We start from the raw sequence: 115343 nt of genomic DNA, 5'->3' as shown, positions 1-115343 counted from the left end.
TCGACGAGGTCCAGGAGCGGTTCTGGCGCGAGCGTCCGGCCGAGGAGCTGTACGACACGCACGCCGACCCGGACGGGCTGCACAACCTGGCCGGCAGCCCCCGCCACCGCGCCGACCTCAACCGGCTGCGCCGCGCCCTCGACGAGCACATCTTCGAGGTCAACGACAACGGCTTCATCCCGGAGGGATCGCCGGTCGAGGGCTACGCGAACTCCCGGGTCCCCGGCGCCTACCCGCTGCGGCAGGTCAAGGCCCTGGCCGACAAGGCGATCGAACGGAAGGCGGCCAACGCCCGCCACTTCCTCAAGGAGCTGGGCGCGGACAACTACATCCTGCGGTATTGGGCGGCCCAGGGCCTGCTGATGCTCGCGTCCCGCGACTGCGCGGCACACCGGCGCGAGATCGAGCGGCGCTGGGACACCGAACAGTCCCCGCACGTCAAGGTGGTGCTCAGCGAGATCCTGGTCAAGCTCGGCTCGCAGCGCCCGGCCGTCACCTGGCTGACCGACACGCTGGACAACCACGAGAACGCCCGCGTACGGCTGCAGGCGGTCAACGCCCTCACCTACGTCGGCGCCGCCGCCCTGCCCGCGCTACCGGCGCTGGACCGCGCCGTCGCCGGCTCCGACCAGTTCCTGCGCAACTGCGGCCGCTACCTCGGCCTCGTCCTGCGCGGCGAGTACACCCCACAGACCCGGCTCTTCATCTGACCCACCGTTCCACGCACGCCGGCCCTGGCGTGCGCGCAAGGAGGCCAACCTGATGTTCAGATCCCTACTCAGACCGCGACTGCGGCGCACCCTCGCGGCGGCCGCGGCCACCGCCGTGGGCGCGGCCCTGCTGACCGGAACGCCGGCGGCAGCCGAGGACGACCGGCCCTGGCTGGACACCTCGCTCTCCCCGGAGATCCGCGCCTACCTGCTCGTCAACCAGATGACCCTGGAGGAGAAGTCCGGGGTGCTCTACGGCTACGGCACCCGGGTGGTCGGCGACCAGACCTGGCAGGTGTACGTCAAGGGCATCGAGCGGCTCGGCGTACCCGACATGGTCCAGGGCGACTCGCCGGTCGGCATCTACCAGGGCACCAACGCCGCGACCCAGATGCCCGCGTCGGTCGCCCTCGGCGCCACCTTCTCCCGCACGGACGCCTACACCTACGGCGACGTGCTCGGCGCCGAGTTCCGCGCCACCGGGTACGGCGTCCTGCACGGCCCCAACGTCGACGTGCAGCGCGACCCGCGCCACGGCCGCGCCTTCGAGACCTACGGCGAGGACCCGTACCTGACCGGCGCGCTCGCCACCGAGTACGTCAAGGGCGCGCAGAGCAACGACATCATCGCCGACGCCAAGCACTACGCGGTCAACACCCAGGAGACCAACCGGCAGACGGTCGACGTGAACATCGACAAGCGGACGCTGCACGAGCTGTACCTGGCGCCGTTCCAGAACGTCGTGCAGGACGGCGACATCGGCATGATCATGTGCGCCTACAACAAGATCAACACCGTGTACGCCTGCGACAACGAGTACCTCATGCAGGACGTGCTGCGGGACCGCTGGGGCTTCGACGGCATCGTCCGCACCGACGCCGGCGCCGCGCACCAGATGGAGTCGCTGCTGATCGGGCTGGACCAGGAGTTCCGCTCGGTCTCCCAGTTCGGGCAGAAGCTCATCGACGCGGTCCGGGCCGGCACCATCGCGGAGTCGGCGGTCGACGACACCGTCCGCCGTATCTTCCGCACCATGATCGAGTACGGCATCTTCGACAACCCGCCCCAGCGCACCGGCGCCGACCTGCCCACCAGCGCGCAGAAGGCGCAGCAGCTCGCGGAGAGCTCGGCGGTGCTGCTGCGCAACGAGCGCAAGACGCTGCCGTTCGACGCGGCCACGACCGACCGGATCGCGGTCATCGGCACGAACGTCGACGACACGCTCACCGGCGGCGGCCCCTCGAACCCGGCCCCGCAGGGCAAGGACACCATCCTGCAGGCCGTCAAGGACCGGGTCCCCGGCGCGACCGTCGACTACCAGCCCGGCGTCGACCCGGTCTACAGCATCGCGATGCTGAGCGGCTACCCGCAGATCCCGTCCGGCGCGCTGGCCGCCGCCGACGGCGCCCGCGGCGCCACCGCCACCTACACCCGGGCCGACGGCAGCCAGATCGCCACCCGTACCGACGCCTGCCTCTGCTCGGCACCGGCCAGCAGCTTCCTCGGCACGATCCTGGGCCAGCAGGCGATGCCGAGCGGCACCGCCGGCGCGGTCTGGACCTCCCGCCTCACCGCCGACAAGGCCGGCACGTACGGCTTCGACGTGGCCGCCGCCGGCACCGCCAAGCTGTACCTGGACGGCAAGCTGGTCATCGACGCGACCAACACCACGGCCGCGCCCAAGGCCGCGTCGCTGCACCTGCGCAAGGGCGCGCACGACATCAAGGTCGAGTTCACCCCCTCCAGCGCGTCCGCCCAGCTCAAGGTGGGCTGGAAGGCCCCGGCCGGCGCCCAGGACGCGAACATCGCGGCCGCCGTCGAGGCCGCCCGCAAGGCCGACGTCGCCGTCGTCTCAGTGCGCGACGTGGAGTCCGAGGGCTCGGACCGGCCCAGCCTGACCCTGCCCAACGACCAGGACCGGCTGATCGCCGCCGTCACTGCCGCCAACCCGCGGACCGTGGTCGTCGTCAACACCGGCGCGGCCATCACCATGCCGTGGAACGGCGACGTGGGCGCGATCCTGCAGGCCTGGTACGGCGGCACCCGGGGCGGGGCCGCGATCGCCCGGCTCCTCTTCGGCGACGTCAACCCCTCCGGCCGGCTGCCCGTCTCCTTCCCCAAGAAGGAGAGCCACCTGCCAACCTACACAGTGGAGCAGTTCCCCGGCGTCAACCTCGTGGCAACGTACAGCGAAGGGCTGAGCACCGGCTACCGCTACTACAACGCCCCGAAGACACCGGACGCCCTCTACCCGTTCGGCTACGGGCTGTCGTACACCAAGTTCAACTACGCCAACCTCAAGATCGACCGCACGGCGTTCCAGGCCGGCACCGCCGGCGCCGACGGGACGCTGCGCGGACAGTACGGCCTGACCGCCACCTTCAAGGTCAAGAACACCGGCAAGGTGGCCGGGTCCGTCGTACCGCAAATCTACGTCGAGTACCCGAAGGCCGCCGGCGAACCCGCGCCGCTGCTCAAGGGGTTCGAGAAGGTGGAGCTGGCACCGGGCGAGAGCAAAACCGTCACCATCCCCCTCGACCAGCGCGCCTTCTCCGTCTACGACGGCCAGGCGGACACCTGGACGGTGCCGACCGGCAACTACAAACTCCACGTCGGCGACTCCTCCACCGACTACCGGCTCTCCACCACGGTCAAGGTAACCCGGTAGCCGTTCCACGCCCCGTGGGCCGCGCCGCCCCCCCGCGGCGCGGCCCCCCACGTTCGGGCTACCGGTGGCTGCGGCGCTGGCTGAAGAGCCAGTCGAGGACGACCGGGTTGGAGTAGGTGGGGATCCAGGAGTGGTGCCCGCTGACCGGTGTGGTGCCCGCCGGGTAGGTGGTGAACAGGTGGTCGCCGCCGCCGCGGACCGCCTGCCGCCACAGCGCGGCGGCCTGCGCAGAGGCGGTGCTGACCGGCGCGTGGCCCCGGCCAGCCGCGATCGGGCCGGTCTGGGTGATCTGGTACGCCCCGTCCAGGGGGTAGGCGCGGTCGCCGGAGGAGTACGCGTACGCCGAGTTCGCGTCGGCGATGTCCAGCTTGAGGACGAGGAACCTGCCTGGGCGCGGCCGGGCCGAGGGGCCGGCCTCGCCCGCGGTGTAGGCGCGGGTGACGGTCCGGGGCGCCACCGAGGTCGGGCCGTTGCCGGCGAGCGTGGCGACGACCTCGAACGCGGCCGGGTCGATCGCCGTCCCGTGCCGGAGGACGATCGGGCGGGAGTACTCGACGACGACCGTGGTGACCCGCGCCCCGACCGGTTCGACCTGGACGAAGAGCGTGGCGTCGAGCGGGACGGGTACCGCAGGCGTGGCCGCGGCCGGGCCGCCGGTGGCGAGTGAGCCGGTGACGAGGACGGCCGCCGTGGCGGCGCCACCGCCCAGGATCTGGCGCCGGGAGGCGCGGACCGGTGGCGGAGTGGTTCGTGGGGGCGTTCGCATGGTGCACTCCTGTTCTATGGCGTGGGCTGCCGGGTGGCAGCGCGGTGCCCGTGGGGTGGGGTGCGGTGCCGGGCGGCCGGAGACGGCGGCCGCCGTCCGGGTCAAGGTCCGGGTGGGGCGATCAGCAGGGTGGCCAGGGCCAGGAGGCCGCAGACGGCGACGAGGCCGGCGACGGTCAGCAGTCGAGCGGGTGCGGCGGTGGGGGTCGAGGAGCGGGCCGCCGGTTCGAGGCGGGAACGGCGGGCGCGGACGGCGGCGAGGGCGAGGACGGTGGCCGTGGCGGCGGCGAGCAGGAGCAAGGGGTCGCCGATGTGGACGCCGAGCCGGGCGAGCAGGACGGCGTCGGCCGCGGCGACCGCCGCGGTCCTGGTCCAGGCGAGGGCCGTCCGCTCGACCTGCAGGCCGCGGTCGGAACCGCTCATGCCCGTGCTCGTCTCGCCGCGGGCGGGCACAGGGCTCGACCCGCACCGAGCCGGGTGACCCGCTCGCTCATGCGACGAAGGCGAGGACGATCATGCCGGCGCCGAGGGCGGCGAGGGCGGTGGAGACGGCGGCCATGAGATAGGTGAACGGGATGCCGTGCCCGAGCCGCATCGCGCGCTGGACGCGGGCCCAGCGCCGGTACGCGGCCACGGGCAGCGCGCTGCCGGCGAGGGCGAGGAGGGCGGCGAGGACGGTACGGGTGCCGGCGAGCGCGGAGGCGGGCAGGAACTGGATGACGGCGATGGCGCCGGCGAGCAGGGCGAGCGCGGTACGGATCCAGGCGAGGAAGGTGCGTTCGTTGGCGAGGGAGAAGCGGTAGTCCGGTTCTTCTCCCTCCTGGTGCCAACGGGGCTGACGCATCAGCCCATGCCGCCGTAGATCTTCGTGGTGGGGGTGTAGGTGCCGGCGAGGACGTGGTTGAGGTAGCGGCCGGCGTTGCCGAGGTACTCGTCGGGCAGCGCCGCGGCCCGCTCGACGACGGCCTTGTACGGCATGGCCGCGACGCCGACGAAGGTGAGCGCGTTCAACGCCTGTAGCCGTACCCAGGTGTTGGGGTGGGTGTCGAGGGTCTCGGCGAGGAACTTGACGGAGTGCTGGGTGTGGCCGAGCCGGGCCAGCGCCTCGGCGAGCGGGATCCGTACGTACACCGAGGGTTCGGCGTGGAACGTCGCGGTCATCGCCTGTGCCACGGCGCCGGCGTGGGTGCCGAGCCCGAGCAGCCCTTGCGCGGCCCAGAAGCGGACGATGTCGTTGCCGTGGTCCAGGTACCGCAGGAGTTGGTCGAGCTTGCCGGGGTCGCGGCGGGCGGCGAGCTCGGCGACCTTCATGACCAGTGCCAGCGGGTACGCGCCGGGGGCGCGGCTCTGCTGGTAGCCCTCGACGGGGTGGCTTTCGGGGATGAAGCTGTTGTCGTTGATGGCGACCATGTGCGCGTCCAGGGACCGGCGCAGGCGTTCCAATGTGGAGGAGTGGCGGCGGCTGCCGGCGAGGTTGGTGACCTGGTCGGGGTCGTCGTGTAGGTCGTACAGCTCCTCGAACGGCTTCTCGTCCCAGAACCGTTCCTGGGTCGGGTTCAGTGTGCCGTCCAGGTGGGCCTGTTCCCAGATCTGGTAGATCGGCAGCTGCCACATGTAGCCGGCGTTCTGCCCGTACGGCCGGTGCGGCAGGTAGTTGCGGATGTAGAGGTAGCGGCTGTCGCGGGCGGCGCGTTGCAGGTCGTAGCGTTCGCCCATGCGGCTGCGCCCGCCGACGGTGACCTGTTGCCGGCGCGGCCGGCGGCCGAGGATCGGCTGGCCCTGCATGTGCTCCGGTGGCCGCAGGCCGGCCAGGTGCAGCACGGTCGGGGCGAAGTCGACGCCGTGCACGGGTGAGCTGACGTGCCCGCCGGGCGGTTCGGGTGCCAGGTGCCGCCACTTGGGCGGGATCCGGATGACGAGCGGGATGTGCAGGCCGCGGTCGTTGGCGTAGCGCTTGCTCCACGGCATGACGCCGCCGTTGTCGCCGAAGTAGAAGACGATCGTGTCGTCGGCGAGTCCGTCGGCGTCGAGCTCGGCCAGGCGCTTGCCGAGTTCGGCGTCGGCGACGGCCTGGCGGTTGTAGAAGTGCGCGATCCCGCGCCGTACCTCGGGTGTGTCCGGCAGGAAGGCGGGGACGTGGACGTCGGCGGGGTCGGTGATGCCGTCGGTGACGGCGAACATCTGCGACTCGTGGTTGGTCATCGTGGTGAACTGCGCGAAGAACGGCGTGCCGGCCGGCCGGTTGCGCCAGTGCGCGCTGCCGCTGGAGGCGTTCCAGGTGGCGGCGAGGTCGATCGGGGCGTTGTAGTCGGTCTTGGAGTTGTTGGTGGTGTAGTAGCCGGCCTGGCGCAGGTACTCGGGGAAGCCGCGTACGGTGTCGGGGATCTTCGCGGTGGCGCGCATGTGCTGGGCCGGGCCGGCGGTCTCCGGGTAGAGGCCGGTGAGGTAGGCGAAGCGGGACGGCGCGCAGATCGGGGCGGCGCTGTAGGCGACGTCGAAGCGGATGCCGCCTTGGGCGAGCGCGTCGATGTGGGGTGTCCGGGCGACCCGGTCGCCGTAGGCGCCGTTGTAGGGGCCGTTGTCCTCGGTGAGGAACCACAGGAAGTTCGGCCGCTGCGCGGGTTCGTGCGCTTCGGCGGCGGTGGTGAGGCCGGGCAGGGTCGCGGCGACGACGCCGCCGGCGCCGGCGGCCAGCAGGGCGCGCCGGGAGAGGTCGGGGTTGGTCACGGGAGCTCCTGTCGTGGGGGGCGGGGGGGGGGGGGGGGGGGGGGGGGCCCCCCGCCCCGGGGGGGGGGGGGGGGGGGGGGGGGGGGGGGGGGGGGGGGGGGGGGGGGGGGGGCCCCGGGCGCCCGTGGGGGGGGGCCGGGGCGCCCCGGGGGCCCCCGGCCCCCCACGGCCAGGGCTTCAGTTGACCGGGCTGGAGGCTGGCAGGGTGAGCCGGGACTTGACGGTGACCTGGGCGCTGAGCGGCAGGTCGCGGGAGGAGGTGCCGACCTTGACGGTGTAGCGGCCGGGGTCGACCTGCCAGGTGTCGGCGTCGCTGTTCCAGTAGGCGAAGTCGCGCGGGTCGAGGGTCATCGCGACCTGCTCGGTCTTGCCGGGGCCGAGGGTCACCTTGGCGAACGCGCGCAGCTGCCGTGGCGGTTCCCCGGCGCTGGCCGGTGTCGTGAGGTAGAGCTGGACGACCTGGGTACCGGTGCGTTTGCCGGTGTTGGTGACGTCGACGTTGACGGCGACGTTGCCCTCGCCGGGCAGGTTCGTCACCTGTAGGTCGCGGAGCTTGAAGTCGGTGTACGACAGGCCGTGGCCGAACGGGAACAGCGGCTTGACCTGCTGCGCGTCGTACCAGCGGTAGCCGACCTGCAGCCCTTCGCCGTAGGAGACCTCGTCGCCGATGCCGGGGAAGCGGGCCGGGTCGGAGGTCGGTGTCTTGTCGGCGCGGGCCGGGAAGGTGATCGGCAGCCGGCCGGCCGGGTCGGTGTCGCCCCACAGCACGGAGGCGATGGCGGTGCCGGCGGACTGGCCGGCGTACCAGCCTTCGAGGATCGCGCGGGCGTCGTCGACCCAGGGCATGAGCACCGGGCCGCCGGTGTTGAGCACCACGATCGTGTTCTTGTTGGCCTTGGCGACCGCCGCGATGAGCGCGTCCTGGTTGCCGGGCAGGTTGAGCGCGGGGCGGTCGTTCCATTCGGTGCCCCAGTCGGTGGCGAAGACGATGGCCACGTCGGCGTCCTTCGCGGCCCGCGCGGCGCTGGCGACCTCGGGGTCGACCACGCCCTTCGGGGGTTGCCAGCCGAACTTGATCTGCCCGGAGTTCGCGATCCGGGAGCTGATCTTGACGGTGTGGGTCGATCCGGCCTTGAGCTTGGCGGTCCACGACTGGGTCTGGGCGGCGCCGCCGGTGGGCGTGACCGAGGCGACCTGGACGCCGTCGACGGTCACCTGGGTGGCGCCGGTGGCGGTGATGTCGAAGGTGTAGTTGCCGTTGCCGGGTGCGGTGAACGTGCCGGTCCACTCCTGCCGGTTGGTGCCGGCGGGCGGCGGGTTCTGGCCGTTGGGGTAGAGGCCGAGCGCGCGGCCCTGGGCCCAGTCGAAGTTGACCGACCGGTCGACGCGGGTGGCGACCGGGGTGGTGGCGTCGCCGTTGAAGTAGGCGCCCTGCAGGCCGGGCTTGCCGTCCGGGGTGGTGAGCGTGCTCTGCGGGACGTTCGGCAGGCCGGGCAGGAGCGCGTTGTGCGGGGTGACCGGCTCGACGCCTTCCAGGTACCGGACGGAGGCGGAGGAGCCGGCGCGGCTCTTGATCCCGTCCAGCGGGGTGACGATGGAGTCGGCGGCGACGCCCGCGCTGGGGCCGCCGGTGGTGATCGGGTACGTGCTGGCGCCGGGGCCGAAGACCGCGATGTTCCGGGTCTGGTTGCGCAGCGGCAGGACGTCCTTGTCGTTCTTGAGCAGGACCGTGCCCTGTTCGGCGGTGGCGCGGCCGACGGCCTGGTTTTCCGGGGTGGTCGCGACCGGCTGGGCGGTGCCGACCGGGTTGTCGACGAGCCCGGCGGCGAAGATGGCGCGCAGGGCGCGGAAGGCCATCTCGTCGAGGCGGGCCTGGGAGACCTGCCCGTTCGCGACCGCGTTGCGCAGCGGGGTGTTGAAGACGTTCGCGGACGGGATCTCGTAGTCCAGGCCGCCGTTGGCGACCTGCTCCGCGGTCAGGTTGTGGCGGGTGTGCGCGCCCCAGTCCGGGGCGACCACGCCGGGGAACGACCAGTCGCCCTTGAGCACGTCGTTGAGCAGCCAGTCGTTGCCGCAGGCGGCCTCGCCGTTGATGCTGGTGTACGAGCACATGACGGCGTTGGCTCCGCCGTTCTTGATGGCGTCCTCGAAGGCGGGCAGGTAGATCTCGCGGATCACCCGTTCGTCCACTGTGGCGTTGAGGGTGAACCGGTTGGTCTGCTGGTTGTAGACGGCGTAGTGCTTGACCATCGCGATGATGTCCTGGGACTGGATGCCCTGGATGGTGCTGGCGCCGAGCGCGCCGGCCAGGGCCGGGTCCTCGCCGTAGGTCTCGTAGTTGCGACCGTGCAGCGGGGTGCGGTCGATGTTGAGGGTGGGCGCGCCGACCATGCTGACGCCCTTGGCGCGCTCCTCGGCGCCGATGACCGCGCCGTACTGTTCGGCCAGGCCGGTGTCGAAGGTGGCGGCCAGGCCGAGCGGGGCGGGCAGCTGGGTGACGCCCTTGACGGTCTGGTTGACGCCGCCGGGCCCGCCCTGCTGGTACACGCCGGGGATGCAGAGCCGCGGGATGCCGGTCGGCGGCCGGCTGGCGGTGATGACCTGGAACTTCTCGTCCTGGGTCATGCGGGCCAGCACCTGGGCCGCCTTGACGTCCGGCGAGGACGCCGAGCCGACCCACGGGCAGGCGGGGTCGACGGCCGCGCTGCCGGGGGAGGCGAACTGCAGCGCGAGCGGTACACCGACCGCCGCGACGACGAGGCTTGCCAGGACGCGTCTTCCGCGCCGTCTGGACAGGGCCATAGGGGGTACTCCTTCGTGACGTGGGATGAAGGTGATCGGCCGGATCAGGCGGGACGCAGCCAGGTGGGGGAGGTCCACGCCGTCTCGAAGTCCTGGCGCACGACCTTGACGAAGTAGCTCGTGGCGGTTCGCGTGGTCGGTGCTTCGTCGCGCCAGGTGAGCTGGCACCGGGTGCGGCCGGTCAGGTCGAGGCGTTCGACCGGGTGACCGTCGCGGTAGATGTGGACGGCGGCGAGCGGGCTGGACGCGCGTACCTCGAGTTCGAGCTCGTGGACGGTGTCACGGGTGGTGGCGTCGGCGCCCATGGGGTGGCCGTCGACGGTGAGCCAGACGGCGGTACCGGTGTCGGTGGCGGCGTAGCAGCGGCGCCGCCGCAGGGCCTGGAAGATGCCGGCGCGGCCGGCGTCGCCGGGCTGGTCGAGCAGGACGGCGGCGAAGCCGCTGCCGAGGTGGTGGAACAGGTGGTTGCGGGTGGGGGTGCCCTGCGCGTTGCCGGGGTGGGCGTCGTGGCTGTCGGAGGAGCCGATGAACCCGGAGCGCACGCCGCGGCGGACCGCCTCGATGAACGCGAGCTCGGGCAGCCGGGCGGCGCCGATGGTGACCGGCTGGCCGTGTTCCAGCGAGTCGCCCCAGGTGGAGTAGATCTCCGCCACGCGGTCGAACTCGTCGTCGTGAAACGCGGCCGTGTCGAGCGGGAAGAACGCGCTGGACATGTGGTGCGGCACGGTGATCGCCGGTACGCCGGCCTCGCGCAGGTGGCTCCAGAGGTCGCGCGGTGTGGGCGCGTCGTCCGGCAGGGCGTTCTGCTCGTCCCGCGGGTCCTGCGAGTAGAGCAGCGGGCCGGGGCGGTCGGCGAAGTAGACGTTGCGGTGCCCGTACGTGGCCGACGTCCACTCGTAGCCGTGGATGGTGACGAAGTCGCCGCGCAGGTAGGCGTCGTTGGTCTCCTGCAGCTCCTTCCAGTCCCGGTCGTTCATCTGCCAGTCGTGCTCGGACAGGCAGTAGAAGTCCAGGCCGGCGACGTCGCGGGCGTACTGGAACAGGCTGGTGCGGTCGCCGACGCCGCACGGCTCCTCGGCGCCCTCGCCGTCGGGTAGCCCGTCGAGCAGGTGGCTCTCGCCGGAGTGGCTGTGCAGGTCGCCGAAGAGCAGGGTGTGGCCGCCGATCGACAGCGGCTCGCGGGGGGCCAGGGTGGCGCGGACGGCCCGCAGGTGGTCGTCGGCGTAGAGGGCGGGCTGGCCGGCGCTGACCCGGCACCAGTGCCGGCTGGGCTGCTCCCCGTCCACGGCGTGGATCCGGACGGTGGCCGGCTGACCGGCGCGCAGCGACTCGCGGGGGAGCACGAGCACCCCGTAGCCGTCGGCGTACAGCGACTCGCTGGTGACCACGTCGTCGACGACGAACGCGTTGCCGAACGCCGTGGCGTCCACCCGCAGGGGTTGGAAGCCGAACAGCCCGCCGGCTCCGTCCCAGGTGCGGGCGGTCTTGGTGACGCAGAACCGGGCGACCGGCCGCCCCTCGACCTCGACGGCGAACGTGCCGGTCGGCTGCGGGAACGCGGCGCCGTTGCCCAGCGACAGGCTGAACACGAACGCGACCAGCGGCGACGGTTCGGCCGGTACCGGCGCGGTGTGCCACCGTATCCCGCCCGGGCCGGTGAGCCGCAGCAGCCGTCCGCGGGTGACCTGGGAGCCCGACCTCCGCCACGAGCCGGCGGGCAGGTCGCGGCCGCCGCTGTCCGGGGTGAACGCCGCCACCCCGGCGACGACGTCGATGCCGGCGTGCTGGGCGGCCAGCTCGGCCAGCCGCCGCGCGGGCAGCTTCCGGCCGCGGGGCAGCGTCGACAACAACCGGTCCAGGCCGGACACGACGTGCCGGCGGTGGGCGTCGCTGAGCGTCACCGATGGGGCTCCTCAATCCTCGTCGTCGGCCTGGCCGATCCCGCCCACCACGGCGGTGGCACGTGCCGATTGATCAGGAGCCTGAGCCTCGGAACCGGATAAGTCAAGGGCGTGTCTAAATTGTTGCTATGAAGATCGGGATGCATCTTCACCAGCGCTGCCATGTCGGATAGGTTGCTGGCGTGAAGGCTCGTATGACCACGGTGTGGCCTCGTGTTGCAGGTTTTGATCAGGCCATTGCTGAATGGGGAGCCCGGGGGTACGCTCCGCCGAAGCGCCGGGTCCCACACCGCGGCCGACCGACCTTCCCGCTCGACGGTTCTCCCGGACCGGACAACCCCACGAACATCGCGGCCCCGCGTTGCACCTGTTTTGGAGGCACCCGATATGCACGACAACGTCCATAGATACGCGTCTTTGAGCTTGGGGCGTCGCCGGTTCCTGCGCGGCACGGCGGGTCTGGCGGCTTCGGCGCTCGTGCTGGCCGCGTGCGGTGACGGCGACTCGTCCAGCGGCGGCACCAGGACGCTGCGGGTCGGCATCCCGACCGACGTCAACCCGGCCAACCTGCTGGGTGTGCTGAGCGCCAACGAGCCGGTCGGCCGGCTGGTGCTGGAAGGGCTGGTGGACTACGACGCCGCCCAGGGCAAGCACGTGCCGTGGCTGGCGACGAAGTGGAGCTTCGGCGCCGACCAGCGCAGCCTCACCCTCGACCTGCGCGACGACGTCACCTTCCACGGCGGCCGCAAGTTCACCGCCAAGGACGTCGTCTACAGCGTCCAGGCCGCCAAGGCTCCCGACTCCGGCGCCCAGGCCGGCTCGCTGCTGGCGCTGGCCACCAACGTGAGCGCCGACGGCGACACCCGGGTGACGTTCACCTTCGACAAGCCGGTCGGCGAGTCCTTTCTGGACGCTCTGGTGTGGACGCGGATCGTCGACGAGCCGTCGTTCGCGGACCTCAAGAGCGGCAAGAAGGTCGTCGGCACCGGGCCGTACGTCTGGACGAAGTGGACACCGGGCAGCTCGGTGGAGCTGGACAAGAACACCGCGTACTGGCAGGCCGGCAAGCCGACCGTCGACAAGGTGACGCTCCGGGTGATCGGCCAGTCCCAGGCGATGCTCGCCGCCCTGCGCTCCGGCCAGATCGACGTGGCCCACCGGATGGTCCCCCGGGACGTGCAGACCGTCGCCTCGGACAAGAGCCTGCGGGTCGACGTCTTCGACCCGTTCGCCGAGACGTACCTGGGCGTGGACGTGACCGTCAAACCGTTCACCGACAAGCGGGCCCGCCAGGCCCTCGCCTGGGCGCTGGACCGGGACCGGATCGCCCAGCAGGTCTTCGCCGGGTACGCCGAGGCGACCGACTTCCCGTTCCCCACCAGCGTTCCCGGCCTGGCCGAGCAGTCCGAGCAGTACCGCTACGACGTCCAGCGCGCCAAGACGCTGCTGGCCGAGGCGGGCGGCGCCGGGGCCACCGTCACCATCGCCGCGCTGTCCACCGACCCGATCCTGGTGGCGGTCCGGGACATCGTGCAGTTCAACCTCACCGAGATCGGCCTGACCGTCAAACCCGTCTCCTGGGACGCCGCGCAGGTGCCGAAGGCGCTGGGCAGCGGCACCACCGGCGGGCTCTGGATCAACCGGGTCTCCTCCGGCTCGCTCAGCCCGGCCAGCATGGCGGCCACGCTGCTGCCGTACCGGCCGAGCAAGAACGCCTCGAACGTCACCGACCCGGCGTACGCCCAGCTCGCCGCCGCCGCCGAGGCCGGCACCGCGGAGGCGAACCAGGCGCTGGCCAAGTACGTGGTCGACGAGGCGTGGCACCTGACCGTGGTACGCACCAAGAACCCGCTCGTGGTCAAGTCGGGGGTGGGGCAGGTGCGCCTGGACACCAACGGCTACCTGGACCTCGCGGCCGCAACGGTGGCCTGATGGCGTACTACCTCCGCCGGCTGCTCGGCGTGCTGGCCACCCTGCTCGTGGTGTCCCTGCTCGTGTTCAGCCTGCTGCAGCTGGCGCCCGGGGACCCGGCGACGGTCGTCGCCGGCCCCGACGCCACGCCCGAGCAGATCGCCGCGGTCCGGGCAAACCTCGGCCTCGACGCGCCGTTCCTGTCCCGGTACGGCGGCTGGCTCGGCGACGCGCTGCGCGGGGACCTCGGCACCTCGTACACGCTCGGCCAGCCGGTCACCGACCTGATCGGCCAGCGGCTGGGCAGCACCCTGCAGCTCGTAATCGCCGCGATGCTGCTGATGGGCGTCCTCAGCGCCGCCGCCGGGGTGGTCCTGGCCACCGGCCGCAACGGCGCCGTGCGCGCCGCGGTCGACTACCTGACCACGCTGGCGCTCTCCGTGCCGCCGTTCGTCAGCAGCATCATCCTGATCTTCGCGTTCGCGGTGATCTGGCAGGTGCTGCCCAGCGGCGGCGAGGCGAGCATCACCGCGGATCCGGGCGGCGCCCTGCGGTTCCTCGTCCTTCCGGCCCTGGCCCTCGCCCTGCCGAACGCGGCCGTCCTGGCCCGGCTGCTCGCCACCGACATGCGGCGCAGCCTGCAGGAGGAGTACGTGCTGACTGCCCGCGCCAAGGGCGCCTCACGGCGGCGGATCGTCTGGCGGCACGCGCTGCCGGCCAGCCTCAACCTCTACATCGTCCAGCTCGGCATCAACTTCGGAAACCTCATCGGCGGCGCCCTCGTCGTGGAGGCCATCTTCGCCCGCGCCGGCATCGGCGGCCTGCTGGTCGACGCGGTCACCACCCGCGACTACCCGACCGCGCAGGCGGTACTGCTGCTGACCGTAGCCGCGGCGATCCTGGCCCAGATGGTCTCCGAGATGGTGATCGCCCGGGTGGACCCGCGGGTGAAGGCGCGGGCGGCCCGATGACCGCACCGGCCACCACCACCGCGCCGCCGCTGGACCGGCCGCCGCGCAACCGGTACCTCCAGGCGCTGACCACCGCCAAGGCCCGGTTCGGGCTCACCCTCGTCCTGCTCATGGTCGCGATCGGCGTCCTCGGGCCGCTGCTGCTGTCGTACGGCCCCGAGCAGCAGAGCGGCTCCGCGCTCACCGCGCCCGGCGGCGGCCACCCGCTCGGCACCGACGAGGTCGGCCGGGACATCCTGGCCCGGGTCCTGCACGGTATCCGCACCGACCTGGTCATCACGCTCGTCGCCGTACCCATCGCCGCCGTGCTCGGCACCGCGCTCGGCCTGGTCGGCGTGCTCAGCCGGCTGCTCGCCGCCGCCGTCCAGCGGCTCTTCGACGTCCTGCTCGGCGTACCCGTGATCATCCTGGGGGTCGGGCTGGCGCTGGCCGCCGGCGCCGGCGTGCGGGCCATCATCGTCGCCGTCGTCCTCGCCACGCTGCCCACCTTCGGCCGGCAGGCGCACTCCGCGGTCAACAGCCAGCTCGGCCGCGAGTACGTCACCGCCGCCGTCGTCATCGGCACGCCACGCCGCAAGATCCTCAGCCGGCACGTGCTGCCGAACGTGGTCGACGGGATGGTCGCGCTCGCCGCCGTCTCCATGGCCACCGCCGTCACCATCGAAGGCGGCCTCAGCGTCATGGGCCTCGGCGTGGTCCCACCCCAGCCCTCCCTCGGCAGCATGATCAGGGACGGCTCCCCGTACCTGTTCGACCAGCCGCAGTACGCCCTCGTCCCGGTCACCGTGGTGGTGCTGCTGGTGCTCGGCTACACCCTGCTCGCCGACGCCCTCAACGCCGCCGTCCTCAGGAAGTGATCACCACCGTGCACAACACCCCCGACGGTGAACCCGTGCTGCGGGTACGCGGCCTCACCGCCGTGCTCGACCTCCCCACCGGCCCGGCGACCGCCCTGCACGAGCTCGACTTCGACATCGGCGCCGGCGAGATCCTCGGCGTCGTCGGCGAGTCCGGCTCCGGCAAGTCCCTGACCTCACTGGCCGTCATGCGGATGCTCCCGGACGCCGCCCGGGTCACCGCCGGCCAGATCCTGCTGCACGGCGAAGACCTGCTCACCAAGTCCGAAAAGGACATGCGGCGGCTGCGCGGCCGGCACCTCGGCATCGTCTTCCAGGACCCGCTGGCCTACCTGCACCCGCTCAAACGCGTCGGCGCGCAGCTACGCGAGTCGCTCACCGTGCACGCGGCCACCCGCGCCCAGGCCGCCACCCGCGCCCTCGAACTGCTCAAGCTCGTCGGCATCCCCGACGCCGAACAGCGGATCGACGACTACCCGCACCAGTTCTCCGGCGGCATGCGGCAACGCGTCATGATCGCGATGGCCGTCGCCCACAACCCGTCCCTGCTGATCGCCGACGAGCCCACCACCGCCCTCGACGTCACCATCCAGGCCGAGATCCTCCGCGTCCTGGTCCGCCTCCGCGACGAGCTCGGGACCGCCGTCATGCTCATCACCCACGACATCGGCGTCGTCGAGGACACCTGCGACCGCGTCCTGGTCATGTACGCCGGGCGCATCGCCGAACAGGCCGGCACCGGCACCCTGCTCAAGAGCCCGCGCCACCCGTACACCCGCGAGCTGCTCCGCTCGGTACCACACCTGAACACCCCGCTGCTCGACCGGCTGCCGGCCATCCCCGGCCAGCCACCCGACCCGCGGAACCGGCCGGCCGGCTGCCCCTTCCACGACCGCTGCCCCGACGTGCGGGACCGCTGCACCCGCGAAATGCCCCCGCTGGAACGCGTCGACGCCGACCCCGGCCACAGCGTCGCCTGCTGGGTCGCCCCCGACACCCCGGTCCAGATCGCCGCGCCCGCCGGCGGCGAACGCCGGACCGGCCGCCCGGAGACCGAGGTCATCCTCTCCGTCGAGGACGTGCGCGTCTGGTACACCAGCCGCCGCTGGCCCTGGTCGACCGAGGTGGTACCCGCCGTCGACGGGGTCACCTTCCAGGCGCGGCAGGGCACCGCGGTCGGCCTGGTCGGCGAGTCCGGGTGCGGCAAGTCCACGCTCGCCAAGGCCATCCTCGGCCTGCAACCGGTCACGAGCGGCCGGCTCACCGTCGCCGGACGGGAGTGGAGCGGCGCCGACAGCCACCAGCGCGCCGCGCTGCGCCGTACCGTGCAGATGGTCTTCCAGGACCCGTACGCCTCGCTCAACCCGCGCATGACGGTCGGCGACAGCATCGCCGAGCCCCTGCGCAACTACCACCTCGCCGGCCGGTCACAGCTCGCCGGCGCGGTACGGGAACTGCTGGACCAGGTCGGCCTGCCCGCCCGGTACGCCGACTCCTACCCGTACCAGCTCTCCGGCGGGCAGCGCCAGCGCGTCGGCATCGCCCGCGCCCTCGCGGTCAGCCCCAAGCTCATCGTCGCGGACGAGCCCGTCTCCGCCCTCGACGTCTCGGTCCAGGCGCAGGTCATCAACCTCTTCGACGACCTGCGCGACCGTACCGGCGTCGGCTACGTCTTCATCACCCACGACCTGGCCGTGGCCCGGCACATGTGCGACGACATCCTCGTCATGTACGCCGGCCGGATCGTCGAAAGTGGACCCGCTTCGGCGATCTTCGCCAACCCGTCCCACCCCTACACGCGAACCCTGCTCGCCTCCGCGCCCGGCTCCGGCCTCACCAAGGACACCGGGCTCAAGCCGGCCAGCGGCACCCGACCCACCGGCGGCTGCCGCTTCCGCGACCGCTGCCCGGTCGGCCCCGCCGCCAACCCGCAACGGACCGTCTGCGCCGAGCGGGACCCCGCGCTCGACGCGGTCGGCCCCCGCCACCACGCCGCTTGCCACTTCGCCGAGCGGGACGATCGGTAGAGTATGCAGGTGCACGACCCGCTCTCCCACGCCACCCAGCCGACCGGCGTGGGAAACACCGACCTGCGCCGGCACAACCTGTCCCAGGTCCTCAAGGTCGTCTACGCGGCCGGCTCCGCCACCCGGGTGCGGATCGCCGAGTCCACCGGACTGACCAAGACCGCCGTCGGCGGCCTGGCCGCACAGCTGATCCAGTACGGGCTCCTCGAAGAGGACGCGGCCATCGCCGGCCGGGTCGGGCGCCCCAGCCCACCCCTGCGGTTCGCCGGCCACCACTTCACCGGCGCCTGCATCGAGATCCGCGGCTCCGCGATCGAGTCGATCGTCACCGACCTCAACGGCAACCCGCTCACCCACCGGCAGGACCCGATCCGCCTCCCCAGCGACCAGGCCCCGCTCGACCTCGTCATCGCCCACGCCCACGCCGCCCACCAGCACGCCGTCGCGGCCGGCAAGCCGCTGCTCGGCATCGCGCTGGCCGTCCACGGCGCGGTCGACCCGCACACCGGGCGGATCCTGTTCGCCCCCCGCCTCGACTGGGACAACCTCGACCTGCACGCCGCCGTCACCAGCCAGCTGCCCGACGCCATCCCGGTCATCGTCGACCACGACGCCAACCTCGCCGCGGTCGCCGAGACCGCCCACCAGCGCAACACCACCACCGAAAACCTCGTCAGCATCTCCAGCGACCTGGGTATCGGCGCCGGCATCGTCATTGCCGGCAAGATCTACCGCGGCAGCCACGGGTACGCCGCCGAGCTCGGCCACATGCTCCTCGACCCCGACGGGCCCGCCTGCGTCTGCGGCCGCCAGGGTTGCTGGTCCGCCCTCATCGGCCTGCGTACCGTCCTGCGCGAAGCCCTCCCCGGCACCGCCGCCGAGCTCGAACGCATCCGCGGCTACGAGGCCGCCGGCCAGAGCGCGCTCGCCGCCGCCGCCGACACCGGCGACGAAGCCACCCTCGCCGCCCTCGAACACGCCGGCACCTGGCTCGGCCTCGGCGCCGCCAACATCGCCAACATGCTCGACCCCGACCGCATCATCATCGGCGGCTACCTTGCCCACCTGAGCCGATGGGTCATGCCCGCCGCCTACAAGGCGTTCACCACCCAGACCCTGCGGCCCGCCCGGCCGGAGACCACCCTGCTGGTCTCCAAGCTCGGCGACACCCGCGCCCTACACGGCGGCATCCACCTGCTCAGGACCCGCCTGCTCAACGACCCGTACCAGGCCCTCACCACCGCTTGAGGGGCACAGATCCTCGCTGCTGCTCGAGTGCGCTGCCGGTATCCGTCTGAGAACCCGCAAGAGGCGGGGCAGATCATGGCGGACCAGGCCGGCCAGGAGGGGCTGCACTCGATGACCCGCCGCGAGCCGCCAGCCCACGCCCGGCAGTACCGCGTGTGATGTCGCGTTTCGGGGTGTCAGGTGGTGGTGGCGGTGATGGGGTGGCCGTAGCCGGGGCGGCTGGAGTGGTCGTTGCCGTGTTTGGCCCAGGTGTACAGGTGCAGGGTCAGACCGTCCGGGTCGTCGAAGATCAGTAGCCAGCCGATCGATGCCTCGATCAGCGGGGAGTGGTGTACGCCGAGGGTGTCCAGGTGGGTGGCCCAGGCTTGGATGTCGGCTTGGTCGTTGACGGCGAAGCTGACCGGGTCGAAGCCGCGGCAGCCGTTGGCCGCTTGCGGGTTGACGCGGAAGGCGATGAGTGTGTCGCCGAGGCCGGGTGCGGCGCCGGCGATGCCGCGCACGATGCCGTCGGCGTCGGGGAATTCGATGGTGGGTTGGAATCCGAGGACGTGGCTGTACCACTTGACCGAGCGGGCCAGGTCGGTGACCGGGATCTTGATGTGGTGGATGCCGGCCAGCGTCGGATGTGTCATCGTGACCCCCCACAATTCGGCGCAGTAGCACTGCGGTTAATGGTTGTAGGATGCTCCTCATGGCCGACCCCGTCAAGCGGCAGTACCGGTCCCCGGCCCGCGCCGCCGCGGCGGCCGCTACCCGTGCACGCATCCGTGAGGCGGCCCAGGAGTTGTTCGTCCGGCAGGGTTTCGTGGCTACGACGATGCGGCAGGTCGCGGCTGCCGCGGGGGTCGGTGAGCGCACGGTATACGACGCTTTCCCGACCAAGGCCGGCCTGTTTGGTCACACGCTCGCGGTGGCGACTGTCGGGGATGAACAGCCGGTGCGGGTCGCCGACCGGCCCGAGATCGGCGCCGCGCGGCACGCGGCCGATCCGCGTGAGGCGGTCACGCGGCTGGTCGGGTACGTGGTCGATCTGCTGGACCGCGCTGGAGATCTGATCATGGTGAGTGTGGAGGCGGCCGGAGCGGATCCGGACATGCGGGTGGCGGCGGACGCCGGTTCGCGGGCCCATCATGAGGTCATGCGGACGTTCGCGGCGGCGCTGCACCAGCGCGGCGCCTTGCGGGCGGGTTTGGACCCGATGGCCGCTGCGGACATCCTGTACGCCTTGTGCTCGCCGCACATGCATCAACTGCTGCGCCGCCACCGGGGTTGGGCCTCGGAACGCTACCGGACCTGGCTCGTTGACGCGGTCTGTCGTGAGCTGCTGCCCGAGACGGTGTGCGGCGGCACCTGAGCCCGGAGCTCACCTTCGGCTACGGGGAGACGATGCTGGTCCGCTCCGAGCTGCCGGCCTGGTTCGCCGGGCGGCCGCTGACCGACCTGGAGGTCGACACCGAGGTCCGCCTCGTCGAGGTCACCCGGGAGGGCCGGTCGTTCATCCCCACCGCCGCCGTGGCGGCGAAGCCCGGCGACCGGGTCAGCCTCGTCGTGTCGGCGGCCGGACCGCGCCGGATGCGCGCGCTGCTGGAGAAGGAGTGGTCGCGATGAGAGCGCTGGTCGCCGGCGCCGGCCGGCTGGGCGTCCAGATCGCCGACGCGCTCACCGGCAACGGCTACGAACTGACCATTGTGGAACGGGACGACGCGCGGATCGCCGAGCTGGCGGGGCGTACCGCCGGTACCTGGTCGCCGGCGACGCCTGCGAACCGGTACGCGGCCGGCTCAGCCGACGACGTCGATCGCCCGGCCACTACCGCGACCCCGACCCGAGCCAAACCGGCAGCGACCCCGACGACCCCGTTGGCCCATCGCTGCTGCCGTGCGGTGACCGCGCCGGCGGCGCGGGCCGAGTGGGCGGGATCGCCAACCGCGGAGGGTGAGGCCAAGGGGAAAGCAGCTCCAGGGAACGCTCCGTTGCGCTTCGCCTGCGACCCGCCCTGTTTCAGCCGTCCACCACCGGGCGTGGTGCGCGACTGCCAGACGGTGCAACGGCTCGCTGTATGCTGACGTTCTCGTTCGAGCGGCGCCGTCTTGGGGTGGGAGCGGGGCATGGTAGTTGAGCTTCTGACCATGTTGGGCGGTGCCCTCCTGGGACCGCCGGCGCAGGCCGCGTTCTCGCAAGCCAGGAAACGATCGCGTCGCTGCGCGCCCGATGTCGAGCGGGCGCTCGTGGAGTCCTATTTGTACGCGCTGCGGGCGGTGCTGCGCAGGTGCCGGTCCGAAGAGTCCTGGAAGCGCGACGCGAACCAGGTCAAGGCGCGTGTCGACCGGGCGGGCTCGGACGCGCCGGTGGTGCTCGGGCTCGCCGGCGGCTACCCGGGCGTGCTGCGCACGTTCTCCGAACGCGAGGTTGGCGACCTGCTGATCGACCGGCTTCTTGGCCGGGAGGAGTGGTTGGGGGGTGCTCCGGACTACCTGGTGGCACACGCCCGCGAGCTGCTGCTGCCGTCGCTGGTGGCGCATTTCGCCCGGAAGGTCAGCGACGACGATGGGCTGTTCCGCCAGCTGATGGTGGATCTGGCGGTCGCGACCGGCCGGGACGTCCAGCGCGTGGCGGCCGGGTCGGTGGGGGTCCAGTCGCAACTGTCGGCGCTGCTCGCGCGGGTCGACGCGGCCGCGCTGGAGGTACACGAAGACGTCGCGCGCCTGGCCGAGGAGGTCGCGCAGGTGCGGGCGATGACCGACGAGCTGATCGGGCGTTGGCGGGTCGAGCAGATCGGCGAGTTGCCCGTGCCGGCCCGGTTCCGGTCGCTGATCGCGGACAAGACCGAGGGCTTCGTCGGTCGCGAGTACGTCTTCCGGGAGATCGACGAGTGGATGTCGAGCCACCGCAGCGGTTACGCGGTGATCCGGGCGGATCCGGGCGCGGGCAAGAGCGCGATCCTGGCCGAGTACGTGCGGCGGACGGGCTGCCCGGCGTACTTCAACCAGCGGGCCAACGCGACGAACCGGGCTGACCAGTTTCTGCGCAGCATGATCGTCCAGCTGCGGGACCGGCTTGGGGCGCCGCCGCGGGCGTTCGAAGAGCAGGCGCTGTCCAGCGGCGAGGTCCTCGCGGAGCTGCTCGACGAGCTGGCCGAGCACGATGCCCTGCTGCCGATGACGATCGTCGTCGACGCGCTGGACGAGGTCGACCTGAGTGCGCAGGGCGCGGCCTCGAACGTGCTCTACCTGCCGGCGCAGCTGCCGGCCGGCGTTCACCTGCTGGTCTCCCGGCGCGAGGCGACGGTGCCGCTGCGGACGGACTCCCCGCTGCACACGCTCAGCCTGGGTGACCCGCGGTTCGCCGACGACGTGCGCCACGACGTCGCCGCCTACGTCCGCCGTACCGCGGGGAACCCTGGGGTACGGCAGTGGATCGAGCAGCGTCGGCTGACGGTCGACGGGTACGTCGAGCGGCTGGTGCACAACAGCGGCGGCAACTTCATGTACCTGCGGCACGTCACGCGGGACATCGCGGACGGCCGCTACGCCGGGCAGGATCTCGATGCCATTCCGGAGACGCTGCAGGGCTACTACCTCACCCATTGGCACCTGATGGGGATGGCGCGGGCAGCCGGTGTGGATCTCCAGCTCAAGGTGCTGTACGTGTTGCTGGAGTACGCCGAGCCGATCTCGGTACCGCTGATCGCGAAGATCCTGCGGGAGCCCGCGGTCGCGGTGCAGGCGGTGCTGGCCGACTGGCGGCAGTTCCTGCACGCGGGGGTGGTCGACGGCACCACCCGGTACGCGATCTATCACGAGAGCTTCGCGGACTTTCTCCGGCAGGCAGATGTGGTCAGCGCGTCCCGGATCGACCTTGCGGAGATCAACGGCATGATCGCCCTCTGCCTGTACGAGCAGCGCTACGCCGAGCGATGACCGACGGTGAAACGGCCGCGGAGATCGACCGGGGCGCGCTGCTGCACCTGCCCAGGACGTTGGCGCGGTCAGCGCAACCGCAGCGGCTGATGTCGGTGCTGACCGATTTCGCCTTCCTGGCCGACAAGGTGGCGATGGTCGGCCCCTGGGCGGCGCTGCTGGACCTCGAGCTGCCGTCGGCGTACCGGCTGGACCTCGATCCGGACGATGCGGCCGATCTCCGGCAGATCGGCCGGGCGTTGCGGCTGGCCGAGGCGGTCGTCGCCCGGGACCGGTCGCAGCTGGCCGGGCAGCTGGTGGGGCGGCTGGCCGAGGTCGACTCGCCGCGGGTCGCCCGGCTGGTGGCGCGGGCCCGGCGGTGGTCCGACGGTCAGGTGTGGCTGTGCCCACGCACCCAGTCGCTGGTGTCGACCGTGCGGACCCTCGCGGCCGACGACGCCTCGATCAGCGCGCTGTGTGCCTATGGCGACGCCGGTGCGGTGTCGGTCTCCGGCAGCGGGGTGGTGCGGATCTGGGACCTGCGCGACGGCGAGAACACCCACACCTTCAGCCCGCAGGGCGCCCCGGTCTGCGCGGTCGCCGCCGTGCCCGGCAGTTCGTGCTGCGTACTCGGGTTGCGCGACGGCGGCCTCGTCGTCTGGGACATCGCCGCCGGGCGCGAGCTGCGGCGGGTCGCGCGCGCCCACGACTGGGAGGTACGCGCGGTCGCGGCGCACTCCGGCGCGGACATCTGCGTGTCAGCGGGCTCGGACGGGCTGGTCAAGGTCTGGTCCCTGTCCTCGCTGCGGCCGGCCGCGGCGCTCGCCGGGCACGCCGGCTGGGTCAACGACGTGGCCGTCACGTCCGAGGGCGACCGCGCCGTCACGGCCGGCGCGGACACCACCGTCCGGGTCTGGGACCTGCGTGCCGCCACCGCAGTCAGCGTGCTGGCCGGGCACCGCAGCACCGTCAACGCGGTGGCCGTCGCGCCCCGCGGCGACCTGGCCGCGACGGCGTCGGACGACCGGACGGTCCGGCTGTGGGACCTCGACCGGCTCGCCGGGGTGAGCGTGTTGACCGGCCACGAGGACTGGGTCGGGTGCGTCGCGTTCAGCCCCGACGGCCGGCGGCTCGCCTCCGGCGGCGGCGACCACCGGGTGATGCTGTGGCACCCGGCCACGGGGCAGTCGAGTCGCCTGCTCGGGGCCAGCGGCTCATGGGTCAACGCGGTGCTGCTCACGGCGGCGGACGACTGTCTGGCCGGGACCGACGACGGGCGCATCGTGGTCAGCGACGTCACCGCTGAGCCCGCCGAGGTCGGGCGGGGGCACACCGACTGGATCGGCGGCCTGGTCGCGCTGCCGGACGGCGCGCAGGTGCTGTCGGCCGCGCACGACGGCACGATCCGCCGGTGGGACACGCGTACCGGCCGGCCCGCCGGGGTGGTGGGCGAGCACGACGGCAAGGCGACGTCGGTGGCGGTCGACGGCGGCGGAGACCTGGCCGCGTCGGTGGGCAGCGACGGGATGGTCCGGCTGTGGCGGCTGGCCGACCCGTCGTGGCGGGCCGGGTTCCGCGCCCACGACGGATGGATCAACGCGATCGCCCTGACGGCTGACGGCCGGTTCGCGGTCACCGCCGCCGAGGACGCCACCCTGCGGGTATGGGACGTACCACGCCAGCGACCGGTGCGTGTGCTGGTCGGGCACGGCAGCGGAGTACGCGGGGTGGCGATCACGCCAGACGGTGCCACGCTCGTGTCGGCCTCGGTGGACGGCACAGTCCGCTGTTGGGACCTGCACAGCGGGCGGGAGCGGTGGGTCCGCGCCGACCATGGTGACTGGGTCAACTCGATCATCGTCACCGCCGACGGCCGGTACGCGATCTCGTCGTCCGACGTAGCCGAGGCCGCGATGATCACCTGGGATCTGCGCACCGGCGAGCTCGTGGGGACCTGGTCCGGGCATCGCGGCTGGGTGCACGGCATCTCGGCGTCCCGGGACGGCCGCCTGGCCTCGTCGGCCTGCGGGGACGGCGCGGTCCGGCTCTGGGACCTGCCCGCCCGCCGGTGCCTGGCCGCCTTCACCGACGAGGCACCGATGACCGCGAGCGTGCTCACCCCTGACGGGCGCACGCTGATCGCCGGCAACGGCCGCGGCCGGGTACACGTCCTGCGTGTCGCGGGGGCCGACCACAATGGACGGTGAGCGGGGCGGCGTGGAGTGTTTCTACGCCTACGAATCGGTCCGGCTCGCCCGGGCCCATCCGTCCATCCTGCCCGGCGGCCTGGACCCGCGTCAGCACCTCCAGGCGCCGGGTACGCGGGCCGCGCTCTTCGACGGGCTGGTCGCCAAGCATCGGCGGGTCCTGGAGGCACTGGCCGGGCGGCCGGACCAGCGGCGAGCCGCGTACGAGTCGTCGGTGCGGGCGCTACGCCGGTTCGCCAGCGACGACACGTTGCCGCGCCCGCCGATCGAGCACCTCGCCGCGCTGCTGGGACGGATCTTCGAGCAGACCGCGCCCGGCGCCGACCCGGACGCCACGGGCGTGTTGCGGCTCCTCTACGCCTCGGAGTCGGTCGAGCTGGCCCGGATGGGCGGCTACTCCAACCCGGCCGCCAACATGACAGACGCGGCGGCGCACCTGGCCTGGGCCGGCCAGCGCCCGTACTGGCAGGTGATCCAGGACCTCAAATCCAAGCACCGGTTCCAGTTCGACCGCCAGCGCCGCCTGGACCCCGCCTCGTGGCCGGAGCACAGCGCATCGACGGCGACCAGGCTGGCGCAGTGGGGCCAGACCCCCGATGACCTTCGATCCGTACCGTCGGCCGTCACGAGCTGGGCGACCGTGTGCGACCGCGCCGGTCGGGAAGGCGGCCCGGACGGGGTGTGGTTCCTGCTCGACCGGCTGATCCGCTACACAGCCACCGGCCTGCTCGGCCGGGCCCGGCTCAGTCGAGTGCGCACGACGTAGCGCGGCGGGCATCCGCCGCCCCACCACGCACCGCGCTAGCATCGGATCCCGTGATCGTATGGATCAATGGCACCCATGGCGCCGGCAAGACAACGACCAGTGCGCTCGTGCGGCAATTGATCCCGGACTCCCGGGTGTTCGACGCCGAGAAGGTCGGCGAGACACTCATGGACATCACGCCGGGCCTGCCCGAGACGGACAACTTCCAACAGTTGCCGCCATGGCGGCAACTCGTCGTCGAGACCGCCCGCCGCGTCCTCGAGTACACCGGCGGCACCCTGGTGATGCCCATGACGGTCCTTGTCGAGCGGTACTGGCGCGAGATCAGCACCGGCCTCGCCCAGCATGCCATCCCGATCAGGCACTTCGTCCTCCACGCCGACCAAGACACCCTCCGTAGGCGCATCGAGGCGGAACACCGCATCCCCTCACCGTTCCGCCTCAAGTACCTTGAGCCTTACGCCGAGGCGGCCCGCACGTGGCTACACAGCGAGGCCGAGGTCGTCGACACCACTCACCTCACCCCCGCCCGGGCCGCACTACAGATCGCACAGGCCGTCAAAGGTTGAAGTCCGCCCACGCTGCGAAACCCGCCACGTGAAGCCTAGCGGTCGCCCGCATTGTCGAGAATGGACGGTGGCCGCTTTGTTACGACCGGACGGTGTCCGGCTACAGGAAGCGGCGACCACCGCCGAAGAGGCGCGGGAGGCGTCCCGGCTGATCCACAGTGCCGGACCCTGGCCATGTCCAGCATCCTGCTGCTGCGGCCGCGGCTGTGGCGCCAGGGACGGGAGCCCGCGCTCGCACTCGCCGAGCAGATCACCGCCGCGGCCCGACCCCGGTCCGGCTGGTGGTCCGGGCTCGCCCGGCTCGACCTGGGGTACGTCTTCGCCGACACCGGTCACACCGAACGCGGCCTGGCGGAGCTGGCCGGACAGGACGGCCACGACAGTCTGATCACGCCCTATCGGCTCGCCCTGCAGGCTGCGGCCACGGCCACGACCGGCGCTGTGTCCAGGGCGGACCAACTGGCCGCTGAAGCCCTCGCCGCGGCCCGCGGGTCCGGCCTGTCCCACCAGCTCGGCCACGCGCACCGCGCGCGGGCGAAGGTGCTGTCGCTCTCCGAAAACATCAGCGAGGCCGCGGCACACGCGGCGGAGGGCGCCCACCACTTCGCGGACGCCGGCGCACCCGTCGAGGAAGCGCTGACCCGGCAGTGCGCCGCCGCGCTGTACGCCCGGCTCGGCGCGGTCAGCCAGGTCCAGGTGGAGATCGGCCGAGCCAAGACGTTGTACGCGGCCGCCGGCGCCACCTGGCTCTCGGCGGAGCTGGCCCGGGACGAACGACGGCTGGCCGCCCTGGCACCCCGGGGCGGCCGGCGGCACGGCGACCCGGTCGCCGCGCTCACCGGCCGGGAGCGGCAGATCGCTGACCTCGTGGCCGGCGGACTGACCAACCAGCAGATCGCCGAGCGGCTCCACCTCAGCCGAAAGACGGTCGAGGCCCACATTTCCCGTACCTTCGCGAAACTCGGAGTCCAGTCGCGCGTCGCCCTGACCTTGCGGATGACCACGTTCGACGCCGGCCGCGACAACGACGGCTGAGAGTCTCTCGATGTGGCGCCGTCGAGCGGGTTGGGGCCGAAGCTACGACGGGACCCGCTGGTGCCGTCGGCGAGGCGGCCGGTGGGGACGCGGAGGGCAACGGCCGGCCGGCGTTTCCGCCGGCCGGCCACCGGGGTTGGCTCTAGCCTTGGCCGCCGAGGTAGATGGCGTTGAACAGGAACCGGTATGTTCCGTGTGATTGGGCCCGGTGCTGGAGCCTGAAGCCGATCATGACCACCTGTCCCTGGCCCAGTTCCGATGTGACGATGAGCCAGGAAATCATGATCCGGCTCACCTCCGCCTTCTTCGGCCGCTTCCTGCGCGGCGCACCCGCCCGATCCTGAACGACCCCACCGCTTCTACGTCCTCGTCGATGACCGGTCAGGGCTGTCAAGGGCGGCCCGGGCGCACTCACCGCCGGCGCCTCGCTACCTACCAGCCGGTGCGAATGGAGGCTGGACAAAACTTGGATACAAAGTTCTATAGTGTGGATACATAGTTGATCCACGTGCGGGGAGGCGAGGGGCCTGAGCGGCGGTCGAGCTGTCGAGGTCCGCCACCGGACACCGCCGGACGCGGCCCGGGTCCTGGCCTTCAGCTGCGCGCCACCGAGCTGATGCGGGGGCGATGATGTTCGGCCCGACACGAAGGAGCCCACCGTGAGCTGGCACGTCCCCAACCCGACCGTCCTCGGCACCCGGCACGCGGTCTCGTCGGGTCACTACCTGGCCAGCTCCGCGGCCCTGGCGATCCTGGAGGCGGGCGGAAACGCGGTCGACGCGGGCTGCTGCGCCGGCATGGCTCTGGCCGTGCTCCACGCGGACGAGGTCAACTTCGCCGGGGTCGCGCCGATCATGATCCGGCTGGCGGACGGTACCACCGTCAGCATCGACGGTCTCGGCGTGTGGCCGGCGGGGATCCCGGCCGACCTGTTCCTGCGCGAGCACGGCGGCGTCATCCCGAGCGGCCTGCTGCGCACCGTGGTACCGGCGGCTCCCGACGCGTGGATCACCGCGCTGCGCGACCACGGCACGATGACCTTCGGCCGGGTCGCCGCGGCCGCGATCCGGCTCGCCCGGGACGGCTTCGCGGCGCACCCGCTGCTGGTCGAGGGGATCACGGCGCGGCAGCGCGGCTACCGCAACTGGCCGGCGAACGAGGCGATCTACCTGCCCGGCGGCCGCCCGCCCCGGGTGGGGGAGCGGTTCGTCCAGGCCGACCTGGCCCGCAGCATCCAGCTCATGGCCGACGCCGAGGCCGCCCGCGCCGGCAGCCGCGAGGCGGGGCTGGAGGCGGCGCGGGCGGTCTTCTACGATGGGGAGCTGGCCGAGCGGATCGTGGCCTACCACCGGGAGCACGGCGGCTACCTGACCGCCGCGGACCTGGCCGGCTTCCGCTGCCGGTACGAGCCGGTGGTGACCGTGCGCTGGCGCGACTTCGAGGTCATGACCTGCGGTCCCTGGTCGCAGGGGCCGGCGCTCGCCCAGGCCCTGCGGACCCTGGAGGCGTACGGCCTGGACGGGCTGGCGCACAACTCGCCGGCGTACGTGCACCTGGTCGTCGAGGCGCTCAAGGGAGTCTTCAGCGACCGCGAACACCTTTACGGCGACCCGGCCTTCGTCGACGTCGACGTGGCCCGGCTCGTCTCGGACGCGCACGCGGCGGCGCGGGCCGGCCGGATCGACGCCGAGCGCGCCCACCCCGGGCTGCCGGACCTCGTCTTCGGCGTACCGCAGCCGCTGCCCGAGCCGAAGGACTACGACGAGCTGCCGGTCGTGGGCGAGGGCGCGACCTCGTACGTCTGCGTCGTCGACGCCTGGGGCAACGCGTTCTCCGCGACGCCGTCGGACGGCGCCTCCTCCTCCCCGGTCATTCCCGGGACCGGGTTCGTGCCCTCGCTGCGCGGCATGCAGTCCCGGCCCGACCCGGCCCACCCCTCCGGCGTCGCGCCCGGCAAGCGGCCCCGGCTGACCCCCAACCCGGCGATCGCGGTCCGCGACGACGGGTCGGTGCTGCCGTTCGGCTGCCCCGGCGGCGACATGCAGGTGCAGGCGATGCTCCAGGTCTTCCTGAACACCTTCCACTTCGGACTGCCGCTGCAGGAGGCGGTCAACGCGCCCCGCTTCTCCACGTGGAGCTTCCCCAACTCGTTCGCCCCGTTCGACTACCTGCCGTCCCGGGTCTTCCTGGAGGACCGGTTTCCGGCCGGCACCGCCGACGCGCTGCGCGCCAAGGGCCACGACGTGCGCGCCTGGCCGCCCTTCACCCGCGACGCCGCGGCCGTCGAGGCGATCTACCGCAACGCCGGCACCGGCTTCCTGGAGGCGGCCGCCGACCCGCGCCAGCCGGCCGCGGCGTACGTGTCATGAGCGCGCACGTGATCGCCGGGCGGATCCGCACGATGGACCCGGCCCGCCCGCTCGCCGAGGCGATGGCCGTGGAAGCCGGCCGGATCCTCGCCGTCGGGTCCCGGGCCGAGGTGCTCGCCGCCGTACCGCCCGGGACGCCGGTCGAGGATCTCGGCGACGCGGCGATCCTGCCCGGTCTCATCGACACCCACCTGCACATGCAGCGCGGTGGCCTCAAGATCATTCACGACCTCGGGTACGGCCGGCACGACCTCGACCTGGTGATCGCGACCATGCGGGACCGGGGCTTCGAACCGGGCTGGGGGCCGGAGCCGCCGACCCTGGCCGACCGGGCCGCCGCGCTGCGGTTGGTCCAGCCGCTGATGCACCAGCTCGGCTTCACCGGGATCATCGACCCGGCGACCACCGCCGACGAGCTGCGCGGGTACCAGGAGAGCCGGGCCCGCGGCGAGCTGACCATGCGCGTGGTCGCGATGCCGTACCCGGACGTCGGCGACCTCGCGCACCCGGACGTCGATGGCGCGATCGAGCGGCTGAACGGGATCGGCGCACGCACCGGCTTCGGCGACGACCTGCTGCGCGTCGGCGGAATCAAGGTCTACTTCGACGGCGAGGCGATGAGGGGCCAGGCGCTGCGCCGCACCCCCTGGCCGCACAGCGGGTCCACCGGGTACCAGCGGATCCCCACCGCCGAGTTCCAGCGGCTCGTCGACCACTGCGCCGCCGAAGGCTGGTCGGTCGGCGTGCACGCGGTCGGCGGCGCCGGGATCGCCGCGGTGCTCGACTGTTTCGCCGCGGCCGACCGCCGGTACGGCATCGCCGGGCGGCAGTGGCAGCTCATCCACGGATACCTGGAGGTCGAGCCCGAGTCGATGGCGCTGGCCGCCCGGCTCGGCGTCGTGCTGGCCGCCCAGCCGTCGATCGTCCTGCGCAACGGCGCCGGCCTGGTGGAGCTGCTCGGGCCCAGCGCCCTGCCGATGAACCCGCTGCGCTCCTGGCTCGACGCCGGCGTCGCGGTCGTGCTCGGCTCGGACGGTCCGTTCTTCCCGTTCGACCCGCGCGAGCTGATCTGGTCCGCGGTCACCCGCCGGGTCCGCGGCCGCACCGAGCCGCTCGACGAACGGGAGGCGATCACGGTGGCGGAGGCGCTGACGGCGTACACGGCGACCGCGGCCGTGGCGTCCTTCGCCGGCGACCGGCGCGGCACGCTCGCACCCGGCCGGTACGCGGACTGGGTCGCGTTCGACCGGGACCCCCTCGACATCGCCCCCGGCGAGCTGCTCACCCTGCGGGTGCGCCGCACGGTGGTCGGCGGCCGTACGGTGTACGAGGCGGGCGCGTGACCGCCGAGCCGCTGTACTGGTGGTCGGCCCGCGACCTGGCCGCCGCGATCCGCCGGCGTGAGCTCTCCGCCCGGGAGGTCATGCGCGCCCACCTCGACCGGATCGAGGAGGTCAACGACCGGATCCGGGCGGTGGTCTCGCCGCTGCCGGCGAGCGCGGCGCTGCGCCTGGCCGACGAGGCAGACCGGGCCGCCGCCCGCGGCGACGCGCTCGGGCCGCTGCACGGCCTGCCGACCGCGGTCAAGGACCTGATGGACGTGCGCGGCTTTCCCACCACGCACGGCTCGGCCGCCCACGCCGGCGCCCCACCGGCCACAGTGGACAGCGTGCTGGCCGCCCGGCTCCGCGCCGCCGGCGCGCTGATCATCGGCAAGACCAACACCCCCGAGCACGGCCTGGGGACGCTGACGTTCAACCCGCTGTTCGGCACCACCGTCACGCCCTGGGACCTGACCCGGCATGCCGGCGGCAGCAGCGGGGGAGCGGCCGCCGCCTTGGCCGCCGGCATGCTGCCGATCGCCGACGGCTCCGACTCCGGCGGCAGCCTGCGGTACCCGGCGGCATTCTGCAACGTCGCCGGCCTGCGCCCCACCCCGGGCACGGTGCCGAGCGGCCGGCGCGGCGACGGCTGGAGCCCGCACGCGGTACTCGGGCCGATGGGGCGCGACTGCGCGGACGCGGCGCTGCTGCTCTCCGCGATCAGCGGCCTCGACCCGGGCTGGCCACTGTCCTGGGTGGAGGATCCGGGCGCCCTCGCCGACCTGGAGCCGGTCGACCTGTCCCGGGTACGGCTGGCGTGGAGCGCCGACGCCGGCGGGCTGGAGGTCTCCGCCGAGGTACGCCAGGTGCACGCGGCCGCCCGTGCCGCCCTGGTGCGCGCGGGCGCGACCGTGGTCGACGCGGAGCCGGACTTCACCCACGCCGACCGGCTGTGGGAGACCGTCGAGACGTTCGAGTTCTTCGCCGGCGGCCGGTCCGACGTGGACGCGGACCCGGGCGGCTACCGGCCGGACTACCTGCGCAACGTCGAGCAGGGGCGGCGCACGACGGCCGCCGACCTGGCCGAGGCGCTCGCCCGGCGCACCGACCTGTTTCGGGACACCGCCCGGCTGCTCGCCGACCACGACGCGCTGGTCCTGCCGGCCGCGCCGGTGGTGCCGCCGCCGGTGGAGGTGGAGTGGGTCGAGGCGGTCGGCGGGGTCGCCTACGACCGGTACTTCCGCTGGCAGCGGATGGCCAACCGGATCACGGCGACCGGGCACCCGGCGCTGGTGACGCCGGGCGGGTGGACGCCGGCGGGCCTGCCGGTCGGGCTGCAGGTCGTCGGCCGCTACCGAGGTGACCGGCGGCTGCTCTCGCTCGGCGCGGCGATCGAACGGGCACTGGGCCACGCCGGCCGGCGCCCGCCGCTCTGACCAGGGGTGAACGTGATCTGTTTACACACCGGCAACCTCCGTGCGACGCTTTTGGGATCCACGGATCAATAGCCTGGATCCAATGAGGGCCTCGGTGAGCGGGAGGACAGGATGACCGATCGGCGCAGTGAGTCCCGATGGCGGTAGAGGAAGCCGTCGCCGCGGCACTTCCCGACACCGGGCGCCGTGGCCGTGCGCCGGACGGCGCCGGCGAACGGCGTTGGCTGCTGTGGCCGCCGCTCGCGTTCTTCGCATTGCTGCTGGGCGTACCGCTCGCCGCGCTCCTGCGGCAGGCGCTGTCCGGGGAGGGCAACGCCTTCGCCGAGTCGGTCCGGATGAGCGTCTTCGTCGACGCGGTGGGGCGCACGCTGCTGCTCGCGGCCGTCGCCACCGCGGCGACGGTGCTGATCGGCACCTGCTACGCGCTGGCCGTCGCGATCGGGCCGGCGTGGCTGAAGGCCCTGCTCATGGGGGGCCTGCTGATCTCCCTGTGGACTTCGATCATGGTACGGACCATCGGCTGGATGCTCCTGGAGCTGCCGACCGGCGCGCTCTACTGGCTGCTGGAGAAGGCGCACCTGCGCACCGAGCCGATCGACATCTACCAGACCACCGGGGCGCTGTACCCGGCGATGATCGCGGTGATGCTCCCCTTCGCCGTACTGCCCATCCTCGCCGCCATCCTCGGCCTCGACCGCGAGCAGCTCAACGCCGCCACCGTCTTCGGCGCCGGGCCGGTGCTCACCTTCGGCGCGGTCGTGCTGCCGGCGATCCGCCAGGCGATGATCAGCGCCGGCGTCCTGGTCTTCGTGATGAGCCTGGGCTTCTACGTGACCCCGCTGCTGCTGGGTGGGCCGTCCAACATGACCGTCTCGGGGATCATCAACGGCCAGCTCAACAACGCCAACCGGGCCGACGTGGGCGCGGCCATGAGCCTGCTGCTCGTCGGCGGTACGGTCGCCATCTACCTGGTCGCCGACCGGCTCTTCAAGGTCAGCGAGCGGTGGGGCTGAGATGGTGGACTCACCGCTGCGGCGCGGCATCGGGTGGTGGCGGCTGCCCGTGCTGGGCGTCGCCCTGCTGACCAGCCTGCTGTTCTACGTACCGTTCCTGGTGGTCGTGGCGACCAGCTGGACCGAGACGTCGTTCATCATCTTCCCGCCGCAGGGCTTCTCCCCGACCTGGTACTCCGACGTGCTCCAGGACCCGCAGTGGACGGACGCGTTCAAGGTCTCCCTGCGGGTGTCGGCGGCCGGCACCGTCATCTCGGTGGTGCTCGGCACCCTCGGCGCGCTGGCGCTGACCCGGCTGCGCTCCCGGACGGCGCGCCGGTGGATCCGCACCCTCTTCATCGTCCCGATGGCCATCCCGCCGGTGGCGTACGCCGTCGGCCTCTACTCGGTCAACCTCGAGGTCGCCGCCCTGGGCGACAACCTCGCGCTGCTGATCCTGGGCGAGGCCCTGCTCGCCATGCCGTACGTCTTCGTCATGGTCTCCTCCGGGCTGAGCCAGGCCGACCCGGCGCTGCGCCCGGCGGCCAGTACGCTCGGCGCCTCCTGGCCGCTGATCGTCTGGCGGATCGACCTGCCCATGATCGCGGGGCACATGCTCGCCGGCGCGGTGTTCGCGTTCGCCGTGATCTTCGACGAGGTGGTGCTCTCGGTCTTCCTCGCCCCGGTGGGTGTCAAGACGCTCCCGCTGCAGATGCTCGACGCGTCCCAGGAAGCCCTCTCACCCCAGCTGACCGCCGCCTCGACGCTCGTCTCGATGCTCGCGGTGCTGCTGCTGGGTGCGTTCAGCCTGTACTCCAACCGCCGGGCCGCCCGCGCCCGGCGCCGCGCCCGAAAGGCGACGACCGCATGACCATCGCGTTGTCGATCCAGGACGTCCACGTCACCCTCGGCCACAACGAGGTCCTCAAGGGAGTGAGCCTGGACGCGGCGCCGGGCGAGTTCGTGACCCTGCTCGGGGCCAGCGGCAGCGGCAAGACGACGCTGCTCAACGTCATCGCCGGGCTCCAGCAGGTGCACCGCGGGCATGTGCTCTTCGACGGGCAGAGCGTCGAGCGGCGGCCGCCGCGCAAGCGCAAGGTCGGGGTCGTCTTCCAGTCGTACGCGCTGTTTCCCCGGATGAGCGTGGGGGAGAACGTCGCGTTCCCGCTGCGCGCGGCCGGCCGGCCCAAGGCCGAGCGGCGCCGTGCCGCGCGGGAGATGCTCGACCTGGTCGACCTCGGCGGCATGGCCGACCGCACCACCGACTCGCTCTCCGGCGGCCAGCAGCAGCGGGTGGCCCTGGCCCGGGCGCTCGCTGCCAACCCGGGCATCCTGCTGCTGGACGAGCCGATGGCGGCCCTGGACAAGCAGCTGCGCGAGCGGATGCAGGTCGAGATCAAGCGGATCCAGCAGCGGGTCGGCATCACCACGCTCGCGGTCACCCACGACCAGGCCGAGGCGATGACCATGTCGGACCGCGTCGCGATCATGCACCACGGCCGCCTCATCCAGGTGGACACCCCGGAGCGGCTCTACCGCCGGCCGGTGAACGAGTACGTCGCCAGCTTCCTCGGCGAGGCGAACCTCTTCCCCGCCGACCGGCAGGGCCCGCTCCCGGCCGGCGCGACCGGGCGGGCGACCGGCACCGCCGTGATCCGCCCCGAGGACCTGGTCGTGCTCGACCCCCGTCCGGCCGCCGACCGCTGGCACGTACGGGGCGTGGTCCGCCTGCTCAGCTTCCAGGGCAGCCGCTTCCGGCTGGAGCTGGCCACCGAGGGCGGCCAGACCGTGGTCTGCTCGCTGCCGCCGCACACCGACGTCAGCCCGCTGCTGCCCGGCAGTGAGGTGGCGCTCGGCTGCGCGGAACCGCGGCACGTGCACATCATCGAGACGGCCGGCGCGGACCGGCTGGTCGAGGTGGCCGCCTGATGGCCGCCACATCCCCTGGACCGCGGCGATGATCGAGACCGTCCTCGGCCCGATCGAGGCGGCCGGCGTGGGCCGGGTCAACATGCACCAGCACCTGCTCAGCGACGCCAGCCGCCTCGCCCGGCCCGGCGTCGAGCCGACCCCCGTCGACGACTGGGTGACCACCGCCAACCTCGGCTTCCTGCGGTGGAACGCCCTGGCCCTGGCCGACAACCTCCGCCTCGACGACCCGGAGCTCGCGGTCGCGGAGCTGCGCCGGGCCGCCGGCGCGGTTGACCTGGTGGTCGAGGACACCAGCGTCGGGTTGGGACCGGACCACCCGGCCCTGCCCGCGATCGCCCGCGCGGCCGGCGTGCACGTCGCGGTGGCGTACGGCTTCTACGTGACGCCGACCCTGCCCGCCTGGGCGCGCGACCTGGACGAGGACGCCGCCTACGCGCACCTGCTCGGCGCGCTGGCCGACCGCGTCCCCGGTACCGGGTACCGGGCCGCCCTGCTCGGGATCATGGGTACCACCGGCGAGGTCCCGGCGGTGGAGCGGGCCCGGCTGCGGGCCGCGGCCGCGGCGGCGGCCCAGACCGGCGCCAGCGTCAGCGTCCGGCTCGACGGCGAGGCGCGCGCCGGTACCGCGGTGGTGGCCGAGCTGGTCGCCGCCGGGCTGCCGGCCGACCGGATCCTGCTCACCAACGCCGACGAGTACCTGGACGCCGCGTACTGGCACGACCTGCTCGACGCCGGGGCGACCCTGGAGATGTGCTTCGGCACCGAGCTGCGGCACACCGGGCGGATGCGAAACCCGTCCGACCTTGAGCGGCTGGACTTCTTCGAGTCGTTCCTCGCCGCGCGTCCCGACGGCCGGTGGGTGCTCGGCGGCTCGGTGTGGATGAAGGCCCAGCTGCGCCGGTACGGCGGCGAGGGCTACGACCACCTCACCACCCGGGTCCTGCCGGAGCTGCTGCGCCGGGGCGTCGACCCGCGGCGGCTGGAGGCCATGGTGACCGGCGAACCGCTGCGCCTGCTGGACCGATGACCGCGCCCCCGCCCGATGACCAGGAAGGTCGAGGAAGGACCGTGATGCGTGCCGACCTGCCCGACCTCGCTCCCAGCCAGGCGCTCTTCGTCGATGGCGCGTGGCGCCCCGGCGGCGACCTGTTCGAGGTGGTCGATCCCGCCACCGAGCAGGTGCTCACCCGGGCGGTCCAGGCGACGCCGGCCGACGTCGACGCGGCCGTGCGGGCGGCCCGGGAGAGCCTGGCCGACCGGCGCTGGACGGGGCTGGCACCGCTGGAGCGGACCCGGATCCTGCACCGGGTCGCCGACCTGATCGAGGCGGAGCTGGAGCGGCTCGCCGTCCTGGAGACCCGCGACAACGGCAAGCCGATCGAGCGCTCCCGCGCCGACGTGGCCACCGCCGCCCGCACCTTCCGGCACTTCGCCGGCGCGCCGAGCCGGCTGCTGGGCACGACCGTCCCGATCGACCCCGGCGCCCACCACGTCTACACGACGCTGGAACCGGTCGGGGTGGCCGCGCTCGTCCTGCCCTGGAACTTTCCGATCATGACGGGTGCGTTCAAGATCGCTCCGGCGCTGGCGGCCGGTTGCCCGGTGGTGGTCAAGCCGGCCGAGCAGACGCCGCTGACCATGCTCCGCCTCGCCGACCTGATCACCGAAGCGGGCGTACCGGCCGGGGTCTTCAACGTCCTGACCGGCGACGGGCGGGTCGGCGCCGCCCTGGTCGACCACCCCGGCGTGGACAAGGTCTCCTTCACCGGGAGCACGGCGGTCGGCCGGCTGGTGGGGGAGGCGGCCGCGCGGCGGTTCGCCCGGGTCACCCTCGAGCTGGGCGGCAAGAGCGCCAACATCGTCTTCGCCGACGCCGACCTGGACGCCGCCGTCGCCACCGCGATCCGCGCCAGCTTCGGCCACTCCGGACAGATGTGTACCGCCGGCAGCCGGCTGCTGGTCCAGCGATCCGTGCTGCCCGAGTTCGCCGGGCGGCTGGCGACGGCGGCGCGGCGGGTACCGGTGGGCGACGGGCTGGCCGGGGGCATCTCGGTCGGGCCGCTGATCTCGGCCGAGCAGCGCGCGCAGGTCCTCGGCTACATCGAGAAGGGGCGGGCCGAAGGCGCCGAGCTGGTCGTCGGCGGCCGGACGCCACCCGGCCCCGGCTACTACGTGGAGCCGACCGTCTTCACCGGCGTCACCAACGACATGGTCATCGCCCGGGAGGAGATCTTCGGGCCGGTGGTCGGCGTACTGGCCTTCGAGGACGAGCGGGAGGCGGTACGGATCGCCAACGACTCGGCGTACGGCCTGGCCGCCGGCGTCTGGACGGCCGACCTGAGCCGGGCCCACCGGGTCGCGGCCCAGTTGCAGGTCGGGACGGTCTGGGTCAACACCTACAACGTGTTCGACCCGGCGCTCTCCTTCGGCGGGCGCAAGGGCTCCGGCCTCGGCCGCGACCTCGGCGACGAGGCGCTGCGCGGCTACCTGGAGCCGAAGGCGGTCGTCGTCAGCCTGTGAGACGTATCCATTCTAAGGGAACTGTGGATCCAATCCTGCTATCTTGGATCCATGTTCGCGGGCAGGGGAACGGTCGACGGTGGATCTCTCGGTGAACGCTGACCGCGCGGGTGCCGGCACGGTCAGCGCTCAGGCCGCGGCCGTGGACGTCGCACGCGAGCGGGCGCGGACGGTCGGCGTACGCCACGCCCACCACCTCAACTCCGCCGGCGCCGCGCTCCCCACGGTCGCCGTGGTCGACGAGGTCGTCGCCCACCTGCGCCGGGAGGAGAACGAGGGGGGCTACGAGGCCGCCTCCGCGGTCTCCGGGCGGATCGAGGAGGTGTACGCCGGCGCGGCGCGCGTCGTCGGCGCGGCGGCCGAGGAGATCGCCCTGGCCGACAGCGCGACCTCCGGGCTGCGGGTCATCGTCGACGCGCTCCGGGTGGACCGGTCGACCCGGCTGCTGGTCAGCCGCTCCACCTACGTCAGCCACGCCCTGCACCTGCTCAGCCTGGCCCAGGACACCGGCGCCGAGCTCGTCGTCGTGCCCAGTGGTGCGGACGGCGCGGTCGACCTCGAACGGCTGGAGCGGCTGCTGACCGGCGGCCCGCGCGACGTCGTCTGCGTCGCGCACGTGCCGACCTCGTCCGGGCTGGTCGAGCCGGTACGCGACATCGGCGCCCTCACCCGCCGCTCCGGCGCGATCTACCTGCTCGACGCCACCCAGTCGGTCGGCCACCTGCGGGTCGACGTCGACGAGATCGGCTGCGACGCGCTGGTGACGACGGGCCGCAAGTTCCTGCGCGCGCCCCGCGGCACCGGCTTCGCGTACATCCGCGGCACCCTGCTCGACGGGCTCGCCCCGGTCGCCCCGGACGTACGCGGCGCCGTCTGGACGGGCTCCCGCGAGTGGAGCCTCTCGCCGACCGCCCGCCGCTTCGAGACCTGGGAGTCCTCCGTCGCCGGCCGGCTCGGCCTGGGTGTGGCCCTCCGCGAGCTGCTGGCCCGCGGCGTCGACGCCACCGCGGCGTACCTGCGCGGGACCGCGACGCTGCTGCGCCGGGGACTCGCCGCCGTCGACGGGGTGACCGTGCAGGATCCGCCGTCGTGCGCCTCCGGCATCGTCACGTTCACGGTGGACGCTCTCGGCGCCGAGGCGGTCAGCCAGCGCCTGGCCGCCCGCGGCGTGCGGACCGTCGCGGTCCCGGCCAGCCACGGCCAGTGGGACCTCGGCGCCCGCGGGGTGCCGGCGGTCGTCCGCGCCTCGGTGCACGTCTACAACGACGACACCGACGCCGACGCGCTGCTGGACGCGGTCGCCGAGATCGCCCGGGGAGCCGGCGCATGAGCGAGCGCAGCGAGCGAATCATCAAACACAGCGCGCGTGGAGCCTCATGCCCGCCCGCGGCGAAGCGAGGACGGGCATGAGCGCCGAGGCCGACGTCCTGGTCGTCGGGCTCGGCATCCACGGCTCGGCCGCCGCCTACGAGCTGGCCCGCGGCGGGGCGGCCGTCGTCGGGATCGACCAGTTTCCGGAGGGCCACCGCCGCGGCTCGTCGCACGGGACCACCCGGATGATCCGGCGGGCCTACCCCAACCCGGCCTGGAACGACCTCGTCGCCCGCGCCTACGCCGGCTGGGAACGGTGGGAGCGGGCCAGCGGGCAGGCCCTGGTCCACCGCACCGGCGGCCTCTACACCACCGCCACCGCGTCCACACTGGAGGGACCCGGCTGCGCGCCGGTCGACGACCCGGACCGGCTGCGCCGGCTCATGCCCGCGTTCGCCGTACCGGAGGGCTACCGCGCCGTGTACGACCCCTCCGCCGGCGTCGTGGCGGCCGGGCGGGCGCTGGCGGTAGCCCGGGCCGGTGCCCGCGCCGCCGGTGCCGAGCTGGCCTTCGGCGAAGCCATGCTGGACTGGTCGGCGACCGGCACCGGCTGCCTGGTCGAGACCTCGAAGCGGCGGCTGCGCGTCCGGTCGCTGGTGCTCGCCACCGGCGCCTGGGCCGGCCGGGCCGTACCCCGGCTCGCCCCCCTCTTCGAGGTCTGGCGCATCGTCACCGTCACCCTGAGACCCGGCCAGGAGGTGGCCCGGCCGCCCCGGCTCGGCGCCTTCTCCGTGGACCGCCCGGAAGGGCTCGTCTTCGGGATCCCGGACGCCGCCGGGGACGGCTTCAAGGCCGGCATCGACGCCGGCGAGGTCTGGGACCCCGACCGCCCGCCCGCGCCGCCCACTCGCGCCGAGGTCGCCGAGCTGTGCCGGCTCATGTCCGGGTACGTCCCCGGCGCCCGCACCGACCCGGAGCGCGACGTCGTCGAGGCCGCCGCGTGCCTGTACACGATGACCGCGGACCGGCGCTTCGTGCTCGGCCGGCTGCCCTGGGCGCCACGGGTGGTGGTGGCCGCCGCCTGCTCCGGGCACGGCTTCAAGTTCGGGCCGGCGGTCGGTGAGGCCGTCGCCGACCTGTGCCGCGGCGAGGAGCGGCGCGATCTCGACTTCATCGGCGTCGACCGGCGGCTGGCCGGCCACGACCGCGTACCGCAGCGAGGAGAGCCATGACGACCGCAGCGCACTGGACCGAGCCGCTGACCGTACCCGAGATCGTCGAGGTCGTCGCCCTGGTCCGCGCCGACCCCCGGATCGGCGACCGGCCCCGCTTCTGGGGGATCGCGGTCGAGGAGGCCCTGGCCCGGGCCCTCGCGCCGGGACAGGGCCGGCCGGTGCGGCTGGTGGTGATGAACCCGGCGGCGCACGCCGCCTGGGAGGTCGCGGCCTGGACCTCCGGCACCGACCGGCCCGCCTCGCTCGTCTCCTGGACGCCCGTCGACGCCCGCCGGCCGGGGGTGTCCAGCGAGGAGGCGCGGCTGGTCGCGCAGGCCTGCCGGGAGGACGCCGCGTTCCAGAAGGCGCTCGCCGCGCGGGGGATCGCCGACGCCAGCCTGGTCTGGGTCGACCCCGAGTCGATCACCGGCTTCGAGCCGGCCGACCTGGCCGGTCGCCGCCTTTCCTGGGGCACCGTCTGGCACCGGGAGAGCGAGGACGACAACGGGTACGCCCGGCCGGTGGCGGGACTGGTGCCGATCGTCGACCTGGAGACCCTCGCGGTCGTGCGGATCGAGGACCACGGCGTCGTCCCGGTCGCCACCGAGGCGGGCAACTACCGCTCCGGCACCTGGGGCCCGGACCGGTACGTGGCGCCGCTGGAGATCAGCCAGCCCGAGGGGCCGGGGTTCACCGTCGACGGGCACCTGGTCACCTGGCAGAACTGGTCGTTCCGGGTCGGCTTCACGCACCGCGAGGGGCTGGTCCTGCACGACGTCACGTACCACGACGGCGACGAGCGGCGCCCGGTCGTGCGGCGGGCGGCGGTCAACGAGATGTACGTCCCCTACCTGGACAGCGACCCGACGGCGTACCGCAAGAACTTCTTCGACTGGGGCGAGTACGGCGCCGGGCCGCTGACCGCCTCGCTGGAGCTTGGCTGCGACTGCCTCGGCGAGATCCGGTACTTCGACGCGGCCGTGGTCGACGGGCACGGCGAGCCGCGCACCATCGGCAACGCGGTCTGCCTGCACGAGGAGGACTTCTCCGTGCTCTGGAAGCACGTCAACACCCGCACCGGGGAGGCCGACGTACGGCGCAGCCGGCGGCTGGTGATCTCCTTCTTCGCCACCGTCGCCAACTACGACTACGGCTTCTACTGGTCCTTCTACCAGGACGGCATGATCGACCTGGAGATCAAGCTGACCGGCATCCTCTCGGTCTCCGGCATCGCCGACGGGCAGGAGCCGCCGTACGGCCGGATGGTCGCCCCCAACGTGCAGGCCCCCAACCACCAGCACTACTTCGGGTTGCGGCTCGACATGGCCGTCGACGGTCCGGTCAACCGCCTCTACGAGGTGCACGCCGAGGTCGACGGCGACGAGGCGGCCAACCCGTACGGCAACGCCTGCCGGATGGTGCGTACCCCGATCGCCAGCGAGCGGACGGCGGCCCGGGCCAGCGACCCGGCGCGGTCGGTGCACTGGCTCGTCGAGAGCGGCACCCGGACCAACCGGTTCGGCGACCGGACCGCCTACCGGCTCACCCTGCCGAACACCGCGCGGCTGCACGTGCGCCCCGGCAGCGTCGCCGCGCGGAAGGCGCCGTTCGTGGCCAAGCAGCTGTGGGCCACGCCGTACGACCCGGCGCAGCGCTTCATCGCCGGCGAGTACCCCAACCAGGCGCCGCTGGGCGAGGACGGCGTCACCGCCTGGCAGGAGGCGGACCGGTCGCTGGACGGGGCCGAACTGGTGCTGTGGCCGGTCGTCGGCGTCCACCACCACCCCCGCCCGGAGGAGTGGCCGATCATGTCGGTGCACCGGATCGGCATGCGACTGGAGCCGGACGGCTTCTTCGACCGCAACCCGGCGCTGGACCTGCCGGCCCCACGGGCCCACAAAGGCGGCGGCCACGTCGGCGCCTGCTGCCACGATGGCGAACAGACCGTCCACTAAGGAGTGTCATGGACCAGGTGTGGTCGGTCGCCGGGCCGCTTCGCCCCGAGGACGTCGGGTTGACCCTCACCCACGAGCACGTCTTCATCAACATGACGCCCACCGAGCCGCGGGACGGGTACCTGACCGTGTGGGACGAGCGTGAGCGGGACATCCGGCGCTTCGTCGAGCGCGGCGGCAGGACGCTGTGGGACGTCACCAACGGGGAGCTGAGCGACTACGCGGCGCCCGTCTACTACGACCGGGACCCGGCACACCAGGTGCAGAACCCGCGCACCGGCTCGCGTTCGGTCGCCAACGTGCTCGCCACCAAGGAGATGGCCGAGCGGACCGGGATCAACGTCGTCCTCGGCACCGGCCACTACTTCGAGGCGTACCTGGACCAGGGCTGGTGGGAGCGAAACAGCACCAACCAGATCGCCGACTACCTCGTGGCCGACCTGCTGGACGAGATCCCCGGCACCGGTGTCCGCGCCGGCTTCCTGGGCGAGATCGCCTCCGACAAGCCGAAGATCACGCCGAACGAGGAGCGCTCCTTCCGGGCGACCGGCCGGGCGGCGGCCGAGACCGGCGTGCTGGTCAGCACCCACGCGCCCACCTTCCCCACCGGCGAGGCGCAGATCGACATCCTGACCGCCGAGGGCGTCGACCCCGAGCGGATCGTGATCGGCCACGCCGACACGGTCAAGGACGTGCGGTACTCGCTCGACCTGCTCAACCGCGGCGTCTACGTCCAGTACGACTGCATGATGGCCTGCAAGATCGGCGGCCGGCTCGTCGTGCCCGAGCTACAGCGGCGGGTCGACTACCTCAAGCACCTGGTCGACCGCGGCTTCGCCGGCAAGATCCTGCTCGCCCAGGACGTCAGCCAGCGCTCCCACCAGGCCGAGCTGGGCGGGCCGGGGATGTGCTTCCTGTTCGAGGAGTTCGCCGAGTACGCCGTCGCGGCCGGTATCGACCCCGGCGTGCTGGCCACGATGACGACCGAGAACCCCCGGCGGGCCATGTTCGGCCAGTGAGATCAGGCGGCCGGCTTCTTCGCGGCGAGCCAGTCGAAGACCTGCGCGCTGGTGACCAGGGCGTCGCGCTGCAGGTACTCGACGGCCCGCAGCGCGGCGTCGTGTGCCTCGCGGGAGGAGCCACCCACGCAGTCGGTCAGCACCCGCACCCGGTAGTCGTGCTGGTGCGCGTCGACCGCCGTGTAATGGATGCAGACGTCGGTCAGCCCGCCGATGAGCAGGACCGTCTCCGCCTTGTACGCCTTGAGCACGATCTCCAGCTCGGTGCCGAAGAACGCCGAGTAGCGCCGCTTGCGGATCAGGAACTCGTCGGGGCGGGGCCGCACCCACGGGGCGAGCTCGGTCTCCGGCCAGCCCTCGACGCAGTGCGGCCCCTCGGCGCCGTCCAGCTCGCGGCCGATGTCGACCAGCCCGGGCTTGTGCACCTCCTGGACGAAGACCACCGGGACGCCGTGCCCCCGGCACGCGTCGATGAGCCGCTCCACCCGGGCGGCGCGCTCCCGGCGACCGCCCATCTGGGCGATCTCCGAGCGGGACTCGTCGTCGGGCACCTCCCCGCCCTGGATGTCGACCACGAGGAGCACCGCGTTGCCCACCACGGCGGGCGGCGTCAGAAGGGGCGTGCCCATCCCGCTACTCGCCGCGGAAGACGGTGGAGGAGCGCAGCTCGTACCAGCGGGCGAGCTGCTCACCGGCGTCGACGACGTGCTGGCGCATCTCGGCGGCGGCCCGCTCGGCGTCGCCGTCGGCGAGGGCCTGCAGGATCCGCTCGTGCTCCCGGAAGTTTTCGTCCCGGTGGCGGCTGTCGTTGACGATCAGCTGGGCCGACACGTTGCGGGGAAAGGTCTCGTTGATGTCGTTGATCGCCTTGGCCAGCCGGGCGTTGCCGGAGATGCTCGCGATCAGCGTGTGGAACAGGTCGTTGCTGCGCCGGTGGTCGCGCTCGTCGGGGGCGGTGCCGGTGCTGCGGGCCAGGGAGTAGTCGTACATCTCCCGGTTGGCCACGCGCAGCTGCTCGATCTGGTCGCGGGTGATCCGGCGCACCGCGCGCGCGGCGGCCAGCGCCTCCAGCTCGGCGCGCACCTCGTACGCCTCGCGGACGTCCCACGGGGCCGGGACGCTGACCACGGCGCCCCGGTTGGGCAGCACCTCGATCAGGCCGCTGGTCTGCAGCTGGCGTAGCGCCTCCCGCACCGGCGTGCGGGAGACGCCGAAGTCGCTGGCCAGCTCCGCCTGGCGCAGCTGGGCCCCGATGGGGATCTCGCCGGTCATGATGCGGTTGCGAATCCGGTCGGCCAGGTCGTCGACGAGGGCCGCACCCGTCTTGCGCGCCGGCGCCAACTCGTCGGACTCGATCGTCAAGCCGCCACTCTCCTCGTGTCGCCCCGCACAGCCGTATAGCCACACGACGGCATAGCCACCCAACGATAGCAGAGTACGGGCCATGTGGACCCACTTGAGCCTGGTGTGGGTATGTTCGCTTCCATGCGGGATCCGTAATGCTTAAGATTGGATCCACAAAGCGACCCCGGAGGCGGCAGTGCTGCGACGAGCCGACAACGACAAGCTCACCCGGACCGGGCCCGGCACCGCGCTGGGCGGGCTGATGCGCGCCTACTGGCAGCCGGCCGCGCTGGTCTCGGAGATGCCCACCGACCGCCCGGTCAAGGCGATCCGGCTGCTCGGCGAGGATCTGGTCCTCTTCGCCCGGGCCGGCGGGTGGGGGCTGATCAGCCGCTTCTGCGCGCACCGCGGCGTCGACCTCGCCTACGGCCGGCTGGAGGACGGCGGGCTGCGCTGCCTCTACCACGGCTGGCTCTACAACGCCGAGGGGCGCTGCGTGGAGCAGCCGGCCGAGCCGCCGCACAGCCGGTTCCTGGACAAGATCCGCATCGCCAGCTACCCGTGCGTGGAGCGCAACGGCATCGTCTTCACCTACATGGGCGCCGGCGACCCGCCACCCTTCCCGGCGTACGACTGCTTCACCGCGCCGGAGGAGTACACGTTCGCCTTCAAGGGGCTCTGGGAGTGCAACTGGCTGCAGGGCCTGGAGGGCGGCATCGACCCGAGCCACGTCTCGTTCCTGCACCGGTTCGTCGGCGAGGACCCCCGCGACGTGTACGGCCAGCAGTTCAGCGAGGAGGTGGAGGGCACCGGCACCAAGCTGTCGAAGCTCGTCGGCGACCACTACCGGCCCGACATCGAGGTGGAGAGCGCCGAGCACGGGCTGCGGGTCTTCGCCGTCCGCCAGCTCACCGAGGAGATCAAGCACGTGCGGGTGACCAACCTGCTGTTTCCGAACGCGTTCGTGGTGCCGTTCGGCAACACCAAGGTCTTCACCCAGTGGCACGTCCCGATCGACGACGAAAACCACTACTGGTACATGATCTTCTACGACTTCGCCGAGAAGACCGACAAGGAGACGCTGCTGCGCCAGCGGCTCGAAGGCGTCTCCCTGCCCGACTACCGGCCGCTGCGCAACCGCTCCAACGACTGGGGGTTCGACCCGGTCGAGCAGCGCGACCTCACGTACACCGGGATGGGGTTGGACATCAACGTCCACGACCAGTGGGCGGTGGAGAGCATGGGCCCGATCCAGGACCGGACGGTGGAGCGGCTCGGCGTCTCCGACCGCGCCATCACCGCCAACCGCCGGCTGCTGCTGCGCGCGATCGACGCGTTCCACTCCGGCGGCACACTCCCCGCGCACCCGGCGGACGAGGCCGAGGCGGCCCGGTTCGTCGGTCCGCACGCCGTCGACCTGGTCGCCGCCAGCGACGGGTGGCAGGAGCGCTGGCGGGAGAAGGAGGCCGAGCGGCGGCGCGCCTCGCCCTGGCATCGGACCCGGCCGGAGCCGGCCGATGCGTAACGTCGACGAGCGCGACGTCGCCGAGGGCGGCGGCGGGGCCAGCGCCCGCCCGATGCTGGACAAGGACCGGGGCGGCTTCGTCGACCGGCACGACCTGTGGAGCGACCCGCAGTACGCCGCCGCGGCCCAGATGCGCCGGGTGATCGACGAGCTGGGGATCGAGATGGTCCGCTTCGGCTTCGCCGACCAGCACGGCATCCTCCGCGGCAAGACCATCGCCCGGTCGGCGGTCGCCGCGGCCATGCGCTCCGGCCTCACCGCGCCGAGCTCGCTGCTGCTCAAGGACACCTCCGGCAAGTCGGTGTACCCGGTGTTCGCGGCCGACCCGAAGGTGGGCGTGGCGGGTTTCTCCGGGGCCGGCGACATCGTGCTCGTCCCGGACCCGACCTCCTTCCGGGTCGTGCCGTGGGCCCGGCGCACCGGGTGGGTGCTGTGCGACGTGCGCTTCCCGGACGGCTCGCCGGTGCCGTTCTGCACCCGCGGCCTGCTGCGCAAGCAGCTGGGCGCGCTCGCCCAGCGGGGGTACCGGATGACCGTCGGCGCGGAGCTGGAGTTCCACGTCTTCCGCGCCACCGGCGAGGGGCTCGCCGGCGACCGGGTCGGCCGCCCCGGCGCGCCCGGTGTGGCTCCGGTCGCCGGCCCGACCACGGCCGGGTCCCAGCTGCTGCACGAGGAGACGCTGGACGGCCTGGACGAGCTGGTGCAGGCGCTCTACACCGGGCTGACCTCGCTCGACCTGCCGCTGCGCTCGATCGAGCTGGAGTTCGGACCCAGCCAGCTCGAACTGACCATGGCGGCGGCCGACGCGGCGGTGACCGCGGACGCGGTGCTGGTGGGGCGCAGCGCGGTCCGGCAGATCGCCCGCCGGCACGGCTACCACGCGACGTTCATGTCCCGGCCGCAGGGAGCCGAGACGGCGTCCACCGGGTGGCACCTGCACCAGTCGCTGACCGACCTGCGCACCGGCCGCGCCGCGTTCGTGCCCGGCGTCGCGGACACCGAGCCGCTGTCGGTCACCGGCCGCTCGTACCTGGAGGGGCTCCTGCGGCACGCCACCGCCGCGGCCGCGTTCACGACGCCGACCGTCAACGGGTACAAGCGGTACCAGCCGTACTCGCTGGCCCCGGACCGGATCGCCTGGGGCGTGGACAACAAGGGCGCCATGGTGCGCGTGGTCGGCGGTCCCGGCGACCCGGCCACCCGGCTGGAGAACCGCTCCGGCGAGCCGGCGGCCAACCCGTACCTGTACATCGCCGCGCAGGCGGTCAGCGGCCTCGACGGCATCACCCGGCGGCTGACCCTGCGCCCGCCGACGACCGCGCCGTACGAGGCGTCGGCGCCCCGGCTGCCCCGCTCGCTCGGCGAGTCCGTGGCGGCGCTGGAGTCCGACGCGACCTTCCGCGAGGCGCTCGGCGACGTCGTGGTCGACTGGTACGCGCACCTGAAGCGGGCCGAGTTCGAGCGCTACCTGCTGCACGTCTCGGACTGGGAGCAGCGCGAGTACTTCGGCATGTTCTGAGGCCGCGCACCGGAAGGCGGCGCGGTGCGGGAAAGCGGCGGCGCACCGGAAGGCCGCGGCGCCGGGATCGGGAGGAGAGGCGTGACCGTGGTACTGTCCACACAGGACGAATGGATCCTGGAGAACCGGGTCCGGCCGCTGGTGACGGCGGCGCTGATGGCGGAGGCGGCGGCCCGCCCCACCGGCCCGTACTCGCGGGACCTGGTCGAGGTCATGGACTTCGTGCGCCGCAACCCCGACCCGGACAAGCCGCGCTATCTCATCGTCCGCACGCCCGGCGGGTTCGCGGTCGGCGTCCGGCCGCCGGTCCGCGGCGGGGCCCCGCGCCTGCTCGACGGCGCGCGCCACGCCACCCGCGACGCGGCCGAGCACGCCGTGCTGGTCCACCGGCTGCGCGACTACGGCGTGACCTGGTGACCGGGCGCCTGGTCCCGCCCGGGGTCCTGGGCTACTGCGACCGGGTCTCCTACCGCCCCGGTGACACCGTCCGCCTGGCGGTCAGCACCACGGCCGCCCGATGGCGCGCCGAGCTGGTCCGCCTGCGGGCGCTGGCCATCCCGGCGGCCGGTGTGGAGCGGCGCCAGGAGCGGGTCGGCGCCGTCGCACCGATCGGCGGCGACGGGATCGAGCAGCAGACGGCGGTCGGCTCGTACGTGCGGGTCGACGACCTGCCCGGCGCGGGCCCGGACGGGCTGGTGGTGGCGCTCGCCGCGATGCCGACCCGCCCCGGGGCCGGCGACCAGGACCTGCTCGCGCACGGCCGTCCGGAGCGGGGCTCGGGCTGGGCGGTGGGGCTCGACGGCGGCGGGCGGTTCACGCTGCGGGTCGCGACCACCGCGGGGCCGGTCGAGGTCACCGCCGGGCCGGTGGCCCAGGCCGGCTGCTGGTACGAGCTGACCGCGACCGTCGGCGGCCGGGCCGGCGGCGACGTGGCCCTGACCGTCGCGCCGGCCGGCACCTTCGAGTCCAACCACGCGGTGCGCCGCCCGGAGCCGCCCCGCACCTCCCGCTCGACCCTGGCGGCCGCACCGGTACCCGCGAGCGGGCCGCTGTTCTGGGCCCGCGCCGGCATCGAGAACGGCGCCCGCGCCGGCACCGGCGGCGCCGCGATCCGGCCGTACGACGGGCGGATCGAGAGCCCGGTCCTGGTCGCCGACGCGACCGCCACCGGGTCACGGGCCGAGCTGGCCCGCCATCGCGCGCTGCTGGCCCACTGGGACCTGGCGGCGGCGATCGGCCGGGCCGGGATCGGCGACACCGCTCTGGTCCGCGACGTGGGCCCGGGCGGGCTGCACGGGACGGCGGTGCACCATCCGCAGCGCGCGGTCCGCTCCTCGGGCTGGACCGGCGACGTCACCGACTTCCGCTTCGCCCCGGAGCAGTACGCCGCGCTGCACTTCCACCGCGACGACATGACCGACTGCGGCTGGCGGTTCCAGGGCGAGGCGCTGCTCCCGCCGGACCTGCCCAGCGGCGTCTACGCCTGGGAGCTGACCGACAGCGACGGCGGCCGCGACACCGTACCGGTCTTCGTCACGCCGCCCGCGGGCACGGCCACCGCGCCGCTGCTGCTCGTGCTCCCCACCAACAGCTACCTCGCGTACGGCAACGACCACGTCGGCGTGGACAGCCCGCGTACCCAGGTGTGGAGCCAGATGGTCCCGACGCTGGACGACTTCGAGCTGTTTCGGGACGCGCGGCGGGAGCTGGGCTACTCGCTCTACGAGACGCACGCCGACGGCTCGGGCGTCTGCTACTCGAGCTGGCGCCGGCCGCTGCTGACCATGCGCGAGCGGGTCTACGACCACAACGCGCCGGTGTGGCAGTTCACCGGCGACATGCAGCTGGTCGACTGGCTCGACCGCACCGGCCGGGCCGTCGACGTCGTCACCGACCACGACCTGCACGCCGAGGGCCCGAGCCTGCTGGCGCGGTACCGGACCGTGCTGACCGGCACCCACCCGGAGTACCCGAGCCTTGCGATCCTGCGCGCCTACGAGGAGTACGTCGCCAACGGCGGCCGGCTGGTCTACACCGGCGGCAACGGCATGTACTGGGTCACCGCCTACGACCCCGACGACGACCAGGTGGTCGAGATCCGGCGCTGGGGCGGCACGCAGGCGTGGCTGGCCGAGCCGGGGGAGTACCACCTCGGGTTCACCGGCCAGCTCGGCGGGATCTGGCGGTTTCGCGGGCGGGCGCCGCAGAAGACGTTCGGCGTCGGGTTCGTGGCCGCCGGCAACCCGGGTGCCTCGGCGGGGTACCGGCGGGTGGCGGCGGATCCCGCGGTGGCCTGGGTCTTCGCCGGGCTCACCGGGGAGAGCTTCGGCGGGTACGGCGTCGCTGGCGGCGCGGCCGGGCTGGAGATCGACTCGGCGAGCCCGGCGCTGGGCACCTCGGCCGACGCGGTGGTGCTGGCCACCTCGGTCGGGCACGGCGACGACATGCTCGAGGCGCGCGAGAACTTCAACATGACCAGCCGGGTGCTCGGCGGTGCCCGCAACCCCCGGGTCCACTCCGACCTCGTGCTGGTGCCGCGCGAGGGTGGCGGAGCGGTCTTCTCGACCGGATCGATCGCCTTCGCCGGCGCCCTCCACGACCCGGACGGCCGTACGGAGATCTCCCGCCTGCTCGGGAACGTGCTGGACCGATTCGGCTCCGACCTGCCCGTGCTCGATACACCCGCGTAACGAGAACGAGACGCGATTGTGTGGATGCATATCTTGAGCTTGGGATCCAATCACGGGTTAAATGGATACGTCTGGGGTTGGCGTCGGCATAGTTGCTGATCACGGCATGAAACCACGTGGAGGAACTCGTGCCCATACACCCGCATCGGCGCGGCAGAGGCCGCGGACTACGCGCGGCGCTCGCCGCGGGGGCGGCGCTGGCGCTCGCCCTGACCGGATGTTCGTCCGACGAGCCGGCCGAGTCGTCGGGCGGTCTGAGCGGAAAGATCGTCTGGGCCGACTTCGGCGGCCCCACCAACAAGGCCCGCTACGCCACGTACTTCGACGACTTCACGAAGCAGACCGGCGTCGAGGTGGTCTCCGAGGTGGAGAGCGACGCCGTCGCCAACACGATGCTCACCGGCGGCAAGGGGGACTACGACGCGATCCACGTCGGCCTCGACACCGTCTACCGGCACAAGGACAACATCGCGCCCCTCGACGCCGCCGTCGGGCGCGACACCAACCTGCCGGAGAACATCCGCGACTACGCGTTCGGCACCTTCTACGTCGGTCACGTCCAGGCGTACCTGACCGCCACCTTCCCCAACGGCGGCCCGCAGACCTGGGCCGACTTCTTCGACGTCGGGAAGTTTCCCGGCAAGCGCGGCTGGATGGGCAGCCCGGGAAGCTACGACAGCGCCTGCGAGATCGCCGAGCTGGCCTCCGGCGTCGCGCCCGACAAGCTGTACCCGCTCGACCTCGACCTGTGCACCAAGAAGCTCGACGAGCTGCGGCCGAACATGGTCTTCTACACCTCCTACCCGCAGATCCAGCAGCTGCTGACCTCCAAGACCGCGGCCGTCGTGGCCGGCCCGTCCGGCCAGGCGTTCGCCCTCAAGGGCCAGGGCGTCGACGTCACCATCTCCTGGAACCAGGCGATCGTCGCCCCCAACGTCATGACCATCCCGGCCAGCGCGCCCAACCTGACGAACATCCAGGCCCTGGCCGACGTCTTCAACGAGCCGGAACGCCAGGCGCGGTTCGCCAAGACGACCGGGTACGGGCCGGGCAACCCGGACGCGTTCACGCACATGGACGACGCGACGAAGGCGGACATCGTCAACTCGCCGGCGCACACCCAGATCGTCCACCAGAACTCCGAGGCCCGGGCCGAGCACGACGACGAACTGCTGGCCTGGTACACCAAGTGGCTCGCTGGCTGACCGGGGGTGCGGCCCGGTCCGGGGCCGCACCGGCGCTGGTCGTGGGGGGGGGAGGGCCCCAGGGTGCGGGCCCGGCGGGCGCCGGGGGGGGGGGGGGGCGGGCCGCCCCCCCCGCCGCCCCCCCCCCCCCCGCGGGCCGGCCCCCCCCCCCCCCCCCCCCCCCCCCCCCGGCCGCGCGCCGAGGCGATGCTCGTCGCGGACGGGCGGGTCACCGCGGTCGGCGGGCGCGCCGAGCTACGCGCGGCCGCACCGGCCGGCACCGGCGAGGTCGAGGCGCTCGGCACCGTCGTACCGGGTTTTCTCGACTCGCACCTGCACACGCTGACCGTCGGGGTGGAGCGGCGCCGGCTCGTCATCGCCGAGGCCGGCTCCATCCCGGAGGTCTGCGAGCGGATCGGCGCGTGGCTGGCCGAGCGGCCGGGCCTGGACTGGGTGGTCGTCGGCGCCCACTTCCACGCCGAGGACCTGGCCGAGGGGCGGCTGCCGGACCGGTACGACCTCGACAAGGTCACCGGCGACACGGCCGTCGTCCTCGACCGCCGTACCCACGACGCGATCGCCAACTCGGCGGCGCTGCGCCGGGCCGGCGTCGACGAGCGGACCCCGGACCCCGCCGGCGGCCGGATCGAGCGCGACCGGCGCGGCACGCCGACCGGGATCCTGGTCGAACGCCCCGCCGCCGAACTCGTGCTGGGCCACGTCCCGCCGCTCGGGCACGGGGAGCTGCGCGCGGCGCTGGCCGAGGCGCAGCCCTACCTGCACGGCCTCGGCATCACCAGCGCCACCGAGCCCGGCCTCGTCCCCGGCGAGCTGCGGGTGTACCGCGCGGCCGCGGCCGAGGGCTGGCTGACGCTGCGCACCACGGGCATGCCCCTGGCCAGAGCGGGTGTGCCCCTCGACGACCTGCTCGCCTGGCCCGGCGGCGACTGCGGCCGCCTCACCCGCGGCCCGCTGAAGATCTACCTGGACGGCGCCGGCGGCTTCGGCACCGCGCTCATCTCCCGGCCCTGGCCCGGCCGGGACGGCGCGTACCACGGCAACCTGACCTGCCCCGAAGACACCTTCGCGGCACTCGTCGCCGGCTGCGCCGAGCGCGGCCATTCGGTCGCCGTCCACGCCGTGGGGGACGCCGCCGTCACCCTCGCGCTGGACCACTTCGAGCGCGTCGACGCGCGCCACCCGATCGCACCCCTACGGTTTTCGATCATGCACTCGTACCTGTGGCCGTCGCCCGCCGACATGGCCCGCGCCGCGCGCCTGGGCGTCCTGCTCTCCAGCCAGCCCTCCATGCAGTGGCGGGTCGGCGCGGGCATCGCGGACCAGTTCGGCGACGGCGTCCCCCTCGCGCCGCTGCGCGACTGGCTCGACGCGGGCGTGACCGTCGCGGGCGGCTCCGACGGCCCCGACTTCCCGATGGCCCCGCTGTTCGGCATGTGGCAGGCGCGCGGCCGGCGGGTCCGCGGGCGCCCCGGGCCGCTCGGGCCCGAGCAGGCCGTCACCGCGGCCGAGGCGCTCGCGATGTACACCACCTCGGCCGCGTACTACTGCTTCGCCGAGCACGAGCGCGGCCGGCTCGCCCCCGGCTACCTCGCCGACTGGGCCGAACTGCCCGTCGACCCGCTGACCGCGCCCCTGGCGGAGCTGGCCGAGGCCGCCGCCCGCCCCGTGGCACGCACCGTCGTGGGCGGCACCGTGGTCCACGGACCCGACTTCGAGTAGAGAGGGCTGTCTTGGCCGAGAATCTTCCGCGGGAGGCCGGCACCGTCGTCGTCGGCGGCGGCACCAGCGGCAACGTCATCGCGGCGCGGCTCGCGCTGGCCGGGGTGGACACGCTGGTGCTGGAGGCCGGCCCCGACTTCGGCCCCTTCGGATCCGCCGCGTGGCCCGCGGACCTGCTGGACGCGACCCGGCTCGGCCGCTCCCACGACTGGGGCTACGACTCCGGCGACACGCTGCCGACCAGGGTCGCCTTCGAGCGGGCCCGGGCCATCGGCGGCTGCTCGGACCTCAACGGCACCACCCAGACCTGGGGCCACCGGCGCGACTACGACGCCTGGGCCGCCGCCGGCAACCCCGGGTGGAGCGCGGACGAGCTGCGCCCGCTCTTCGCCGAGGCCACCCGGATCATGCGGGTCAAGCGGTACCGCGCCGAGGAGCTGACCCCGTGGCAGCGCGCCTGGTACGACGCCGGCTCCGCGATCGGCCTGCCCCGGCTGGAGACGCTCAACGACCTGGACCAGACGACCGGGTTCGCGCCCGAGGACAACAACATCGTCGACGGCGTCCGGTGGAACACCGCCTTCGCGTACCTCGACCCGGTCCGGCACCTGGAACACCTGCGCATCGCCGGGCGGGCGCACGTCGACCGGGTCCTGGTCCGCAACGGCCGGGCCACCGGCGTCGTGGTGCTCCGGCACGGCCAGAGCCACGTCGTCCGCGCCGGTCGGGTGGTGGTCTGCGGCGGCGCGTACAACTCGCCCCAGGTCCTGCAACGCTCCGGCATCGGCGAGCCGACCCTGCTCAAGGAGCTGGGCATCGAGGTCGTCGCCGACCTGCCAGGGGTCGGGGAAAACCTGCACGACCAGCCGTTCCTGCTGATGAGCTGGGCCGGCTCGGAGGCGATGAGCGCGGCGATGAGCCGGCTGCGGGCGGGCGGCTGGGCCCCCGACGAGCAGGCGATGGCCAAGGCGGCGTCGAGCTTCGACCCGGACGTGTTCGACATGCACTTCCTGCCGTACAGCCCCACCCACAGGGGCAAGGAGAAGCGGTGGAGCTGCGGCGTCGGCGCCCTGCTGCCCCGCTCCCGCGGCCACGTCCGGATCCGCTCGCTCGACCCCGAGGAGAAGCCGCTGATCGACCACCGTTTCCTCGGCGACCCGGAGGGGCACGACGCCCAGGTCCTCGCCGAGGGCATCGAGCAGCTGCGGGCCATCGCCGCCTCGCCCGGCATGCGCGACGTCGTCGGGAGCGAGCTGCGGCCGGGGCCGGACGTCGCCGACCGCGCCGCGCTCCTGCGCCACATCCGGGCCAACCCCGACAACTACTGGCACCCGGTCGGTACCTGCAAGATGGGTCCGGCCGCCGACCCCGACGCGGTGGTGGGGCACGACGGCCGGGTACACGGCGTCGCGGACCTCTTCGTCGCCGACTGCTCGATCATGCCGACCGTCCCGCGCGCGACCACCGCCATGCCCGCCGTCGTGATCGGCGAACGGGTCGCCCGCTTTCTGATCGCCACCCGCTGACGGGACCGCCGATGCCGATACACACCGTCCTCGGACCGGTACCCGCCGACGCGCTCGGCCTGACGTCGATGCACGAACACCTCCTCAGCGACCTGCGGCTGTGGGGCAAGCCGTCGCCGGAGCCGCCCCCGGAGGGCGTGCCGATCGGCCCGGAGCTGATGGGCTACCTGCGCTGGAACGCGCTCTCGGTACCCGAGAACCTGGTCCTGCACGACCCGGACGTCGCGGTCGCCGAGCTCGTGGCGGCGAAGGCGGACGGCGCCGGCGCCGTCGTCGAGCTGACCCTGCCCGGGATGGGCCGGCGCCTGGCGGAGCTGCCGGACATCGCGCGCCGCAGCGGCGTGCACGTCTGCGTCGGCGGCGGCTGGTACGTCGAGCAGACCATGCCCGAGGCGGTCCGCCGCGCCGACGTCGACCAGCTCGCGGAGGGCATGGTCGAGGAGCTCACCCGCGGGATCGACGGGACCGGCATCCGGCCGGCGCTGCTCGGCGAGATCGGCACCAGCTACCCGGTGACCGACGCCGAGTGGCGGGTGCTGCGGGCGGCCGGCCGGGCCGGCGCGCGGACCGGGGCCGCGGTCTACGTCCACCTCTCCTTCCGCGGCCGGGCCGGGCTCGACGTGCTCGACGAGCTGGTCGCCGAGGGGATGCCCGCCGACCGGGTCATCCTCGGCCACCTCGACGAGCACTTCGACCCCGACTACCACGCCGAGATCGCCCGGCGCGGCGCCGTCCTCGGGTACGACACGTTCGGCTCGGACTTCTACTACGGCGACCCGTCGGTGCGGAACCCGACCGACGCGGAGCGCCTGGCCATGGTCGGCTGGCTCATCGAGCGGGGATACGCCGACCAGCTCGTGATCGGCGCCGACGTGTGGACCCAGGCCAACCTGCGGCACAACGGCGGCAACGGCTACCAGCACCTGTTTCGCCGCATCCTGCCGGCCATCGCGCGGCTCGCCGGCGGCGACGCGGACCTCGTCGATCAGATCGCGGTACGCAACCCCCGCCGCCTGCTGGACCGCTAGGCCAGCCGGCCGCACCGGGCCCAGCGTCGCCGGTGCTCCCGTGGCCGGGCTGCCGGCTTCGGCTTCCGGGCCAGCGGCGACCGGCCGCAGGTCTACTACGGCCGGATCAGCCAGGCGGTTGACCGTGCTGAATGTGTGCTCTCAGGTGAGGTGGTTGGCTTTGGCCCAGCGGGCGAGCTCGCGGCGGTTGGACAGTTGGAGTTTGCGGAGTACGGCGGCGGCGTGGGTTTCGATCGTGCGGGATGAGATGTGCAGGCGGGTGGCGGCTTCGGGGTAGGTGTATCCGGCGGCGATCAGGCGCAGTACGTCACGCTCGCGACTGGTGAGCCGGTCCAGGTCCGGGTGGGGTACCGGGTCGGTGCCGCGGAAGGCGTCCAGGACGTACACGGCCAGGCGGGGTGAGAAGTAGGCGTCGCCGGCGTGTACCCGCGCGATGGCCTGGCACAGGTCGGGTCCGGTGATCGCTTTGGTGACGTAGCCTCGGGCGCCTGCGCGGACGATGGCCAGGACGTCGTCCGGGCTGTCGGAGACGGACAGGGCGAGGAAGCGGATGTGCGGGTGGCTGGGAGCGACCGCGTCGAGGATCGCCCGTCCGCCGCCGTCGGGCAGGTGGACGTCCAGCAGCACCACGTCGGGTTGGAGGGTGCGGACGCCGGAGACCGCCGAGGCGACGTCGCCTGCCTCACCGACGACCACGACGGTGTCGCCGATCTCGGCCCGTACGCCGGAACGCACGACGCAGTGGTCATCGACGATGAACACTCGGATCTGTTGTTCGCCCTGCTCGCTCATCGGGGACCGTCCAGAGGCATGTGCAGTTCCACCTCGGTGCCGTCACCGGGTGCGGACCGGATCGTGGCGGTGCCGCGGTGCTGGCGTATCCGGGCTTCGATGGAGTCGGCGATGCCGCGCTGGTGGGGTCCGGTGTGGACGGCCGGGTCGAATCCGCGTCCTCGGTCGCGGACCAGGGCGAGCAGTTCGGTGTCGGCCACCTCGGCGTATACCGAGACCTGTGGCACGGCGGCGTGTCTGGCCGCGTTGGTCAGGGCTTCGCCGACCGCGCCGAGGAACGCCTGGGCCGGCGGTGTCAGCTGGCAGGTGCCCACGGTGGACAGTCCTACGGTGATGTCGTAGCGGTCCTCGATCTGGGCGGCCACCTGACGCAGCTGCGTGGCGAGGTCGTCACCGGCCGGCGGGGTGCCGTAGAGCCAGGCCCGCAGGTCCCGCTCGGTGGCGCGGGTCAGGGCGCGGACCGCCCTGGCATCGTCGGCCCGTTTGTAGACCAGCGTGAGCGCCTGCAGCACGGAGTCGTGCAGGTGGGTGGCGACCTGGGCGCGTTCCTCAGCGCGGGCCCGTGCGGCGCGTTCGGTGGTCAGCGTCCGGGCCAGCAGGAACGTCCACGGCAGCAGCACCGCGCCGACGAGCGCGAGCGCCCCGGCGACGAGGATGGCTAGCAGTGCCACTGATGACGACTCGTCCGCGCTGTCGGTGCCGATCAGCGCGGCCAGGACGGTGCCCGCTGCGGCGATCAGCGCCGCGACGCCGATCACTCGACGCAGCGCCCGGCCGGCGGACGGCTCGGTGTGCAGTCGCCCGGCGGCCAACGCGATCCACGGCCCCACCGCCGCGGCGATCACCAGCGAGGCCACTGGAACGGCTACCGGCAGCGGCGGTGACGGGGTGCGCTCGGCCAGCCACAGCAGGCCCGCGAACTCCGCCGGGCCCAGGCAGCCCAGCAGCATCAGCCAGCGCTCATCGCGGCGCACGAGCCCGATCCTACGGCGGCTATTCCGTGGCGATGGCACCCAACACCTCGATCCGGCTCGCCGCACGGGCCGGCAGCGCGGCGGCGAGGACCCCCGCGACGGCGGCCGCTGCCGCGACGGCGGCAAGGGCGGCGGTCGGCACCGTGAACCGGGTCGGTGAGGACGAGCCGGCCAGCACCCGGGCGGCGCCCCAGCCAAACAGCAGCCCGAGTCCGCCGCCGCCGAGCACACCGAGGAGCGCGACGATGAGCGCCTCGCCGCGGATCATCAACCGGATCTGGTGGCGGGCCATGCCCACCGCGCGCAGCATGCCCAGCTCCCGTGCCCGATCCACGATGGACAGTGCCGTCGTCGTCAGGATGCCGAGTAGTCCGACCACCCCGGCCAGCCCGGCAAGGGCGAGAAACAACGATGTCGAGCGGTTGATCTGCCCGAGGTAGCGCTGCCGGGCCTGGCCGCGGTCCTCGACGGTCAGCGCCGGATCGACAGCCAGCACCCGCGCGACCGCGGCCCGCACGGCCCCGGCTGGTACGCCGTCCCGGGCGGCCATCGGCACGTCACGCACGGTCGGGTCGCCGCCGAGGGCGGCGTAGTCCGCCTGCGCCATCAGGTAGTCGCCCGCGCCGGGCAGGTAGCTGTTACCGGCGTACACGACCCGCACCGTCAACGTCCGCTCACCGCCCGGGAGCCGCACCGGCACCGGCGTGCCCACCGTCCACCCCCGCGTCGCGGCGACCCGCTCGGTGACCCCGAGCCCGCCGGCGGCCAGGTCGGTGACGCTGCCGGCGACGACCTTCAGCGGCTGTGCCCGCCGGTACCGCTCCGGATCCACCGCGGTCACCCGGTCGGGCCGCCCCGCGACGGTCGCCTCGCCGGACCGAAGCGGCGCGACCGCGGCCAGCTCCGGCAACCCGGCCAGCCGGTCTACCACATCGGCCCCGATCCCGGCCCGCTCACCGGCCCGCGGCTCGTACCGCACATGCAGCTCGGGCGTGCGGGCCCCCTCGTCTTCGATCGCGGCCTTGGTCGACGCGGAAAGCACCAGCACGAAGCTGACCAGGGCAAGACCGATCGCCAACGCCGAGGCGGTGGCGGCGGTTCGCTCCGGGTTGCGCGCCGTGTTCGCTTGGGCCAACGCGCCGGGCAGGCGCAGGGTCCGCGCCACCGGTATCCCGACCAGGCGGGCCAGCGGCCCGGCGACCCGCGCGCCGACCAGCCGGAGCCCCAGCAGCGTCAGCACGCCAGCCGGCAGCAGCAGCACGCCGGGCCCGGCGACCGCCGCGAACGGCACCGCGGCAACCCCCAGCACCACAGCCACACCACCGACCACCAGCCGGACCTGGCCGGCCCGCCGCACCGAGCCGGGGGTGGCGCGCAGCGCGGCCAGCGGCGCGGTCCGCCCGGCGCGGCGGGCCGGGGCCAGCGCCGACAGCACCGTCACGCCGCAGCCGACCAGCAGCGACACCACCGCCGTCCGCGCCGACACGACCAACCCGCTGCCGGACAGATCACCACTGGGGAACAGGTCCGAGTTCACGTACGCGCGCAGCCCGGCCGCGACACCGACCCCGGCGCCCAATCCGACCAACCCGGCCAGCCCACCAATGACCAGCGCTTCCAGCCCGACCAGCCGCCGCAACTGGCCGCCGTCGGCGCCCAGGCACCGCAACAGCGCCAGCTCCCGGGTCCGCTGCGCGACCGTCACCGTGAACGCGGCATTGATCAGAACGGCGCCGACCAGCACCGCCACCACCCCGGCCACCAGCACGAGCTGGCCGAGCTGGCGCACGTCCTCGTCCGCCCCGGCGGTCGCCGCCACCGTCTCCAACAGCACCAACGTCCCGCAGATCAACCCCACCCCGACCACCGCGCCCACACCGGTCAGCGCCGCCCGCCGCGAACGCATCGCCAACTCCCGCCGCACCAGCCGCCAGATCACGACGACACCCCACCCAGCCGCCGGTGAATCATCGCCACGCTCGGCGCATCCACCTCGTCGACCACCCGCCCGTCCGCCACGAGCAGCACCCGGTCCGCGTAGCCGGCGGCAACAGGATCATGGGTCACCATCACCACCGTCTGCCCGAACTCGTCCACACACCGGCGCAGCAGGGCCAGCACATCAGCGGCCGCGCGCGAGTCCAGGTTGCCGGTCGGCTCGTCCGCGAACACCACCGCCGGCCGCGCGACCAACGCCCGCGCCACCGCCACCCGCTGCTGCTGACCACCGGACAGCTCCGCCGGGCGATGCGCCAACCGGTCGCGCAACCCGACCACATCCACGACCCGGTCCGTCCACGCCCGGTCCGGCACCCGACCGGCGATCCGCAACGGAAGCAGCAGATTCTCCCCCGCGGTCAAGGTCGGAAGCAGATTGAACGACTGGAACACGAACCCGACCCGATCCCGCCGCAGCCGAGTCAACGCCCGCTCCGACAAACCAGTAAGGTCGACGTCCCCCAGGTACACCACACCGGAATCGACCCGGTCCAAACCGGCCAGACAATGCAACAGCGTCGACTTGCCCGAACCCGACGCCCCCATCACCACGGTGAACCGGCCCGCCGGCACCGCCACCGTCACCCCATCCAACGCGGTCACCATCGCCGGCCCGACACCGAACCGTTTCGTCACCGCCACCGCCCGCACCGCGGCCACCTCGACGTGAGAACTCATGCCACGAGCCTCACGCCCCAACCGGAACCACCACATCCGTAACCAGCCCGCGACCACATCCGTACCCCACCCAGACACCACCCCACCCGCACATCAGCGACCATGGCCGGATCGAAAACCCCGACACCGCGTCCGGCTCGTAGCACACGGGAACCCGGAGAGGTCCGTCCTGGTGGAGCTGCTCGCTGAGTTACGTCGGTCGTGGGATCGTCTCTGCCACGTGTGGTTCACGCGAAACGCGGGTGGACGCATCCCGAAAACACGGGGTCACGGAGGTCTGGAGGCGATCTGAGCGCACCGTTCAGAGGCCGGTGCGGACCGGGGCCGGCCGGCGATGAGATGCCTGCAATGAGAGCGTCCCTCCCGGCTGGTCGATCGGGTTCTACGCGAACCCGATTTCCCGGCCGGGAGGGGCGCTTTCGTCGTGTCTCGTCATGCCGATCGGTTATCGTGAATCAAGCTGATCCACGAATCTCTGGCCAGGGGCGTGCCGCAACGATCACGCTGGTTGGAGGGTGAAGGTCTGCGCGCCGGTCTCCTGGTTGCAGGTCCAGATCTGCATGCTCGTCCTGCCGCTGGTGGCACCCGGGACGTCCAGGCACCGAGGGTTGTTGAAGATCCCGGCAAGGGTGTTGGCGTTGACGAAGCTGTAGTTGCTTCCCCCGCGCGAGACGGGCACCCACAGCCGCGACCGGCTGTTGTTGCACCCGTACTGGACGACCGTCGTTCCGCTGTTGGTGTCCCCGTCTTCGGCGGACATGCACCTGCCGCTCCAGCTGCTGCGGATCTGGTAGACGTCCGCCAGGCTGCTTGGCAGCCCAAGCGCCTGCTGCCACCAGGGAACGACGTCGATGACCCCGGCATACACCAGGGTGAAGACCTCGTTGGGCTCGCCGTAGCAGTCCCAGTGAACGATGTGGTTGCCGTCGTCCTGACCGTAGGCCAGGATGGACAGGCAGTAGCTTGAGTTGGTGTTGCTCTTGAGCCGGACCGGGCCGTTCGCTATCTGTGCCTGGGCCGGAGCGACCATCAGCCCCAGCAGCACGGCGGCGGCGACGGCCACCGCAAACGCCCGTTGCATCATTGTTCCCCGGCGCTTCTTAAGCCGGGCGGGTCTGGGCTCTGCGTGCACGTCTGTCTCCTATCACGGTGTCTAGTTGGTCGAAGCTGTCGATTTCCTCGACCACGGTCGTTCGTGACGTCCTGACCGTGCCACCAACGCCGCCAGCCACCCAGATCAAGCGGGCTGACCCGATCGTCGCCGGGCCGACACCGGCCTGACGCACGTGCGCGCCGGTCAGGAGCGCCGCATCCGGGACACGTGGCCGGGTGGCAAGAGTCGCCATTGCGCCAGATCAATTCGCATACCTAAAAATCATCCCCATGTGCTCATCCAGCTTGGGCGTGGCCGCGAACCTTCTTTGAGCAGAGGGAGGTATAGATGCGGGCATGGCCGTTTGAGGGGCGCGAGGCCGAACTGTCCATGATCGACTCCGCTTTCACCGGACCTGATGTGGACGCGGTGGTACTGACCGGGCCGGCCGGGATGGGCAAGACCCGGCTGGCCCGGCAGGCCGTGGCCGCATTGAGGTGCGGGCGTACCGCGTGGGTGAGTGCGACGGCTGCCGCCAGCAAGGTTCCGCTCAGTGCGGTGGCCGGGTTGATGCCCGACGACGCTCGCGCAGTCGGGGCATTGGAGCTGATCCGCGCCACCGCCGCCCACGTGCGCAGCTGGGGCGGGAGGCGCCAGGTCGCCGTCGGCGTAGACGACGCCCACCTGCTCGACGACGCTTCCGCCACCCTGGTCGCCCACCTGGTCACCAGCCATGCCGCCTTCGTAGTCATGACCTTTCGGATCGGTGAGCCGGTCGCGGACGGGCTGGTACGGCTGTGGAAGGAAGGCAACGCCCGCTATATCGAGCTACCCGGTCTGCCCGAAGAGGTCATCGACCGGCTGATAGACCATGAGGGGCCAACCAACCTCGACCGCCGCGGCCGGCGGCGCCTCCACCAGACCGCGCGCGGAAACCCGCTGGCCCTGCGGGAGCTCCTGCACGGTTCCCAACCCGGTGGCCTCCTGGACCTGGTCTCGGCCAGGTTGGACCGGCTCGAGCCGGCCACCCGCTACGTCGTCGAGCTGGTGGCGTGCGGTGAACCCCTGGCCGTGCCGATCCTCGAGCAACTGGCCGGGCTACCGGCACTGATCGCCGCCGAAGACAGCGGCCTGATCGTGGTACAACGCTCCGGCGCCCGCGCCCAGGCCAGGCTCGACCACCCCATATACGGCGAGGCGCTACGCCGCCTGCCGGTCTCCCGAGCTACCCGCGCCTACCGGGCTCTGGCGCAGCGATTGCTCGCCACGCCGTTGCGGCGGCGGGAGGACACCATGCTGGCCGCGGTGTGGCAGGTGGAGGGGGGCGCGATCAGCCGGCCGGACCTGGTCCGGGCCGGAGCGTGGCAGGCCGTCGGGCACGCCGACCTGAGTCTGGCCGAACGGCTGGCCAGGGCCGCCCGCGCCGCCGAACCAACCTTCGAGGCCGACCGGCTGCTTGCGGAGATCCTCGCCTACCGGGGACACCGGGCAGAAGCCCTGCGGGTGCTGGCCCCCACACCCCCGGCGGACATCGCTGATCGGGTGCCCTGGGCGATCACCCGCGCAGAGGCGCTGTACTGGGCAGGCGACGACGCCGAAGCGGCCCACGCGACCCTCGACTACGCCGGCGGCCACCATGCCGCCGAGGCTTGCCGCTCGTGGCTGCTGTTTTTCGGCGCCCGATTCCGCGACGCGGCACGAGTCGCCGCCGAGGTCATGGACCGCACTGACGCCGACCCGCGGTCGATCGTCTGGGCCGCCGCGGCCGGCACCGCCGCCAACGGGTTCCTGGGCAATCTTGACCTGGCCGAGCAGATGCATTGCCGCGGCGCCGAACTTGCCATCGCGCACGCCGCTGCGCTTCCCTGGGCAACTGTCGAGGTGGACGTCGGCAGGTGCCTGGCACACCTGGCCGACGGGCAGCCCGCAGCCGCCGAGGCGATCGCCGCAGCCGGTTACCGCGCCGCGCTCGATGGTGGCGCCGCGATGATGCTCAGCGGCTGGGCACTCTACGGCGGGCTCGCCGCTGCCGCCCGCGGTCACCTGGCGCAGGCGGACCGGCTCCTCGCCGAGGCGACGGCCGGGTACGAGGTCAATGACACCTACCGGCTAGCCCGCTGCTGCCTGGCCGCCCACGCCGCGGTCGCGGCGCTTCGCGGCGACCCGGCCGCGCCAACCTTCCTGGCCCGGGCCGACGACCTCGCCCACCCCTCCGACCGATTCCTGCACCCGTGGATCCACAACTGGCGCGCCTGGAACTCATACGCCCAGGGCAACCTGGCGGCCGCGGCCGCGGCGGCCACGACCGCCGCCGACCTCGCCCGCGCCGTCTGCATGCCCGCCGTGGAAGCCATCGCCCTATTCGACCTGGTACGCCTCGGCGCCCGCACAGATCTCACCCGCCTCGACGCTATCGAACACAACCTCGCTCAGCTCCTGGCCGGAACCACCCGGGCGCTGGCCAGCCGAGACGGGGGCGCGACGCTGGACGCAGCCGCGGCGGAACTCATGGATCGCGGTTACGACCTGCACGCCGCGGAGGTCTACACGGCCGCCGCACACCGCCACCACCGGCATGGCCGCCCCACGCGGGCCAGCCTGGCGGAGGCGGCCGCCGCCCACCTGCGCACCCATCACCCCACCGCCCGCACACCGCTGCTGCTGCCCCCGTCGCTCACCACCCGACTGACCCCACGCGAACGGGAGGTGGTCCTGCTGGCGGCTCACCACACCAGCCCGGAGATCGCCGTCCGGCTGCAACTAGCCGTGCCCACGGTCAACAACAACCTCGCCCGTGCCTACGCCAAGCTCGGTATTACGAGCCGCACCGACCTTCGCAAACTCCTGCGCCACGCACCCACGCCGGCCGGATCCGCGTCGCCGCCCCGAGCCGCCGGCGGCGGCGACACCGCATGACCACCGTCGGCGCGGACATCCGGCCGGCCATGCCGCCAACGAGGGCTGCCTGGTCGCGCTCGTCGCCCCGCCCGCCGCGGACGCCGTACTGGCCGCGATGCGCGACGGCCCGGTCCGCCCGGGCCATCGGCACGGTCGCCGCCACACCCGCCGGCCGGGTCACCGCCCGCACTTTGGTCGGCTCCACCCGCGTGGTCGACATGCTGGTCGGCGAGCAGCTGCCACGCATCTGCTGACCGTCGTGGGGTAACCGGTGCCACACCTCGTCCGCACAGATCGTTAGCTTGGCTACGGATATAGTCGGGCGGTCATGAGCGCCGCGTCGGTCGTCCGCTGGCTTGCCGTCGTCGCGGCGAGCGGGGTCCTGGCGTACCCCCTGGCGCTGCTCGGCCTCCCCGGCCCGACGCTGTTCGCCGGTCTCGTGGCCGGCCTGGCCGCCGCGCTGTCCGGCCGGTTCGCGCTGGAGATCCCGCCCCGGCTGGGCCACACCGCCTTCGCCGTGGTGGGGGTGGCGATCGGCCAGACCGTCACGGTGGACGTGATCAAGGCGGTCGCGGCGGACGGGCTCGCCGTCGCGGTGGCCCTCGTCACCACGCTGGTGCTCAGCGTGGCGGCCGGCTTCGTGCTGTCGAAGGCGACCGCGATCGACCGCCCGACCGGTGCGTTCGGCATGATCGCCGGTGGCGCGTCGGGCGTGGTCGTGGTCAGCGAGGAGGCGGGCGCGGACGCGTCGCTGGTCGCCATCATGCAGTACCTGCGGGTGCTCGTCGTGATCTTCTCCATCCCGCTCGTCACCGGCCTGGTCGCCGCCGGTACCGCCGGCGGTGCGCGGGCCGGACCGCCGGTCGCCGCCAGCCACGTGCTGGAGGGGCTGCTCTTCTGCGCGGTCGTGGCCGGCGTGGGTGCGGGCGTGGCCGCGCTGGTCGGGCTCCAGTCGAGCGCCCTGCTCGGCCCGATGCTGCTGGCCGCGGCGGTCGCGATCCTCTGGCCCGGCCTGGTCCGGCCCACGCCGGTGCTGCTCCAGGACGTGGCGTTCCTGGTGGTCGGGCTGCAGGTCGGGCTCCGCTTCTCGCTGGCCCGCCTCCGGTTGGCCGCGCGCAGCCTGCCGGCCATCATGGTCGCGATCCTCGCGGTCATGGGCGGCTGCGCGGCGATCGGCGCCGGCATGGCCTGGTGGACCGGCCGCCCGTTCTTCGAGTGCTACCTCGCCACCACCCCGGGCGGCCTCAACGCGGTGCTGGCGGCCGCCATCCAGGGCGACGCCGACGTCGCGTACGTCACCTCCGTCCAGGTCCTGCGCCTGTTCGTGATGCTGCTCGCCGCCCCGGTGCTCGGCTGGTGGCTCAAGCGCCGGCTCCCACCGCCCCGAGGCGGGCCGCGCAGGGCCTAGCATCACGTGTCATGACCGATGAGCGGTTGGCCCACGACGTCGACCGGGTGCTGCGCCGCGCCGGGCTCCCGGCCCGCACCTTCGGCGACGGCGACCCGGGCGGCTTCGGCGTCCGGGCGGTCGAGGACGGCGTGCTGGTCACCTGGACGCCCGCCGAGGAGTTGCTCGCCGACGCGGCCGAGGCGATGCTGGCCGACCCGACCGCGCCCGCCGTCTGGCACCTCGGCCGGGTGACCGGCGTCATGCGGCAAGCGATGATCGACATCCTGCGCTCGGCGGGTCTCGACGCGGAGGCCGTCGAAGAGGAGTTCGGCCCCGGCGACCTCAAGGTCCTCGGCCGCTCCGCGCCGCCCGCCCGGCCGGCGTAGGCCCGGCGTGGTTGATCAGGGACTCGAGGGAGCGGCGCGCCGGGCGACCCGCCCACGAACTCCCTGATCAACGTCGCGGGGGCGGGATCTCGCCGCTGCCGCGGACCACCAGGCGGGTGGGGAGGATGTCGTGGTGGTGGCGGGCGTTGTGGTGGGCGATGCGGCGTAGCAGCAGGTGCATCGCGCGGCGGCCGAGCTCGACCGGGTCCTGGGCGACGACGGTGACCGGCGGGTCGATGACGTCGGCGAGGTCGAAGTCGTCGAAGCCGACCAGCGCGACCGGGCGGTCGAGCTGCTTGATGGCCCGCCAGGCGCCCATGGTGAGCCGGCTGTTCTGGGTGAAGGCGGCGGTCGCCGGGTCGGGCAGGGTGGCCAGCCGGGTGAGGGCGGCCTCGGTGCTGGGCACGTCGGTGGGGCCGAGCACGACCAGGGCGGGGTCGACGTCGACGCCGGCGTCGCGGTGGGCCTGGCGGTACCCCTCGAGCCGGTCGGCGCTGGTGGCGACGGCCAGCTCGTTGCCGATGAAGGCGATCCGGCGGTGCCCCTGCCGGAGCAGGTGGGTGACGCCTTCGCGGGCGCCGGCCACGTTGTCGACCAGGGCGTAGTCGGCCTTGATGCGCTGCGGCGGGCGGTCGGCGAAGACGACGGCGAGGCCGGAGCGGAGCTCGGTGCGCAGGTAGCGGTGGTCGCCGGAGCGGGGGACCACGATGATGCCGCCGACCTGGCGGCTGGCGAGGGCGAGGATGGTCTCGCGCTCGCGGTCCGGGTTTTCCTCCGACGAGGCGATGAGCAGCTGCTGGCCGTGCGCCCGGGCCACCTCCTCGACCCCGGAGGCGAGCTCGGCGTAGAAGCGGCCGGCGATGCCCTCGATCACCAGGCCGACGGTGTCCTGGGTGCGGCCGCGGGCGAGGCTGGCGGCGGCGTGGTTGTGCCGGTAGCCGAGCTGGGCGATGGCGCGCTCGACCCGCTCGGCGGTCGTGGCGACGACGCCGGGCTCGCCGTTGATCACGCGGGAGACCGTCTTCGGGCTGACGCCGGCGGCCTCCGCGACCTGGGCCATGGTGGGCCGGCCGGTGCGCGGCCGGGGAGTGCCCGCCGGGCCCGGAGCGGCCGGGTGGGACAGCGCTGTCATCGTTACCGAGTCTGGGATGCCGGCCACCGTTTGTCAAACTTTCCAGGAAGCTTGACAGCGCTGACATTACGTGGGCATCCTTGCCCAATGGCGAGAAAGACAGCGCTGTCATCGGGTACCGGCAGGTCAACGCCGGCCGATGGCCGCGTGGTCGGCGATGCCCGCGGCCGGGGGGACCGCGGGAACGCACGGCGGACGGCCGAAATCGGCCGCTTTCAAGACATAAATACCGCAAAAAGCGAAAAATGGGTGTAATTATGACTGTCTGCTGGAGTCGTGAAGGGCTCACCAGCCTGCCCCGTGGGGGTGCGTCGTGTCGTTGAGAGCCAAGCTTGTCACCGGCGTGGCCGCGGTCGTCGTGGTGATCGTCGCCGTCGTCGCCGTCGCGCTCGCCTCGGGCGGGTCCGACGACGACCCGGCCGCCGCGCACACCGTCACCTGGTGGTCGCCCAACTGGGACAAGGAGCAGGCCGAGCGCCTGGCCACCGAGTTCGAGCAGCAGAACCCGGGTACCACGGTCACGATCGTGGAGACCACCTGGGAGACGATGGCCGACAAGATCCGGGTCGCGCTGGAGTCGGGCACCGCGCCGGACGTGATCACCGAGCTGACCTCCCGCACCGGGCTGTACGCGGCCAAGGGGCAGCTCCTGGACGTCTCGTCCTGGTACACGGGGAGCATGGCCCGGGACGACTTCCTCCCGTCGGCCCTGGACGCGGTGACGCTGGACGGCAAGCTCTACGGCGTCCCGTTCCGGTGGGACGGCTCGGCGCTGATCTACAACAAGGACATGCTCGCGGCGGCCGGGTACAGCACACCGCCGGCGACGTGGGCCGAGTTCGAGACGATGGCCAAGAAGCTCACCGCGAACGGCGTCAGCGGCACGGCCTGGCCGCTCGGCAACGACGCCAACACGGCCACCCGCTGGATCGACCAGTACTTCACCTACGGCGGCGACTTCGCCGTCGACGGCTCGGCGGTGCGGGTGGACCCGGCCAAGGCGGGCGAGGCGCTCGACCTCATCGGGTCGTCCATCGTGGACGGCTGGGCGAGCAAGTCCTCGCTGGAGGTCGACAACACCGGCCTGCGCGACCTGTTCATCAACAAGAAGGTCGCCATGTACGTCGGCGGCGCGTTCGACGTCACCCCGATCCAGCAGGCCGGCATCAACCTCGGCACCGCGCTCTATCCGGGCGTGGACGGCCCCGGCACGGTCAGCGCGGACGGCTTCTCGTTCCTGGTCCCGGCCGGCACGAAGAACGTCGACGACACCCGCAAGTTCGTCGAGTTCCTCGCCCAGCCGCAAAACATGGCGGCGCTGACCCAGACCTTCCCGGCGCGCACCAGCGCGGGCAACGACCCCAAGTTCACCGGCGAGCTGATCAAGCCGTTCTTCGACCAGCTCGCGCACGCCAAGCCCAACCCCGGGTACGCCGGGATGACCGAGCTGACCGCCACCATCTACAGCGCTCAGCAGTCGGTCGGCCTCGCCCGGACCAGCGCGTCCAGCGCCGGACAGCAGGTCGCCGACCAGGCGGCGAAGGTGCTCAAGCCGTAGCGATGACCGCAGCGATGCAGAGGCGAGCCACGTGGACGCCCGCCCGGGACGGCACCCCCGGGCGGGCCACGAAGAAGGAGGTGGGGCGGTGAGCGTCACGGCACCGGCCCGGGCACCCCGGGCGGACGCCCGCCGGGCGTGGACCGGCCGGGCGCTCACCGCGCCCGCGGTGCTCGTCATGGTGGCGCTCGCCGGCCTGCCGATGGTCACCGTCGTGGTCGGCGGCTTCTCCGCCTCCGGCTGGGACGCGCTGCGCGACCTGGCCGGCTCGCCGGCCTTCGGCCAGATGCTGCGCAACACCGCCGTCTGGGTCGTGCTCTCCGTCGTGGGCGCGCTCGTCATCGGGTACGCGGCCGCGCTGCTGCTGGCCCACCGCTCGGTACGGCTGCCCGGGGTGTGGCGGTCGCTGCTGCTGATCCCGTACATCACGCCCGCCATCGTCTCGGCGACCGTGTGGAAGTGGTACCTGAGCCGCGACTTCGGCCTCCTCAACGAGGCGCTGCGCCGGCTCGGCATCGTCGACGGGCCGGTCGACTGGCTCTCCAACACGCACGTCGTGCTGCCCGCGCTGGCGGCGATCCAGGTGTGGGCCACGTTCCCGTTCGTGATGCTCTTCGTCTCGGCCGGGCTCCAGGCGATCCCCGCCGAACGCTTCGAGGCGGCCCGCCTCTTCGGCGCCGGACCGTTCGCCATCCTGCGCTACGTGGTGCTGCCCGCCCTGCGCGGCGTGACGTTCATCCTGGTCCTGATCATCACGGTCTGGGCGCTGAACTCGTTCGTGATCATCTGGGTGGTGACCCGGGGCGGCCCGGCGGGCGCCTCCACGATCCTGCCGGTCACCATCTACCAGGCCTTCAAGAGCGGCAACTACGCCTCGGTGTACGCGGTCGCGGTCATCCAGCTCGCGGTCACCATGCTCCTGGTCGGCCTCTACGCGCGACGGTCCCAGGTGGACGAGGCATGAACCGGAGCCTGCGCCGCCGCGGCACCGCGGTCGCCGTCCACATCGGACTCCTGGCGCTCGTCGCCTGGGCCCTGGCGCCGCTGGCCGTCATGCTCGCCACGTCGGTCAAGCCCTCCGGCGAGATCTTCCAGATCCCGCCCCGGCTGCTGCCCAGCCGCCCGACGCTGGACCACTACACGCGGGTGCTCACCGAGTCCGACCTGCCCCGAACGATGGTCAACAGCGTGCTGGTCGCGCTGCTGGTCACCGTCGTCACGCTCATCGTCGGCGGCAGCGCCGGGTACGCGCTGGCCCGGCTGCGGTACCGGGGCTCGCGGGCGGTCGCGGTCCTCATCCTCGCCGGGCAGCTGCTGCCGGTCACCGTGCTGCTGCTCCCGCTGTACCGGCTGGTCTCCTCGCTCGGCATGCTCGACACCATCGCCGGCCTCGCGCTGGTGCACCTGACCACGGTGCTGCCGCTGGTGGTCTGGATGACCCGCAACGCGTTCGCGGCCGTCCCCGTCGAGCTGGAGGAGGCGGCCCAGGTCGACGGCTGCACCCGGGTCGAGGCGGTGGCGGCCACCGTGCTCCCGGTCGCCGCGCCGGGCCTGGCCGCCGTGGCCATCTTCGCGTTCCTGGAGTCGTGGAACGAGTTCGTCCTCGCCTCCGTCATCACGCTGACCAACCAGTCGAAGACCGCGCCGATCGGGCTGACCGACTTCGCCAACAACGTCACCACCGACTGGGGCGCCACCACGGCCGCGGCCACCGTGCTCACCGTGCCGATCGCGGTGCTCTTCCTGCTCGTGCAGCGGCACTTCGTGAGCGGGCTGGCCAGTGGGGCGGTGAAGGGATGAGCGAGCGGCCGTGGGCGCTGGTCACCGGCGCCGGGCGGGGGATCGGGCGGGCCATCGCGCACCGCTTCGCCGCCTCCGGCCACGCGGTCGTGGTGGCCGACGTCGACGAAGCCGCGGCATTGTCCACGGTGGACGAACTGGGCGACGCGATCGCCGTACCCGTGGATGTGGGTGAGCCGGCGTCCGTCGCGGCGCTGGCCGCGCGGATCGGGCCGGAGGTGGGCGGAGGCCTGCGGGTCGTGGTCAACAACGCGGCGGTGGCCGTGGAGCGCCCCTTCTTCGAGCTGTCCGACGGCGAGTGGCGGCGGGTGCTCGACGCCGGGCTGACCGGCGCGTTCCTGGTCACCCGGGCGTGCTGGCCGCTGCTGGCCAAGCCCGGCGCGGCCGTCGTCAACGTCTCGTCGGTGCACGGCGGCCGGCCGCTGCCCGGGCAGGCGGCGTACGCGGCGGCCAAGGGCGGGCTGGAAAACCTCACCCACGCGCTGGCCCTCGACGCCGGCCCGTACGGGGTGCGGGTCAACGCGGTCGCCCCGGGCTTCGTGGTGACCGCCGCCTGGGACCGGTGGCTGGGGCCGCAGGGCGCGGAGCGCCGGCGGCGGGTCGGCGCCGAGATCGACGCGGCGGTACCGCTGGGCCGGCCGGCGACCCCGCAGGACGTGGCGGAGGTGGTGCACTGGCTCGCCAGCCCGGCCGCCGCCTACGTCACCGGGGCCGTGGTGCCGGTCGACGGCGGCCTTGCCGCGCAGGCGTTCCGGCCGCTGGGCACCGTGGCAGAGCGCGACGCGGAACGGGGGAGCGGGGCGTGAAGGTCGTCGCGGTGGAGTCGTTCCGGGTGCGGGTGCCGGTGCGCCCGCTCGCCGAGGGCGGCGTCGCGCCGTACCGGGGCAGCCAGGACCCGGTCGGGGTGAGCGCCGCCGAGAGCCTGCTGGTCGCCGTCCGCACCGACACGGGCCTGACCGGCTGGGGCGAGATGAACACCGGCTTCCCGCCCCGCCTCGACACCGTGCTCGTCGACGAACTGCTCGCGCCGCTCGTCGTCGGCCGCGACCCGGCCCCGATCCGCGCGCTGGTCGGGGCCGTGGACTCGCCGTACTGGCCGCACCTCGGCCGCCCGGCGCTCGCCTCCGCGCTGGAGATGGCGCTGTGGGACCTGCACGGCCAGCGCCTCGGCCAGCCGGTGTCGGCGCTGCTCGGCGGCCGGATCCGGGACCGCGTCCCGGTCGCGTACTGCCTGGGCATCACAGCGCCGGAGCAGGCCGTCGAGGTGGCCCGGCGGGTGCTCGGCGACGGCTTCCGGGTGCTGAAGCTGAAGATCGGCGCCGACCTCGACGCCGACCTGGCCCGGGTCCGCGCCGTGGTCGAGGCGACCGGCGGGCGGCTGGCCCTGCGCCTGGACGCCAACCAGGGCTTCGACCGCACCACCGCGGCCCGCCTCGTGGACGGGCTGGCCGGGCTCCCGGTCGAGTACGTCGAGCAGCCGCTGCCGGTCGGCGACCTCGACGGCATGCGGGCCCTGCGGCACCGCGGCACCGTGCCGATCGCCGCCAACGAGGACGCGTACCCGGCCGGCGGGCTCGCCCGCTGCCTCACCACCGGCGCGGTCGACGCCGCCGTGGTCGACCTGGAGCCCGCCGGCGGGCTGCTCGGCCTGGTCCGGTCGGCCGCGCTCGCCGAGGAGCTGCACACCCCGCTCGCCCACCACTGCGGCTGGGACCTCGGCGTCAAGGCCGCGGCGATGCTCCAGCTGACCAGTACCCTGCCGGCGTTCCGGCTCGCCGCCGACTCCACGTACACCGCGCACGCCGACGACGTCCTCGTCCAGCCATTGACCACAGTGGACGGCGCCTTCGTCGTACCGGACGGGCCCGGCCTGGGCGTCACCGTCGACGAGGAGAAGGTCCACCGGCTGCGCGCCGACGAGGCGACTGTCCACTTCGGGCGCGTCGACGAGGCGCGCCCCACCCCAACGCACAACCCCGAGGAGACACCGCGATGAGCACCGACGACCCCGACGCGAGGGCGGCCCTGGCGCGCCGCCTGCGCGCGCTCTACACCGCATCCGTGTACGACGTGATGTGGGACATGGGGATCGCCGGGCAGTGCCTCGACCTCGGCATCAAGCCGCTCGAGCGGGGCATGGTCGTGGCCGGCCCGGCGTACACGATCATCGGCGGCGTGGAGCCGCGCAGCACCAAGCGCGAGTACGAGCGCCCCAACGTCCGCGACTTCGCGATGCTGGAGGCGATCCCGGCCGACCACGTCGTCGTCGTGCAGACCAACGGCGAGTCCCGCACCGGGCACTGGGGCGAACTGCTCAGCACCGCCGCGCAGAGCAAGGGGGCGCTCGGCGTGGTGATCGACGGCGGCACCCGGGACGCCCCGCTGCTGCGGCAGATGGCCGACTGGCCGGTGTTCTGCCGGTACACCTCGCCGGTCGAGTCGGACGGCACCTGGCGGGTCTACGACTTCGGCATCCCGATCTCGATGAGCGGCACGCTGAGCGCGCGGGTCCGGGTCGACCCCGGCGACTGGATCTTCGGCGACGAGGACGGGGTGCTGGTCATCCCGGCCGCGCACGTCGCCGACGTGGTCACCGAGGCGGAGAAGATCAAGGTCACCGAGGACAAGGTCCGCGCCGAGCTGCGGGCCGGGGTCAGCTTCAAGGACGTGTACGAGCGGTATGAGCGCTTCTGAGCCTTGTCCGGACGCCGCTGGTGGCGGTTCGGGCGCCGCTGGGGCGGCGGCCGCGTTCGCCCGCTTCGGCCTGCGCCGCGTGGTCAACGCCGCCGACACGTACACGCTGCTCGGCGGCGGCGCGCTCCCGGCCGAGGTGCGCGCCGCGATGGCCGACGCCGCGGCGCACCACGTCGACGTGGCCGAGCTGCTCGCCGCGACCGGAAAGCACCTGGCCGCGCTGACCCACAACGAGGCCGCCCTCGTCGTCAACGGCGCCGCGGCCGGGCTCGCGCTGAGCGTCGCGGCGTGCATCGCGGGCGCGGACCCGGCGGCCGTCGACCGTACGCCGGCGCACCGCACCGACCGCCGCCGGGTCGTCCTGCTGCGCTGCCAGCGCAACCCGTACGACCGGGCGGTCGCGCAGGCCGGCGCCGAGGTGGTCGAGGTCGGGTACGGCGACGCCACCCACCCGTGGCAGATCGCCGCCGAGCTCGGGCCGCGGACCGCCGCCGTGGTCTACTTCGCGGGCACCCAGTTCGAGCGGTACGCCCTGCCGCTGGAGCAGGTCGTCGACCTGGCGCACGAGGCCGGCGTACCGGTGATCGTGGACGCCGCCGCCCAGCTCCCGCCGGTGGAAAACCTCTGGCACTACACCGGGCTCGGCGCCGACCTCGCCCTCTTCAGCGGCGGCAAGGGGCTGCGCGGCCCGCAGTCCAGCGGCCTGGTCCTCGGCCGCCGCGACCTGGTCGACACCGGCCGGGCACACGCGTACCCCAACCACGCCATCGGCCGGACCATGAAGACCAGCAAGGAGAACGTCCTCGGCCTGGTGGCCGCCGTCGAGCGGGCGCTGCGCCTGGACTGGGACGCCGAGCGGGCCCGCTGGGAGGCCCAGGTCGACCGCGTCCTGGCGGCGGTCGGCGCGGTACCCGGGATCCGCGCCTGGCGGGAGCCGACCGGGCGGCTCGGCCAGGCGTACCCGCGCGCCTTCTTCGCCTGGGACGGACCGGCCGCCGCCCCCGCCGCGGAGCTGGCGCGGCGGCTCGCGGACGGCGACCCCGCCATCCACATCGGACACGGCGAGCGGGGGCCGCGCACCGCGTACGTGAACCCGTTCACGCTCGACGACCCGGGCGAGCTCGACGTCCTCCTCGACCGCCTGGTGCCGGCGCTCGCCGGCCTGGACGGCGGTGGTGCCCGGTGACCGACCTGGACCTGCTGCTGACCGGCGGGCGGCTGCTCGACCTCGACACCGGTGCCACGGCCCCGGTCACCGTCGGGGTCGCCGGCGACCGGATCGCCCACCTCGCCCCGGCCGCGCCGGAACGCCCCGCCCGGCGCACGGTCGACCTCGACGGCGCGCTGGTCCTGCCCGGCCTGGTCGACCTGCACACGCACGTGTACCGCGCCGGCAGCCGGCTCGGCATCACCGCCGACCGGGTCGCCGCCCGCAGCGGCGTGACCACCTGGGTCGACGCCGGCACCGCCGGCGCGGGCACGATCGAGGGGCTGGTGCGCGACGTCGTCGAGCGCGCGGCCGTGCGGATCCGGCCGTTCCTCAACCTCTCGTACATCGGGCTGGCCGCCGCCGACATGCCCACCCGCGAGATCGGTGAACTCTGGGACCCGCGCCTCGCCGACCTCGCGGCCGTGCTCCGCGCCGGCCGGGAACTGCCCGGGGCGATCCGTGGCGTCAAGCTCCGGGCCAGCGCCAACGCCTGCGGCGACAGCGGCCCGGTCGTCCTGCCGATCGCCCGGGAGGCGGCCGACGCGCTCGGCGTACCGCTGATGGTGCACCTCGGCATGGCCCCGCCCACGCTGACCGAGGTGCTGCCCCACCTGCGCGCCGGCGACATCCTCACGCACTGCTTCCACCCGCACCCCGGCGGCCACGTCCTCACCCCCGCCGGCGGCATCCGCCCGCAGGTGCGCGAGGCGGTCGACCGCGGGGTCCGGCTCGACGTGGGGCACGGTGGGGCCAGCCTCGCGTACCGGACCGCGCGCGTGGCGCTCGACGCCGGGCTGGCGCCGCACACCATCAGCTCGGACATCCACGCCCACAGCATCTCCGGCCCGGTGCCCGACCTGCTGCGCGTGCTGGAGACGTTCCTGGCGCTCGGGCTGCCCCTGCACGAGGTGCTCGCCCGCGCCACCCGGGCCCCGGCGGACGTGCTCGGCGAGCCCGACCTCGGCCGCCTCGCGGTCGGCGGGCCGGCCGACGTCGCGGTACTGCGCCCGGTCGACGAGCCGCTGCGGCTGCGCGACATGACCGGCGAGACGCTGACCGGCGGCACCCGGCTGCGGCACGTGCTCACCGTCGTACGCGGCCGAGTGCTGGACCCCGACGCCGCGGGGCCGGCCGAGGGACGCGACTCGCCCTGGCTGCACCGGTTTCAGGAGAACGACCCGCCCACCGACCAGGAGGTAATCCCATGAGCAGCGCGGAAGCCCGCGTCGCCGCCCTCGGCATCGAGCTGCCCACCAAGGTCCGGCGCGGCGCCGGCCTCGTGCCCACCCGCCGCCACGGCGACCTGCTCTTCGTCTCCGGCCACGGCCCGGAGGACAACGACGGCAACCTGCTCTTCCGCGGCCAGCTCGGCGCCGAGGTCACGATCGAGCAGGGGTACGAGGCCGCCCGCGCCACCGGCATCCAGCTGCTGCGCAGCGTCCGCGACGCGCTCGGCAGCCTGGACCGCGTCGACTACATCGTCAAGGCGCTCGGCTTCGTCAACAGCGCGCCCGGCTTCTTCGAGCAGCCCGCGGTGATGCACGGCTTCTCCGACCTGATGACCGAGGTCTTCGGCGAACGCGGCCGGCACGCCCGCTCCGCCATCGGCACCTCGTCGCTGCCGCTCAACCAGCCGGTCGAGATCGAGCTGATCGTCGCCGTCCGCGACCCGGCGGACCCCGACGCCACATAGGACCCGGCCGCGCCGGACACCCGGTGCCGCCTCCCGCCGCGGGGCCGGCACCGGGTGTACCGCGCGCTACAGCGTGTGCGAGTCGGCGACCACCGCGCGCTCGCTCAGGTCGCTGACGGCCTGCCAGGTCGCCACCGCGTCCTCGAAGTGTCCGGAGGCCACCTGGGCGTCGCCGAGCGCGGCGAGGGCACGCGCCTGCCGCAACGGCATCGCCAGGCACCGCCACACGTCCGCCGCGTCGGCCAGCATCTGCCCGGCCGCGGCCACCCGCCCCTCGGCCAGCGCCAGCTCGCCGAGGCCCTGCAGCGCGGCCGCGTGCCCGGAACGGCGGGCCAGCCCGAGCGTGTCGAACGCCCGGATGGCCTGGGTGAACGCCTGCCGCGCGGCGTTGGCCTGGCCGGCGGACTGGGCGAGCTGCCCCTGCCCGACCTGCACCGCCGCGGCCAGGGCCCGGTCGCCCATCGCCGTTGCCAGCCCGGCCGCCTCCCCGAAGCGCACCGCCGCCTCGTCGTACTGGCCGCGCTCGCGCTCCACCTTGCCGAGCCGGCGTGACACCGCCGCCACGTGGCGCCGGTGACCCAGGCCGCGCCACAGGCACAGCGCGTGCGCGTACTCCTCGGCGGCGGCCGGCAGCCGCTCCTGGTCGAAGAGGAGGTCGCCGACCGCCTTGTGGGTCACCGCCCGGGCACCCGGGTCACCGGCGGAGGCGGCGAGCTCGACCGCCCGGGCCAGGTGCCCGTCGGCCCGCTCGAAGTGGCCGGTCAGCCGGTACGCGGCGCCGACGTGCGCGAGCGCCTCGGCCTCCCGCCCGTGGTCGCCGGCGGCGCGGAAGAGGCGGGCGGCGCGGTCCGCGTACGTGAGGCGGGCGCCGACGTCGTCGAGGGAGGCGGAGAGCCGGGCCAGCCCGAGCAGCACCACCGCCTCGCCGAACTCGTCGCCGCCGGCCCGCACCGCGGTCAGCGCCCGCTGGTGGGTGCCGTGCCACTCCTCGTACCGGCCGCCGATCTCGAAGAAGTTGGCCGACGCGTGGGCGATCTCCCAGGCGGCGTGCGGCCGCCCGGCCGCGGCGGCCTGCCGGACCAGGTCGCGCAGGGTCGGGCTCTCCGCCACGAACCAGTCCAGCGGCGCGGCGCCGACCGCCTTGGCGAGCCGGGCGCCGATCCGCCAGCGGGCCGTGACGCCGGTGGCGAGCCGCGGCCGCCGCTCGGTCGGCGCCTCCCGGTCGGGCAGCCGGCGGTCCGCCTCGCCGGCCAGCCACAGCCAGGCGCCGAGGGCGCGGTCGACCGAGGCGGCCCGCTCGGCCGGCGGGTCGTCGGCCAGCGCCCGCTCCCGGGCGAACCGGCGCACCAGCGGGTGGATGCGGTAGCGCGGACCGCCGGCGGTGACGTCGATGTCGAGCAGGTTGGCCTCGACCAGCTCGGCGGTGGCGTCCTCGCCCCGCTCCTCGGCGACGCCGAGCACGGCCGCGGAGACCCAGGCGGGCAGCGCGTCGACGTCGAGCAGGGCCAGCCGCCGCAGCGCGGCACCGGCCGGCTCGCTCAGCCCGCGGTACCCGGTCTCCAGGCTGCTCCGCACGTCGATCTCGCCGAGCCGCAGCTCGTCGAGGGTGCGCTCGTCGTCCGCCATCCGGTCGGCGAGCCGGGCCAGCGGCCAGTGCGGCCGGCTCAGCAGGCGGGCCGTGACGGCGCGCAGCGCCAGCGGCAGCCCGCCGCAGAGCTGGACGAGGCGGTGCAGCGCGCACCCGTGACCGGCCACCCGCTCGGCCCCGACGGCGGCGCGTACCAGCTCCTCGGCCGCCGGGGTGGGGAGCGGATCCAGGCGCAGCGCGCGGACGCCGGCCAGGGTGCTGAGCCGGGACCGGCTGGTGACCACGACCGCGCAGGCGGCGCCACCCGGCAGCAGCGACCGCACCTGCCGGCCGTCGACGGCGTCGTCGAGCAGGACGAGCACCCGGCGGGACGCGAGCTGGCTGCGGTAGAGCTGCACCCGGCCGGCCTCGTCGGCGGGAATCGCGGCGGGCAGCACGCCGAGCGCCGCCAGGAAGCCGGCCAGCACGTCGGCGGGCGCGGCCGGACGGCCGGTGGAGCCGCCGAGGTCGGCGTAGAGCTGCCCGTCCGGGAAGTCGTCGACCCGCCCGTGCAGCGCGTGCACGGCGAGCGCGCTCTTGCCCACGCCCGGCATGCCGTGCACCACCGCGACGGCCGGGCGGCCGGCACCGTCCGGGCGGCCGTGGCCGAGCAGCCCCCGCAGCTGCTCCACCTCGGCCGGCCGGCCGCTGAAGTCGGCGATGTCGGCGGGGAGCATCGCGGGGCGGGGGCGGGTCCAACCGCCCACCCCGCGCGGCTCGGCCGCCGGCGCCGCCGGCACCTCGCCGGCCAGGACCTCCCATTGCGCCTTGGAGAGCGCGGGCCCCGGGTCGACGCCCAGCTCGTCGGCGAGGATCCGCCGGCCGGTCTGGTACACGGCGAGCGCGTCGGCCTGCCGGTCGGAGCGGAAGAGCGCGAGCATCAGCTGCGCGCGCAGGCGCTCGGCGAGCGGGTACGCCGCCACGAGCCCGGTCAGCTCGGCGACCAGCTGGGTGTGCCGGCCGAGCGCGAGGTCCGCCTCGATCCGGCTCTCCAGCGCGGCCATCCGGGCCTCCTCCAGCCGGGGCAGCTCGACGTCCGCGAGGAACTCGGTGACGTCGGTCAACGCCGGCCCGCGCCACAGCGTGAGCCCGGCCCGGAAATGCCCGGCGGCGTCGGCGTACCGCTGCTCCTTGAGCGCCGCCCGACCCAGCCGCGTGTGCCGCTCGAAGTCGGCGAAGTCGAAGCGGGCGGTGCCGATCCGCAGCAGGTAGCCCGGGCGCTGCCGGACGATCGAGGCGCCGTCGCCCAGCAGCTTGCGCAGCCGCGAGATGTACGTGTAGATCTGCGCGTTCATCGTCGCGGGCGGGTCGGCACCCCACAGCAGCGCGCTGAGCTGGTGATCCGAGATCATCCGCTGGCGCGCCAGCAGCAGTGCCGCCAGCACCGTGCGCTGCTTCGAGCCGTCCAGCGAGTTGCGGTCGTCATCGGTCCAAATCTCGACAGGTCCGAGAATGCGAAGCTCCATCTGGCCTCCCTCCACGTCGGAGCATCGGTGTCAGACTCCGGGACGGTCGCTCAGATTGAATGGCTGATGACATCTGTCGAAACAGCGTGCCTGCGATAAATGACGGCGAGCGATGCCACTGAACACATGAGTCCCCCGGTTTCAAGTCGTTCCCGCGACGAATGTAGGTGCGTGCTTGCGCAGTGTCAACGAACTACGTAAAAGCTTGAGGTAACACGCTCGACACGTGGGGGAGCGTAGCGGGCGGCTGCAATATGGCTCTTTAGTCGGCAAATCGGGCGGACAGTCGCGCTGAAGTGTCCCGATTAGGCGGATCGACTCCTTTGCGATGCGAGCAGGTACCGTGGGCGGCCGACCAATTGCCGGGACGCGAAAAGGGTTCGGATTCGGCTTTTAATCTGCAGCAGTCCAATGCGATTTGATAAGCGTCGGAAGTCCGACGTATCTGCGGCAGGGGTAGCGACATCGAAAGCCGGTACGCGGAGCGCGTACCGGCGGTGTGCGACTTGCATATGCGGATGTTGCGACCCGCGTTCGCGCGTGCTTTTATGGGCCTTCGAATGGCGCGGGAATGCTTTCCCGGCCGCGCGAAGAATTGTGGCGCATGTCTCACGCAGAAGGAGTTGGACGAGTTGGCCGACCGGTCCTACCGGGTGCTTCGACCCCTGCGCGCTCCCTCCGCTCGCCTGGTCTGCTTTCCGCACGCGGGCGGCACGGCCACGTTCTTCCGGACCTGGGCCGACCGGCTACCCGGCGTCGAGGTGGTGGCGATCCGGTACGCCGGGCGGCAGGACCGGCTCGTGGACCCGTTTCCCGCCTCGCTCGCGGAGCTGGCCGACGAGATCACCGGCGCCATCGTGCCACTGCTCGACAAGCCGATCGCTCTGTTCGGCCACAGCATGGGCGCGCTGCTCGCCTTCGAGGTGACCAGCCGGCTCGAGGAGCGGCACGGCGTGTCGCCCACGCGGCTGCTGGTCTCCGGCCGCCCCGCGCCGCACCGCGCCGAGCCCACCGCCCTGCACCTGGCCGACGAGGCGGGGCTGCTCGCCGAGGTCGAGCGCCTGGGAAACCCCGACCCGCTGGTCTTCGCCGACCCGGACCTGCGGGCGCTGGTGCTGCCGGCGCTGCGCGACGACTACCGCCTGCTGGAGACGCACGCCTTCGACCGGCGGCGGGTGCGCGCCGGCATCGTCGCCTACGGCGGGGACCGCGACCCGGCCTGCGGCGTGCGGGCGCTGCCCGCGTGGGCCGAGCTGACCGCGGGCGGCTACGCCCAGCGGGTCTTCCCCGGCGACCACTTCTACCTCGTCGAGTGCGAGCCCGCGCTCGTGGCCGACGTCGCCGGGCGGCTGGACGCCGCGGCGCTGCGTGCCTGAGCGCTCGGAGAGCATGCGACCCAGGGTGCCGGCCCGCGGACCGGAAGTCAGTAGCGCTGGTGCCCGACTGCGGGGTGGTGCTAGGTGCAGTCCGATCCGGGTGCTTACGTCCTGGTGTCGCCCTCGCCGTAGGGAATAGCGTCACCGGGTCACTACGGCTTGGGTGAGGAGCAGCTCGGTGGCCGCCTATCGCGTCATTCCGCTCGACGAGGAGCTCGCCTGGACGGTGCGCGGCAGCCTTCGGGCGCCGGAGTACCGCCACCCGGCGTACGTCGACATCGCCGACGCGCCGGGGCCGTGCCGGGTCTGCCTGCGGCCGTTCCGGGTGGGGGTGGAGCGGCGCATCCTGTTCACCTACGACCCGTTCCGCCGCCACCACTCGTTTCCCCTGCCCAGCCCGGTGCAGATCCACGAGGGAGCGTGCGGTGTCTACAACGGACAGCGCGTGCCGCCCGAGCTGGCCGGGCTGCCGATGACCCTGGACGGCTACGGCGCCGGCCGCGAGCTCATCGCCGAGGAGCGGCCGGCCACCTTCGCCGAGCTCGAGCCGGCCATCGCGCGCATCTTCGTGCGCCCCTCGGTGGTCTACATCCACGTCCGCGACACCGACAGCGGCTTCTTCGTCTGCGAGCTGATCCGGGCCGACGCGATGGGGCTGGCCTCGTAGGCGGCGCGGGATGGTAGGACCCCACGTAGCGCGGGATAGTAGGACCCTTATAGAGAAGGTATAGGCCCCGGCGGCAGCCTTTGGCCCATGCCCGACAACGATCGTCCGGTCGCGCTCGTCACCGGTGGCACGCGCGGCATCGGCCGCGCCGTGGTGCGCCGCCTGGCCGAGGACGGCTTCGACGTCAGCTTCTGCTACCGCTCGAACGCCGAGGCCGCCGAGCTGCTGGCCAAGGAGTGCCAGCAGATCGGGGCCCGGGTGCTGGCCCGCGCCGCCGACGTGGCGGACCGCGCCGAGGCGCACGCGTTCGTCGAGGAGACCGAGCGGGAGCTGGGTCCGGTGCACGCGGTGGTCACCAGCGCCGGCATCACCCGGGACCGGCCCCTCGCCCTCATGGCCGACGAGGACTGGGACGCGGTGCTGCGCACCAACCTGGACGGCACGTACCACGTCTGCCGGGCCCTGGTCCGCCGGCTCATGCGCCGCAAGGGCGGCACGGTCGTCACGGTGTCGTCGGTCGCCGCGTCCGGCAACGCCAACCAGACCAACTACGCGGCGTCCAAGGCCGGCATCGTCGGCTTCACCCAGTCGCTGGCCCGCGAGGTCGGCCGGTACGGCATCCGGGCCAACGTGGTCGCGCCGGGACTGATCGACACCGACATGACCACCCAGCTGCCCGAGAAGGTCGCCGCCGAGCTGCTCGGCCGTACCCTGCTGGGCCGCTTCGGCACGGCCGAGGAGGTCGCCGACATGGTCTCCTTCCTCGCCTCACCGCGATCGTCCTATGTGACCGGACAGGTGTTCCGCGTCGACGGCGGCATCACCACCTGACTCAAGGGAGCGACATGCAGCAGACGTACGGCTCGGCGATCACCGGGATCGCCGCGTACCGCCCGACCAACCTCGTGTCCAACGTGGAGCTCGCCAAGCGCACCTCGGTCGACCCGGAGTGGATCGAGTCCCGTACCGGCATCAAGACCCGCTACCACGCCACGCCGGAGGAGGACATGGTCACCATGTCCGCCGACGCCGGCCAGAAGGCGATCGCGATGGCGAACGTCGACCCGGCCGAGATCGACCTCACGATCGTGGCGACCGCGACCCGCCGCCAGCGCATGCCCGGCATCGGCCCGCAGGTCGCCACCCGGATCGGGCTGCCGGCCTCGGGCGCGTACGACCTGAACGCGGTCTGCGCCGGCTTCACCTACTCGGTCTCGATGGCCTCCAACGCCGTACGCGTCGGCGACGCCCGCAACGTGCTCGTGGTCGGCGTCGAGCGGACCAGCGACTGGATCAACCCGGAGGACCCGGACACGTTCGTCATCTTCGGCGACGGCGCCGGCGCGGTCGTGGTCTCGCGCGCCACGGAGGACGCCATCGGCCCGACCGTGTGGGGCAGCGACGGCGGCCGGCACAAGGTGCTCGGGCTGACCGAGATGCCGGACGGCCGCGAGTTCGTGACGATGGACGGCCCGCTGGTCTACAAGTGGTCGACCGCGACCATGCCGGGTGTCGCCGAGCGCGCCTGTGCCGCCGCCGGCATCTCGCTGTCCGAAGTGGACTGGTTCGTGCCGCACCAGGCCAACCGCCGCATCATCGACACGCTCACCCGCACGCTCGGGTTCCCCAAGGACCGCGTCATGTTCGACGTGGTCGACACCGGCAACACCTCGGCCGCCTCGGTGCCGCTGGCGCTGTCCCGGCTCTACGAGACCGGCCGGACCAGCCCCGGCGACCGGGTGCTGCTGCTGGGCTTCGGCGCGGGCCTCACCTACGCCGGCCAGATCATCCGCATGCCGTGACACCCCACGAAACCGAGAGGAACGGACCGTACATGAGCCAGGAAGAGATCACCAACGAGGTCGTGCGCCTGATCCGGCAGGAGATGCCGGACGTGGAGGGTGACATCACGCCGGACTCCACGTTCGAGGGGCTCGGCATGGACTCGCTCACCCGGGTCGACCTGCTCGCGGCCGTGGAGCGGACGTTCGAGCTGGAGGTGCCCGACGACGCGGTCGCGTCGCTGCTGCGGGTGCGCGACCTGACCGACTTCCTCCACACCAGCAAGGCAGCCGTCTGACCATGGACGGGACCAGGCCGCTGTCGGTGGGGCAGGAGTCCCTGTGGCTGCTGCACAAGCTGGCTCCGGACAGCGCGGCGTACAACCTCGCGGGTGGCGCCCGGATGGCGCCCGCGCCGGACGTGCCGGCACTGGCGCGGGCGGTGCGGGCCCTCTCCGCCCGGCACGACGGGCTCCGCTCCGTCTTCGTCGAGGTGGACGGGCGGCCCCGCCGGGTCGTACGGGAGGCGGAGCCGGACGGGCTGGACGTACGCGACGTGCCGGACGCCGACGACGAGCGGCTCTGGGAGATGGTGCTGGAGGTGACCCGGGAGCCGTTCGCGCTCACCCGGGAGGCGCGGCCGTTCCGCGCGGTGCTGCTGCGCCGCCGGGAGGACGCCGCGTTCCTGATGGTCACCCACCACATCGTCACCGACGCCACGTCGCAGTGGCTGCTGTGGCGCGACCTCATCGCCGCCTACGAGGCGTACGCGACCGGCGGCGAGCCGGACCTGCCGCCGGTGCGGGCCAGCTACGACGACCACGTGGCCCGCGAGGCGCGGCTGCTCGACTCGCCGAGCGGGGAGCGGATGGCCGAGCACTGGCGCGAGGTGTGCGCCGGCGCGGTCCCCGCCGAGCTGCCGACCGACCGGCCCCGGCCGCCGTTCCAGTCGTTCCAGGGGGCGAGCGTGGCCCGGCGGCTGCCGGACGAGGTCGCCGAAGGGCTACGGGCGACCGCGGCGCGGATCGGCGTCTCGCCGTTCGCGTTCCTGCTCGGCACGTTCCAGGGCCTGCTCTACCGGCACACCGGCCAGCCGGACTTCACCGTCGGCTGCCCCGCCTCGACCCGGCGGGCCGCCGCCCGCGAGGTGGTCGGCTACTACGTCAACCCGATCCTGCTGCGCTCCCGCTTCGCCCGCTCGACCACGTTCGCGGACGCGGCGGTCGCCGCCAACCACCAGGTGCGGCGGGGGATGGCCGGCGCCGCCTACCCGTACCCGCTGGTGGCGCGGGAGGCGGCCGGTCCGCTCTTCCGGATCGCGGTGACGATGGTGGCCGCCGACCGGTTCGGCCCGACGCTGGAGCGGGCGGTCGCCGGCGAGGTGATGCACGTGGCCGGCCGGAAGCTGTCCTATATGGAGATCCCGCACATGGAAGGCCAGTGCGACCTGACGGTGGAGTTCACCCAGGACGCGTCGGCCCTCGTCACGGTCTTCCGGTACGACACCGACCTCTTCGAGCGGGCGACCGTGGACCGGCTCCTGGACCACTTCGTCCGGCTGGTCGAGGCCGGCGTCGCCGACCCGCTCACGAAGATCACGCGCGCGCCGCTGGTCAGCGCCGCGGAACGGCAACGCCTGCTGGCGATGGGGACCTGAGGGGGAGGGTACCGTGGCGCGCGCGCCGCTCAAGGGGATACTCGAGACGATCGGCAACACCCACCTGGTCGAGCTGGAAGGGCTGTTCCCCACGCTCAACGCCCGGGTGTACGCCAAGCTCGAACGCTTCAATCCGGGCGGCAGCGTCAAGGACCGGTCGGCGCTGTCGATGCTGCTCGGCAAGATCCGCTCGGGCGAGCTCCGACCTGGACGGTCCACAGTGGTCGAGTCCAGCTCGGGCAACCTGGCGATCGGCATCGCGCAGATCTGCCGGTACTTCGGGCTCCGCTTCGTCTGCGTGGTGGACGCCAAGACCACCCAGCAAAACCTGGCGATCCTGCGCGCGTACCAGGCGACGGTCGAGGTGGTCACCGAGCCCGACCCGGCCACCGGCGAGTACCTGCCGGTCCGGCTGCGCCGGGTGCGCGAGCTCGTCGCCCGGCTCCCCGACGCGTACTGGCCCAACCAGTACGCCAACCCGCTCAACCCCCGCGCGCACGAGCGCACGATGGCGGAGATCGCCGAGGCACTGGACGGCCGGGTCGACTACCTGTTCTGCTCGGCCAGCACCGGCGGCACCCTGCGCGGGGCGGCCACCTACATCCGGGCGCACGGCCTGCCCACCCGGATCGTCGGCGTGGACGCGGTCGGCAGCGTGCTCTTCGGCGGCCCGTCCGGCAAGCGGCTCATCCCCGGCCACGGCGCCGCGGTCAAGCCCGAGGTGCACGACCCGTCCGCGGCCCACGAGGCGGTGTACGTCAGCGACCTCGAATGCGTGGTGGCCTGCCGCACGCTGACGATCCGCGAGGCGATCCTGGCCGGCGGCTCGTCCGGCGCGACCGTCGCCGCGCTGGAGAAGGTCGCGCCGCGGATCCCGCGCGGGAGCACCTGCGTGCTGGTCTTCCCGGACGGCGGCGACCGGTACCTCGACACGATCTACAACGACGAGTGGGTCACCGCGCACTTCGGCGAGGTCTCCCACCTGTGGAAGGAAGAAGAGGCGAGCCTGTGCTGATCATCGGCCACGACACCGTACGGGACCTGCTGGTGGGTCGGGAGCGGGAGCTGATCGAGCTCGTCGCGGACGCGTACCGCCGGCACGACGAGGGCCTCTCGGCGCTGCCCCACTCGGTCTTCCTGCGCTTCCCGGACCAGCCGCGGGACCGCGTCATCGGCCTGCCCGGCTTCCTCGGCGGGTACGGCGGCGACGCGGGAGTCGCGGGCATCAAGTGGATCGCCTCGTTTCCCGGCAACATCGACCGCGGCGTACCCCGGGCCAGCGCCTCGATCATCCTCAACTCGCTGGCGGACGGGCGCCCCGAGGCGTTCGTCGAAGGCTCGCTCATCTCCGCCAAGCGCACCGCGGCCAGCGCCGCCCTCGGCGCCCGGCTGCTCGCCGGCGACCGCACGCCGACCGGGGTGACGCTGGTCGGCTGCGGCGTCATCAACACCGAGATCCTGCGCTTCCTCGCCGCCGACAACCCGAAGCTCAGCGCGGTCACCGTCTTCGACACCGACCCGGCCCGGGCCGAGGCGTTCGCCGCCGGCTGCGCCCGGATCGCCCCCGGCACGGCGGTGAACACGGCCGGCGGGCTGGCCGAGGCGGTCGCCGCGCACGACCTGGTGTCGATCGCGACCACCGCCGCCACCCCGCACATGGACCTGACCGCCAGCCGCCCGGGCGCGGTGGTGCTGCACATCTCGCTGCGCGACCTGACCGTGCCGGCGATCCTGGCCAGCCACAACGTCGTCGACGACGTCGACCACGCGCTGCGCGAGCGGACCTCGCTGCACCTGGCCGAGCAGGAGACCGGCGGCCGCGACTTCGTGGACGCGAGCGTCGGCGCGCTGCTGCGCGGCACCGCGACGCTGCGCCCCGAGCCGGGCCGCCCGCTGGTGTACTCGCCGTTCGGACTCGGCGTACTCGACCTCGCCCTCGCCCGACACGTCCGCGACGAGGCAGCCCGCCGAGGGCTCGGCACCACAGTGGACGACTTCCTGCCCGCACGCCACGCCGAGGAGCCACGATGACCGTCCCGCTGCCCGAACTCGTCGCGCGCCAGGCCGCGCGCACTCCCGACGCGGTCGCCGTCGCGGACGACCGGCAGGAGATCACGTACGCCGAGCTGGAGCGCCGCGCCAACCGCACCGCGCACCTGCTGCGCGCCCGGGGGATCGGGGCGGAGTCGCCGGTCGCGGTCTGCCTGCCGCGGAGCGTGGAGCTGGCCGCCGTGCTGCTCGGCGTCTGGCGGGCCGGCGCCGCGTACGTGCCGCTCGACCCGGGGCACCCGCGGGACCGGATCGCCTGGGTGCTCGCCGACACCGGGACGTCCACAGTGGTCACCGAGGAGAACCTGGTCGAGCTGGTCGGCGGTGCCGGCGCCGAGGCCCTCGCGATCGACCTGGCGGCCGCCGAGCGGGACGCGCTGCCGGCCACCCCGCCGGCCGTCGCGGTGGACCCGTCGGCCGCCGCCTACGTCATCTACACCTCCGGCTCGACCGGCCGCCCCAAGGGCGTCGTCGTCGACCACGCCGGCATCGCCAACCGTGTCATGTGGACGGTCGGCGAGCACAAGCTCGGCGAGGCCGACCGAGTGCTGCAGAAGACCTCGCTGAGCTTCGACGCGGCCGGCTGGGAGCTGTTCGCCCCGCTGGTCAGCGGTGGCGTCGTGGTGATGGCCCGGCCCGGCGCGGAGCGTGAGCCGGCCACCCTCGTACGGGAGGTCGCCGCGGGCCGGATCACCGTGCTGCAGGGCGTACCGTCGGTGCTGCGGCTGCTCGCCGACGAGCCGGGCTGGAGCGAGTGCACCACGCTGCGGCTGGTCTTCTCGGCCGGCGAGACGCTCAGCGCCGAGCTGGCCCGGCGGCTGGCCGAGCCGACCGGTGCCCAGGTGTGGAACACGTACGGCCCGACCGAGTGCTCGATCGACGTGACCGCCCAGCCGTACGACCCGGGGCAGGAGGCCGGTCCGGTGCCGATCGGCCGCCCGATCGAAAACATGCGCGTCTTCGTCCTCGACTCCGACGGCGAGCCGGTCCCGATCGGCGTCGTCGGCGAGCTGTACGCGGCCGGCGTCGGCGTGGGCCGCGGCTACCTGGGCCGCCCCGACCTGACCGCCGAGCGGTTCGTGCCGGACCCGTTCGGCGCGCCCGGTGCCCGCCTCTACCACACCGGCGACCTGGCCCGGTGGCGGCCGGACGGCGCGCTGGAGTTCCTCGGCCGCGGCGACCAGCAGGTCAAGGTCAACGGGGTGCGGATCGAGCCGGCCGAGGTGGAGGCGGCGCTGCAGGCCCACCCGGACCTGCGCGACGCCGTGGTCGTGGCCCGCGACGGGAACGCCGGCAAGCAGCTCGTCGCCTACCTCGTCGCCCGCCGCCAGGTCCCCGGCGACGAGCTGCGCACGTTCCTGCGCGAGCGGCTGCCGGAGCCGCTGATCCCGGCGGTCTTCGTGCCGGTGGACGCCTTCCCGCTGACCACGAGCGGCAAGGTGGACCGCGGCGCGCTGCCCGACCCGGCCGCCGTCGCCGCCGAACGGGGCGCCGGGTACGTCGCCCCGCGCACCCCGGAGGAGCGGCTGGTCGCCCAGGTCTGGGAGCAGCTGCTCGGGGTCGAGCGGGTCGGCGCGCACGACGACTTCTTCGCCCTCGGCGGCTCGTCGCTGGTGCTGACCCGACTGGCGAACGCGCTGCGCAAGGCCTCCGGCGGCGAGGTGCAGCTGCGCGGCCTCTTCGGCGCCGCCACGGTCGAGGCGCAGGCCAGGCTGATCGCCGGCGGCCGGGAGGCCGTGCCGCCGGTGACCCGGGTGGCGCGGGACGAGCCGCTGCCGCTGTCGACCGGCCAGCACCGGCTGTGGTTCCTCAACCAGATGCACCCGGGCAGCCCGGAGTGGGTCGCGCCGCTGTTCCTGCGGCTGCCGCCGGGCACCGGGGCGCACCAGGTGCACGCCGCGCTGGACGCGCTGGAGGCCCGGCACGAGGCGCTGCGCACCCGGTACGTGACCGTGGACGACGAGCCGCGCCAGGTGGTCGCCGACCCGGGTCCGGTGGAGCTGCGCGTCGTGGACGCCGGCGAGGGGGATCTCGAGCTGCTCTTCGCCGAGCAGTTCGCCCGCGGCTTCGACCTCGTCGACGGTCCACTGTGGCGGGCGCTGCTGGTCCGCGACGGCGCGGCCGGCCCGGTACTGCTCGTCACCGTGCACCACATCGCCACCGACGGCTGGTCCACAGTGGTCCTGGAGCGGGAGCTGCGCGAGCTCTGCGCCGCCGCCGCCGAAGGGCGCGCCCCGGAGCTGCCCGAGCTCGCGGTGCAGTACGCCGACTACGCCGCCTGGCAGCGGGCCCGCCTCACCGACGAGGTGATCGAGCGGGAGCTGGCGTACTGGCGGCCGGCCCTCGCCGGGCTCCCCGCGCTGGAGCTCCCCACCGACCGGCCGCGCCCGCCGGAACGCGACCCCCGCGGCGCCGGCGTACGGCTCACCCTCTCGCCCCGGCTCACCGACGCGCTCACCGCGCTCGGCCGGCGGCACGGCGCCACCCCGTTCGTCACGCTGCTGACCGCGTACGCCGCGCTGATGGCCCGGTACAGCGGGCAGGACGACATCGGCATCGGCACGCCGGTGGCCGGGCGCACCCGCCCCGAGGTGGAGGGCGTGGTCGGCTTCTTCCTCAACTCGCTCGTACTCCGCTGCGACCTCACCGGCGACCCCACGTTCACCGAGGCGCTGGAGCGGGTGCGGGCGGCCGGCATGGCCGGCTTCGCGCACCAGGAGCTGCCGTTCGAGCGGCTCGTCGACGAGCTGCAGCCGGTCCGCGACCTGTCCCGCACCCCGCTGTACCAGGTGGCGTTCGACCTGCAGGACGAGGGCTTCACGACGGTCGCGGCGGACGGGGCGCTGATGGACGCGTTCCAGCGCTCGTGGCAGGTGGCCAAGACCGACCTGACGCTGTTCATGTGGCGGCAGGAGGACGGCTCGCTGACCGGCGCGCTGGAGTACGCCACCGCGCTCTTCGACGAGGCGACCGTGCAGCGGATGGCCGACCACCTGGTCCGGCTGCTGGAGGCGGTCGTCGCCGACCCGGCCGCGCGGCTGTCCACCGTGGACTTCTCGTCGATACACGAGCGGCGGGTCATGGCACAGTGGAACGACACCGCCGCCCCGCTGCCCACCGGGTCGGTGCCGGACCTGGTCCGCGCCCGGGCGCTCGCCGACCCGGAGGCGGTGGCCGTCGAGATCGGCGAGCTGCGGCTGACCTACGGCGAGCTGGACGAGCGGGCCACCCGCCTCGCCCACCACCTGCGCGAGCGGGGCGTGGGGCGGGAGTCCACAGTGGGCGTGCTGCTCGACCGCGGCGCGGACCTGGTGGTCTCGCTCCTCGCGGTCTGGAAGGCGGGCGGGGCGTACGTGCCGCTCGACCCGGCCTTCCCCGCCGACCGGCTCGGGCACATGATGGCCGACTGCGGGGCCACGCTGGTGCTCACCCGCTCCCGGTACGCGGACCGGTTCACGGCCGTGGAGTGCGTGCTGGTCGACGCCGAGCGTTTCGAGATCGCGGAGCGGCCGGCGGCGCCGCTGGCCCGGGCCACCGACCTGGACACCGCCGCCTACGTCATCTTCACCTCCGGCTCGACCGGCCGCCCCAAGGGCGTCGTGGTGACCCACCGCGGCCTGGCCAACCACGTGCGCTGGGCGGCGGACACGCTCGCCGCCCGGGGCGAGGGCGGCGCGCCGCTCTTCTCCTCCGTCGCCTTCGACCTGGTGGTGCCGAACCTGTGGGCGCCGCTGGTGACCGGCCAACGGCTCTGGCTGCTGCCGCCGGACGTGGAGCTCGACCGGCTCGGCGATGAGCTGGCGAAGGCCGGCCCGTTCAGCTTCGTCAAGCTCACCCCCGGCCACCTGGAGATCCTCGACCCGCCGCGGGCGTACGCCCCGGTCGTCGTGGTCGCCGGCGAGGCGCTGCCCGGCGCGGTCGCGGAGAAGTGGCGCGGCGTGCTCGGCGACGGCAACCTGGTCAACGAGTACGGCCCCACCGAGGCCTCGGTCGGCACCTGCACGTACCCGGTGGTCGGGTCGCAGAAGGCCGGCGTCGTGCCGATCGGGCGCCCGCTGCCGAACATGACGATGCGGGTGCTCGACGCCAACCTGCGACCGGTGCCGGTCGGCGTGGTCGGCGAGCTGTACGTGGGCGGCGCCGGCGTCGCCCGCGGGTACGTCAACCGGCCCGAGCTGACCGCCGAGCGGTTCCTGCCCGACCCGTGGGCGGTGGGCGCCCGGATGTACCGCACCGGCGACCTGGCCCGCTGGTCCGCCGAGGGGAACGTGGAGTTCCTCGGCCGGATCGACGACCAGGTCAAGATCCGCGGGTACCGGGTGGAGCTGGGCGAGATCCGCGCGGTCCTGCTCGACCACCCCGAGGTGCGGGACGCCGCCGTGATCGCCCACGAGCAGCGGGTCGTGGCGTACGTGGTCGGCTCGACCGACGTCCGGGAGCACTGCGAGCGCTCCCTGCCGGAGTACATGGTGCCCTCCACTGTGGTCGGTGTGGAGCGGATCCCGCTGAACGCCAACGGCAAGGTGGACCGGCGGGCCCTGCCCGACCCGGACCAGGCGTCCACAGAGGACGAGGGCGTCGCGCCGCGTACGGTCGCCGAGGAGCGGATCGCCGACATCTGGCAGGAGCTGCTCGGCGTACGCGCCGGCGTGCACCAGAGCTTCTTCGCGCTCGGCGGCCACTCGATCCTCGCCGTCCGGCTGATCTCCCGGCTGCGGGCCGAGTTCGAGGTGACGCTCCCGGTCCGGGTGGTGTTCGAGCGGCCCACCATCGCCCAGCTCGGCGAGGAGGTCGAGGAACGGATCCGGGCCGAGATCGCCGCGCTCTCCGATTCGGAGTTGCTCGCCGGCGCCGACAAGGTGTGAGGGGACAAGCCATGCGCCATCTCATCTCCATCAGCGACCTGACCGACGACGACCTGCACGGGATCGTCGCCCGCGCCGCCCTCTTCGGCGAAGGCGGGCTCGACGGCCGGCCCCTGGAGGGCGCGCTCGCCGGCATCTACTTCCGCCGCACCTCCACCCGGACCCGGACCGCGTTCTCCGCCGGGGCGCTGCGGCTCGGCGCGCAGATCATCACGTTCGGCCCGGACGACCTCCAGCTCAACACCGGCGAGAGCACCGAGGACACCGGGCGGGTGCTCTCCGGCATGCTCGACCTGCTGGTGGCCCGTACCGCCGACGCGACCGCCGAGCTGCGCGGGTGGGCGGCGGCCGGGCCGATGTCGGTGGTCAACGCGATGAGCGCCGAGGAGCACCCGACCCAGGCGCTGGCCGACCTGACCACGCTGGTCCGCCACTTCGGCCGGGTCGAAGGGCTGCGCCTGCTCTACGTCGGCGAGGGCAACAACACCGCCGCGGCGCTCGCCCTGGCACTCACCCGCTACCCCGGCGTCGTGCTGGAGCTGCGGACCCCACCCGGGTACGGGCTGCGGCCGGACGTCCTCGCCGCGGCGGCCGCCCAGGCCCGCTCCCGCGGCGCCGTCCTCACCGAGCGGCACGACATGGCGGGCGTCCCGGAAGAGCTGGACGTCGTCTACACCACCCGCTGGCAGACCACCGGCACGAGCAAGCCGACGCCGGACTGGCGGGAGGTGTTCGCGCCGTTCCAGGTCACGCCGGCGCTCTGGCACGGCAGCCCGAAGGCGGTCTTCATGCACGACCTGCCGGCGCACCGGGGCGAGGAGGTCACGGCCGAGGTGCTGGACGGGCCGGCCAGCATCGCCTTCGCCCAGGCGGAGAACAAGCTGTACAGCGCGATGGCGGCGCTGGAGTGGTGCTGGGCCGGCCGATGACGCTGGCGCAGGCGCCGCCCGAGGCGGAGGAGGTCCCGCTCCGGCGCAACCGCGACTTCCAGTTCCTCTGGGCCGGCTCGGCCCTGTCCGTCCTGGCCGAACGCTTCTCCGCCATGGCGTTCACGCTGCTGGTGATCTGGTCCGGCGGCTCGAAGATCGCCGCCGGCCTGGTGGCCTTCGCGGCCCTGCTGCCGATGCTGCTCGTGCAGCTTCCGGCCGGCGTGCTGGTCGACCGCTGGTCCCGGCGGCGGGTGATGCTCGCCTGCGTGGCCGGCCGGCTGGCCGGCATCGCGAGCGTCGCCGCCGCCGTCGCGGCCGACCGGGTGTGGGTCCCGCACCTGGCCGCGGTGGCGTTCGCGCAGGGCACGATGACGGTCTTCTACCAGCTCGCCGAGCGGGCCACGGTCCGCGCGGTGGTGCCGGGCAGCCAGCTGCCCGCCGCCATGGCGCAGAACGAGGCGCGCGGCCGGGGCGCCAACTTCGTCGGCCACCCGACCGGCGGCGTGCTCTTCGGCCTCACCGCGTACGCGCCGTTCCTGACCAGCACGGTGTTCTACCTCGCCTCGCTGGTGGCGATGCTGCGGCTGCGCACGCCGCCGCAGCCGCCGGCGAAGCGCCGGAGCTGGGGGATCGGCGCCGGCCTGCGCTGGGTGTGGGGGCGGCGCTACTTCCGGACCGCGCTGCTGCTCATCGCCGGCAGCAACCTGCTCTTCCAGGGCGTGATCCTGACCCTCCAGGTGGTCGTCAAGGAGCAGGGCCGCTCGTCCGCCGTCGCCGGCCTGATCATGGCGGCGGGGAGCGTCGGCGGCCTGGCCGGCGCGGTCGTCGGCGGCTGGTGGGTACGGCGGATGGCGATGCGCCACATCATGGTCGTCGCGTACCTGGCCTGGGCGCTGGTGATGCCCGGACTGGTCGTGGTCAGCCACCCGGTGGCGTTCGGCGGGCTGTTCTTCACCACGTCGCTGATCGGCGCCGCGACGACGGTCGCCGGCATGGTGTACCAGCTGCGCATCACCCCGGACGCGATGCAGGGCCGGGTCGGCAGCGTCGTGCTGCTGCTGACCTCCGGGGCCAGCTCGGTCGGCGCGCTCGGCACCGGCTTCCTGCTTGAGGCGGTCAGCACGACGCGCGCGTTCGCCGTCATGTCGGCCGCGATGGGGCTGCTCGCGCTGATCACCGCGGCGACGTTCCTGGGCCGGAAGGCGGCGGAGGACGAGAAGTCCACCGCTGGTATGGGAAATCTATAGGGGCACATTCGATGCTTGCATCGTCCGTAATGGCTTGCACCGTCCGTAACAGTGAGCGCGGGGAGAGCGTGATGTCTGACAGTTGGAAGCCGCTGGAGATCGACCCAGCCAGCGTCGGCGCCGAGGCCAGCGCCGCCGGGCTGGTCAGCTACCTGCGCGGCGAGGCGGGTCTGGACGACCTGCTGGTCAAGGAGAAGGCGCTGGTGTTCCGCGGGTTCGGCGTCGCGCCCGGCGAGCTCGACGGCGTGATGGACCTGCTGCTGCTCAACCGCCTGGCGTACGTGCACGGCAACTCGCCGCGGACCAAGGTCGGCAAGAACGTCTACACCTCGACCGAGTACCCGCCCGAGTTCACCATCTCCATGCACAACGAGCTGTCGTACGCCTCCGCCTGGCCCTCCCGCCTGCTCTTCTACTGCGAGAAGGCGGCCACCACCGGCGGTGCCACCCCGGTCGTCGACGGCGTGCTGTGGCTGGAGTCGCTCGACCCGCAGGTGCGCGAGGCGTACGCCGGCGGGGTCCGGTACACGCAGAACCTGCACGACGGGCTCGGGCTCGGCAAGAGCTGGCAGGACACGTTCGAGACGGACGAGCGCGACGAGGTCGAGGCGTTCCTGGCCGGCTCCGGCGCGACCTGGCAGTGGAAGTCGGACGGCACGCTCCGGGTCAGCCAGATCCGCCCGTCGACCATCCGGCACCCGGTGACCGGCGTCGAGGTCTGGTTCAACCAGTCCGACCAGTGGCACGTGGCCGCGCTCGGCGACGAGACCGCCAAGGCCCTGGCGCAGATCATGCCGGAGGAGGACCTGCCCCAGTCGGTGAGCTTCGCCGACGGCACGCCGATCCCCGGCGACTACGCGGTGCAGGTACGGGACCGCGGCCTGGAGTCCGCCGTGGACGTCGACTGGCGCGAGGGCGACCTGCTGCTGATCGACAACCTCCTCGTCGGCCACGGGCGGCGGCCGTTCACCGGCAGCCGCCGGGTCCTCGTCGCGATGTCCGACTGAGGGGGAGGGCCACCATGGACCGGGTGCTCCCGTTCACCGTCGAGGCCGACGGCTCGGGCGCCGGCGTGATCGAGCGGATCGACGCCGACCGGCGCGAGCTGCGCGCCCTGCTGGCCGAGCACGGCGCGCTGCTGCTGCGCGGCTTCGAGATCGGCGGCGTGGACGGCTTCGACCGGGTGGTGCGGGCGCTGTCCGGCGCGCCGCTGACGTACGCCGAGCGCTCCTCGCCGCGCAGCACCATCAAGGGGCAGGTCTACACCTCGACGGACTACCCGCCGGACGAGGAGATCTTCCTGCACAACGAGAACTCGTACCAGGCGGTCTGGCCGCTGACCCTGTACTTCCACTGCCTCCAGGCGCCGCAGACCCAGGGCGCCACGCCGCTGGCCGACGTCCGGAAGGTGTACGCGTCGATCGACCCGGCCGTCCGCGAGGAGTTCGTCCGCCGCAAGTGGATGGTGGTGCGCAACTTCCACGCCGACTTCGGCAGCTCGTGGCGGCACGCGTTCAACACCGAGGACCGCGCGGCCGTCGAGGCGTACGCGGCCGAGCGCGGCATCGCGCTCGAATGGCTGGACGGCGACGGCCTGCGTACCCGCGCGGTCCGCGAGGCGGTGCACCGGCACCCGGTCTCCGGCGAGAAGGTGTGGTTCAACCACGCGACCTTCTTCCACATCAGCACCCAGGCGAAGGACGTGCGCGAGGGGCTGCTGGAGATCTTCGCGCCGGAGGACCTGCCCAGCAACACGTACTACGGCGACGGCGGCACCATCCCGGACGACGTGATGGACCACCTGCGCTCCTGCTACCGGCAGGCCTCGACCCGGTACGACTGGCAGTACGACGACGTGCTCGTCGTGGACAACATGCTCGCGGCGCACGGCCGGGAGCCGTTCACCGGACCCCGCAAGATCGCGGTCGCGATGGCGGAGCCGTCCGGCGGCTGACCGGGCGGGCAGGATCAGCCCGAGGGCTCCCCACCTGGGGAGCCCTTCGTCCGTTTCGCAGCGGAACCGGAGGTGGTGCTAGGTGCAGGGCGAACACGGGTACCTGTGTCCTGGTTTACCCCGGGCCGCGTTCTCTACGGTCATGGTGTGAGTGTGAACCGCGTCGTCGCCACCGAGCGGCTGGGACAGCCGCCGTGGTCGCCGCGCGCCTGGCAGGTCACCGCCCACGTGCTGGTGGGCGGTGTCGTCGGCCTGGTCACCGGCGGGGTGGTGCTGGCGCTGGCGCTGGCCACCGCGCTGCTCGCGGTCACCGTGGTCTTCGCCCTCGGCACCGGGCTGGCGCTCTTCGCCTGCGTGCACGCGTTCGCCGCGCTCCAGCGCTCCCGGTTCGAGGCGTTCCTCGGCGAGGAGATCCCGGCGCCGCCACCCCACCCGTACGGTGGCTGGGCCCGGCGGCTGGCCGGCGAGGCGCGCTCCGAGACGCTCTGGCGGCAGTTCGGGTACCACGTCTTCGCCCTGGTCGTCGGCGGCGCCGGCGCCGGCGTCGTGGCGCTGGCCTGGGCCGGCGGCCTGCTCCTGCTGACCGCCCCGCTGCACAGCTGGCTGCTCGCCGACGACCCAGCCGGCCCGGTGCCGCTGGTCCTGGCGACCGCCGCCGGGGTGGGGCTGCTCTTCGCCGCGCCGTGGCTGGCCCGCGGGGTCGCCGCGGTCGACCTGCTGGCCGCCCGGGCGCTGCTCGGCCCGAGCCCGCGCGCCGAGCTCGCCCAGCGGGTGGCGCTGCTGTCCCGCAGCCGGGCCGAGCTGGTCGAGGCGGCCGACGCCGAGCGCCGCCGGATCGAGCGCGACCTGCACGACGGCATGCAGCAGCGGCTCGTCTCGCTGGCCATGAACCTCGGGCTGGCCCGGGCCTCGTTCCCGGACGCGCCCGACCCGCTCCGCGACGCGCTCGCCCGTTCCCACGACGACGCCAAGCTCGCGCTCAGCGAGCTGCGCGACGTGGTCCGCGGCCTGTACCCGGCGGTCCTGGACAACCTGGGCCTCGACGCCGCGCTCTCCGGCGTCGCCGCCCGCTCGCCGGTGCCGGCCCGGCTCCGCGTCGACCTGCCCCGGCGGCCGCCGGTGGCGATCGAGGCGGTGGCCTACTTCGTCGTCTCCGAGGCCCTCGCCAACGTGGCCAAGCACTCCGGCGCCACCTCCGTGGAAGTCGCCGTCCACCTGCTGGAAAGCGGCGACCGGCTGCGCGTCGTGATCGCCGACGACGGGCGCGGCGGGGCCCGTCCCGAGCGCGGCACCGGCCTGCGGGGGCTGGCGCAGCGGGTGTCGTCCGTCGATGGCACGCTGGACATCGACAGCCCGGACGGGGGGCCGACGACGATCACGGTGGAGCTGCCATGCGCGTCATGATCGCGGAAGACTCGGTGCTGCTGCGGGAGGGCCTGGTCCGCCTGCTGGAGGCCTCCGGCATGACCGTTGTCGCCGCCGTGGCCAGCGCCGAGGCGCTGCTGGAGGCGGTCGCCGAGGACCAGCCGGACATCGTCGTCGCCGACGTGCGGATGCCGCCCACCTTCACCGACGAGGGGCTGCGCGCCGCCCTCACCCTCCGGCAGAAGTGGCCCTCCGTCGCGGTGCTGGTCCTCTCCCAGTACGTCGAGGAGCGCTACGCCACCGAGCTGCTGTCCCGCCCGGACAGCCGGGTCGGCTACCTGCTCAAGGACCGGGTGGCCGACGTGGCCGAGTTCGTCGACGCGCTGCGCCGGGTCGCCGACGGGGCCACCGTCCTCGACCCGGAGGTCGTCTCCCAGCTGCTCGTCCGGCACCGCAGCGACCCGCTCGAGCGGCTCACCCCGCGCGAGACGCAGGTGCTCTCCCTGATGGCCGAGGGGCGCTCCAACGCCGGTATCGCCGCCGCGCTCGTGGTCAGCGAGAGCGCCGTGGCCAAGCACGTCAACAGCATCTTCACCAAGCTCGACATCGCGATGGAAGACAACGACCACCGCCGGGTGCTCGCCGTGCTGCGGTTCCTGAAGAGCTGAGGAGAACGAAACGTGTCCAGAGTTGTCGTGGAGAAGCGGACCGCGTGGCGGACGCTGGGGGCGGCGGCCACGGTCCTGGTGCTCCTCTTCGCCGGGGCGGTGGCCTGGACCTGGCTCAGCCCCGAGCGCACCGACGAGCACCGCGAGACGTACCGGCAGGAGGTCTCCCGGGTCACGCTCGACAGCAACGCCGGCGACATCACGGTGACCGCCGGGGAGGCCGGGGCGGTCACCGTCGAGCGGCGGCTCGCCTGGACCTCGCTGCGCAAGCCGACCGTCGAGGAGAAGTGGAGCGGCGACACGCTCACCATCACCGGGCGCTGCCCCGGCACCGGCCTCAAGTTCGGCCTCGGCAGCGACTGCACGCTCGACTACGTGCTGCGGGTGCCGCCGGGCGTCGCGCTCGACCTGCGCACCGAGGCGGGCAGCGTGCGGGTCAGCGACCTCACCGGCGAGGTACGGCTGACCGCGTCCGCCGGCGACATCACCGCCGAGCACGTCTCCGGGCCGCTCTACGCGCGGGCGGACAGCGGCAAGATCACCGGGGTCGGGCTCCGCTCCGACACCACCGACGTCGAGATCGACTCCGGCGACGTCGACCTCACGTACGCCGAGGTGCCGCCGACCGTGAGCGCGGTGGCCAGCGCCGGCGACGTGGTGATCCACCTGCCCTCCGGCGCGTACGCCGTGACCGCCGACGCGGCCTCCGGCGACGAGCGGGTCGAGGTCACCACCGACCCCGGCGCACCCTCCTCCGTCACCGCGCGCACCAGCGCCGGCGACGTCACGATCCAGTACAGCAGCTGACCGACCTTCACACTCCGTAACCACGAATCTCTCTGGGGGATCGATGGACGAGACCGTGCGCCTCGAGGCGTTGAGCAAGACGTACGGGAGCGGCGACAACGCCGTGACGGCGCTACGCGGCGTAACCCTCGAATTCCCGCCCGGCAGCTTCACCGCGATCATGGGACCCTCCGGTTCCGGCAAGTCGACGCTGTTGCAGTGCGCCGCCGGGCTGGACCGGCCCAGCGGCGGCCGGGTGGTCGTCGCCGGCACCGACCTGAGCGCGCTCGACGAGACCGCGCTGACCCTGCTGCGGCGCGACCGGATCGGCTTCGTGTTCCAGGCGTTCAACCTGCTGCCGTCGCTGACCGCCGCGCAGAACGTGGCCCTGCCGCTGCGCCTGGCCGGCACCCGCCCCGACCCGGCCGACATCGCCAGCGCGCTGCGCCAGGTGGGGCTGGAGGAACGGGCCGGCCACCGGCCGAGCGAGCTCTCCGGCGGCCAGCAGCAGCGGGTGGCGATCGCCCGCGCGCTGGTGACCAGGCCGGCGGTCCTCTTCGCCGACGAGCCGACCGGCGCCCTCGACACCGTGACCAGCCGCGACCTGCTGCGCACCCTGCGCGGCCTGGTCGACCGCGCGGCGTCGGGCGGCACCGGCATCCGCACGATCGTGATGGTCACCCACGACCCGGTCGTCGCCGCGTACGCCCACCGCGTGGTCTTCCTCGCCGACGGCCGCGTCGTGGGCGAGCTCGACGACCCCACCGCGGACGCGGTCGCCGCCCGCATGGTCCACCTGGAGGTGGCCGCGTAATGTTCGGCATCGCTGTGCAGACGTTGCGGGCCCGCTGGGTCTCGTTCGCCGGCACCGTGGTCGCGCTGGTCCTCGGCGTGGCCCAGGTCGCCGCGATGGGGCTGCTGCTGGGCGCGCTGCTCGACCTGCCGGACCGGCCGCCGCAGCGGTTCGCCGCCGCGCCGGCGGTGGTCTTCGGCAACGACCCGGAGTGGAACCCGGCCCACCACGACCTCGGCGTCCGGTCGCTCGCCGAGGCGAAGGGCGTGCCCGCGGACGTGGTCGAGCGGGTCGCCGCCACCGGCGAGGTGGTCCTGGACCGGGCCTTCTACGCCCAGGTCGCCGGCGGCGACGCCGACCAGGTCGGCCACCCCTGGTCGGTGGCCCGGTTCGGCGGGTACGAGCTGGCGGCCGGGCGCGCCCCGGCCGCCGACACCGAGATCGTGGTCGGCGGTGGCGGCACCGGTGCGGCCGTGGGGCAGCGGGTGGACGTGCTGACCGCGGACGGCGCCCGGCCGTACCAGGTGGTCGGCGTGACCGCCCCGGTCGACTTCGAGCGGGCGGTCTTCTTCACCGACGCCGAGGCGGCCCGCATCTCGCCGCGGGTCGAGGCGGTCGTCGCGCTCGGGCCGGTGGAGGCGGTCCGCTCGGCGGTCGCGGGGTCCACTGTGGAGGTGCTCACCGGCGTCGACCGGCACAAGGCCGACGTCAGCGAGGACCGCGACCGGGAGGCGCTCGACAACACCGTCACGCTGCTGCCGATCACCGCGAGCGTGGCGGGCTCCACCGCGATCTTCGTGGTCGCCTCCACGTTCGCGTTCGCGGTGGTGCAGCGCCGCCGCGAGGTCGCCCTGCTGCGCACCGTCGGGGCCACCCCCAAGCAGGTACGCCGGATGGTGCTCGCCGAGGCCCTGCTGGTCGGTGCGCTCGCCTCGGCCGCCGGCTGCGTGCTCGGCCTCCTCGGCGCCCGGCTGCTGGCCCGCTGGCTGATCAGCCTCGGCATCTCGCCCTCCTGGTTCGGCGTGCACCCGTCCCTCGCGCCCGCGGTGCTGCTGCCGGTCGCCGGCGCGTTCCTCACCGGCGTGCTCGTGGCGCTGCTCGGCGCCGCCGCCGCATCCTGGCGGGCCGGCCGGGTCCGCCCGATCGAGGCGCTCCGGGACGCGGCGGTGGACCGGCCGATGACCTCCGGCCGGTGGCTGCTCGGGGTCGGCGGGCTCGCCGCCGGGGTCGGCATGGTCGCCTACGTCGGCTTCGCCGCGCCGGAGATGACGCTGGTACCCAACAAGTACGTGCCCACGCTGCTCGTCCCGATCGGCGCGTTCGCGCTGCTCGCACCGGTACTCGTCGGCCCGCTGACCCGGCTGCTCATGGCCCCGTTCGGTGGGGCGAAGGGCGCGGGCGCGATGGTCGTGCGGGAGAGCGCGCTGACCGCGCGCCGGCGTACCGCGGCGACCGCCGTGCCGGTCCTGCTCACCGTGGGGCTGGCCATCTCGCTGCTCGGCGCCACCGACACCATCAACGAGGCCCGGGACAGCGGCCTGCGCAACCAGGTGACCGCCGACTACGTGCTCGCCCCGGAGGGCAGCCCGGGCATCAACCGGGCCGCCGTCGAACGGGTCGCCGCGGTGCCCGGCGTGCACGTGGTCGCGCCGGTGCTCACCACGCTGTACACGATGGACGGTGACCGGCTGCAGGAGAACGACGGGTACGCGGTCGAGCCGGCCGCGCTCTCCCGCACGCTCGACCTGCCGGTCGTGGAGGGCTCGCTGGACGACCTCGACGACGGCGGCATCGTCGTGGCGAAGTCCTGGGGGTACGAGCTGGGCCAGCCGGTCGAGGTCTTCATGGCCGACGGCAGCACGGTGTCGCTGCGGGTGGCCGCCATCTACGAGGCGCTGCGCGGGCAGGACATCGGGTACGTCACGCAGAAGTACGCCGCCACCGGCGCGTACGCCCGCAACGGGCTGGCCCGCCGGGCGTACGTCTCGCTGGACGAGGGCACCGACCGGGACGCCGCGCTCGCCGCGATGCGCAGCGCCGTCGACGGGCTGGGCGCCCGGGTGCTCAGCACCGAGGAGATGGTGGCCACCGAGGCGGCCGCGGCCCGGCAGCTCACCGCGGTCCGGCAGCGTTCGGTCGCGGTCATCGTGGTGGTGTTCTGCTTCATCGCGATCGTCAACACGCTGCTGATGGCGACCGCCGACCGGCGCCGCGACCTGGCCGTGCTGCGGCTGGCCGGCGCCACCCCGCGGCAGGTCGTCGCCCTCTTCGCCGCGGAGTCGTTGCTGGTGGCCGGGATCGGCGTGGTGCTCGCGCTGATGGCGTCCGCGCTCAACCTGGCCGGGCTCTGGATCGCGCTGATCGGGCTCTTCGGCGCGACACCGGTCGTGGTGCCGCTGGGGATCGTCGCCGGCATCACGGCGGTGGCGGCACTGCTGGCCGTCCTCGGCGCGGTACTGCCCACGTCGGCCTCCCTGCGCACCCGCGCCGTGGCCCTGGCCACCGCCCGCGAGTAACCGGCCTTTCCCCATCCCGATCAGGGAGCGGCTCACCCCCGTGGCCGCTCCCTGATCGCTGTGCGCGCTCCGCTCCCGGGACGCCCGCGAAGGTCCGCCTCTATAGGGCAGATATAGCGCCCCCCGCGATGCTCACCGCATGACTGATGAGCTCACCTACCGCGTGGTCGTCAACGACGAGGAGCAGTACTCGATCTGGGCGGCCGACCGCGAGCTTCCCGCCGGCTGGCGCGCCGAGGGTACCGAGGGGACCAAGCAGGAGTGCCTCGCGCGGATCGCCGAGGTGTGGACCGACATGCGCCCGCTGAGCCTGCGGCGCCGGATGGAGCAGGCGGCCTGACCGCCGCACCGCCAGCCCACGAACGCGACGGAGGACGGGAAGCGATGAGCACGCGTGGAGTGCAGACGACCGAGCGTGCGGACGCGCTCCGCGAGGAGCTGATCCGCGCCCGGCTCGCCGGGGGAGCCGGACGCGCCGGGAAGGGCGCCCGCCTGGCGCCGGTGGAGCGCGGCGGCCCGCTGCCGCTGTCGTACGGGCAGCAGCAGATGTGGTTCCTCAGCCGGCTGGAGCCGGAGAGCTGGGAGTACGCGGTCCCGGTCGCCCTGCGGCTGCGCGGCCCGCTCGACGTGGCGGCGCTGCGCCGGGCGTTCGACGGCGTGGTCGCCCGGCACGAGATCCTGCGCACCCGGTACGCGCTGGACGGCGCCGAGCCGGTGCAGGTGATCGACCCGCCGGCGCCGTTCGCCCTGCCCGTCGAGGACCTCACCGCACTGCCCACAGTGGAGCGTGAGCGGCGCGCGGCCGAGCTGGCGGCGGCCGCGCCGGGCGAGCCGTTCGACCTGGCGCAGGAGCACCCGGTGCGGGCGAGCCTGCTGCGCCTCGCCGCCGACGACCACATCCTGGTCGTGGTCTTCCACCACGTGGCCTGCGACGCCTGGTCGGTGCGGGTCTTCGCGGAGGAGCTGGGCGCCCTCTACGCCGGCACCGGCGCCCCCCTCGCCCCGCTGCCGGTGCAGTACGCCGACTACGCCGCCTGGGAGCGCGCGCACCTCACCGGCGACGTGCTCCGGCGGCACCTGGACTACTGGCGGGGTGAGCTGGACGGCGTACCGCCGCTGGACCTGCCGACCGACCGTCCCCGCCCGGCCACCCGCAGCTGGGAAGGGGACGCGGTGCCGTTCGCGTTCCCGGCCGCGCTGACCGAGCGGCTGCGCAAGGTGAGCGCCGAGCACGGCACCACGCTGTTCATGACGCTGCTCGCCGGCTACCAGGTGCTGCTCGGCCGGTACACCGGCCGCACCGACGTGCCGGTGGGCACGGTCGTCTCCGGGCGCACGCGACCGGAGGTGCAGCGCCTCATCGGGTACGGCGTCAACAGCCTCGTCATGCGCGGGCGGGCCGAGGGCGACCCCTCGTTCGCCGAGCTGCTCGGGCGCACCCGGGAGACCGTGCTGGCCGCCTTCGACCACCAGGAGGTGCCGTTCGCCCGGCTGGTCGACGAGCTCCAGCCGCAGCGGGACATGTCCCGCACGCCGCTGTTCCAGGCCGCGTTCACCATGCACGAGGAGCGCGCCGCCGGCTTCGACCTGCCCGGGCTGGCGGTCGAGGCGCTCACCGCGCCGTCCCGGGTGGCCCGCTTCGACCTGACCCTTCAGGTGGAGGAGGCCGCCGACGGTACGCTGCGCGGCACCCTGGAGTACGTCACGGCGCTCTTCGACCGCTCCACGGTGGAGCGGATGACCTGGCACCTGGTCCGGTTGCTCGACCGGGCCACGGCCGCACCGGACCGGCCGCTGTCGCGGCACGTGATGCTGGACGCGGGCGAGCTGGCCCTCGTCGCGCCCCCCGTGCAGTTCCTCACCCCGCCGGACGCCTGCGTGCACGAGGCGTTCGAGCGGCGCGCGGCCACCTGCCCCGACTCGGTCGCGGTGGTCTTCGGCGACCAGAGCCTCACCTACGCCGAGCTCAACGCGCGCGCCAACCGCCTCGCCCACCACCTGCGCGAGCTGGGCGCCGGCCCGGAGACGCTGGTCGGCGTCTCGCTGGACCGCGGCATCGACCTCGTGCCCACGCTGCTCGGCGTGCTCAAGTCCGGCGCCGCGTACCTCCCGCTGGACCCGGCGTACCCGGCGGACCGGCTCGCCTTCATGCTCGCCGACACCGCCGCACCGGTCGTGGTCACCACCGCCGCGCACACCGGGAAGCTCGGCACCATCCACTCCGGACGGTTCGTCGTGCTGGACGGCGCGGAGGACGCCGCCGCCCTCGCCGCCCGCCCGGACACCAACCCCACCCCGGTGTCCACACCGGACAACCTCGTCTACGTCATCTACACCTCCGGCTCGACCGGCCGCCCCAAGGGCGTCTGCCTCACCCACGGCAACGTGCTGCGGCTGCTCACCACCGCCGAGGAGCACTACGCGTTCGGCGACACGGACGTCTGGCCGCTGTTCCACTCGTACGCCTTCGACGTCTCCGTCTGGGAGCTGTGGGGCTCGCTGCTCTACGGCGGCAAGCTGGTCGTGGTGCCGCAGGCGGTGACCCGCTCGCCCGAGGACTTCCTCGACCTGCTCGTCGCGCACCGGGTCACCGTGCTCAACCAGACCCCGTCGGCGTTCCGCGGTCTCGTGGCCCTGGCGGCGGAGGGCGACCAGCGGATCGACCGCCTCGCCCTGCGGGCCGTGGTCTTCGCCGGCGAGAAGCTGGAGGTGCCGGAGCTCGCCCCCTGGGCCGCCCGCCGCGACCTGGACCGCACCCTGCTGCTCAACATGTACGGCATCACCGAGACCACGGTGCACACCACCTACTACCGGCTGGTCGCCGCCGACCTGGCGCCCGGCGCCCCCAACCCGGTCGGGCACCCGCTGCGCGACCTGCAGGTCTACCTGCTCGACGCGGACGGCAACGTGGCCCCGATCGGGGTCCCCGGCGAGATCCACGTCGGCGGTCCGGGGGTTGCCCGCGGCTACCTCAACCGGCCGGAGCTGACCGCCGAGCGGTTCGTGCCCGACCCGTTCGGCCCGCCCGGCGCCCGCCTGTACCGCAGCGGCGACCTGGCCCGCCGCGAGCCGGACGGGAGCCTGTCGTTCCTCGGCCGGATCGACCACCAGGTGAAGATCCGCGGGTTCCGGATCGAGCTCGGCGAGATCGAGGCGGCGATGACCGCCCATCCGCAGGTGCGGGACGCGGTCGTGGTGGTCCGCGAGGACCAGCCCGGCGACCGGCGGCTGGTCGGCTACGCGGTGCCGGCCCGGGACGCCGTACCGTCGCCGGGGGAGCTGCGCGCCCTGCTGGCCCGCACGCTGCCCGAGTACATGATCCCGTCGGCGTTCGTGCCGCTGGGGAAGATCCCGCTGACCGCCAACGGCAAGCTCGACCGGGCCGCACTGCCCAGTGTGGACCGTGCCGCGCTCTCCGCGGAGCGGGACTACGTGGCCCCGCGCACGCCCGAAGAGGAGCGGATGGCCGCGGTCTGGCGGCAGGTGATCGGCGTCGACCGGGTCGGCGTGGACGACGGCTTCTTCGACCTCGGCGGCGACTCGATCCGGGCGGTGGCGCTGGTCGGTGCCCTCCGCGAGGCCGGCTACGACGTGGCGGTACGGGACGTCTTCGCGCACCGCACCGTGGCCCAGCTGACCTCCTTCCTGGCCGGGGCCGCACCGGCCGCCGCGGCGCCGGCGCCCGGCGTCCAGCCGTTCGCGCTCGTCTCCGCCGCGGACCGGGCCGCGCTGCCCGGCGGCGTGGTGGACGCGTACCCGCTGGCCCAGGTGCAGCTCGGCATGGTCGTGGAGATGCTCGCCGACGACGGCCGGCACCACTACCACAACTCGACCTGCTTCCGGATCGTCGACGGCGAGCCGTTCTCGCCGCCGGCGTTCGCCCGCGCGGCCCGGCTCGTCGTGCAGCGGCACGAGGTGCTGCGGACCTCGTTCGCGCTGGACACGTACTCCACACCGCTGCAGCTCGTGCACGGCACCGCCGAGCCCGCCGTCGGCCACCGGGAGCTGCCCGGCCTCGCCGGCGCGGAGCTGGAGCGGTCGCTGCGCGCGTTCATGGCCGCCGAACGGGCCCAGCTCTTCGACCTGTCCCGGCCGCCGCTGGTCCGCTTCCACGCGCACGCCAGCGACGACGGCTGGTGGCTGACGCTCACCGAGTGCCACGCGGTCCTCGAAGGCTGGAGCCACCACTCGCTGCTGATGGAGCTGGTCGGCGCCTACAAGGCGTACCGGGACGGGCGGGAGCCGGAGCCCGCCGCGCCGGCCGCCGTGCGGTACGCCGACTTCGTCGCCGCCGAACTGTCCGCATTGGACGACGAGGCGGACCGGGCGCACTGGCGCGGGACGGTCGAGCGGTACGCGAAGTTCACCCTCCCGGCCGGCTGGGGCGACGACCCGGCCACCCCGCGCGGCGTGCACAAGGCCTGGGTGCCGTACCGGGACCTGGAGCAGCGGCTGCGCGCCCTGGCCTCCACCGCCGAGGTGCCCATCAAGGCGGTGCTGCACGCCGCCCACCTCAAGGTGATGAGCCAGCTCACCGACGAGCCCACCTTCCACACCGGACTCGTCACCAACGCCCGGCCGGAGGTGACCGGCGCGGACAAGGTCGCCGGCGTCTACCTCAACCCGCTCCCGTTCGGCTTCGACCGCGGCGCCCGCACCTGGCGGGACCTGGTCCGGCGGGTCTTCGCCCGGGAGATCGAGGTCTGGCCGCACCGCCGGTTCCCGCTCGCCGCGATGCAGCGCGAGTTCGGCGGCGGCGAGCGCCTCGTCGACGTCCGCTTCAGCTACCAGGACTTCCGCCAGGTCGACGCGGACGTGGTCGACTACGCCGCGACGATCGACGACAGCCCGACCGAGTTTCCGCTCGGCGTCTCCACCCGGGCCGGCTTCTGCGTGCTGACCGCCAACAACCACTTCCTCAGCCGCTCCAATGTGGACCGGGTCGCGGCCATGTACCGCGCGGTCCTGGAGGCGATGGCGGCCGACCCGGACGGCGACGCCGCGGCGGCGTACCTGCCGGACGGCGAGCTGCGCCGGGTGGTCGCCGACTGGAACGACTCGGCCGCCGGGTTCGCGGACGCCTCGGTGCTGGCGCTCTTCGAACGGCAGGCCGCCGCCACCCCGGCCGCGACCGCGGTGCGCTGCGGCGACACCGAGCTGACGTACGAGCAGCTGGACGCCCGCGCCAACCGGTACGCGCACCACCTGCGCGGCCGCGGCGTCGGGCCGGAGGCCCTGGTCGGCGTGCTGCTGGAGCGGGGCCTCGACCTGCCCGCCGCCCTGCTCGGCGTCTGGAAGGCGGGGGCGGCGTACGTGCCGCTGGACCCGGCCTTCCCGGCCGACCGGATCGCCGCCATGATGGCCGACGCCGGCGCGCGGGCGGTCGTCACCCAGGAGGCGTTCGCCGACCGGTTCACCGGCGAGGTGGTCGTGGTGGACCGGGACCGCCGGCTCATCGCCCGCGCCCCCTCGACCGCACCGGCCCGCGACGACGACCCGGACCGCCTCGCCTACGCCATCTTCACGTCCGGTTCGACGGGGCGGCCGAAGGGGGTGGCGATCAGCCACCGCGGCCTGACCAACCACGTGCAGTGGGCGGCCGAGGTGCTCGCCTCGCGCGGCACCGGCGGCGCGCCGCTGTTCTCGTCGGTGGCGTTCGACCTGGTGGTGCCGAACCTGTGGGCGCCGCTGGTGTCCGGGCAGCGGCTGTGGATGCTGCCGCCGGACGTCGAGCTCGACGCGCTGTCGGCGGCACTGCGGGACGCGGCCCCGTTCAGCTTCGTCAAGCTGACCCCCGGCCACCTGGAGATCCTCGAACCGTCGCCGGACTACGCACCGGTCATGGTCGTCGCCGGTGAGGCCCTGCCCGGCCCGGTAGCGGACAAGTGGCGCGCGGTCCTGGGTGACGGCAACCTGGTCAACGAGTACGGGCCGACCGAGGCCTCCGTCGGTACCTGTATCTTCCCGGTCTCCGGGCCGCAGGGGGCGGACGTGGTGCCGATCGGGCGCCCGCTGCCCAACATGACCATGCGCGTCCTCGACGCCGACCTCCAGCCGGTCCCGGTCGGGGTCGCCGGCGAGCTGTACGTGGGCGGCACCGGCGTCGCGCGCGGGTACGTCAACCGGCCCGACCTCACCGCGGAGAAGTTCCTGCCCGACCCGTGGTCGCCGGGCGCCCGGATGTACCGCACCGGCGACCTGGTGCGCTGGTCCGCCGACGGCAACATCGAGTTCCTCGGCCGGATCGACGACCAGGTGAAGATCCGTGGGTACCGGGTGGAGCTGGGCGAGATCCGCGCGGTGCTGCTGGACCACCCGGACGTGCGGGACGCGGCCGTGGTGGTGCACGGTGACCGGATCGTCGCGTACGTGGTCGGTTCCACGGATGTGAAGGCGCACTGTGGACGGACGTTGCCGGAGTACATGGTGCCCTCCACCGTGGTCGGTGTGGAGCGGATCCCGTTGAACGCCAACGGCAAGGTCGACCGGCGGGCGCTGCCCGACCCGGAGGGTGCCGCCGACGAGCGGGCGTACGTCGCGCCACGCGACCCGGCCGAGGAGCGGATCGCCGCGCTCTGGTGCCAGGTGCTCGGCCTCGAACGGGTGTCGGTGGAGGAGAGCTTCTTCGACGCGGGCGGCCACTCGATCCGGGCCATCGCGCTGGTGGGCGCCCTGCGGGCGGCGGGCTTCGAGGCCGGTGTCCGGGACGTCTTCACCCACCGCACCGTCGCCGCCCTCGCCGCCGCGCTCCCCGTCACGGGCGCCGCCGAGGACGAGGAGCTGGTGGCGCCGTTCGCGCTGATCGACGCCGCCGACCGGGCCGCCCTGCCGGACGGGCTCGTCGACGCGTATCCGCTGGCCCAGGTGCAGCTCGGCATGCTCGTCGAGATGCTGGCCGACGACAGCGTGAACAAGTACCACAACACCACCACGTTCCGGATCCGCGACGGCCGCCCGTTCGACGTGGCGGCCCTGCGCGCGGCGGCGGCCGAGGTCGTCGCCCGGCACGAGATGCTCCGGACCTCCTTCGACCTGGACGGGCTGAGTGTGCCGATGCAGCTCGTCCACCGCACCGCCACGATCCCGGTCGAGGTACGCGACCTGCGCGGCCTCGACGCCGACGGGCTGCGCCAGGCGATCCGCGACTTCACCGCGCGGGAACGGGCCACGCTCTTCGACCTCACCAGGGCGCCGCTGCTGCGGGTCGCCGCGCACGTGGAGAGCGACAAGGCGTGGTGGATGTCGGTCAGCGTCTGCCACCCGATCACCGAGGGGTGGAGCCACCGTTCGCTGCTGATGGAGCTCGTCGAGGCGTACCTCGGCGTGCGCGGCGGCGGTGCGGCGCCGGTGCGGGAGGTCCCCGCGCTGCGGTACGCGGACTTCGTCGCCGCCGAGATCGCCGCGGTCGAGTCCACCGAGGACCGCGGGTACTGGCAGGGCGTCGTGGACCGGTACGCCCGGTTCCACCTCCCCGCCGGCTGGGGCGACGACGGCGACACGCCACGCCGGGCGTACACGGTGACCGTCCCCCTCGCCGACCTGAGCGGCACGTTGCGGGCCCGGGCGAGCGAGGCCGGCGCGTCGCTGAAGGCGGTGCTGCACGCCGCGCACCTGAAGGTGATGAGCCAGCTCACCGACGAGCCGGCGTTCTACACCGGCCTGGTGTGCAGCGGCCGACCCGAGGTGGCCGGTGCCGAGCGGGTGTACGGCATGTACCTCAACACGCTCCCGTTCGCGTACGACGGCACCGCCACGACCTGGCGCGCGGCGGTCCGGCAGGCGTACGACCGGGAGGGCGAGCTCTGGCCGCACCGGCGGTTCCCGATGCCGGTGATCCAGCGCGACCTCGGCGACGGCGCCCGTTTGCTCGACGTCCGCTTCAGCTACCTCGACCTGCAGCAGGCCCAGGTGGACACCGATGTGGTCGACGCCGAGTCCGGCGTGGGCGAGGGGGCCACCGAGTTCGGGCTCGCGGTCGCCGCCCGGGCCAGCGGCCTGGTGCTCACCGTCGACACGCACGCGCTCAGCCCGGGCAACGCCGAGCGGATCGGCCGGATGTACCGGGCGGTCCTGGAGGCGATCGCGGCCGACCTCGACGGCGACGCGCGGGAGGCGTACCTGCCGGGCGCCGAGCGGGACCGGCTGCTGATGGAGTGGAGCCACAACCCGGGCGCCACGGTCGGCCGCTCGGTGCTGGAACTCGTGGAGGAGCGGGCGGCCACGTCGCCCGGTGCCCTGGCGGTGGAGGTGGGCGGCACCCGGGTCACGTACGCCGACCTCGACGCCCGCGCCAACCGGCTTGCCCACCACCTGCGCGGGCGCGGTGTGCGGCCGGAGTCGCTCGTGGCGGTGCTGCTCGACCGGGGCGCCGATCTGGTCGTCGCGATGCTCGCGGTGTGGAAGGCGGGCGGCGCGTACGTGCCGCTGGACCCGGCCTTCCCGGCCGACCGGATCGCCGCCATGATGGCCGACGCGGGCGTGCGGGTCGCGGTCACCCAGGAGTCCTATGTGGACCGGTTCGCGGTGCAGACGGTGCTCGCCGTCGCTGCCGCCGGTGAGCCGGACACCGCGCCCGAGCGGGTGGACGACCTGGACCGTCTCGCGTATGTCATCTTCACGTCCGGTTCGACGGGGCGGCCGAAGGGTGTGGCGGTGACGCACCGGGGTTTGTCGAATCATGTGCAGTGGGCGGCGGAGGTGCTCGCCTCGCGTGGTTCGGGTGGTGCGCCGCTGTTCTCGTCGGTGGCGTTCGATCTGGTGGTGCCGAACCTGTGGGCGCCGCTGGTGTCCGGCCAGCGGCTCTGGCTGCTGCCGCCGTCGTCCGAACTGGACACGCTGTCGGGCGAGTTGGCGGCGGCGGCGCCGTTCAGCTTCGTCAAGCTGACGCCGGGGCATCTGGAGATCCTCGAACCGTCGGCGGGGTACGCGCCGGTGATCGTGGTGGCGGGTGAGGCGTTGCCCGGCCCGGTGGCGGAGAAGTGGCGCCAGGTCCTGGGCGACGGCAACCTGGTCAACGAGTACGGGCCGACCGAGGCATCCGTCGGCACCTGCGTCTTCCCGGTCGCCGGGCCGCAGGGGGCGGACGTGGTGCCGATCGGCCGCCCGCTGCCCAACATGACGATGTTCGTGCTCGACCGCCACCTGCGCCCGGTCCCCGCCGGCGTGGTCGGCGAGCTGTACGTCGGCGGCACCGGCGTGGCCCGCGGCTACGTCAACCGGCCCGAGCTGACCGCCGAGCGGTTCCTGCCCGACCCGTTCGGCTCGGTCGGCGGCCGCCTCTACCGCACCGGAGACCTCGTCCGCTGGTCGCAGGAGGGCGACATCGAGTTCCTCGGCCGGATCGACGACCAGGTCAAGATCCGCGGGTACCGGGTGGAGCTGGGCGAGATCCGCGCGGTGCTGCTGGACCACCCGGACGTGCGGGACGCGGCCGTGATCGCGCACGAGCAGCGGATCGTCGCGTACGTGGTCGGCTCGACCGACGTCCGGGATCACTGTGGACGGACGTTGCCGGAGTACATGGTGCCCTCCACTGTGGTCGGTGTGGAGCGGATCCCGTTGAACGCCAACGGCAAGGTGGACCGGCGGGCGCTGCCCGACCCGGACGGGGCCGCCGACGAGCGGGCGTACGTCGCGCCGCGTACCGCCGCCGAGGAGCGGATCGCGGCCATCTGGTGCGAGGTGCTCGGCGTGGAGCGGGTGTCGGTGGAGGAGAGCTTCTTCGACGCCGGTGGCCACTCGATCCGGGCCATCGCGCTGGTGGGTGCGCTGCGGGCGGCGGGCTTCGAGGCCGGCGTCCGGGACGTCTTCACCCACCGCACCGTCGCCGCGCTCGCGACCGCGCTCTCCAGCGGGGACGCCCTCGAAGCGGCGGCCGGGGTCGCGCCGTTCGCGCTCGTCGGGTCGGACGTCCGCGAGCGGCTCCCCGAGGACGTGGTCGACGCGTACCCGCTGTCGCAGGTGCAGCTCGGCATGCTGGTCGAGATGCTCGCCGACGAGCGGGCGGCCCGGTACCACAACTCGGCGACGTTCCTCGTCCGGGACGGGCGCCCGTTCGACCCGGACGCCCTGCGGGCCGCGGCGCGTACGGTGGTCGAGCGGCACGAGATGCTGCGGACCTCGTTCGACCTCGACCGGTACGGCGTGCCGCTCCAGCTCGTCCACCCCTGCGCCGAGCTGCCGGTCGCCGTGCACGACCTGCGCGGGCTCGACGCCGAAGGGGTGGAACGGGCGGTGCGCGAGCACATCGCCCGGGAGCGGGCCGACCTCTTCGACCTGTCGGCGCCGCCGCTGCTGCGGGTCTCCGCCCTGGTGGAGAGCGGCGAGGCGTGGCGGCTCGGCTTCACCCACTGCCATGCGATCACCGAGGGCTGGAGCCAGCACTCGCTGCTGATGGAGGTGCTCGACCTCTACCGGCGGTACGCCGAGGGCGCGCCGCCCCAGCCGTACGAGACACCGGCCGTCCGGTACGCCGACTTCATCGCCGCCGAGGCGGCCGCGCTGGAGTCCACCGAGGACAAGGGCTACTGGCAGGGCGTCGTCGACCGGTTCGCGCCCTGCGTGCTGCCGCCGGACTGGGGCACCGGGCCGGACGGGGCGCGCGAGGACCTCAAGCTCCCGATCGTCTTCCGGGACATCGAGGAGCCGCTGCGGGCGCTCGCCACGGCGACCGGCACCTCGTTCAAGGCGGTGCTCCTCGCCGCGCACCTCAAGGTGCTCAGCTCGGTCACCAACGAGCCGGCGTTCCACACCGGCGTGCTCTACAGCGCCCGGCCCGAGGCGCCCGGCGCCGAGCGGGTGTACGGCATGTACCTCAACACGCTGCCGTTCGCCCACGACACCGCCACCGCGAAGACCTGGCGGGAGCTCGTGCGGCAGGTCTTCGACCGGGAGGCGGAGGTGTACGCCCACCGCCGCTACCCGCTGCCGGCGATCCAGCGGCAGGCCGGCGGGCACCGGCTCTTCGACATCATGTTCCGCTACCAGGACTTCCACCAGGTCGACACCGGCCGGGTGGACGTCCGCGGCGGGGCCGGCGAGGGCACCAACGAGTTCACGATGACGGTCGCCACCCAGCCCGGGTACCTGGTGCTGCGGGCGATCAGCACCGGCCTCGACCGGGGCGCGGCGGAACGGCTGGCCGGCATGTACCGGGCGGTGCTGGAGGCGATGGCCGCCGACCCGGACGGCGACGCCCGGGCCACGTACCTGTCCGAGCACGAGAAGGCGCGGGTCCTGCAGGACTGGAACGACACCGAGGTGGAGTGGTAGGCGATGGCTGAGCGCAGGTGTGTGCACGAGGTGATCGGCGCCGTCGCGGCGGCGCAGCCGGAGGCGGTCGCGGTCCAGACCGGCGGCGTCCAGGTCAGCTACGGCGAGCTCGACGCCCGGGCCAACCGGCTGGCCCACCACCTGCGCGCCGCCGGGGTCGGTCCGGAGTCGACGGTCGGCGTGCTCGCCAGCCGCGGCCCGGACACCCTGGCGATCCTGCTCGGCGTCTGGAAGGCGGGCGGCGCCTACCTGCCGCTCGACCCCGACCTGCCCGCCGAGCGGCTCGGGTACATGCTCGCCACCGCGGGCGCCCGGACGGTCGTCACCGAGACCGGGCTCGCCGGGCGGCTGGCCGACGTCTACGACGGCGGGTACGTCTGGACCGACCGGGAGCGCGAGCGGATCGCCGCCCGGCCGGCCACCGCGCCCGCGGTCACCGGCGACCAGGCCACGCTCGCGTACACGCTCTTCACCTCCGGCTCCACCGGCCGGCCCAAGGGCGTGCAGGTCACCCACCGCTCCCTGGTCAACCTCCTGTTCTCCATGCGGCTGCGGTTCCGTGCAGTACCCGCGCACGCCTGGCTCGCCGCGACCTCGCTGTCGTTCGACATCTCCCTCGCGGAGCTCTGCCTGCCGCTGGTCAGCGGCGGCCGGGTCGTGCTGGCCGGCGACGCGGAGGCCGGCGACGGCGCGGCCATGCTCGGCCTCGTCGACCGGCACGGGGTCACCCACGTGCAGGCCACCCCGGCCGGGTGGAAGCTGCTGATCGAGGCGGGCTTCGACCACCGGCCGGTCGTGGCGGTCACCACCGGCGAGGCGTGCCCGCCCAACCTGGCCCGCGACCTGCGCGGCCGGGTCGCCACCCTGGTCGACCTCTACGGGCCCACCGAGACGACGATCTGGTCGACCGGGTGGGACGTCGCTGGCGACGTCACGACCGTCCCCATCGGACGGCCGATCCACAACACCCGCGTGTACGTGCTCGACGGCAACCTCCAGCCGGTCGCCGTCGGCGTCGTGGGGGAGCTGTTCATCGCCGGCGACGGGGTGGCCCGCGGGTACGTCGGCCGCCCCGACCTGACCGCCGAGCGGTTCCTGCCCGAGGCGTACGGCCCCAACCCGGGCGGCCGCATGTACCGCACCGGCGACCTGGTCCGCTTCCGCCCCGACGGCGAGCTGGAGTACCTGGGTCGCGCCGACCACCAGGTGAAGATCCGCGGGTACCGGATCGAGCTCGGCGAGATCGAGGAGCGGCTGCTGCGCCAGCCCGAGGTACGCGACGCGGTCGTCGTCGCCCGGGAGGACGGCGCGGGGGAGAAGTGGCTGGCCGCGTACGTGGTCGGGCACGAAGGCAAGCAGGTCGAGCAGGGCCGGCTGCGCGACTTCCTGGCCGAGGCGCTGCCGCCGTACATGGTGCCGGCCGCCTTCGTCGTGCTCGACGCGCTGCCGCTCAACGCCGCCGGCAAGGTGGACCGCCGGGCGCTGCCCGCGCCGGAGCGGAGCGCGCTGGTCGCCGACCGGGAGTACGTGCCGCCACGCACGCCCACCGAGAAGACCATGGTCGACGTCTGCGTACGGGTGCTCGGCGTGGCCCAGGTCGGGGTGCGGGACCGGCTCGCCGACCTCGGTGCCGATTCGATGCGGATCGTGCACGTGCTCGCCGCCGCCCGCGAGGCCGGGCTGCCGCTCACCCTGCGGATGCTGCTCGACAACGAGACCATCGAGGAGCTGGCGGTGGCCTGCGGCGACGCACCCGCCGCCGCGCCGGTACCCCCGCGGCACACCTCGTTCGAACTGCGGCGGGCCGTCTCGGTCGCCATGGAGCTGCACGCGGTACCGGGCGCGGCCGTCGCGCTCATCGAGGACGGCGAGGTCACCGGGGTACAGACGTACGGCAGCCGGTCGGCGGCGACCGGGCGGCCGGTGACCATGCGGACCCCGTTCCAGGCCGGCTCGATCAGCAAGCACGTCACCGCGCTCATGGTGCTGCGGCTGGTGGACGCCGGCACGCTCGGCCTCGACCGGGACGTCAACGAGTACCTGGCCCGCCCGCTCGCCGCCCCCGCCGGCAGCGGCTGGACGGCCACGCTGCGGCACTGCCTGGCCAACCTCTCCGGAATCGCCGACACACCCGCCGCCTGGTACGCCCCGACCGAGCCGGTGCCGCCCCTCGCCGACCTGCTCGACGGGCTCGGCCTGGCGCGCGAGCCGGGCACCGGGTTTCACAAGTCGGGCGGGCAGTGGGCGGTACTCCAGCAGCTGCTGACCGACGTGACCGGCGAGCCGTACCCGGACCTGGCCCGGCGGCTGGTCCTCGACCCGTTCGGCATGCGCGACAGCG

At 73.5% G+C, this 115343-nt stretch carries 86 protein-coding genes (2 of these 86 cut by a window edge); 69 read left to right on the top strand and 17 right to left on the bottom strand.

Features of this window, described 5'->3' with window-relative positions:
* Together RB614_RS04065 and RB614_RS04060 are read left to right on the top strand one after the other, a co-directional pair.
* On the top strand, positions 1-710 hold the end of the coding sequence (locus RB614_RS04065; RefSeq protein WP_308710967.1) for a sulfatase family protein. Its footprint begins 1183 nt before the window's first position; only the last 710 of its 1893 coding nucleotides appear in the window; its start codon lies off the left edge, out of view; its stop codon occupies positions 708-710.
* A 52-nt stretch (positions 711-762) separates the two neighbouring features.
* Positions 763-3378 carry a glycoside hydrolase family 3 protein gene (locus RB614_RS04060; RefSeq protein ID WP_308710966.1) on the top strand — a complete coding sequence of 872 codons (2616 nt, stop codon included), beginning with the start codon at positions 763-765 and terminating at the stop codon, positions 3376-3378.
* Between the two features lie 58 nt (positions 3379-3436).
* On the opposite strand, the gene RB614_RS04055 is transcribed toward RB614_RS04060, so the two are convergent.
* The 6 genes from RB614_RS04055 to RB614_RS04030 form a co-directional block, all read right to left on the bottom strand.
* Complete coding sequence (locus RB614_RS04055) at positions 3437-4144, bottom strand: hypothetical protein (RefSeq protein WP_308710965.1); 708 nt, start codon at positions 4142-4144, stop codon at positions 3437-3439.
* Positions 4145-4245: 101 nt separating this feature from the next.
* Positions 4246-4566, bottom strand: coding sequence for a DUF202 domain-containing protein (locus tag RB614_RS04050; RefSeq protein ID WP_308710964.1), 321 nt, complete (start codon positions 4564-4566; stop codon positions 4246-4248).
* Between the two features lie 67 nt (positions 4567-4633).
* Positions 4634-4987, bottom strand: a complete 354-nt coding sequence (locus RB614_RS04045) for a YidH family protein (RefSeq protein WP_308710963.1) — start codon at positions 4985-4987, stop codon at positions 4634-4636.
* On the bottom strand, positions 4987-6870 hold the full coding sequence (locus RB614_RS04040; RefSeq protein WP_308710962.1) for a sulfatase-like hydrolase/transferase: 1884 nt from the start codon (positions 6868-6870) through the stop codon (positions 4987-4989). The genes RB614_RS04045 and RB614_RS04040 overlap by 1 nt, the downstream gene beginning before the upstream one ends.
* 177 nt (positions 6871-7047) lie before the next feature.
* Complete coding sequence (locus RB614_RS04035; protein ID WP_308710961.1) at positions 7048-9672, bottom strand: beta-glucosidase; 2625 nt, start codon at positions 9670-9672, stop codon at positions 7048-7050.
* A gap of 44 nt (positions 9673-9716) precedes the next feature.
* Positions 9717-11573, bottom strand: a complete 1857-nt coding sequence (locus RB614_RS04030; protein ID WP_308710960.1) for a DUF3604 domain-containing protein — start codon at positions 11571-11573, stop codon at positions 9717-9719.
* A gap of 417 nt (positions 11574-11990) precedes the next feature.
* Between RB614_RS04030 and RB614_RS04025 the strand changes: the two genes are divergently transcribed.
* The 5 genes from RB614_RS04025 to RB614_RS04005 are packed head-to-tail and all read left to right on the top strand — an operon-like array spanning position 11991 to position 18587.
* Positions 11991-13505: an ABC transporter substrate-binding protein gene (locus RB614_RS04025; protein ID WP_308710959.1), complete on the top strand. Its 1515-nt coding sequence runs from the start codon at positions 11991-11993 to the stop codon at positions 13503-13505.
* Positions 13505-14455 carry an ABC transporter permease gene (locus RB614_RS04020; protein ID WP_308710958.1) on the top strand — a complete coding sequence of 317 codons (951 nt, stop codon included), beginning with the start codon at positions 13505-13507 and terminating at the stop codon, positions 14453-14455. Before RB614_RS04025 ends, RB614_RS04020 begins: the two co-directional genes overlap by 1 nt.
* On the top strand, positions 14452-15312 hold the full coding sequence (locus tag RB614_RS04015) for an ABC transporter permease (RefSeq protein WP_308710957.1): 861 nt from the start codon (positions 14452-14454) through the stop codon (positions 15310-15312). Before RB614_RS04020 ends, RB614_RS04015 begins: the two co-directional genes overlap by 4 nt.
* Positions 15309-17339, top strand: a complete 2031-nt coding sequence (locus RB614_RS04010; protein WP_308710956.1) for a dipeptide ABC transporter ATP-binding protein — start codon at positions 15309-15311, stop codon at positions 17337-17339. The genes RB614_RS04015 and RB614_RS04010 overlap by 4 nt, the downstream gene beginning before the upstream one ends.
* A gap of 9 nt (positions 17340-17348) precedes the next feature.
* On the top strand, positions 17349-18587 hold the full coding sequence (locus RB614_RS04005) for an ROK family protein (protein ID WP_308710955.1): 1239 nt from the start codon (positions 17349-17351) through the stop codon (positions 18585-18587).
* 176 nt (positions 18588-18763) lie between these two features.
* On the opposite strand, the gene RB614_RS04000 is transcribed toward RB614_RS04005, so the two are convergent.
* Positions 18764-19219 carry a VOC family protein gene (locus tag RB614_RS04000; RefSeq protein WP_308710954.1) on the bottom strand — a complete coding sequence of 152 codons (456 nt, stop codon included), beginning with the start codon at positions 19217-19219 and terminating at the stop codon, positions 18764-18766.
* A gap of 59 nt (positions 19220-19278) precedes the next feature.
* Between RB614_RS04000 and RB614_RS03995 the strand changes: the two genes are divergently transcribed.
* The 8 genes from RB614_RS03995 to RB614_RS03960 all read left to right on the top strand — a co-directional run bounded on the left by RB614_RS03995 (position 19279) and on the right by RB614_RS03960 (position 27063).
* Complete coding sequence (locus RB614_RS03995; RefSeq protein ID WP_308710953.1) at positions 19279-19941, top strand: TetR/AcrR family transcriptional regulator; 663 nt, start codon at positions 19279-19281, stop codon at positions 19939-19941.
* Positions 19926-20195, top strand: a complete 270-nt coding sequence (locus tag RB614_RS03990) for a hypothetical protein (protein ID WP_308710952.1) — start codon at positions 19926-19928, stop codon at positions 20193-20195. Before RB614_RS03995 ends, RB614_RS03990 begins: the two co-directional genes overlap by 16 nt.
* Entirely contained in the window at positions 20192-20653 is a 462-nt protein-coding gene (locus RB614_RS03985; protein WP_308710951.1) for a hypothetical protein, read from the top strand. Before RB614_RS03990 ends, RB614_RS03985 begins: the two co-directional genes overlap by 4 nt.
* A gap of 42 nt (positions 20654-20695) precedes the next feature.
* Positions 20696-22507, top strand: coding sequence for a P-loop domain-containing protein (locus RB614_RS03980; RefSeq protein ID WP_308710950.1), 1812 nt, complete (start codon positions 20696-20698; stop codon positions 22505-22507).
* The gene (locus RB614_RS03975; protein WP_308710949.1) at positions 22504-24693 is read left to right on the top strand and encodes a WD40 repeat domain-containing protein; all 2190 of its coding nucleotides are present in this window, start codon (positions 22504-22506) and stop codon (positions 24691-24693) included. The genes RB614_RS03980 and RB614_RS03975 overlap by 4 nt, the downstream gene beginning before the upstream one ends.
* A complete protein-coding gene (locus RB614_RS03970) occupies positions 24683-25459 on the top strand; it encodes a hypothetical protein (protein ID WP_308710948.1) in 777 nt (258 codons plus the stop codon). Before RB614_RS03975 ends, RB614_RS03970 begins: the two co-directional genes overlap by 11 nt.
* 50 nt (positions 25460-25509) lie before the next feature.
* Positions 25510-26028, top strand: coding sequence for an AAA family ATPase (locus RB614_RS03965; RefSeq protein WP_308710947.1), 519 nt, complete (start codon positions 25510-25512; stop codon positions 26026-26028).
* Positions 26029-26202: 174 nt separating this feature from the next.
* On the top strand, positions 26203-27063 hold the full coding sequence (locus RB614_RS03960) for a LuxR C-terminal-related transcriptional regulator (RefSeq protein ID WP_308710946.1): 861 nt from the start codon (positions 26203-26205) through the stop codon (positions 27061-27063).
* Positions 27064-27205: 142 nt separating this feature from the next.
* On the opposite strand, the gene RB614_RS03955 is transcribed toward RB614_RS03960, so the two are convergent.
* Positions 27206-27358 (bottom strand): hypothetical protein, encoded by a 153-nt coding sequence (locus tag RB614_RS03955; RefSeq protein WP_308710945.1) that lies wholly within the window; start codon positions 27356-27358, stop codon positions 27206-27208.
* Positions 27359-27722: 364 nt separating this feature from the next.
* Between RB614_RS03955 and RB614_RS03950 the strand changes: the two genes are divergently transcribed.
* From RB614_RS03950 to RB614_RS03895, 12 genes are all read left to right on the top strand, one after another.
* Positions 27723-29432, top strand: a complete 1710-nt coding sequence (locus tag RB614_RS03950) for a gamma-glutamyltransferase family protein (protein ID WP_308710944.1) — start codon at positions 27723-27725, stop codon at positions 29430-29432.
* Positions 29429-30775: an amidohydrolase gene (locus RB614_RS03945; RefSeq protein WP_308710943.1), complete on the top strand. Its 1347-nt coding sequence runs from the start codon at positions 29429-29431 to the stop codon at positions 30773-30775. The genes RB614_RS03950 and RB614_RS03945 overlap by 4 nt, the downstream gene beginning before the upstream one ends.
* Positions 30772-32190, top strand: a complete 1419-nt coding sequence (locus tag RB614_RS03940) for an amidase family protein (protein WP_308710942.1) — start codon at positions 30772-30774, stop codon at positions 32188-32190. Before RB614_RS03945 ends, RB614_RS03940 begins: the two co-directional genes overlap by 4 nt.
* A gap of 137 nt (positions 32191-32327) precedes the next feature.
* The gene (locus RB614_RS03935; RefSeq protein ID WP_308710941.1) at positions 32328-33203 is read left to right on the top strand and encodes an ABC transporter permease; all 876 of its coding nucleotides are present in this window, start codon (positions 32328-32330) and stop codon (positions 33201-33203) included.
* 1 nt (position 33204) lies between these two features.
* The gene (locus tag RB614_RS03930; RefSeq protein WP_308710940.1) at positions 33205-34053 is read left to right on the top strand and encodes an ABC transporter permease; all 849 of its coding nucleotides are present in this window, start codon (positions 33205-33207) and stop codon (positions 34051-34053) included.
* A complete protein-coding gene (locus RB614_RS03925) occupies positions 34050-35111 on the top strand; it encodes an ABC transporter ATP-binding protein (protein WP_308710939.1) in 1062 nt (353 codons plus the stop codon). The genes RB614_RS03930 and RB614_RS03925 overlap by 4 nt, the downstream gene beginning before the upstream one ends.
* Before the next feature lie 28 nt (positions 35112-35139).
* Entirely contained in the window at positions 35140-36141 is a 1002-nt protein-coding gene (locus tag RB614_RS03920) for a phosphotriesterase family protein (protein WP_308710938.1), read from the top strand.
* Positions 36142-36185: 44 nt separating this feature from the next.
* A complete protein-coding gene (locus RB614_RS03915; protein WP_308710937.1) occupies positions 36186-37634 on the top strand; it encodes an aldehyde dehydrogenase family protein in 1449 nt (482 codons plus the stop codon).
* A gap of 91 nt (positions 37635-37725) precedes the next feature.
* Complete coding sequence (locus RB614_RS03910) at positions 37726-38964, top strand: aminotransferase class V-fold PLP-dependent enzyme (protein WP_308710936.1); 1239 nt, start codon at positions 37726-37728, stop codon at positions 38962-38964.
* Positions 38965-39040: 76 nt separating this feature from the next.
* A complete protein-coding gene (locus RB614_RS03905) occupies positions 39041-40177 on the top strand; it encodes an FAD-dependent oxidoreductase (RefSeq protein WP_308710935.1) in 1137 nt (378 codons plus the stop codon).
* Positions 40174-42114 (top strand): primary-amine oxidase, encoded by a 1941-nt coding sequence (locus RB614_RS03900; RefSeq protein WP_308710934.1) that lies wholly within the window; start codon positions 40174-40176, stop codon positions 42112-42114. Before RB614_RS03905 ends, RB614_RS03900 begins: the two co-directional genes overlap by 4 nt.
* An 8-nt stretch (positions 42115-42122) precedes the next feature.
* Positions 42123-43133, top strand: coding sequence for a phosphotriesterase family protein (locus RB614_RS03895; RefSeq protein ID WP_308710933.1), 1011 nt, complete (start codon positions 42123-42125; stop codon positions 43131-43133).
* A 2-nt stretch (positions 43134-43135) separates the two neighbouring features.
* On the opposite strand, the gene RB614_RS03890 is transcribed toward RB614_RS03895, so the two are convergent.
* On the bottom strand, positions 43136-43762 hold the full coding sequence (locus tag RB614_RS03890; RefSeq protein WP_308710932.1) for a cysteine hydrolase family protein: 627 nt from the start codon (positions 43760-43762) through the stop codon (positions 43136-43138).
* Between the two features lie 4 nt (positions 43763-43766).
* Positions 43767-44495 (bottom strand): GntR family transcriptional regulator, encoded by a 729-nt coding sequence (locus RB614_RS03885; RefSeq protein WP_308710931.1) that lies wholly within the window; start codon positions 44493-44495, stop codon positions 43767-43769.
* 178 nt (positions 44496-44673) lie between these two features.
* On the opposite strand from RB614_RS03885, the gene RB614_RS03880 reads away from it, so the two are divergent.
* The 8 genes from RB614_RS03880 (at position 44674) to RB614_RS03845 (ending at position 55689) form a co-directional block, all read left to right on the top strand.
* A complete protein-coding gene (locus tag RB614_RS03880; protein WP_308710930.1) occupies positions 44674-46002 on the top strand; it encodes a Rieske 2Fe-2S domain-containing protein in 1329 nt (442 codons plus the stop codon).
* Complete coding sequence (locus tag RB614_RS03875; protein ID WP_308710929.1) at positions 45995-47521, top strand: glutamine synthetase family protein; 1527 nt, start codon at positions 45995-45997, stop codon at positions 47519-47521. The genes RB614_RS03880 and RB614_RS03875 overlap by 8 nt, the downstream gene beginning before the upstream one ends.
* Positions 47522-47602: 81 nt before the next feature.
* On the top strand, positions 47603-47938 hold the full coding sequence (locus RB614_RS03870) for a N,N-dimethylformamidase alpha subunit family protein (protein ID WP_308710928.1): 336 nt from the start codon (positions 47603-47605) through the stop codon (positions 47936-47938).
* On the top strand, positions 47935-50211 hold the full coding sequence (locus RB614_RS03865; RefSeq protein WP_308710927.1) for a N,N-dimethylformamidase beta subunit family domain-containing protein: 2277 nt from the start codon (positions 47935-47937) through the stop codon (positions 50209-50211). The genes RB614_RS03870 and RB614_RS03865 overlap by 4 nt, the downstream gene beginning before the upstream one ends.
* Positions 50212-50339: 128 nt before the next feature.
* The gene (locus tag RB614_RS03860; RefSeq protein ID WP_308710926.1) at positions 50340-51416 is read left to right on the top strand and encodes an extracellular solute-binding protein; all 1077 of its coding nucleotides are present in this window, start codon (positions 50340-50342) and stop codon (positions 51414-51416) included.
* A gap of 186 nt (positions 51417-51602) precedes the next feature.
* Complete coding sequence (locus RB614_RS03855; RefSeq protein ID WP_308710925.1) at positions 51603-53135, top strand: amidohydrolase; 1533 nt, start codon at positions 51603-51605, stop codon at positions 53133-53135.
* 11 nt (positions 53136-53146) lie between these two features.
* Positions 53147-54661, top strand: a complete 1515-nt coding sequence (locus tag RB614_RS03850; RefSeq protein ID WP_308710924.1) for a GMC family oxidoreductase — start codon at positions 53147-53149, stop codon at positions 54659-54661.
* An 11-nt stretch (positions 54662-54672) separates the two neighbouring features.
* Positions 54673-55689, top strand: coding sequence for a phosphotriesterase family protein (locus RB614_RS03845; RefSeq protein WP_308710923.1), 1017 nt, complete (start codon positions 54673-54675; stop codon positions 55687-55689).
* 141 nt (positions 55690-55830) lie between these two features.
* Here RB614_RS03845 and RB614_RS03840 read toward each other — a convergent pair whose 3' ends face one another.
* From RB614_RS03840 to RB614_RS03820, 5 genes are all read right to left on the bottom strand, one after another.
* Positions 55831-56481, bottom strand: coding sequence for a response regulator (locus tag RB614_RS03840; RefSeq protein ID WP_308710922.1), 651 nt, complete (start codon positions 56479-56481; stop codon positions 55831-55833).
* Positions 56478-57455: a sensor histidine kinase gene (locus RB614_RS03835; protein WP_308710921.1), complete on the bottom strand. Its 978-nt coding sequence runs from the start codon at positions 57453-57455 to the stop codon at positions 56478-56480. The genes RB614_RS03840 and RB614_RS03835 overlap by 4 nt, the downstream gene beginning before the upstream one ends.
* A gap of 19 nt (positions 57456-57474) precedes the next feature.
* Positions 57475-59394, bottom strand: coding sequence for an FtsX-like permease family protein (locus RB614_RS03830; RefSeq protein WP_308710920.1), 1920 nt, complete (start codon positions 59392-59394; stop codon positions 57475-57477).
* Entirely contained in the window at positions 59391-60131 is a 741-nt protein-coding gene (locus tag RB614_RS03825; RefSeq protein ID WP_308711149.1) for an ABC transporter ATP-binding protein, read from the bottom strand. The genes RB614_RS03830 and RB614_RS03825 overlap by 4 nt, the downstream gene beginning before the upstream one ends.
* Before the next feature lie 499 nt (positions 60132-60630).
* Positions 60631-61212, bottom strand: coding sequence for an RICIN domain-containing protein (locus RB614_RS03820; protein ID WP_308710919.1), 582 nt, complete (start codon positions 61210-61212; stop codon positions 60631-60633).
* A 360-nt stretch (positions 61213-61572) separates the two neighbouring features.
* On the opposite strand from RB614_RS03820, the gene RB614_RS03815 reads away from it, so the two are divergent.
* The 4 genes from RB614_RS03815 (at position 61573) to RB614_RS03800 (ending at position 65898) form a co-directional block, all read left to right on the top strand.
* Positions 61573-64140 (top strand): helix-turn-helix transcriptional regulator, encoded by a 2568-nt coding sequence (locus RB614_RS03815; RefSeq protein ID WP_308710918.1) that lies wholly within the window; start codon positions 61573-61575, stop codon positions 64138-64140.
* The gene (locus RB614_RS03810) at positions 64137-64376 is read left to right on the top strand and encodes a hypothetical protein (RefSeq protein WP_308710917.1); all 240 of its coding nucleotides are present in this window, start codon (positions 64137-64139) and stop codon (positions 64374-64376) included. Before RB614_RS03815 ends, RB614_RS03810 begins: the two co-directional genes overlap by 4 nt.
* Before the next feature lie 74 nt (positions 64377-64450).
* Entirely contained in the window at positions 64451-65530 is a 1080-nt protein-coding gene (locus RB614_RS03805) for an AbrB family transcriptional regulator (RefSeq protein ID WP_308710916.1), read from the top strand.
* 11 nt (positions 65531-65541) lie between these two features.
* The gene (locus RB614_RS03800) at positions 65542-65898 is read left to right on the top strand and encodes a hypothetical protein (RefSeq protein WP_308710915.1); all 357 of its coding nucleotides are present in this window, start codon (positions 65542-65544) and stop codon (positions 65896-65898) included.
* Between the two features lie 67 nt (positions 65899-65965).
* Here the strand turns inward: RB614_RS03800 and RB614_RS03795 are convergent, their stop codons facing one another.
* Positions 65966-67030, bottom strand: a complete 1065-nt coding sequence (locus tag RB614_RS03795) for a LacI family DNA-binding transcriptional regulator (protein ID WP_308710914.1) — start codon at positions 67028-67030, stop codon at positions 65966-65968.
* Between the two features lie 319 nt (positions 67031-67349).
* Between RB614_RS03795 and RB614_RS03790 the strand changes: the two genes are divergently transcribed.
* The 9 genes from RB614_RS03790 to RB614_RS03750 all read left to right on the top strand — a co-directional run bounded on the left by RB614_RS03790 (position 67350) and on the right by RB614_RS03750 (position 75985).
* Entirely contained in the window at positions 67350-68588 is a 1239-nt protein-coding gene (locus RB614_RS03790; protein WP_308710913.1) for an ABC transporter substrate-binding protein, read from the top strand.
* An 88-nt stretch (positions 68589-68676) separates the two neighbouring features.
* Positions 68677-69552, top strand: a complete 876-nt coding sequence (locus RB614_RS03785) for a carbohydrate ABC transporter permease (protein ID WP_308710912.1) — start codon at positions 68677-68679, stop codon at positions 69550-69552.
* Complete coding sequence (locus RB614_RS03780) at positions 69549-70388, top strand: carbohydrate ABC transporter permease (RefSeq protein ID WP_308710911.1); 840 nt, start codon at positions 69549-69551, stop codon at positions 70386-70388. Before RB614_RS03785 ends, RB614_RS03780 begins: the two co-directional genes overlap by 4 nt.
* Positions 70385-71194 carry an SDR family NAD(P)-dependent oxidoreductase gene (locus RB614_RS03775; protein ID WP_308710910.1) on the top strand — a complete coding sequence of 270 codons (810 nt, stop codon included), beginning with the start codon at positions 70385-70387 and terminating at the stop codon, positions 71192-71194. The genes RB614_RS03780 and RB614_RS03775 overlap by 4 nt, the downstream gene beginning before the upstream one ends.
* Positions 71191-72384: a mandelate racemase/muconate lactonizing enzyme family protein gene (locus RB614_RS03770; RefSeq protein WP_308710909.1), complete on the top strand. Its 1194-nt coding sequence runs from the start codon at positions 71191-71193 to the stop codon at positions 72382-72384. The genes RB614_RS03775 and RB614_RS03770 overlap by 4 nt, the downstream gene beginning before the upstream one ends.
* Positions 72381-73082, top strand: coding sequence for an RraA family protein (locus tag RB614_RS03765; protein WP_308710908.1), 702 nt, complete (start codon positions 72381-72383; stop codon positions 73080-73082). The genes RB614_RS03770 and RB614_RS03765 overlap by 4 nt, the downstream gene beginning before the upstream one ends.
* Positions 73069-74268, top strand: coding sequence for an aminotransferase class V-fold PLP-dependent enzyme (locus RB614_RS03760; RefSeq protein WP_308710907.1), 1200 nt, complete (start codon positions 73069-73071; stop codon positions 74266-74268). Before RB614_RS03765 ends, RB614_RS03760 begins: the two co-directional genes overlap by 14 nt.
* The gene (locus RB614_RS03755) at positions 74265-75500 is read left to right on the top strand and encodes an amidohydrolase/deacetylase family metallohydrolase (RefSeq protein ID WP_308710906.1); all 1236 of its coding nucleotides are present in this window, start codon (positions 74265-74267) and stop codon (positions 75498-75500) included. The genes RB614_RS03760 and RB614_RS03755 overlap by 4 nt, the downstream gene beginning before the upstream one ends.
* Positions 75497-75985, top strand: coding sequence for a RidA family protein (locus RB614_RS03750; RefSeq protein ID WP_308710905.1), 489 nt, complete (start codon positions 75497-75499; stop codon positions 75983-75985). The genes RB614_RS03755 and RB614_RS03750 overlap by 4 nt, the downstream gene beginning before the upstream one ends.
* 66 nt (positions 75986-76051) lie before the next feature.
* On the opposite strand, the gene RB614_RS03745 is transcribed toward RB614_RS03750, so the two are convergent.
* Positions 76052-79078 carry an AfsR/SARP family transcriptional regulator gene (locus RB614_RS03745; RefSeq protein WP_308710904.1) on the bottom strand — a complete coding sequence of 1009 codons (3027 nt, stop codon included), beginning with the start codon at positions 79076-79078 and terminating at the stop codon, positions 76052-76054.
* A 632-nt stretch (positions 79079-79710) separates the two neighbouring features.
* On the opposite strand from RB614_RS03745, the gene RB614_RS03740 reads away from it, so the two are divergent.
* From RB614_RS03740 to RB614_RS03640, 21 genes are all read left to right on the top strand, one after another.
* Complete coding sequence (locus tag RB614_RS03740; protein ID WP_308710903.1) at positions 79711-80454, top strand: thioesterase II family protein; 744 nt, start codon at positions 79711-79713, stop codon at positions 80452-80454.
* A 178-nt stretch (positions 80455-80632) separates the two neighbouring features.
* Positions 80633-81121 carry a DUF1203 domain-containing protein gene (locus RB614_RS03735; protein ID WP_308710902.1) on the top strand — a complete coding sequence of 163 codons (489 nt, stop codon included), beginning with the start codon at positions 80633-80635 and terminating at the stop codon, positions 81119-81121.
* A gap of 87 nt (positions 81122-81208) precedes the next feature.
* Positions 81209-81952 (top strand): 3-oxoacyl-ACP reductase FabG, encoded by a 744-nt coding sequence (gene fabG / locus RB614_RS03730; protein ID WP_308710901.1) that lies wholly within the window; start codon positions 81209-81211, stop codon positions 81950-81952.
* 14 nt (positions 81953-81966) lie between these two features.
* Positions 81967-82923: a beta-ketoacyl-ACP synthase III gene (locus RB614_RS03725; RefSeq protein ID WP_308710900.1), complete on the top strand. Its 957-nt coding sequence runs from the start codon at positions 81967-81969 to the stop codon at positions 82921-82923.
* Between the two features lie 32 nt (positions 82924-82955).
* Positions 82956-83201 (top strand): acyl carrier protein, encoded by a 246-nt coding sequence (locus RB614_RS03720; RefSeq protein WP_308710899.1) that lies wholly within the window; start codon positions 82956-82958, stop codon positions 83199-83201.
* 2 nt (positions 83202-83203) lie between these two features.
* The gene (locus RB614_RS03715) at positions 83204-84559 is read left to right on the top strand and encodes a condensation domain-containing protein (protein ID WP_308710898.1); all 1356 of its coding nucleotides are present in this window, start codon (positions 83204-83206) and stop codon (positions 84557-84559) included.
* A 37-nt stretch (positions 84560-84596) separates the two neighbouring features.
* Positions 84597-85574, top strand: a complete 978-nt coding sequence (gene sbnA / locus RB614_RS03710; protein ID WP_308711148.1) for a 2,3-diaminopropionate biosynthesis protein SbnA — start codon at positions 84597-84599, stop codon at positions 85572-85574.
* On the top strand, positions 85568-86590 hold the full coding sequence (gene sbnB / locus RB614_RS03705; protein WP_308710897.1) for a 2,3-diaminopropionate biosynthesis protein SbnB: 1023 nt from the start codon (positions 85568-85570) through the stop codon (positions 86588-86590). The genes sbnA and sbnB overlap by 7 nt, the downstream gene beginning before the upstream one ends.
* On the top strand, positions 86587-91473 hold the full coding sequence (locus RB614_RS03700; protein ID WP_308710896.1) for a non-ribosomal peptide synthetase: 4887 nt from the start codon (positions 86587-86589) through the stop codon (positions 91471-91473). Before sbnB ends, RB614_RS03700 begins: the two co-directional genes overlap by 4 nt.
* Positions 91474-91484: 11 nt before the next feature.
* A complete protein-coding gene (locus tag RB614_RS03695; RefSeq protein ID WP_308710895.1) occupies positions 91485-92402 on the top strand; it encodes an ornithine carbamoyltransferase in 918 nt (305 codons plus the stop codon).
* The gene (locus RB614_RS03690; RefSeq protein ID WP_308710894.1) at positions 92399-93649 is read left to right on the top strand and encodes an MFS transporter; all 1251 of its coding nucleotides are present in this window, start codon (positions 92399-92401) and stop codon (positions 93647-93649) included. The genes RB614_RS03695 and RB614_RS03690 overlap by 4 nt, the downstream gene beginning before the upstream one ends.
* Positions 93650-93720: 71 nt before the next feature.
* Positions 93721-94656, top strand: a complete 936-nt coding sequence (locus RB614_RS03685; RefSeq protein WP_308710893.1) for a TauD/TfdA family dioxygenase — start codon at positions 93721-93723, stop codon at positions 94654-94656.
* Positions 94657-94670: 14 nt separating this feature from the next.
* Positions 94671-95603, top strand: a complete 933-nt coding sequence (locus RB614_RS03680; RefSeq protein ID WP_308710892.1) for a TauD/TfdA family dioxygenase — start codon at positions 94671-94673, stop codon at positions 95601-95603.
* Positions 95604-95750: 147 nt separating this feature from the next.
* Positions 95751-97007, top strand: a complete 1257-nt coding sequence (locus RB614_RS03675) for a sensor histidine kinase (protein WP_308710891.1) — start codon at positions 95751-95753, stop codon at positions 97005-97007.
* Positions 96995-97636 (top strand): response regulator, encoded by a 642-nt coding sequence (locus RB614_RS03670; RefSeq protein WP_308710890.1) that lies wholly within the window; start codon positions 96995-96997, stop codon positions 97634-97636. The genes RB614_RS03675 and RB614_RS03670 overlap by 13 nt, the downstream gene beginning before the upstream one ends.
* Before the next feature lie 12 nt (positions 97637-97648).
* On the top strand, positions 97649-98443 hold the full coding sequence (locus RB614_RS03665; protein ID WP_308710889.1) for a DUF4097 family beta strand repeat-containing protein: 795 nt from the start codon (positions 97649-97651) through the stop codon (positions 98441-98443).
* 43 nt (positions 98444-98486) lie between these two features.
* Positions 98487-99236, top strand: coding sequence for an ABC transporter ATP-binding protein (locus RB614_RS03660; protein ID WP_308710888.1), 750 nt, complete (start codon positions 98487-98489; stop codon positions 99234-99236).
* Positions 99236-101731, top strand: a complete 2496-nt coding sequence (locus RB614_RS03655) for an FtsX-like permease family protein (protein WP_308710887.1) — start codon at positions 99236-99238, stop codon at positions 101729-101731. Before RB614_RS03660 ends, RB614_RS03655 begins: the two co-directional genes overlap by 1 nt.
* A 139-nt stretch (positions 101732-101870) precedes the next feature.
* Positions 101871-102071: an MbtH family protein gene (locus RB614_RS03650; protein ID WP_308710886.1), complete on the top strand. Its 201-nt coding sequence runs from the start codon at positions 101871-101873 to the stop codon at positions 102069-102071.
* A 44-nt stretch (positions 102072-102115) separates the two neighbouring features.
* Positions 102116-113002 (top strand): non-ribosomal peptide synthetase, encoded by a 10887-nt coding sequence (locus RB614_RS03645; protein ID WP_308710885.1) that lies wholly within the window; start codon positions 102116-102118, stop codon positions 113000-113002.
* Between the two features lie 3 nt (positions 113003-113005).
* On the top strand, positions 113006-115343 hold the 5' portion of the coding sequence (locus RB614_RS03640; RefSeq protein WP_308710884.1) for a non-ribosomal peptide synthetase. It continues 434 nt past the right edge of the window; 2338 of the gene's 2772 nt are visible here — the first part of the coding sequence; the start codon lies at positions 113006-113008; its stop codon lies beyond the right edge, outside the window.

The sequence above is a fragment of the Phytohabitans maris genome, from assembly GCF_031085175.1.
Lineage (GTDB): Bacteria > Actinomycetota > Actinomycetes > Mycobacteriales > Micromonosporaceae > Phytohabitans > Phytohabitans maris.
Note: the sequence above shows the minus strand (reverse complement) of the source record. Positions and strands in the feature narration are given on the sequence as shown.

Coding starts and splice junctions, on each gene's coding strand:
- RB614_RS03995 (WP_308710953.1), top strand. CDS start 19,279: ATGGCCGACCCCGTCAAGCGGCAGTACCGGTCCCCGGCCCGCGCCGCC.
- RB614_RS04020 (WP_308710958.1), top strand. CDS start 13,505: ATGGCGTACTACCTCCGCCGGCTGCTCGGCGTGCTGGCCACCCTGCTC.
- RB614_RS03855 (WP_308710925.1), top strand. CDS start 51,603: ATGCTCGTCGCGGACGGGCGGGTCACCGCGGTCGGCGGGCGCGCCGAG.
- RB614_RS03765 (WP_308710908.1), top strand. CDS start 72,381: ATGAGCACCGACGACCCCGACGCGAGGGCGGCCCTGGCGCGCCGCCTG.
- RB614_RS04060 (WP_308710966.1), top strand. CDS start 763: ATGTTCAGATCCCTACTCAGACCGCGACTGCGGCGCACCCTCGCGGCG.
- RB614_RS03935 (WP_308710941.1), top strand. CDS start 32,328: ATGGCGGTAGAGGAAGCCGTCGCCGCGGCACTTCCCGACACCGGGCGC.
- RB614_RS03920 (WP_308710938.1), top strand. CDS start 35,140: ATGATCGAGACCGTCCTCGGCCCGATCGAGGCGGCCGGCGTGGGCCGG.
- RB614_RS04000 (WP_308710954.1), bottom strand. CDS start 19,219: ATGACACATCCGACGCTGGCCGGCATCCACCACATCAAGATCCCGGTC.
- fabG (WP_308710901.1), top strand. CDS start 81,209: ATGCCCGACAACGATCGTCCGGTCGCGCTCGTCACCGGTGGCACGCGC.
- RB614_RS03820 (WP_308710919.1), bottom strand. CDS start 61,212: ATGCAACGGGCGTTTGCGGTGGCCGTCGCCGCCGCCGTGCTGCTGGGG.
- RB614_RS03715 (WP_308710898.1), top strand. CDS start 83,204: ATGGACGGGACCAGGCCGCTGTCGGTGGGGCAGGAGTCCCTGTGGCTG.
- RB614_RS03985 (WP_308710951.1), top strand. CDS start 20,192: ATGAGAGCGCTGGTCGCCGGCGCCGGCCGGCTGGGCGTCCAGATCGCC.
- RB614_RS03655 (WP_308710887.1), top strand. CDS start 99,236: ATGTTCGGCATCGCTGTGCAGACGTTGCGGGCCCGCTGGGTCTCGTTC.
- RB614_RS03745 (WP_308710904.1), bottom strand. CDS start 79,078: ATGGAGCTTCGCATTCTCGGACCTGTCGAGATTTGGACCGATGACGAC.
- RB614_RS03900 (WP_308710934.1), top strand. CDS start 40,174: ATGACGACCGCAGCGCACTGGACCGAGCCGCTGACCGTACCCGAGATC.
- RB614_RS03930 (WP_308710940.1), top strand. CDS start 33,205: ATGGTGGACTCACCGCTGCGGCGCGGCATCGGGTGGTGGCGGCTGCCC.
- RB614_RS03700 (WP_308710896.1), top strand. CDS start 86,587: ATGACCGTCCCGCTGCCCGAACTCGTCGCGCGCCAGGCCGCGCGCACT.
- RB614_RS03805 (WP_308710916.1), top strand. CDS start 64,451: ATGAGCGCCGCGTCGGTCGTCCGCTGGCTTGCCGTCGTCGCGGCGAGC.
- RB614_RS03800 (WP_308710915.1), top strand. CDS start 65,542: ATGACCGATGAGCGGTTGGCCCACGACGTCGACCGGGTGCTGCGCCGC.
- RB614_RS03960 (WP_308710946.1), top strand. CDS start 26,203: ATGTCCAGCATCCTGCTGCTGCGGCCGCGGCTGTGGCGCCAGGGACGG.
- RB614_RS03975 (WP_308710949.1), top strand. CDS start 22,504: ATGACCGACGGTGAAACGGCCGCGGAGATCGACCGGGGCGCGCTGCTG.
- RB614_RS03980 (WP_308710950.1), top strand. CDS start 20,696: ATGGTAGTTGAGCTTCTGACCATGTTGGGCGGTGCCCTCCTGGGACCG.
- RB614_RS03840 (WP_308710922.1), bottom strand. CDS start 56,481: ATGAGCGAGCAGGGCGAACAACAGATCCGAGTGTTCATCGTCGATGAC.
- RB614_RS03660 (WP_308710888.1), top strand. CDS start 98,487: ATGGACGAGACCGTGCGCCTCGAGGCGTTGAGCAAGACGTACGGGAGC.
- RB614_RS03725 (WP_308710900.1), top strand. CDS start 81,967: ATGCAGCAGACGTACGGCTCGGCGATCACCGGGATCGCCGCGTACCGC.
- RB614_RS03680 (WP_308710892.1), top strand. CDS start 94,671: ATGGACCGGGTGCTCCCGTTCACCGTCGAGGCCGACGGCTCGGGCGCC.
- RB614_RS03685 (WP_308710893.1), top strand. CDS start 93,721: ATGTCTGACAGTTGGAAGCCGCTGGAGATCGACCCAGCCAGCGTCGGC.
- RB614_RS03925 (WP_308710939.1), top strand. CDS start 34,050: ATGACCATCGCGTTGTCGATCCAGGACGTCCACGTCACCCTCGGCCAC.
- RB614_RS03750 (WP_308710905.1), top strand. CDS start 75,497: ATGAGCAGCGCGGAAGCCCGCGTCGCCGCCCTCGGCATCGAGCTGCCC.
- RB614_RS04015 (WP_308710957.1), top strand. CDS start 14,452: ATGACCGCACCGGCCACCACCACCGCGCCGCCGCTGGACCGGCCGCCG.
- RB614_RS03845 (WP_308710923.1), top strand. CDS start 54,673: ATGCCGATACACACCGTCCTCGGACCGGTACCCGCCGACGCGCTCGGC.
- RB614_RS03780 (WP_308710911.1), top strand. CDS start 69,549: ATGAACCGGAGCCTGCGCCGCCGCGGCACCGCGGTCGCCGTCCACATC.
- RB614_RS04045 (WP_308710963.1), bottom strand. CDS start 4,987: ATGCGTCAGCCCCGTTGGCACCAGGAGGGAGAAGAACCGGACTACCGC.
- RB614_RS03690 (WP_308710894.1), top strand. CDS start 92,399: ATGACGCTGGCGCAGGCGCCGCCCGAGGCGGAGGAGGTCCCGCTCCGG.
- RB614_RS03645 (WP_308710885.1), top strand. CDS start 102,116: ATGAGCACGCGTGGAGTGCAGACGACCGAGCGTGCGGACGCGCTCCGC.
- RB614_RS03650 (WP_308710886.1), top strand. CDS start 101,871: ATGACTGATGAGCTCACCTACCGCGTGGTCGTCAACGACGAGGAGCAG.
- RB614_RS03825 (WP_308711149.1), bottom strand. CDS start 60,131: ATGAGTTCTCACGTCGAGGTGGCCGCGGTGCGGGCGGTGGCGGTGACG.
- RB614_RS03695 (WP_308710895.1), top strand. CDS start 91,485: ATGCGCCATCTCATCTCCATCAGCGACCTGACCGACGACGACCTGCAC.
- RB614_RS03815 (WP_308710918.1), top strand. CDS start 61,573: ATGCGGGCATGGCCGTTTGAGGGGCGCGAGGCCGAACTGTCCATGATC.
- RB614_RS03670 (WP_308710890.1), top strand. CDS start 96,995: ATGCGCGTCATGATCGCGGAAGACTCGGTGCTGCTGCGGGAGGGCCTG.
- RB614_RS03720 (WP_308710899.1), top strand. CDS start 82,956: ATGAGCCAGGAAGAGATCACCAACGAGGTCGTGCGCCTGATCCGGCAG.
- RB614_RS03760 (WP_308710907.1), top strand. CDS start 73,069: ATGAGCGCTTCTGAGCCTTGTCCGGACGCCGCTGGTGGCGGTTCGGGC.
- RB614_RS03895 (WP_308710933.1), top strand. CDS start 42,123: ATGGACCAGGTGTGGTCGGTCGCCGGGCCGCTTCGCCCCGAGGACGTC.
- RB614_RS03875 (WP_308710929.1), top strand. CDS start 45,995: ATGCGTAACGTCGACGAGCGCGACGTCGCCGAGGGCGGCGGCGGGGCC.
- RB614_RS03905 (WP_308710935.1), top strand. CDS start 39,041: ATGAGCGCCGAGGCCGACGTCCTGGTCGTCGGGCTCGGCATCCACGGC.
- RB614_RS04035 (WP_308710961.1), bottom strand. CDS start 9,672: ATGGCCCTGTCCAGACGGCGCGGAAGACGCGTCCTGGCAAGCCTCGTC.
- RB614_RS04050 (WP_308710964.1), bottom strand. CDS start 4,566: ATGAGCGGTTCCGACCGCGGCCTGCAGGTCGAGCGGACGGCCCTCGCC.
- RB614_RS03775 (WP_308710910.1), top strand. CDS start 70,385: ATGAGCGAGCGGCCGTGGGCGCTGGTCACCGGCGCCGGGCGGGGGATC.
- RB614_RS03915 (WP_308710937.1), top strand. CDS start 36,186: ATGCGTGCCGACCTGCCCGACCTCGCTCCCAGCCAGGCGCTCTTCGTC.
- RB614_RS03810 (WP_308710917.1), top strand. CDS start 64,137: ATGACCACCGTCGGCGCGGACATCCGGCCGGCCATGCCGCCAACGAGG.
- RB614_RS03890 (WP_308710932.1), bottom strand. CDS start 43,762: ATGGGCACGCCCCTTCTGACGCCGCCCGCCGTGGTGGGCAACGCGGTG.
- RB614_RS03945 (WP_308710943.1), top strand. CDS start 29,429: ATGAGCGCGCACGTGATCGCCGGGCGGATCCGCACGATGGACCCGGCC.
- RB614_RS03970 (WP_308710948.1), top strand. CDS start 24,683: ATGGACGGTGAGCGGGGCGGCGTGGAGTGTTTCTACGCCTACGAATCG.
- RB614_RS04055 (WP_308710965.1), bottom strand. CDS start 4,144: ATGCGAACGCCCCCACGAACCACTCCGCCACCGGTCCGCGCCTCCCGG.
- RB614_RS03795 (WP_308710914.1), bottom strand. CDS start 67,030: ATGACAGCGCTGTCCCACCCGGCCGCTCCGGGCCCGGCGGGCACTCCC.